This window comes from Undibacterium parvum (assembly GCF_003955735.1).
Classification (GTDB): Bacteria; Pseudomonadota; Gammaproteobacteria; order Burkholderiales; family Burkholderiaceae_D; genus Undibacterium; species Undibacterium parvum.
This window is the reverse complement of sequence record NZ_CP034464.1, coordinates 807,264-922,606: the sequence shown is the minus strand read 5'-3', so window position 1 is coordinate 922,606 and position 115,343 is coordinate 807,264. Positions and strand designations below refer to the sequence as shown.

Here is a 115,343-nt window from a genome sequence, read left to right as displayed (position 1 = left end):
GAGGCTCGTATGAACTGCTGACTAAGGCGAAAACAGTCGCGGTGTTTCAGCTGGAAAGCCGCGGCATGCAGGGCATGCTGAAAGATGCCCGCCCCGATCGATTCGAAGACATTATTGCGCTGGTAGCTTTGTACCGACCGGGTCCTATGGATCTGATCCCGGATTTTTGTAAGCGTAAGCACGGCGAGAAGTTTGATTACCCCGACCCGCGTACCGAAGGCATTTTGTCTGAAACCTACGGCATCATGGTGTATCAGGAACAGGTTATGCAGATGGCGCAGGTGGTGGGTGGTTACTCACTCGGCGGCGCCGATATGCTACGCCGTGCCATGGGTAAGAAAAAAGCTGAAGAGATGGCAGAGCACCGCCAGATTTTCCGTGACGGTGCTGCCAAGGATGGTCTGGGCGAGCAAAAGGCTGACGAGATTTTCGATTTGATGGAAAAGTTCGCTGGCTACGGTTTTAATAAATCGCATGCCGCCGCCTATGCCTTATTGTCGTATCACACCGCGTATCTTAAAGCGCATCACCCGGCCGCGTTTATGGCCGCGAATATGTCGCTGGCGATGGACGATACCGAAAAGGTCAAAATTTTAGTCGAAGATGCGATCGACATCTGCAAGCTCAAAATGCTGGCGCCTGACATCAATGAATCCGAATACAGGTTTATCCCGGTCGGCGAAATGGGCAAGAAAGCCACGCAGATCCGTTACGGGATGGGCGCGGTGAAGGGCTCAGGACAAAACGCGATAGAAAGCATAGTCGCAGCGCGTAAGGCCGATGGCCCATTTAAGGATTTGTTTGATTTCTGTAAGCGCGTCGATAAGCGCCAGGTGAATCGCCGCACCATAGAATCCCTGATACGGGCCGGTGCCATGGATTGTCTTAAACAAGACCGCGCGGTGTTATTGGCAACCGTCAATTACGCGCTGGAAGCGGCCGTTCAGGCTGAGGCGGCAGCCAATCAGGTCAGCCTGTTTGGCGACGACGATGACATGATACCGCCGCCCGAATACATCAAGGCCGAGGTCTGGTCGGATCGCCAGCGCTTGCTGGAAGAGAAATTAGCGCTGGGCTTTTATTTTTCTGGTCATCTGTTTGATGCGTATGCGCCGGAGGTCAGGCAATTCGTCAAGACAACGCTGGCCAAGCTCGATCCCTCGCGCGATTTACGATTGCTGGGCGGGGTAATTTCCGGGGTGCGTACCCAGATGACACAGCGCGGCAAGATCCTGATCGTGACGCTGGACGACGGCACCGCCACAGTTGACGTGACGGTGTACAGCGAGTTGGCCGACGAGTACAAGAAAATTTTTAAGGAAGACGAATTTCTGGCTGTGCTGGGCAAGGTCTCGGAAGACCGCTTCTCGGGTGGCTTGCGGATTACTGCCGAAAAAGTCATGGATATAGGTCGTGCCAGGGTACAGTTCTCGCAAGGCTTGCGGGTGACCCTGACTGATAATGCCGAGCCGGTAAAACTGGCCGAGGTGCTCAAGCCGCATTTGAATCAGGATGGCTGCCCAGTCTTGATACGTTACCAAAATCTGGATGCCAGTGCCGAGCTGTATTTGTCGGATCAGTGGCGGGTCAATCCGGATGATGAGCTCAGACTCAAACTGGGGCAGTGGCTGGGGCGTCAGAATGTACAGATAGAGTATGCCTGATGACGACGATCGCAAATAATCAAAATCAACTGCTTACTCAGTCGTCCTGGCGAGCCGCTTTGCCGCAACAGGTGCTTAGCTGGTTGCCCTTGACGCTGTTTTTTCCGGTTGGTGTTATGTATGCTGGGGTCTTGCTATTTGCATTGAGCTTGCTGATCTCAGGAGATTACGCGCAGAAATGGCAGCGCATCAAAACGAGCCCGATGTTGTTGCCGGTGTTGGCTTTGAGTGCGGTGACTATCGTGGTGGCGCTGTTTCAAACTCGACCAGCCGGTGAGTTCTGGTCGGCGTTTTGGCATTATCAGACCTATCTGTTTTTGCTACCGTTTTTGGCGGTGGGCACCGGTGTGGTGGACGGGAAAGCCGCATGGCAGGCACGTGCGCAACTGGTGTTATTTGGCGGTGCGATCTATGCGTCTACCCTGTTTTATTTAGGCGCTGCTGGCTTATTGCCACCGACTACGCTGTTCCGTAGTTATGTGGTGTACGAAGGGAATAAATCGATCTTGCTGGGGATCTTGCTGGCGATCAGTGCCGGCTGGATGTTGCATGCATGGCGCTGGCGTAAGGATCAGCATGTAGTGCGCGCCGTGGCCTGGCTGTATGTGGTGGCAGCCTTGCTGTTATTTGCCAAAAGCCGTACCGCTAGCTTGCTCTTGCTGGTCTTATGCACGCATATGCTGTTGCGCAATGTGCGGCTGAATACGCGCACTGTGATCCTGGCTGCGCTACTTGGCGCTACACTGTTTGGCGGTGTTAAATACCTTGCTGCTTTGCCGCCCCCGGCTACTTGCCTGACCAAACAGATGGTCAGCGAACAGCAGCTCAATCCGGCTTCTATCCTGGCGCAACGCGCCATCTGTACCGTGCATCAATTGCGTGATTTCAATCAGGGAAAAAAAATTGGGGAAGATGGTATGCGGCTGGAGATTTATCAGGTCACGGCTCAGATCATCGCAGAAAAAACCTGGACCGGGCACGGCATAGGTAATTGGTTAGCCCTGTATCAGGCGCGTGCTCAAGGCATGATGAGCGCAGCCATGACCACCCCGCATAATGATTTTCTGCTGTATTGCAGCGAGTTGGGTGTGTTGGGCATGTTGGCACTGATGGGGATTTTCTGCCAGCAATTGTTGGTGGCTAAAAAAATGCAAGACAGCGAGCATCAGGAGCGCGCCATGTTATTGGCAATGTTGGGCGTAACGATGATCGTTGGCGCGATGTTTAATGCGATCTTGCGTGACGGCGTGTTCGGCATGGCTTTTATGATCTTGCTGGCGATACCGCTGGCGGGTGTGAGTAAGAAGCTCAAGTAGCAGGCGCTCTCAAAACAGAATTTCTAAAAGTAATTGCGCAGTATTCATGCGGCCTGCAGGCCTAAAATGGCTGGAAAGCCGCATGGATACTGCGCAATGAAATTTAAAACGTGTAGGTGCGCTGTTAATCCTGCGACAGGATGAACAGCTGGCAATCTCAGATAATCTCCTTTAATCTCAAGTATTAACAACGGAAGCAATGAATAAACTCACTCTAGCCACTTTTCAGCGCCTGTGGATCTTGATGCGTCAGCATCAACAAAAATTGTGGATCAGTTTGATCACCATGCTTGGTACCGCCCTCACCGAAGTCATGTTTCCTCGGGTGCTGGGCTATTTGCTTGACCATGGATTTAAAGGTGAACATACCACGCTGGCCCTATGGAAAATCCCGGCCGCTATCATCGGCATATTTTTATTTCGCGGTATCTGTACCTTTACTACCAGCTATCTGATGAGCTGGACTTCGACCCGCCTCCTGAATGATTTGCGGGCGCAGATTTTTGCAAAAATACTCAGCGTGCCAGTGCAGTTTTACCAGTCCGAATCAAGTGGGCGCATCATCAATACCATCATGACCGAAGCCCAGCAAATCGTCGACATGGTAAAGGTATCGATCACGACTTTGATTCGTGACTCTCTGACCGTGATTGCCTTGCTGAGCTTTTTACTCTGGCGTAACTGGCGCCTGACGCTGGTCACGCTAGTCTTGATACCAGCCATGGCTTACCTGGTGCGTAGCGTCAGCAAGCGTTTGCGCAGACTGAATAAGGATCAGCTCGATGTCAATGGTGAACTAACGCAGGTGATAGAAGAGGCCACGCGCGCGCATCAGGTGATACGCATCTTTGGCGGCCAGGACTACGAGCAACAACGTTTTGACGCCAAGAATGAGAAGCTGCGCGGTTACACCATGAAGACCACGGTCGCGGTTTCCTCCACCACGCCGGCGACCCAACTGTTAGCCGCCATTGCGGTGGCGATCGTGATTATGCTGGCGGTGCTACAGGCCAAAGCAGGCACCACCACGGTTGGGAATTTCGTCGAATTTATTACCGCCATGATGATGCTACTGACGCCGCTGAAACATTTGGCCGATTTGAATGGGCCTATGCAGCGCGGCCTGGCGGCAGCCGATTCGGTGTTCGGCATGATCGATGCGGTAGGCGAGCCAGATAGCGGTCAGGCTTTGAAAGCGCGCGCTATGGGTAAGCTGGAGTTCGTGCAGACGTGTTTTACTTATCCGCAGCAAGAGCAAGCGGCTCTGACGGACATTAATCTGAGCATACAAGCTGGCGAAACCATCGCCCTGGTCGGCATGTCGGGCGGTGGCAAGACCTCGCTGGTGAATCTGGTACCGCGTTTTTACACCCCGGATTCTGGCGCTATTTTGCTCGATGGCGTGTCGCTACAAGAAATTTCATTGGCTAGCCTGCGTGAGCAGATCGCCATGGTGGGGCAGAACGTGATTCTGTTTGACGATAGTATTACCGCCAATATTGCTTACGGCGATGCCCAGCCTGATTTGGCGCGGGTTGCGGCAGCAGTGCAGGCTGCCCATCTGACGGATGTGGTGCGCGATTTGCCGGAAGGTCTGGCGACCACGATAGGCGATAACGGCATGCGCTTATCTGGCGGCCAGCGTCAGCGCCTCGCGATTGCCAGAGCGATCTATAAAAATGCGCCTATTCTGATCCTCGATGAAGCTACTTCGGCGCTCGATAGCGAATCTGAACGCGCCGTGCAAGAGGCGCTCGATGAATTGATGTTGGGCCGCACCACCTTAGTCATCGCGCATAGACTTTCGACTATCGAGCGCGCTAGCCGCATCGTGGTGCTGGTCGATGGTGCCATCGTCGAGATCGGTAAGCATGCTGAATTGTTAGCCAAAGAGGGCGTGTACGCCAATCTGTATCGCTTGCAGTTTGCTGCTTGATGGGTACGACACTGAGCGCTCTTGGTCCTATGCAAAGTACTAAACTCTTACTTGAGACCGCTGCCGGCGGTGCTTTGCCCGAATGGGAGATGTTGCAAACGTCCTTTCATTTGCAGTCTTTTAGCAAGGGCGAAGATGTGTTCGCGGCCGGTGAGTGGCAGCCCTATTTGTATGTGGTGCGCAGCGGCATCGTCAAGCTCAATTATCTGAGTGAAGATGGGCAAGAGTGGATTAAATCTTTCATCGGTGAGGGCGATTTTTTTGCCTGTCCGAATGTACTGATTGCCGGTCTGAAAACTGATTACTTTGCGACGGCGCTGGAAGACTGTGAGATAGAGCAGATTGATTTTGCCAAGCTTAAACAATTGATGCTCAGTCATCCAGCGTGGCAGAAAGCCACCCATCAGTTGCTGGAATGGCATATCGTGCGCAAAGAGCAGCGTGAACGCGAATTGCTGACGATGGCACCAGAACAGCGCTATCAAGCATTTCTCAAGACCTATCCGCGTTTGTCGGCGCGCATACAACTGCGCGACGTGGCGCATTATTTAGGCGTGACGCCGGAAGCGCTAAGCCGGATCCGTAAACGCTTACGCGCCTAAGTGCTTTGCCCAAGCAAAAATTTTTTCGGTTCGTGCCGGCGCAATCCCATCAGTATCGAAGTCGGCACTAAGTATCTGCTTCACATCCTGAAGAGTAAGCTGTTCTCGAAAAATAAACCCTTGAGGCGTTTGCGAAATAAGGCGATGGCAGCAGCGAGCATGACGACAATCAGATTAAAGCCAAAAATTTTTCTGCCGCCAAGATCGACAAAGGGTGGCGCATCGGAAGGCATGGTGGCTGCATTCATGCCGTGATCGTAGCTTGCGCCTATCACTTGTCCGGCGTTGTTAATAGCATTGGTCAGGTACAGGCTTTTTCCTGCAGGGTGCAGAGCCATTTTGTTATCCCGCCAGACGAAGCTTAAACGCATATCTGCACTATCAACCACCCCAACCACGTGGCCTTCGTTATTGATGCCCGTGGCGTAGCTGTTACCAAAACCGATTTTGTCGCCCAGATCTATCATCTGGGTTCCGTCATGAACAAAGGCATGCAAGTGTCGGTCTTTCGTTTCCGAAGAGCCAACTACCACACCCTGGTCATTAATTGCAGTCGCCGAACTGTAGCGTCCACCCAGAGTGCCAAGGTCTGCCATGCCTGTGGTCTGGTCGTATAAAAAGGCGTGACGCGAACCATCGGTGGTCGTCGCCGTTCCAACCACTTTTCCTTGATTATTAATGCCGCTAGCGTAGCTGACTTTGCCACCCAAGGTACCCAGATCTTTTAGTGATTCGCCAGGCGTGTATAGGAAAGCATGCCAGTCACGATTGGAGGTATCGGCAAATCCTACCGCCAAGCCAGCGTTGTTGAGTGCCATACCATAACTATTGGGCCCTCCTAATGTGCCGAGGTCTTGCATGCCACGGCCACGAATGAAAGCTCGCCAAGTCTGGCCTTTTTTGGAAGAGCCGACAACCTCACCTTTGCTATTGATATGATTGGCTTCGCTTTCGGTTTCACCCGGCATCTCAAGCTTAATCAGTTTGCCGTTTTCAAAAAACACGGCATGTGGCGTCCCGTCCTTTTCCTTGATTACCGCTGCGACCTGACCTGCCACATTCATATCGTAGGCGATAGATTCGCCATATTGTTTCGACTCTATACCTAGTAAGTGACTCGTCGCAGCAGCATCGCTGCCAATCAGAACAAGCAGAGAGAAACAATTACGCACTGTATTATGCATACAAGTATTCTTTCGGTAGGAGTTTTTTTGTTGAAAATTTCTAACGAATATACAGGATGCTTAATTATCAATAAAGGTAAATTATTGTTATTGTTGTTATGTAATATTAATCGCCCGTTTTGGACGCGAGAGCATGATTCTCTAGTTGACTCATAACTGCAATTGATTTTATTACGGCGACGTATGGAGTAATCGGATTAAGTTCTAATATTCCAATTTGGTTAAATTACATTTTAGCAGCGCGTACCGCATGATTTTATTACCTGGAATGGACGGTCATCTAGCTACGCCTAGCTGAGCACGCATATACCATGGGGCTCGCAGCAGTGATAGGCTGGAACCCGCATGGAATATGCGTGCTGGGCTAGTCGATTTTTTATTTCGAGGCGATGCAAAAACCGCTGCTACTCAAGGCTCCAGCACATAATTGCCTGGTGCTATGCCTAATTCTGGATGCTCTTGCGGATAACGCGCTTTGATTTGCTTGGTTGCAGAATGTTGTGCCAACCAGTGTTGCCAGTGCGTCCACCATGAGCCAGCTTCTGTCGTGGCCGCCTGTAGCCATGCCTCTGGTGCGCTGTAATTTTTGCTGCGCGCCCCTGCCGGTAGATATTGATAACTGCGGCGCGCATGCCCCGGTTCTGAAACGATGCCGGCATTATGGCCACCGGAGGCGAGCACAAACTCTATAGGCGCATCGCTGAGCAGATTAATTTTATAGACAGAGCGCCATGGCGACACATGGTCACGCGCCGTACCCACTACAAACATAGGCTGATGCAGATCGTTGAGCGCAATCGCCTGGCCATCGACTTCGTAGCGGCCCTCGGCCAGGTCGTTATGCAAGAACAGATGTTTGAGATATTCGCTGTGCATGCGATATGGCATACGGGTGGTGTCAGCGTTCCACGACATCAGATCATTCGCTGCAGTGCGGCTGCCCAATTGATATTCGCGCATGATCTTAGACCAGATCAAATCGCGGGAATTAAGAATTTGAAACGAGCCAGTCATCTGGTCGCCGTCCAGATAGCCTTTTTCCCACATCTGGGCGTCTAACATGGCTAGCTGGCTTTCGTCGATAAACAGACCGAGTTCACCTGGCTCACTAAAATCGGTTTGGGCGGCCAGTAAGCTGAGGCTTTTGATGTTGGTATGGCTAAGTTTTTGTGCTGGGCTGGTTTCTTTCGCGAGTGCCGCTGCGCCCATCGCTAGCAACGTACCACCCAGGCAATAACCAACCGTGTGTACAGCTTTATGGGTGATCGCGGCAACTTCAGCTAGCGCGGCGAACAGGCCGCTATTGAGGTAATCCTGCATGCCAAGGTCACGTGCTTCTTTGCCCGGATTTTTCCAGGAAATCATGAACACGGTATGGCCTTGCGCAACCAGAAAACGCACCATGGAATTATGTGGCGACAGATCGAGGATGTAATACTTCATAATCCAGGATGGCACGATCAGTATCGGTTCTGCGTACACCTGATTGGTTTGCGGTGAATACTGTATGAGTTCGATCAGATGATTGCGAAATACCACTTTGCCAGGAGTGATGGCAACATCGCGGCCAACTTGATAAGCCAATTTCTTGCTGCCGGCATGGCCGCTGGCGTCTTCTGTTGCGCTCAGTTCTAGACCCTGATCTTGCAGCCAATGGGAAGCGCCGGATAAGAGATTCTTACCACCCGTTTCTACGGTGGTTTGCAGCACTTCCGGATTCAGGTAAGGCAGATTGGAGGGCGACAGCATATCGAGCATTTGTCGCGAAATGAAGTTCACCACGTATTCATGATGGGCCGACATGCCGCGCACGCCAGTAGTCGCTGCCTGCCAAAATTGCTGGGCTTTTAAAAAGCCGCCGCTCATGGCGTTGTAGGGCCAATTGCTCCAGCCAGGATGGGCGAAGCGTGAGTCTGCCTCGCTGCCGGAAGCTGGATTGACAGGCGCGCTGACAGGCAGACTGAGCGTGCTGGGTTTTTGCAGTAAGGCGAGTAATTCTAATTGTTTACCCGGTGAGGCTGCCAAGTGCATGGCCCAATCGACAAACGCCAGCGTCACACTAGTCGGTGATACCCCCGCGGTGAGTTTGGCGATTTGATTGTGTAGCAACATATCCAAAGGGTTAGGCTCGGCCTCATCGCCGCTCAGGTAGCAGATGTGATGCGCTGGCACTGTATGCAGTGTAGGTACTGCGGCGACTTTGCTGCTTGGCGTCATGTTTATGCTCTTCATCTGCGTTTCCTCTTTGCGGTTTCTTCATTGTGGCAAACAAGTCAGACCAGGCAATTGATCCGGATCAATTCAATTGTGCGATAGCAGCAATACACTCAGGCTAATCAATTCTTGTCAGACCATGATGAAACCACCCTTTGCTTACTCTGATGCTTATTTTTACTCCTGTTTTTACTCTTATGCTTACTCTCACACGCGCCATTTTTTCACTCATCTGTTGTTGTGTAATCGGCGTTGGTATATGGCTTTACTTGGTATGAAAAGTACTCGCGTAGTGGACAAAATCAGGAAAAATGCAGTGAGTTTGATCTGCGTCAATCTCTTCTGCTGGCCGCAATTTTCCGTGGCCGCCGAGACCCTGGAACAAGCATGGGGGATTGCCTTACAACGCGATCATACGCTCGCTGCAGCACAGCAAAAAGAAAACGTGGCGGCCCATCAAGTAGCCGCGGCGCAAGCTAATTATCTGCCGAAACTGGCACTGGAAGCCGGTTATTTAAGAACTGAATCTGAACCAGCCGCCAAGGTGAATATACCGGCTTTACCTTTCCTGAAAGGGGTGGCGCTACCCTTTGCCCAAGATAGCGCTTACTTCGGCGGCGTTTCTGTTTCTGCACCGTTATATACCGGAGGGAAAATATCTTCGGGGGTCGGGGCGGCGCAGGCGCAAGCCGAGGCGGTGCAGGCGCGTAGTCAGCTCAGTAAGAGCGAACTAAAGCTGGCGCTGGCGCATGCCTATATCTCTGTGTTAAGGGCCGAGCATGCTGTCACCGTGGCCAATAGTCACATCGCCGCGGTTGGTAAACATGTCAGTGACGTCCTAGCCTTGTTCGAGCAGGGCTATGTCGCTCGCCACGATTTGCTGGCGTCACAGGTGGCGCTGGCCAATGCTGAACAACTCGGTCTGCAGGCTGGTAATGCGCTGGCAATGGCGCGTGCCGCCTATAACCGCTGGCTAGGCCGGCCGCAAGATGGCGTGGTCGATATTTTCGATATCGGTACGCGGAGTCAGGCAGCGGCCGGTAGTGAGCTGAATCGCGATGTGAATAACGATCTGACTTATTTACTCAGCTCCGCCAATGCCCGGCGCAAAGAGTTGCAGGAACTTGATCTGCAAAGCCTGGCGTATAAAAAACAGGCCGCTAGTGTGGCAGCCGGACACTTGCCGCAAATTGGCGTCAGTGCCGGTTGGAGCAAGCTGGAAAACCGTTATCTGGCGCAAGACAAGGGCTGGTGGGTAGCTCTTGTGATGAAGTGGGAATTGTTTGACGGTGGCCTGCTTCGCAATCAGGCGGCGCAATTAAGCGCCACCGCGCAGGCGATACAAGAAGTTCAGGAAGACACCCGCGAACGCATTGCCTTACAAGTGCGGCAGTCATGGTTGTCGCAACAGGAGTCCAATGCGCGTATGGCGCTGGTCGGCAAGGCCAGCGAGCAAGCTGATGAAACCTTGCTACTGGCACGTGAGCGTTATCGCTCCGGCCTGGCACCCAACAGCGATGTGCTTGATGCCGAAACACGCCGCCTGCAAGCTTATTCGAATCGTGACAATGCCATTTACGATAGAGAGTTGGCACGCTTGCAGCTGCAGTACGCCAGCGGCCAACTATAATATTTTTCGAGAAATATAATGCAAACAAACAAACAAGACAAACGTAAATTGATAGGTCCTGGCCTGTTGGCTGTGGCCTTGGTCGTCATCGTGGGCGGGTTTTTTTATTATCTGGCGCAGAGCAAGAAATTGCCTGAAGGTTTGATTGCTGCCAGCGGACGCATAGAGGGCGAGCGTATCGTGGCTGCCGCCAAATATCCAGGGCGGGTAGTCAAGATCATGGCCAAGGAAGGTGAGACTGTTAGCGCCGGTGCCGTGGTGGCGCAGCTGGAAGATACGACTTTCCAGTCTAGAGTGGAGCAGGCCAGGCAGGCCCTGAACGGCAGTGAAGCGCAATTGCGCGGCGCGCAGGCGGCACTTGATGTCACACAAAAAGAAGTGCCGATGGCAATCAATGGCGCGCAGGCGGCGGTGAGTCAGGCCCTGGCCATGTCAGGCAAGGCCAATGCAGTAGAGTTGCAGGCACGCCGCGATGCGCAAAGACATAAGGATTTATTTGAGCGTGGGGTGATAGAGCGTCATCGTTACGAACAGGCTGATCTGGCCTGGCAAGTGGCGCAAGCCGATCTGAAAGCGGCGCAAGAAAGCGTTAGCCGGGCGCAGCAAGGCGCTTTGCAGGCCGGTCTTGGCGGAGATAAAGTCAAAGCCAAACAACAGGAAATCGGTGCCTTGCAGGCGCAGCGAGAACGTGCGCTTGCCGCCGTAGCGGAGGCCAATGCGATCCTGGGCGACCTGGTAATCAAGGCGCCCGCTACCGGTGTGGTGCTGGCGCGTTTGCGCGAGCCAGGTGAGGTCGTCATGCCTGGTAGCGCGATTCTTGATATGGTCGATCTCGATGCCCTGCACCTGAAAGTGTATGTGCCTGAATCGAAAATTGGCCAGTTGCGCCTGGGCTTGCCGGTACGCATTTATATCGATGCGCAACCGGATCAGTTTTATAGCGCCAAGGTCAGTTTCATTGCCTCGCGCGCCGAATTTACGCCTAAGGAAGTGCAGACTACGGACGAAAGGGTCAAGCTCGTCTATGCCGTGAAACTGGCGATAGATAAAAATCCGGAACACAAGTTGACACCGGGTTTACCGGCCGATGCGGTGATACGCTGGAAGGACGATGCAGCCTGGCAAAAGCCTAGCTGGAAATGAGCGTGTTTTCTGATATGCCGGTAGTCAGCCAAGGGGGCGCGCCCGGCTTGGTGGTTGAGGCAAAGTCCTTATTTAAACGCTATGGCGCTAGCCTGGCGATGGATGGTATCGACCTGCAAGTGCATCCTGGTGAAATTTACGGCCTGATCGGCCCCGATGGTGCCGGTAAAAGCAGTTTGCTTAAATCGGTGGCCGGGGTGTTGGCGCACGACGCCGGCGATTTAAGGGTGTTTGGCTGCCTGCTCGATTCCGAGCGCGCCTGCGAACAGGTCAAGGACAGGATAGGTCTGATGCCGCAAGGCTTGGGGCAAAATCTGTATGGTGATTTGTCGGTAGAAGAAAATATCGATTACTTCGGCGGCTTGCGCTTGCTAACGGACGAACAGCTGAGTAGCCGTAAAGAAGCCTTGTTGCGCAGTACCAGGCTGGAGCGTTTTCGTGATCGCCCGATGAAAAATCTGTCGGGCGGCATGAAACAAAAACTCGGGCTGGTTTGCACCCTGATCCACGAGCCAAAATTGGTGATACTCGATGAACCCACTACCGGTGTCGATCCGGTCTCGCGGCGGGAATTCTGGAGCATATTGGCGCGCCTGCTCAAGGAAAAAGGCATCACCGCGCTGGTCTCTACTGCCTATATGGACGAGGCCAGTCGCTTTCATAGAGTATCTCTGATGCATGCCGGTAAGATACTTGCCTCGGGTGATCCTGAGCAGATCAAGACTATGGCCAGTGGCTGCATAGTGAGCACTGTATGTCAGGACACGGCACAGCAGGTGGAGGCGGTAAGGCGTTTGTCAGCGCAGTTTCCGCAGATGGAGGTGCTGGGGCAAGAGCTGAGAATTTTCGTCGATGCTGCCGATAGTGTCGAGGCGACGGCGCATGTACAGCAATGCCTGCAGGGTCTGGCACTAAGCGCGACCGAAGTGCTGGAGCCGGAGCTGGAAGATGTGTTCATCGCCTTGTTACGGCAACGTAAGTTGAGTAACGGTGCGAGTGACGGCGCTCACCCTGAAAATACGTCAGCGGCGAGTAATGACAGCGCCTTGCACCGTCATGCCGATAACGGCCCGGCGATTGAGGCGGAAAATCTGAGTCGCACTTTTGGCGAGTTTAAGGCAGTCGATCAGGTCAGCTTTAGCGTGCCGCAGGGTGAAATTTTTGGCCTGCTCGGTGCCAATGGCGCTGGCAAGAGTACCGTGATTAAAATGCTGACCGGCATCCTCAGTCAGACCGATGGCAAGGGCCGGGTCGCCGGTGCCGATATGCGTACCGCCGGGCGTCAGATACGCGAACGTATCGGTTATATGTCGCAGGCATTTTCGCTTTATCTCGATTTGACGGTGCTGGAAAACATCCGTTTGTATGCCGGTATTTATGGCCTGACGCGCAAGCAAACCGCAGAGCGTATCGACTGGATACTCGACATGGCAGGCTTGCGTCCTTTCGGGAAGGCGCTGGCGGCGAGTTTACCTATGGGCTTGCGACAGCGGCTGGCGCTGGGTTGCGCCCTGATACACAGACCCCAGGTATTGTTTCTTGATGAGCCGACGTCCGGGGTTGATCCTCTGGGGCGGCGCGCTTTCTGGGAAGTCTTGTTTCGTTTGTCGCGCGAGGAAAATGTGACTATCTTAGTGACGACCCATTACATGTCGGAGGCCGAGCATTGCGATCATATTGCCTTGATGTATGCCGGTCGCGTGGTGGCCGACGCTTCGCCCGATCAGCTCAAACTCAATGTAGCGCAGGAGGCGGGCAATTTGTACGAGTTGCATGTGGTGCAGGCCGCGCAGGCGCCGCAGGTGGTCGAGAGACTGCAGGGCGCGGGCTTTGGCTCAGCCGCCTTGTTCGGCGCACGGGTCCATGTATTGCTGCCCGACCCTGAGCAAGAGTTGCCGCGGGTTCATGCCGCTTTACAGGATTTGGAAATACAGAAAATTTTGCCCAAACGGCTGTCGATGGAAGACGTGTTCGTTCATATCGTCACCAAGCTGGAAGCGGCGGATGCCAAGGCCAGAGGAGAGCAAGCATGAACCTACGACGGATTCGGGTAGTAGCCTACAAGGAGTGGCGCGAGATCGTCCGTGACCGCTTATTTTTCGCCCTGGCGTTTGTCGTGCCTTCTTTGCTGATGCTGCTGTTCGGCTATGGCTTGTCGCTGGACGTGGAAAATATTCCTTTGGCCATTGTCGACTACGATCAGTCCGTAATGTCGCGTGACTACGCCCACAAATTTACCGACTCGCGTTATTTCTCATTTCAGGGTTACGCGCAACGTGAACAGGAAGTAGAAAAGCTGGTGATCGACAATAGCCTGCGTGCGGTGATCATCATCCCGCCGCGTTTCGGCGAAGAGTTGCGGGCCGGGCGTGCTACCTCGGTGCAAACCTGGATCGATGGTACTTTTCCTTTCCGCGCATTGACCGCCAAAGGCTATGTCACGGCGATCAATGCGGCGATCAACCTGGATGCCTTATCCGCGCATTTTTCTGCATTGACGGGAGCTAGCCGCGATAGCATACGCTCCGCCTTACAACCAGTACGGATCGAAACCCGCTACCTGTATAACCAGGAAGTGAAGAGTATCTGGTCGATTGCGCCTAAGCTGATCATGGTGATCCTGATGCTGTCACCGCCGTTTCTGACCGCGCTGGGAGTGGTGCGCGAAAAAGAATCCGGTGCGATCTATAACGTGTATTCGTCGACCTTGTCACGCGGTGAATACCTGATCGGCAAGCTGCTACCATATGTCGCAATTTCGGTAGTGAACGCCTGCGCCCTGACCGCATTTGCGCTGCTGCTGTTTGGTGCGCCTTTCAAGGGCGACCCGCTATTCTTTCTGTTGTCGACCATCCTGTATGTGGTGTGCACCACAGGCATAGGTTTGCTGGTGTCGGTGATGGTCAACACCCAGGTGGCGGCGATGGTGGGAACCGCGATTGTCACGGTGGTGCCGGCGGTGCTTTATTCGGGCATGATCATTCCGATTCCGTCCTTGTCTGCCGTCGCTAGCGTGATAGCCCATCTGTTACCCGGTATGTATTACGCGGAGATCGCCATGGGTAGTTTCCTCAAAGGTGTGGGCTTTGCTTCGCTATGGCTGGACCTGCTGATACTGGCGCTGTATGCCACAGGCTTGTTTACTGCGGGCTTTCTGGCGTTTCATAAACGTCCCAAAAATTGAATCTGCTTGAATCTGCTTGAATTTGCTTGAGGCTAGGAAAGGACCATATGGGATTTATCGTTGACCGGATTTGGTGGAGCCGCCTGCAGGCTATGATCTGGAAAGAGTTGTTGCAGTTGCTGCGCGATCCGATATTGCTGGTGTTCGTCATGTATGCGTTTTCCGCTGATATTTACAATGCTGCATCGGGGGTTTCGTTTCAGCTCAATAATGCGGCGCTGGTGTTGCTGGACATGGATAGAAGTGCCGCCTCGCGTGAGTTGGCGGGCCGTTTCATGCCGCCCGAATTTCATTGGGCCGGCGCGATACAACACGCTACGCAAGGGCAGATATTACTCGATGATGGCAAAGCCATGGCGGTACTCGATATTCCGCCTGGCTTCGGTGCAGCCTTGGCACGTGGTGAGGGCACGGCCGTGCAGTTGCAGATTGACGCTTCCAATTCCGTCCAGGGTTTTTTAACTTCGGTGGATGCGACCCAGATCGTTGCCAGATTCGGGCTGGAACAGGCCGCCACACGACTCGGCCTCAATCTGGGTGGTGCCGGGTCTATCGATGCTCCCATTATCAATAATCAGTCACGCGTGTGGTTTAACCCGAATCAGAACGATGCCTGGTTCATGGGTATCTCGGAGTTGCTCAATGTGATCACGCTGTTTGCGATGTTGCTGCCGGCCGCTGCCATGGTCAGGGAAAAAGAGCGCGGCACCATAGAGCAATTGCTGGTGTCACCGCTGTCGCCCTTACAGATCATGATGCCTAAGATCATTGCGATGGTGGCGGTGATTTTAGGTGGGACGGCACTGGGTCTGTTTGGTATTCTAGTGCCGCTGTTTGCGATTCCGATACAGGGCAGCCTGTTACTGTTCTTTGCGCTTACCACCCTGTACACCTGCACGCTCGCTGGCATAGGTATACTGATTGCGACCATGACCCGCAATATGGCGCAGGCTGGCATGATGGTAATCCTGATCCTGGCACCGATGATGTTTTTGTCCGGCGCCTGGACCCCACCCGAAGCCATGCCAACCGTGATGCGCTGGGGCATGTATGTCTCACCTCTGTACTATTACATCAACGCCAGTTATGGCATTCTGATGAAGGGGGCGGGCGTGGCGGTACTATGGCCGATGATGTTGGGTATTTTGGTGATCGCACTCGTGGTGAGTAGTCTTACGATAATGCGATTTAAAAAACAGTTTGGATAAATGAAATATCAGTGAGCGCAGCAAGGTCGGAGATACATGCAAATTAAGCAGGGAACTACGGACTATCGTATTTCAATTGCTTGCTATGAATTTGATTTAGCCAGCGACGCAAACAATGGTGAAGGAGTTGCCCCATGAACGAAGTGAAAAAATCTGATGAAACAGTCACTACCGAGTCACAGGACTTGATCGTGAATGTCGTCTATGACGATATTTTTATAGGTCAGACGGCGACCCAAAGTCGTACTCTGACACAAACCGATATTCAGGCTTTTGCCACAGTGAGTGGCGATGTTAATCCTGCGCATTTGGATAGCGAATACGCTAGCCATACCCTGTTTCATGGTGTGATTGCCCATGGTATGTGGGGTGGGGCCTTGATCTCCACAATACTGGGAACCCAATTGCCTGGACCGGGGACTATATATCTGGAGCAAAATCTACATTTTGTTAAACCGGTGCGTATCGGCGATGCCCTGACAATTTCAGCGACCGTTACAGCCAAGGATGATGCAAAAAAGCGAGTCACGCTAGATTGCCAGATCGTCAATCAGCGTGGCGATCAGGTTATTTTCGGTACTGCACTTGTGATTGCTCCGACCGAACACGTTAGCCGCTTGCGCAGCCATTTGCCCACCATGACTATGTTTGATCTAGGGGCGCGTCAGGCCGCCTTACTCGCCAGTGTGCGCGGATTGGATGCGGTACGCTGCGCTGTTGTCCACCCCTGTGATGCTGACTCACTGCGAGGTGCATTAGATGCCGCCAAACAAGGCTTGATTATTCCTGTGCTGGTGGCACCACTGGCCAAGTTGAATGCCCTAGCGCAGGAGGCGCAGCTCGATATCAGCGGTTTTGAGCAGGTCGATGTCGCACATAGCCACGCGGCAGCCGATATGGCAGTTGCCATGGCGGCGGATGGTCGGGTCGAGGCGCTCATGAAGGGCAGTCTACACACTGACGAGCTGATGCGCGCTGTCGTAAATTGCGCCGCTTTGCGCACCAAACGCAGGCTATCCCATGTGTTTCATCTGGACGTGCCGATGTATCACAAGGTTTTGCTATTGACCGATGCGGCGTTAAACATCACACCGAATTTATTGGAAAAGGCCGATATTTTGCAAAATGTGATCGATCTGGCGCATGTCCTTAATATCAATGAACCTAAGGTGGCAATTTTATCGGCGGTAGAAACCATTACCCCGCAAATTGCCTCGACGATCGACGCTGCGGCCTTGTGCAAGATGGTACAACGCAAGCAGATTACCGGGGCTATTGTCGACGGTCCGCTGGCTTTTGATAACGCAATTTCTGTTGAGGCGGCGCGTATCAAGGGTATCGATTCTCCAGTTGCCGGTCATGCAGATATCTTGATGGTCCCCGATCTGGAATCGGGCAATATGCTCGCCAAGCAACTCGATTATCTGGCCGGTGCATCGAGTTGCGGCGTAGTACTGGGGGCAAGGGTGCCAATAGCGCTGACTAGTCGAGCCGATGGCGCCGCGTCTCGGGTGGCGTCAGCTGCCTTGGTAAAGCTGCTGGCGCATCATTACCGTAAGCTGGCACCGTAAGCCTATTTGCCTCCGGCTACTGTACAGGTAAGGTGGAATATAGTGCTTGGTTTTGATTTCTGAATTACAAATAAAAAAACCGGCTTCCTTGCTAGTGAAGCCGGTTCTTAGCGATAGATACTTTTCAGGCTTACATCAGAATAATGTCGTATTATTTTTCTCATACTCTACTGCCGTCCACTGCTGTCTTTAATTTATTTTAAGTCATTGATTTAAAATGATAATTTGTTCATTGTTGTCTATTGATGTATCATGCTATCGCCATAGTACTTTGTAGCTTAGTGTGTAGCTAGCTACAAATTTTGATACGAAAAATAGGACATCAATGAGTGCTCGAACAAAAGAAATACTGGAGTCCCTTCAATTAAAGCACTGGATGCGGGCAGTTGAAAACGACGAAGTGCCAACTGCCAAAGATCCAAAAACTAACACAGTTATACAGCTTCCATTGCCACTCGCCAGAACAGATGGTGATGGGCTAACCTTTACGCTTTCTAAATCAGGAACTGCAACTTGGATTCTTCGTTATCGACATGGAGGACGTGCCAGAGAGTTGACGATTGGCAATTACCCTGACATTGGTCTTTCCGAGGCGCGAAAACGGGCGCGAGAGCAGCGAGCTGAGATAGATCGTGGCGGCGATCCTGCTTCTGATAAGCGAAAAGTTAAAGCATTAATTCTGCAAGATTGGTCTGTCCGTGAATTAATTGATGATTATCGGAAAAAAATACTAGTTGGACTGGGAAGTAGTACGCAACGGAGCTATGGTCGAAGCCTGATACGAGTTGAATCAAAAATTGGTTCTTACCTTGTATCAAAAATCACTCCGGTGGATATTGTTGCGATGATTGAGGATGTAGGTGCGACTTGGACGGAGTCGAGTATGCTTTTATCCTCAACTAAGATGTTATTTCGTCATGCTGCTGGGAAGAAAATAATTCCAACTAATCCATGTATCGGAATTGAATTAAATGCTGTTTTGGGAAAGCGTCCAGTAATCAGAAAAAGGTTAATGCTTTCCGAGCTAGAATTGAGGATACTTTTCGCTGCTGACATGCGACGTGAGAATGCATTGGCAGTAAGATTGCTGCTTGCAACGGCAGTTCGCTCAGATGAACTTAGAAATGCAAAATGGGATCAGTTCGATTTTGAAAATCAGGTGTGGAGTGTGCCGACGAGCAAGACTGGTCCTGGGATTCAAATCCCACTTACTTTACCTGTTATTGGGTGGCTGCAAGAGTTGAAATTATTAGGTTTTGATTCTGTATTTATTTTGCCGTCGAGAGCGCAGAGTAGGAAAGTTAAATTTGGAGGTGATGCCCCAATCAATCCAAATACGATAGGCGCTGCTATTGAGTTTTGGTACACGGAGCATAATCCTGCTGTGCGGCGCTTTACTCCACATGACCTCAGGTCAACTGCAAAGAGCCATATGCGTAGATTAGGTGTGCCGCGCGATATTACGGAAATGTGCCTGAATCATAAATTAGCAGGGGTGGAGGGCATATATGACGTCCATACCTATTTCGAAGAAAGACGCGACGCTTTAACGTTGTGGGTTGAGTATTTGACGCAAATTGAAAATAGTTTGGTATTGAGTTGATCATTGATAATCATTGACCGCTCAATAGTATTCGTATTCGGCGTTTTACGGCGTTAAGTCACAATGATTGCATATTGGCCGGTTAAGTGAGTTCGGCGGCTTGTGTGGCGGTTTAAAACGCTTCCCTGGCATTTTAAAATCGTTCGTTTGTCGCAATAACTGATTGGTGTTTGAAATATGCCAAATTCATCGATTTCCATAGAGCATAAGTGAGTTTTGCACGAAGTTATTTTCATGATTTTCGGTGTCAAAACCCCAGTAAAATGTAAGCGTCCAACAGATCCGTCTAGCATTTATTCCTAAAGCGCATTAACAAGGCAGCGGTAGCAGTTCATCAATCCGGCTGTTTGGATGCGTCGGTAATTTTTCGAGTGTGCCTTTAAGCCATGCCAAAGGTTCTATGCCATTGGCTTTCGCGGTGGCGAGCAGGCTTTGAATGGCGGCAGCTTGTCGGCCTGCTCGTTCAGAACCGGCGAAGAGCCAGTTCTTTTTGCCAATGGCAATAGGGCGAATGGCGTTTTCAATCGGATTATTGTCGATTGGCAGATGACCGCTATTGGCGTAGCGTTCAATCGCGCTCCAGCGTTTGAGGCTGTAGTCGATGGCTTTGGCGAGACTGCTGCCATCGGCGCTCTGTTGGCGTGTGTGAATCAGCCAGGCATGCATCGCTTTGAGTTCTGGCAGCGCCTGTGTAGCACGTCGTTGTTGTCGTTGTTCGATACTGTCGCCTTTACCCTCGGCCTCAATGTGATACAGCTTTGCAATGCGTGTAAGTGCCTCATTGGCAATCGGATGCCCATTGGCGGCGTGCAGGTCGAAGAATTTGCGACGGGCGTGCGCCAGGCAGGCCAGTTCGGTGATGCCCAGCGCGAACAGGGCTTTGTAGCCGGCATAATCATCCACCATAAGATGGCCTTGCCAATGCCGCAGAAACGCGCGCGCATGACTGCCACTGCGTCCGGTTTGGAAATCGAACACGATGATGGCAGGCTGGTCTTCTAAGGCATTGCTGCGATATGCCCATAGATAGGCACGCTTGGTCTTACCATTGCCGGGGTCGAGCAGCGGCACCGGGGTTTCGTCGGCATGCAGCACTCGTCCTTGCTTGAGTATTTCTGCCAACCGGTCACTGAGCGGTTGCAGGGCGACGCCAATACGTCCTACCCACTCGGCCAGTGTGGAGCGGGCAATGCCAACACCGTGTCGACTGCTGATTTGCTCAATCCGATACAGTGGTAAGTGATCGAGATATTTTTGAATTACCACCCATGCCAATAATCCTGGTGCCGCCAGACTACGATCGATCACTGCCGGGGGAATGGCTGCTGCGGTGACTGTCTCACAAGCGCGACAGGCGTATTGAGGGCGAATATGCCGATGCACAAAGAAGCGTGCTGGTTCGACGTCGAGTTGTTCACTGATGTCTTCACCGATCTTGATCAGGTCTTTGCCGCATTGAGCGCAGGTGCAGCTTTCTGGCTCATGACGATGTTCAATGCGCGGCAGTTCCGCTGGCAGTGGCCTACGTCCGGTAGGGCTTGGCTTACGTGGTGTTGTCGCTGAAGATAATTGGGCAAGCTCGGCCTGCATCGCAGCCAGGTCGCTTTGTTCGCACTCTAAAAACAGGTCGCGTTGTTGTACCGTAAACGCTTCGGCTTTTGCGCTGAATTTGAGACGTTTGTGATACGCCAGTTCTAAAGTCAAGGCTTGAATTTTGCATTCTTTGACGTGAAGATCGTGCTCCTTGCGACGTAATTGATCCTGCAAAGCAGCCTTCTCCGCCTGTGCCAGTCCGGCCCCATTCAACTGCGCCATCACCCATTGAGTCAGTGCGGGGTCAGCGTTGAATTGGGCGAGTTTGGTGGCGATATCCATGCACGAAAGTATACCTCGCCCGACCGAAAGTTAACAGGGGGAGGCATCCCTTTTTATACGCGCCAATTCGATTGTGGCGGCGCGTTAAGTCGGGGCCAGTCAACGCCCGTGGTGAGCCATTGCCATTCTTCGTTCGACAAGACACACGCCGCATCATGGCTCTGCGGCCAGACGAAGCGACCTTTGTGCAAGCGTCGCATACATAACCAAACACCGGTGCCATCCCAGATCAATAGCTTGATGCGGGTGCTATTCTTGTTACGAAATGCATAGGCACTGCCATCGCAAGGTGGCTTACCCAAACTTTCTTGTACATGCAGGGAAAGTCCGTCAACACCGCTGCGCATATCGATCGGTTCGACAGCGAGATACACCTGTGCCGGAGTCAGTGGCAGGCTCATGGTAGTTGCCGCAGCAATTGCGCCAACACGGGTAAGTCAACATGGTTAGAAATAGTCACCTGCCAACCGGCCGGGCTGCACAAGACAATCTCGGGAAGTGATGCCCTGATCGACACCGGCACCAACTTGCAAGGCTTCATGGCTGGCCGCGGCGATGTCGATGCGATTGTCGTGAGGGAGGTGTGCTTAGCTTGAGAAACTACTGGCGATTTTACAGCGGGTGTGGCAAGTGTGACACTCTGATCAATAACGATGGAAGCGAGGCGTTTGCGCCAGGTATAAAACGTTGAATAGCCGATGGCTTCACGTCGACAATACGCGCTCAGTGATAAGCCGCTCTCAGCCCAGTGCTGCTGATGCTTAGTCCAAAACGCCACTTTGAGAGGATTGAAATTCATGCTAACTCCAGATCATTGAAAGAGTCGAGTGTCACTTATATCGTTATCGATTTCCAGATGGTTGCGTTGGACGCTTACAGTAAAATATGCTTGTTAAAACTAATATTGAATCGGCTATTCGCTTGTTTAATCGCTAGAGTTTGACATCCCCGCGCAGCAGCGTCCGCTTGAATCAGATTCTTCAGATTTCGTCCTGATGTAATCAAGGGGTTCAATAAGATTTCGACCATTCCCTACTTTTTCTAAACTCATCACTTTTCAAGTGGGTTTTGCTGCGCGCATTTTAAATGCCATCCTATTCTTAAGGAGCAAAGCTATGGCTACTATTCCATCAGCAGTTAATCAAACGCAGGCAATTCAACCCGCCTTCAAGCGGGTACAGCAGGCTGTTGATCACGACTGTGCCTTCGCCTGTATCGCAATGATCGTCAGCAAATCTTTAGATGATGTCATGCAGGTGGCCATCGATAAATTCGGCCATCCCGCCAACGGCCCATATTATGTGACGGAGGAAATGATCAACAAGATTCTCGCTCACTACGGTTTTGTTTCAACCATCTACAAAGAGGTCGAAACTGGTCTCGTCGATATTCACAATGTCGCGATAGTGATGGTGGACTATGATCCAGAAACGGAAATCGGTAGACACGCCATATTCGTTAGGGACAAAACCAATGCTAAGCAGCCTATTGAGTACATGATTGATCCTGCATATTGGATCACTCCAGCTCAATATGTCCGTACGGATTTTCAGACGCTTATCCCTGCATGGTTTATCGGCGTCACGCCAATGAATAGGATATCAGCGAAGAGTTAAAGCTAAGTGTCGCGGTGATGTGCTATTTCTTGCATTTTTGGAAAATACAAATCACGGCGACATTAAGCCTGTCGTATAGACGGTGCAGTAAATTACGATATTATCTATTGGTAACTTAAATAAATAGCGACATGGCCATCTAAATCTCTCTTATTCATGCTTAATCGGGTCTAAACGGCTATACTACGCTTGAATCATGTATAGTTTTTTGCGCCTTTGGAAGGTTTATTTTGATATGGAAGATCCCGTTATGTTAGACCGCTGGTTATCGGTGGAAGAGATTGCTGACTACCTTGGCGTCAGTAAGGACTCCATCTATGCGTGGATCGCCAAGAAAAATATGCCGGCTCATCGGGTTGGGCGTTTCTGGAAATTTCAGCGAGCTGATGTCGATGCCTGGGTTAAATCCGGTGGCTCAGATGAGAATCAAATTGCGATAGCGGATTGATTTTATTACTTTCCTAAATGTGGCGTTTTCTTATGACGATGTATTGATAAGAAGTCGTAGCTCAAATATTGAATTATTGCGGATGTGGTTTTAGCCGCGAGATAGACATAACAATGAAGATCGAATTAAATGGCAATTAAAAAATCAGAACTCTATTCATCGCTCTGGGCATCATGCGACGAACTTCGCGGCGGCATGGATGCCAGTCAATACAAAGACTATGTTTTGGTCATGCTTTTTATTAAGTACGTCAGTGATAAATTTGCCGATATTCCTTATGCATCCATCATTATTCCAAAAGGTTCCAGTTTTAAAGATATGGTTGCGCTCAAGGGTACGAGTGACATTGGCGATCAGATTAACAAGAAAATTATTGATCCGTTGGCCAAAGCAAACAGGCTTCGTATCAAAGCAGATTTCAATGAAACTGCACTTCTTGGTACAGGTAAAGAAATGGTCGATCGCCTCACCAATTTGATTGCGATCTTTGAAAAGCCTGAATTAGATTTTAGTAAGAATCGCGCAGACGGTGATGATATTCTCGGCGATGCTTATGAATACCTCATGCGCCATTTTGCTAGTGAAAGCGGCAAAAGTAAGGGGCAGTTTTACACACCCGCTGAAGTTAGCCGCATCATGGCAAAGATTATCGGTATTGGTGGTGCACGTACCACGAGTGAAACGACGGTTTATGATCCGACCTGTGGTTCAGGCTCGTTGTTGTTGAAAGTAGGCGACGAAGCAGCCACACCCGTTACTCTCTACGGCCAAGAAAAAGATGAGGCGACAAGCGGTCTAGCGCACATGAACATGATTTTGCATAACAACCCTACTGCATTGATCGCGCAAGGTAATACATTGGCTGACCCCAAATTCAAGGAGGGCGAATCGCTTAAAACCTTTGATTACGTCGTCGCCAATCCACCTTTTTCAGATAAGCGCTGGAGTACGGGTTTATCGCCATTAAATGATCCATTTGATCGTTTCGATACTTTCGGTGTGCCTCCTGCAAAGCAAGGCGATTTCGCCTACTTACTACACATCATCCGTTCGCTTAAGAATACCGGGAAAGGTGCGTGTATTTTGCCGCACGGGATATTATTTAGAGGGAACGCAGAGGCAAACATTCGGCGTAATTTGATACGACGCGGTTACATTAAGGGGGTTATCGGTCTGCCTGCCAATCTGTTTTTTGGAACGGGTATACCAGCTTGTATCATCGTGATTGACAAGGAGGACGCGCAATCACGCAAAGGCATTTTTATGGTTGATGCAAGCCGTGGTTTTATGAAGGATGGTCCTAAAAATCGTTTGCGTGAGCAAGATGTGCACAAAATAGTCGATGTTTTTATGCGTCAAGATAGTCGTGACCCTAAGTTTGGCCGCATGGTGTCGTATGAGGAAATCGAAAAAAATGAGTTTAATCTCCATCTACCTCGGTACGTTGATTCGTCCATGGCAGAAGATTTGCAAGACATTGACGGCCATCTTAACGGTGGTATTCCAGTCGCCGATATAGATGCATTGCAAAACTATTGGGCGGTATGTCCTGAATTGAAAGACGCATTGTTTAAATCCAATCGCCCCGGATATTTTGATCTCGCGATTGCGAAGCCTGATATCAAAACAAGTATTTATGCGCACCCACAGTTCTCCACTTTTATAGTCGACATGAATACGTATTTTGATCAATGGCGTAAGCCCGTCATCACTACTCTTAAAGCACTACAAGTAGGCTTTCACCCTAAAGAATTGATTGCTGAAGTCGCCGAAGGGCTATTAACGCATTATCAAGGACGTGCGTTGATTGATGCTTATGATGTTTATCAGCATTTGATGAATTATTGGGAAGCGACGATGCAAGACGATTGCTACTTAATTGCAGCAGACGGATGGAAGGCCGAAACCTATCGCGTCATTGAAATTAAGAAAGGTAAAGACGGCAAGCCAGATAAACAATTGGACAAAGGATGGACATGTGATCTCGTTCCGAAGCAATTGATCGTGGCACGTTATTTTTCGAAAGAGCAAGACTGTATCAATCAACTTGTCGCCGATCTGGAAAATGCGAACACGCTATTGACTGAGCTGCAGGAAGAGAATAGTGGTGAAGAGGGCATACTTGGTCAGGTCGAAAATAGAAATGATGCTCTCGATGCATTGCGTGAAGCGATTCTTCTAGTTTGGCAGTTGGCCAGCCCAACAAGTCATGCCAAATATTCCGCAGCGGTCAAAAAGCGAAAAGCTGCGTGGCAACGTGTCTCAGATATGATTGATGATACTCGCATGCATAATATTGCCAATGCCAAGGGAAAAGTCACCGTAGCAGTGATAAATGCGCGCTTAAAAACAAACATAGCCGACGAAGAACGTGTATTTCTTGAGTTATATAAAACGGCTGTTGCAACAGTAAAGTCTTTCGACGAAATTGTGTCGAATTTGTTTGATGAAGCGGAAAAAGATGCATTAGCTAGGCTTCCGTTAGAACCAGAAAATGACGACCTAAATGAATTGCGTGTGCTGAGTCGCTATCTTGATCTTGTGGACGAAGTGAGTACCCTGAAAAGTGCAGTGAGAGTTGCGGAGGATGCGCTCGACATACTTGCGTTTGAAAAATACCCAGAGCTAACGGTTGATGACATTAAGACTTTAACCGTGGAAGATAAATGGATAGCTGTTCTGGATGCAGCAATTCATGGTGAAATGAATAGTATCAGTCACGCATTGACCCATCGAGTGAAAGAATTGGTTGAGCGTTATGAAACTACACAATCAACAATCACAAAGAACGTAATTTCTTCAGAATTTAAGGTGGCGATACATCTTAGAAAAATGGGGTTTGTATTGTGAGTGAACCTTGGAAGAAAGATTTTTTGGGGAACGTCGCTACTCTTCAGCGTGGTTTCGATCTCCCACAGCGTCTTCGAAAAATGGGCAACGTGCCAATTGTTACATCTTCGGGGATTGAAGTAACACACAATGAGTTTAAGGTAAGAGCGCCAGGTGTAGTGACTGGTCGATATGGAACTATTGGACAGGTCTTTTATGTTAGTGAAGACTTCTGGCCGTTAAACACGACACTATATGTACGTGATTTTCATGGAAACGATCCTTTGTTCGTTTCCTATATGCTTAGAACTATTAATTTTCATACTTATAGTGGTAAGAGTGGAGTCCCTGGCGTTAATCGCAATGATTTACATGAAATTGTTATTTCGATGCCTCCATCGAAGGTTGAGCAACTTACTATTGCAGATGCATTAAGCGATGCCGATACTCTAATTGAGTCGATTGAGCAATATCTGGCAAAGAAAAGTCAGATCAAGCAAGGTGTGGTTCAGGAGCTATTCACGGGGCGACGACGATTGCCTGGTTTTAATGCAGATTGGAAAACTAGACGATTGAGTGCCATTTGCACGATGAAAAGCGGAGAAGGAATAACCAGTATTGATATTGATGAGCATTCTCGCTTCCCATGTTATGGTGGAAACGGACTGCGTGGTTTTACAAAGCGTTTCACTCACGATGGAAGTTACGCGCTCATCGGACGGCAAGGTGCTTTATGCGGCAATATCTCAATTGTAGATGGACAATTTTTTGCGTCAGAGCATGCGATCGTCGTAACGCCCAAAAAAGGTACTGACATTCGTTGGCTATCGCAAGTCTTGAAACGGATGAATTTGAATCAATATTCAGAGTCATCAGCACAGCCAGGACTTTCTATTTCGAAGTTGTTGATACTTGAGTGTAATTTTCCACCGTACGATGAGCAAACAGCAATTGCCAACATCCTTCATGATATCGATGTTGAAATCGTCTCGTTAGAAACCAAACTCAAGAAAGCACGTTTGATCAAGCAAGGAATGATGCAAGTTTTGCTAACTGGCAGAATTCGATTAATAGATCAAATCTGATGTGACGCAAGAAAAAATGCTATTGTAATAATGATGTATTGAAGATACACGATGAGGGAGCAATCATGAAGCGAAGCATAAAAATGAACGAGCAATCCATGCAGGCAATGGAGGCACGAATTCCTGAACTCGCCGGTAATGCGGTTAGACGCGCCTATTATCAAGCATTAACAACCAGCGGTAAGGTGAAGGAAGCCGTGAATGGGCGCTTGGTCGAAACTTCAGCGGACGGAAGCCAACGATTGATTCGCACTTTGCGTGTGCCCGTGGCTGTCGTTCCTGGCAGTAAGCGTGTACGGGTGCGTGCTCGATGAGTGCGCAACTTCCGCGTTTGCGCGTATTTGCGGGGCCGAATGGTTCTGGTAAGAGCACGATTAAAGACATGTTGCCAGCTGAATGGTTGGGCGTGTATATCAACGCAGATGAAATCGAAAAGGAAATCCGCACGCACCACTGCTTGGAATTATCGCCCTTTGAAATCGATGCTAGTAATGAAGAGTTACAACAGTTTTTACGCGCCTCTACCTTGTTGGCCAGTGCAGGCCTGCTGAATCAAATTGATAGCGTGAAAGTGCTGGATGGCGTAATACTGTTTGAAGCGCTTGATGTTAACTCCTATTGGGCATCGGTACTGGCAGACTATATTCGGCATAAATTACTGAAGGCCAAGATGGCGTTCACGTTTGAGACAGTGATGTCCTCTCCTGATAAAGTGGACTTCTTAGAAAAAGCACAGCAGGCGGGCTTTCGTACTTACCTTTATTACGTCGCTACCGAAGACCCTGAAATTAATATTTCACGCGTTCTTCACAGAGTGGAAACGGGTGGGCACCCAGTGCCAGAAGATAAAATTATCAGCCGCTATACGCGCTCACTTGATTTGTTATATGACGCGGTTGCATTTGCTGATCGCGCCTATATTTTTGATAACTCAGGTCATGAAAAAGTCTGGATTGCGGAAGTAACTAACGGCAATGAAATAGAAATTAAAACCGATCAAATGCCGATTTGGTTTAAGACTGCTTTGTGGGATAAATTTGAAGATGGGGAATTGAACGCATGACAGATATAGGTAAACCCGAACGTGCGACACAAAACCGTGTTGTCGCCCTGTTTCGCAACGAACTAGCTTATACCTACCTCGGTGATTGGACAGACCGAGTTGGCAATAGCAATATAGATGCGGGTTTACTAGAAAAATATTTGAGTAAGAATGGATACACATCTGCACAGATTAGCGCCGCAATATTCAAGCTTCGATTGGAGGCCGATAATCACAATCGTTCTCTATACAATAATAATCAGGCTGTTTATAGCTTGCTGCGCTACGGTGTGCCGGTAAAGATCGAGGCCGGAAAGACAAATGAAACGGTACATCTAATTAATTGGCATGAGGCGGATAAGAACGATTTTGCGATTGCGGAGGAGGTAACGCTACGAGGTGGTAATGAGCGGCGCCCTGACATTGTTCTATACGTGAATGGTATTGCGATTGGTGTTTTAGAGCTAAAGAATAGCCGCGTAAGCATTGGCGATGGCATACGTCAAAACCTGTCCAATCAGCTGCCGGAATTCAATGAGTGGTTTTTTAGCACGGTGCAATTCGTTTTCGCCGGCAATGATTCAGAAGGGCTACGCTACGGAACCATCAAAACCGAAGAAAAATACTTTTTAAACTGGAAAGAAGACGAAGCTGACAATAGCCGATTTAAGTTAGATAAGTATTTACTTAAGCTCTGTGACAAGCACAGAATTATTGAACTGATGCATGACTTCGTTCTCTTTGATGGTGGTATAAAGAAGCTGCCCAGAGTACACCAATATTTTGGTATAAAGGCGGCGCAGGAGCATGCAAAGCAGCGTAACGGCGGCATCATTTGGCATACGCAGGGCGCTGGAAAGAGTATTTTGATGGTACTGCTTGCCAAATGGATTTTAGAAAACAATCCAAATGCGCGTGTCGTCATCGTCACTGATCGCGATGAATTAGATAAGCAGATTGAACGTGTTTTTGCCGATGCAGGTGAAACCATTTATCGCACGAATAACGGTCGCGATTTAATGAGCCAACTTGGGCAGCCCACGCCACGTTTGCTTTGTTCCCTTATTTTCAAATTTGGTCTCGAGTCCAAGGGGAAAAATGAAGTCGAATTTGAGAGCTTCATTAAAGAATTGCAGAGTTCTTCTAGTAAAACTGTGGGCGATGTCTTTGTGTTTGTAGATGAATGCCATCGCACTCAAAATGGTAGGTTAAATCGCGTGATGAAGGCCTTGATGCCGAACGCTGTCTTCATGGGTTTTACTGGAACACCATTGTTAAAAGCAGATAAGGCCACCAGTAATGAAGTATTTGGCGGTTATATCCACACCTATAAATTTAGTGAGGCTGTCGAAGATGGTGTGGTGCTCGATCTGGTGTACGAGGCGCGTGATATAGATCAGCGTCTTGGTTCCGAAGACAAGATAGATCAGTGGTTTGAGGCGAAAACCAAGAATCTGAATAATTGGCAAAAAAATGAACTGAAGAATCAGTGGGGCACGATGCAGCGTGTGCTTAGTTCAAAATCGCGTATGGATAGAGTCGTCGCCGATATTATCTTCGATTTTAGTGTAAAACCACGTCTTTCGAGTGAGCGCGGGAACGCGATTCTTGTTGCTTCAAGTATTTATGAAGCTAGCAAATATTTCACATTATTCCAAAAAACGGTATTTAAGGGGCGCTGTGCTGTCATCACTTCTTATAACCCAATGGCGGGTAATGTCACCTTGGAGGAGACTGGCGCAAACACCGAAACGGATAAGCAATTCCTCTACAGTGTATATACCGAATTGCTGAAGGATATTGACGCTAAGCCCGGTTTAAGTAAAACGGAAACTTATGAGGATAGCGCTAAAAAGCGCTTCATCAAGGAACCCGCAAACATGAAATTGCTTATTGTCGTGGACAAGCTGTTGACGGGTTTTGATGCGCCGCCATGCTCTTATCTCTACATAGACAAGTCGATGCAAGATCATGGCTTATTTCAGGCGATATGCCGCACCAATAGGTTAGATGGTGATGATAAAGATTTTGGTTATGTTGTTGATTACAAGGATTTGTTCAAGAAAGTAGAGAAAGCCTTAGCTGTTTATACATCAGAACTAGACCTTAGCGCTGGCGGTACAGATTCTGAAGTCATGCTTCAAGACCGATTGACTAAAGGGAAGGAGCGCTTGGATGCTGCGCTTGAGGCACTCGCGTTACTTTGTGAGCCAGTAGAGCCACCGACGGTACAGCCAGATCGTGAATTGGCGCACATTCACTATTTTTGCGGCAATACCGAAATTCCAGCGGACGTAATAGAACGTGAACCTCGCAGAGTAGCGCTCTACAAAGCGGTGGTGGCATTAGTGCGTTCCTATGCCAATATTGCTGATGAATTTGATTCGGCTGGTTACAGCGCGCTTGAATTCGATAGCATCAAAAAGCTACAGAAGCATTACTTGGACTTGCGCGAAGTGATTCGAAATGCCAGTGGTGAGAGCCTCGATTTGAAAACCTATGAGGCCGATATGAGACATCTTATCGATACTTATATTGAAGCAGATGAGCCTCGAAAAATTTCCCCTTTCGACAATATTGGCTTGTTAGATCTGATTGTTAAAACAGGTATAGCCGATGCAATTGCCAAGAAATTAGGCAGTTTAAAGGGTAGCCGTGCGTCGATTGCAGAGACGATTGAGAATAACGTGCGTAGCAAGATCTTGAAAGAGCGTTTAACTGATCCCGCTTTTTTTGAAACGATGTCTGCCTTGCTCGATGAAATTATTATTTTGCGGAAGAATAAGGCCATTGAATACGAAGTGTATTTGCAGCGTGTCGCCGACCTTGTAGCGAAAGTACAAGCAGGTGTAGCTAATGACACGCCTGCGCTTTTGGATACGCCTGCTAAACGAGCTCTTTTTAATAATCTTAAGAAACCATTAAACATGGCAACTGCCCATATGGTGGCAGACGATGCCGTACCGTACGGGGATGAAGTGCAGAGATTGACTTTGTTGGCGTTAAAAATCGACGAAGTCGTTAAAACGGTAAAGCCTGACGGATGGCGCGGTGTAGTACCAAAGGAATTGGTAATCAAGCAGGCACTTTACGAAATTCTTAAAGATATCACTGAAGTTGAGCGCATTTTCTTGATCATTTTTGCACAGCGAGAGTATTAATGACTGTGCAGCTTGATCTTGGCGGCCTTTGTATTGATGTAGTAAAGAAGAACATTAAGAACGTTCATCTTAGTGTCTATCCGCCTTCCGGCAAGGTGCGTATATCAGCGCCGCTATATATGGAATTAGATACGATTCGTGTATTCGCCATCTCTAAGCTCGCATGGATCAAAAGCCAACAGCGCAAAATATTGGCACAGGAACGAGAGACTCCGCGTGAATATTTGGATCGCGAAAGTCATTACTTGTGGGGCAAGCGCTACCTTTTACAAATCGTTGAAAAAGACGCTACTCCAAACGTTGAGCTGACGCATGGCAAGCTTATCTTGCAACTGAGGCCTGGCACTGATGACGGACGTAGACAGGAAATTTTAGACTCTTGGTATCGAGAGCAAATTAAGATCGCGATGCCTGATTTGATTGCAAAATGGGAGCCGCTTTTGGGTGTGAGCGCAAGCCGCATTTTCGTGCAGCGTATGAAGACTAAATGGGGCAGTTGTAACCCAAGTCTGAAAAACATACGATTAAATACTGACCTTGCAAAAAAACCTCCTGAATGCCTTGAATATATCGTCGTGCATGAATTGGCACACTTAATCGAGCCTACTCATAACGCACGATTTACCGCACTTATGGAGCTTTTTATGCCTAAGTGGCGACACCTACGGGAGGAGTTAAATCGTTTGCCTGTGCGTCATGAGGACTGGGATTATTAAGATATGGTCGTAGGAATCGGCATTTTCATCCTCCTGAGACTATTTTTTAGTGATTGAATAATTGACGCGAGTTGTGAATTGCGAGAAAGATATCAAGTTTGGAGAGCCAAAGTACACGTGATATTTCAATATTTAGATTATATTTTGGCTCAATGCTGAGCGTATCTTTACAAGTTCGTGCAAGTCGTTATCGGAAAAATTTATGAAACTCGTTGCAGAAAAGTATCGCAAACTTAAACCTGAGATTGATCTTTTAACTGATGAAGTAGTTATTAGCCAAGCTTGGAAAAAGACCCATGGTTATATGCGTGCACACAACTGGTATGCCGATACGCTTGCCCTTGACATATCTGCGCTGGGTTTAGAAAGCAATGCCGAAAAATGGGCGAATGCGCTGACGAAGAACGACATAGAGTTAAGAGATCTAGAACTTGTCCCCGCAGCCAAAAGCGAACCGTGGGGATTGGATTCGAAAAAGGGATGGGTTCCGCTTGAAGAACCAAAAATCAGAGAAAGTAAGCCTCCTGTCCGACCACTAGCACATATGACAGTTCGCGATCAGACGTGGGCAACAGCGCTGATGATGTGCCTTGCTGACGCGGTAGAAAGTGCACAAGGGGATTGTAGTATTCTCAACGCTAGCTTAGCCCAAAATCAAGGGGTATATAGCTATGGTAATAGACTGCTATGTGATTGGACCGAGCAAGGGGCTTGGTTCCGCTGGGGAAATGGCGAGACGTATAGGAAATTTTTTACTGACTATCAAAACTTTCTCAAGAGGCCAATTGAAATTGGTAGACTCGTCGCGAACAGTCTGAGCGATACCGATCATGTTTTCATTGTTAATCTGGATTTGTCAAAATTTTATGATTACATTGATCGCCCAACCTTATTAAAGCGACTTCAGAATATAGCTGTTGAATATGGCGATGCTGATGTTTGTAAAGAGTTTTGGAAGAGAGCGAAGAAGATTACTGATTGGCGCTGGGATGTTGAAGCGGTAGACGCTGCAAAAAAGATAGGCCTAGAGCTTGGATCTGGATTGCCTCAAGGATTAGTTGCATCTGGATTTTTCGCCAATGCATATATGATTCCGTTTGATAGAAGTGTCGCAAAATACATCGGTGAAAGTGTGCCAAATATGGCGGATGTAATTTTGCATGACTACTGTCGATATGTTGATGATATCCGCTTGGTGATTAGTGCAGGAAACATTGATATTGATAAGATAGCTAAAGCGATCAATACGTGGGTCGGCAACCAGTTGAAATTGCATGCTGGGACTACACTAAAGCTTAATATTAAGAAGACAAAGCTCACGTCCCTTTCTGACTTGGACAATAGTGGTAGCTTATCTGGCCGCATTATGCTCCTTCAAAATGAATTGAGTGGCCCCGCAGATCGAGATATTCTTGAAAGTGCAACTGCTGTACTCGAAGGATTGTTAACGTCTCAACCAGATGATGTACCTGAAACGACTTCTGTGAAGGGTGATAAAGGCCTCTTTCGATTGGTCAAATTTGATCATGATATTAGGCTTGATACGCTTAAACGATTTGCCGCAAATAGATTGGAATCAGTCATGCGGAACAAACGCAAACTGACGGTAATTGATAAGCTTGATGGACAAGCGGGAAATCTAGCTGACAACGAGAGCGAATTACTGGCCAAGAAACTCGTGAAAGCATGGATGCAAGACCCTTCTCTCGGCCTTGTATTGCGAAAGGCAATTGAGATTTTTCCATCGCCAATCATTATCGAACCTGTGTTAGATGCTATTTTTAAAAGAAGTAGTATAGGCGGAGGAGGGGCTGATCGGTCGACTGCCGCGATGATGGATTATTTATTGGCAGATATTTTTAGATGCTGTGTCGATTTTAATGGTTTTTTTCAACGTGTTGATTATCCGAAATCGGCCGCGCCAGAAGACCTCCTTGATATTGCAGCTATGTATGCACAGCGTTCAGTTGGCAGTCCGAACGTACCAAGATTTATTGAGAGGCAAGCTTTACTGTTGTTGGCTACATTGAAAAAACCAGTACTGGTCGACAATGCGACTAAGACTATTCAACACAGTCTTCATGCTATTTTGGCTGGACGGCCACCGGAATTTCAGATTCAGCGATTAGCACTATTTGAAGTGGCGTCGCAGATTACTGGGCGACCAGATGCATTTGCATTATTGTTGATTGAAAATATCTCCCCTTTGACTCCGGACTTGAAGCTTAGCTCGCTAGAGGAAATTGCTAAACGTGGAGGTGAATTTTGGTTGAGTGTGTGGAAACGGCTCGGGCAAGATAGTGCGAATAAGGAACTGATAAAGCAATTAGATTGGGCTGCGCCAGTTGCATCAAGTGACTTGAAATCGAAAAAACAAAAACTTTCCAAAGTTATCGCTTCAAATAAAAATGGATTCGAACACGAAGTTGCCCTGGTCAAGCTTGCCTTGGGTTTAATTTCATTTGCTGAAAAAAATTCAGCACTGCTCCCTTTGTCCCCACGTGATATACAAGTTGCTCAGGTTGGGCACCATGCAGATTGGGAAGAGCTTTGGCTTCCAGATGTGACCTCAATTGATTGCACTACAACCTCAAAATCGACGACGAATGATCCTCGGTTTTCAGCTCCACCTTGGATTGATGCCAGTAATAATGAACACACAATAATTTATTGGATTGGTTCAATTCTTCGTGCGGCGGTTGTTGGGGGTAGTGATTTCACTGGCAGTCGCTGGAAGCTGGGAACGGTGATCAGCTATAAGGGCTTGAGAACTGGCTGGTATAAGCGACGAATGGGTATGATGCATTCTTCTGAAGTGCTGGTGGGGAACTATGCAACGGTGTCAACTTGGTTCTCTGAATTGTTGATGAAGTGTCTTCAGTGGCCTGGGCGAGAGTCAACATATCTCAAGAGCGAAGAAATTTTAGGGATTGATGGCCTCGAATCGCTGAGGAAGGTATTAAGTAAAAGGCTGCGATTGCTCGATGAGCTTTACTGCAAGGCTTCCAGAATGCCGACGTTAGTTACATCAATAAGCACGCTGACAAAACGACCTTCATTTCGGCTGGTCACTGTTCAGCAATTGCTTCCACGAAGTAAAGATTTTTCTCTTAGTGATCGAGAGCTTAACTTGCCAAAAGCAAGAGCAGAAAACAGAGCGCACATTGCAAGAATCTGCCAGCTAACATATAAAACGCTCACTGCTAAACTGGAAGCTGATAACGATTTGTCAAAAGTTAGTGCTGACTTAATCGTTTTTCCCGAAGTCGCGGTACATCCCGATGATCAAGATATCATTAAACGGTTGGCTGATAAGACTAAGTCTATAGTGTTAGCAGGTATGGTATTTTTTGACCATAACGGAAAGCTGGTAAACGTCGCAAGGTGGTTTATTCCTGATTATCGCGATTCTGGACGACAATGGATTATCAGGGATCAAGGTAAAGCAAACATGACAAAGGATGAGGTTTTACTTGGGATTTCAGGCTATAGACCATGTCAACACATAATCGAAGTAATTGGTGCTGAAGAAGGACCAATACGCATCAGCGGTGCGATCTGTTATGACGCGACCGATTTAAATTTAGCGGTTGATTTAAAGAAGAAGACAGATCTGTTTGTGGTTTGCGCACACAATAAAGATGTAAGCACGTTCGATACCATGGCTGCTGCTCTTAATTATCATATGTTTCAACATGTGGTTGTAGTCAACAAGGGGGAGTTTGGTGGATCTACAATTCAAGCACCTTACAAAGAACATTTTGACCGATTAGTGTCACATGCGCATGGAGTAGATCAGATTTCTATCAATGTCGCTGACCTTGATCTGGTTGCATTTAGGCGAGAACACAAGAGCTTCAAGCCGGTCAAAACAAAACCCGCTGGATTTTGAAATTAGGTCGAATTTTTCAGAGTTTTTAAACGCGAGTTTTGTTTGGAAATGTGCAATGATGCTGGGCAATCAGCGGGTGAAAAGCCAGCTATACACGAAGTTATTTAGTACTCGATCTAATTTAATTACAAGCGTAAACTGTTGTTGTGGCGTGCAATGCGCTGCAATGTTCAGCGCCAAAAGGCACTTCGCAACAATATAAAGTTAAGGTTTTTAGCTTAATTTTTTTGCTGCGGAGACTCCTTCCAAACGCTGACTCTCCTCTACTCCCACTGCTTACTTGGTCATGGCAAACGTACTGACGGCACAATCTATGTGGGTCGTTTTCTGCTCGTTCGTCTTTTACTTTGTTGCAGGTCTAAAAAAGGTAAAGTTCATGAAAAGTAATATTAAATCAGAGTGTAAGCGTCCAACGCAACCATCTGGAAATCGATAACGATATAAGTGACACTCGACTCTTTCAATGATCTGGAGTTAGCATGAATTTCAATCCTCTCAAAGTGGCGTTTTGGACTAAGCATCAGCAGCACTGGGCTGAGAGCGGCTTATCACTGAGCGCGTATTGTCGACGTGAAGCCATCGGCTATTCAACGTTTTATACCTGGCGCAAACGCCTCGCTTCCATCGTTATTGATCAGAGTGTCACACTTGCCACACCCGCTGTAAAATCGCCAGTAGTTTCTCAAGCTAAGCACACCTCCCTCACGACAATCGCATCGACATCGCCGCGGCCAGCCATGAAGCCTTGCAAGTTGGTGCCGGTGTCGATCAGGGCATCACTTCCCGAGATTGTCTTGTGCAGCCCGGCCGGTTGGCAGGTGACTATTTCTAACCATGTTGACTTACCCGTGTTGGCGCAATTGCTGCGGCAACTACCATGAGCCTGCCACTGACTCCGGCACAGGTGTATCTCGCTGTCGAACCGATCGATATGCGCAGCGGTGTTGACGGACTTTCCCTGCATGTACAAGAAAGTTTGGGTAAGCCACCTTGCGATGGCAGTGCCTATGCATTTCGTAACAAGAATAGCACCCGCATCAAGCTATTGATCTGGGATGGCACCGGTGTTTGGTTATGTATGCGACGCTTGCACAAAGGTCGCTTCGTCTGGCCGCAGAGCCATGATGCGGCGTGTGTCTTGTCGAACGAAGAATGGCAATGGCTCACCACGGGCGTTGACTGGCCCCGACTTAACGCGCCGCCACAATCGAATTGGCGCGTATAAAAAGGGATGCCTCCCCCTGTTAACTTTCGGTCGGGCGAGGTATACTTTCGTGCATGGATATCGCCACCAAACTCGCCCAATTCAACGCTGACCCCGCACTGACTCAATGGGTGATGGCGCAGTTGAATGGGGCCGGACTGGCACAGGCGGAGAAGGCTGCTTTGCAGGATCAATTACGTCGCAAGGAGCACGATCTTCACGTCAAAGAATGCAAAATTCAAGCCTTGACTTTAGAACTGGCGTATCACAAACGTCTCAAATTCAGCGCAAAAGCCGAAGCGTTTACGGTACAACAACGCGACCTGTTTTTAGAGTGCGAACAAAGCGACCTGGCTGCGATGCAGGCCGAGCTTGCCCAATTATCTTCAGCGACAACACCACGTAAGCCAAGCCCTACCGGACGTAGGCCACTGCCAGCGGAACTGCCGCGCATTGAACATCGTCATGAGCCAGAAAGCTGCACCTGCGCTCAATGCGGCAAAGACCTGATCAAGATCGGTGAAGACATCAGTGAACAACTCGACGTCGAACCAGCACGCTTCTTTGTGCATCGGCATATTCGCCCTCAATACGCCTGTCGCGCTTGTGAGACAGTCACCGCAGCAGCCATTCCCCCGGCAGTGATCGATCGTAGTCTGGCGGCACCAGGATTATTGGCATGGGTGGTAATTCAAAAATATCTCGATCACTTACCACTGTATCGGATTGAGCAAATCAGCAGTCGACACGGTGTTGGCATTGCCCGCTCCACACTGGCCGAGTGGGTAGGACGTATTGGCGTCGCCCTGCAACCGCTCAGTGACCGGTTGGCAGAAATACTCAAGCAAGGACGAGTGCTGCATGCCGACGAAACCCCGGTGCCGCTGCTCGACCCCGGCAATGGTAAGACCAAGCGTGCCTATCTATGGGCATATCGCAGCAATGCCTTAGAAGACCAGCCTGCCATCATCGTGTTCGATTTCCAAACCGGACGCAGTGGCAGTCATGCGCGCGCGTTTCTGCGGCATTGGCAAGGCCATCTTATGGTGGATGATTATGCCGGCTACAAAGCCCTGTTCGCGCTGGGCATCACCGAACTGGCCTGCCTGGCGCACGCCCGTCGCAAATTCTTCGACCTGCACGCCGCCAATGGGCATCCGATTGCCAATGAGGCACTTACACGCATTGCAAAGCTGTATCACATTGAGGCCGAGGGTAAAGGCGACAGTATCGAACAACGACAACAACGACGTGCTACACAGGCGCTGCCAGAACTCAAAGCGATGCATGCCTGGCTGATTCACACACGCCAACAGAGCGCCGATGGCAGCAGTCTCGCCAAAGCCATCGACTACAGCCTCAAACGCTGGAGCGCGATTGAACGCTACGCCAATAGCGGTCATCTGCCAATCGACAATAATCCGATTGAAAACGCCATTCGCCCTATTGCCATTGGCAAAAAGAACTGGCTCTTCGCCGGTTCTGAACGAGCAGGCCGACAAGCTGCCGCCATTCAAAGCCTGCTCGCCACCGCGAAAGCCAATGGCATAGAACCTTTGGCATGGCTTAAAGGCACACTCGAAAAATTACCGACGCATCCAAACAGCCGGATTGATGAACTGCTACCGCTGCCTTGTTAATGCGCTTTAGGAATAAATGCTAGACGGATCTGTTGGACGCTTACATCAGAGTCGCTTTCTTCAGCGCTTGAGGAACCATACTTCCAGAAAACAGTGCCACTATTTTCTTGTGGCACCGTTGTGGCAACCCCAGCAGTTATGACGCATTTTAGCGAGAATAAAATTGAATTCGAGCAGTATTTAATTCGACGTCATTTGCAAAGCGATTGGGGCGATGTTCCGCCAGGAGATGCAATTGCAAATGACTTTGCAGTAGAGAACGGGCTTCGCATATTGTCTGCGTATGTCGCAGCTAATAGACGATTCTGGGTGATCACGGAAGCGGATCGTAGTGTTACCACTTTTCTGTTTCCCGAGGAATACTGATATGTGCGCCAAACGATCATCGCAAAAGAGCGGTAATGCCATCGCGACAATGCAGACTATGCGACCGATACGCGATTTGCTTTTGCAACTGCCACATTTGACGGTGACTGCTGAATTTGAGATTGATTACCTTGCTGCAAATCCAGCGTTACTTTTGCAAATCGCAAATAACGGAGATGTCGCAATGCGTACAGTTAATCTCGGCATATCCGCTATCGGCATTTTATTAGCCAATTCCGCGCCCGAGATTGAAACCCGTGAAATATCTGGTGACGCAACAGAAGCCATCGGATGGCTGATAGGAGAGCTGGGGGAATTAGCTGCTGTTATCCACTGCATCGCAGCAGCTTGCCGAAGGTCTATTGTGGATTACGTCCCTAGCACTGTTGATTACTTCCCAAATGCTAAACCATGAAATGACCAAGAGCAAAAAAAGCGGCGAGAATTTTCGTCGCTTTTTTACGCCGTGTCAGCTATCGAAAATACAATATTGTGAATACTTAAAATGGCTACTAAAACCGCAAAAATAATACCATTGATCGAAACCAAAAAAGTGCAGCGCATCAAGCTAGTTCAATCGATTCCCGCGCCAATGTCGCCGCTCGTTGAAAGCTATACAGCAGCGGCGCAATCAAAAGCCACGCAGCGCACATACAGCGCTGATATACGGCATTTTAAACAGCACGGCGGTACGATACCAGCAACACCAGGTATGGTTGCTGAATACATCGCTAAATTTGCGGATTCATTGGCGGTGGCAACTTTACAGCATCGACTAATCGCCATTCACCGCGCCCACACTGACATTGGCATCGTATCGCCGGTAATGGATAAGACTGTGAAAAGAACGATGCAGGGAATTAGACGCACCTTCGGCACAGCACAACGCCGCGTTACTGCATTGGTAAAAGATGATCTACTAGAAATTATGGTACTGGTGGACTTACAAAGTCCAATAAAAGCTGCACGCGATAAGGCACTGCTATTGATCGGCTTTGCTGGTGCATTCCGTCGTTCTGAACTGGTGGCATTGCGGATTGAAGATGTTACCACTTATGACACTGGATTAGAAATATTGATACGGCGCTCAAAAACTGATCAAGAGGGAGAGGGAAGAACGGTATTTATTCCAAACGCAAAAGGCAATCGTTGTCCGGTGAAAGCACTTAAGCGCTGGCTTGAATTAACGTAAGCGTCCAACGCAACCATCTGGAAATCGATAACGATATAAGTGACACTCGACTCTTTCAATGATCTGGAGTTAGCATGAATTTCAATCCTCTCAAAGTGGCGTTTTGGACTAAGCATCAGCAGCACTGGGCTGAGAGCGGCTTATCACTGAGCGCGTATTGTCGACGTGAAGCCATCGGCTATTCAACGTTTTATACCTGGCGCAAACGCCTCGCTTCCATCGTTATTGATCAGAGTGTCACACTTGCCACACCCGCTGTAAAATCGCCAGTAGTTTCTCAAGCTAAGCACACCTCCCTCACGACAATCGCATCGACATCGCCGCGGCCAGCCATGAAGCCTTGCAAGTTGGTGCCGGTGTCGATCAGGGCATCACTTCCCGAGATTGTCTTGTGCAGCCCGGCCGGTTGGCAGGTGACTATTTCTAACCATGTTGACTTACCCGTGTTGGCGCAATTGCTGCGGCAACTACCATGAGCCTGCCACTGACTCCGGCACAGGTGTATCTCGCTGTCGAACCGATCGATATGCGCAGCGGTGTTGACGGACTTTCCCTGCATGTACAAGAAAGTTTGGGTAAGCCACCTTGCGATGGCAGTGCCTATGCATTTCGTAACAAGAATAGCACCCGCATCAAGCTATTGATCTGGGATGGCACCGGTGTTTGGTTATGTATGCGACGCTTGCACAAAGGTCGCTTCGTCTGGCCGCAGAGCCATGATGCGGCGTGTGTCTTGTCGAACGAAGAATGGCAATGGCTCACCACGGGCGTTGACTGGCCCCGACTTAACGCGCCGCCACAATCGAATTGGCGCGTATAAAAAGGGATGCCTCCCCCTGTTAACTTTCGGTCGGGCGAGGTATACTTTCGTGCATGGATATCGCCACCAAACTCGCCCAATTCAACGCTGACCCCGCACTGACTCAATGGGTGATGGCGCAGTTGAATGGGGCCGGACTGGCACAGGCGGAGAAGGCTGCTTTGCAGGATCAATTACGTCGCAAGGAGCACGATCTTCACGTCAAAGAATGCAAAATTCAAGCCTTGACTTTAGAACTGGCGTATCACAAACGTCTCAAATTCAGCGCAAAAGCCGAAGCGTTTACGGTACAACAACGCGACCTGTTTTTAGAGTGCGAACAAAGCGACCTGGCTGCGATGCAGGCCGAGCTTGCCCAATTATCTTCAGCGACAACACCACGTAAGCCAAGCCCTACCGGACGTAGGCCACTGCCAGCGGAACTGCCGCGCATTGAACATCGTCATGAGCCAGAAAGCTGCACCTGCGCTCAATGCGGCAAAGACCTGATCAAGATCGGTGAAGACATCAGTGAACAACTCGACGTCGAACCAGCACGCTTCTTTGTGCATCGGCATATTCGCCCTCAATACGCCTGTCGCGCTTGTGAGACAGTCACCGCAGCAGCCATTCCCCCGGCAGTGATCGATCGTAGTCTGGCGGCACCAGGATTATTGGCATGGGTGGTAATTCAAAAATATCTCGATCACTTACCACTGTATCGGATTGAGCAAATCAGCAGTCGACACGGTGTTGGCATTGCCCGCTCCACACTGGCCGAGTGGGTAGGACGTATTGGCGTCGCCCTGCAACCGCTCAGTGACCGGTTGGCAGAAATACTCAAGCAAGGACGAGTGCTGCATGCCGACGAAACCCCGGTGCCGCTGCTCGACCCCGGCAATGGTAAGACCAAGCGTGCCTATCTATGGGCATATCGCAGCAATGCCTTAGAAGACCAGCCTGCCATCATCGTGTTCGATTTCCAAACCGGACGCAGTGGCAGTCATGCGCGCGCGTTTCTGCGGCATTGGCAAGGCCATCTTATGGTGGATGATTATGCCGGCTACAAAGCCCTGTTCGCGCTGGGCATCACCGAACTGGCCTGCCTGGCGCACGCCCGTCGCAAATTCTTCGACCTGCACGCCGCCAATGGGCATCCGATTGCCAATGAGGCACTTACACGCATTGCAAAGCTGTATCACATTGAGGCCGAGGGTAAAGGCGACAGTATCGAACAACGACAACAACGACGTGCTACACAGGCGCTGCCAGAACTCAAAGCGATGCATGCCTGGCTGATTCACACACGCCAACAGAGCGCCGATGGCAGCAGTCTCGCCAAAGCCATCGACTACAGCCTCAAACGCTGGAGCGCGATTGAACGCTACGCCAATAGCGGTCATCTGCCAATCGACAATAATCCGATTGAAAACGCCATTCGCCCTATTGCCATTGGCAAAAAGAACTGGCTCTTCGCCGGTTCTGAACGAGCAGGCCGACAAGCTGCCGCCATTCAAAGCCTGCTCGCCACCGCGAAAGCCAATGGCATAGAACCTTTGGCATGGCTTAAAGGCACACTCGAAAAATTACCGACGCATCCAAACAGCCGGATTGATGAACTGCTACCGCTGCCTTGTTAATGCGCTTTAGGAATAAATGCTAGACGGATCTGTTGGACGCTTACGAATTAACGAGTATCAACGAGGGCGCATTGTTTAGAGCCGTCAGTCGGCATGACACAATAGTGAGCACAAAAGCGTTGACTCCTCAATCCGTTGCGTTGATTGTAAAAGCGGCTGTTCGTAGAGTAGATGGCGACGAAGCAGCCAGCAAAGTGGCTGGGCATAGTTTACGCGCTGGTTACTGCACTGAAGCGGCGACCGTCGGATTACAGCCATATCAAATTAGAGAGCAGACTGGCCATAAGTCGGACGCTACCCTTGCTCGTTACATTCGGCCAGTTGCGAAGAGAAAAATTCCTAGTTTATTGTGATTTTAATCCGCGCGCTAATTTAAGCGCCATTCTAAAAGTTTCGAATCGATTTAAATGGATTCAGTTTGATTGATTTTTCCATACACTCGAAACTTCTGTGACGTGGCCGCGATATCCAAAGAAATTTCTATCGAGGAAGTAACCGCATCTAGCTGACTTAATGGGTTGCAAAGCACCTTTAATTCGTATTCCGACGTCGTCGCCTTGATGGGCATAAATCGATATATATAATATTTGTTTTTCCATTGTGCTGCTGTATTAACTTCATTTACAGTTAAGTTTACACTCCCACCTGCCCATTTTTCTTTGGCTTCGATCACCCGTTCTACCAGCACGGCATTTTGATCCTCTCCAGACTCAAATAATGCTAAGTCATCAGCACTTCGAAAACTGAGTACGTCAGCAGCGATTGTGTCGTAACCTGTAATGTGGCCGATATATAAAGGGAATCGCCCTTGTTGTTGCTCAAAGAGCATTGTGAGATTCTCGCCCGCTTTTCCATCAGAGGTGGGCGCAATACGTCCAGCTGAACTGCCCGAACCAGAGCCACCACCCGACACTCGTATTCGCACACGAGTGCCTGGGCTCTCTGGTACGTGTTCGACTGATTCAACACCAATCGTTGAAGGTACATTCCAATTTTGTACTGGAGGCTCAGATTCAGTCACAATGGTTTGCGCTAAAGGTGTTGCAGAAGGTGGTGTTGTGGTAACAGTAAGAGATATCTTTGGAACAGGCCCCATAGTTACCAGAGGCTCAGGTAACAACTGACCAACAGCCTGTTCTCGCAACGCCAGCAACATTGCATCTAAATCGTCGTCAAGCTGATCCCCGAGCATCTTACGCAGCAGCTCAGTTCGGTTTTTCTCATCACACCGGTAAATATTAGAAAAAGAATTTCCGTCATTAAGTTCAAAAATAGAAGCAATCGCATCGCCGATTGTATTTGCCAATAAAGGATTGTTTGGCTCATCAGAATAGAGCGGATTACAGCATACATAGAGTTGATCAGCTTGAATTGAATAGGTCCAAGGCGGTAACTCGTTATCTAATGTCTGCTGCCTAAATGTGATCTCGCTTTTCACATGATTGCATACTACAAGTTGGAGGGACTCAAAAACAGCTCGCCCCGGCGCCTTTGCGACTTGACTGTGGCGGTAAATTTCTATATACCTTTTTGCTGTTTGAAAATGCTTATTAGCTTGCTCCGAACAAGCAGCGACATTGTAGTGAGTGACTTTTTCATTAACAGCCTCCTTGTCCAAAACGTTTACTCTGAATATACGTCGGACTTTTCCTGCACCACGTTTTTTTAAGAAACTAGCAACTGGCAGCGATTTTAGTAGTTCTTGAGGAAATCCTTCCACATCAACATGGTAAGTCTCAGCAACAGGAAAATATTCTTGAACGTCACCTTGTTTAGCGAAAATACTTCCTTTTTCTGTGAAGGTTTTGTAGTTTTTTCCGCCTTCGTCAGGTTTGAAATCGACGGTTTTAATTAGCCAGTTGTAGAGTTTTTTAGCTAAATTTCCTGAAGGGTCTTTGGCTGGAAGTTCTAACATTAAGGAATAAATTTCTTCTGAATCGAGATCGTCAATACTCTCTCGCACGCCCGCAGCTAATAACGCATGTTTCATTAGGCTATGGGACAAACCTAAATTCAGAATGGTTTCTTTTGATGGCAGTATCGGGGTGGGGAATAAACCTGCGACTGCAGCATCATTTACCATGCAGTCAACGGGCGCTAGAGGTTTTCCCGCAATACTACTAAGCCATGAACTGTGTTTGATTTTCCAGAAAATGTACGACGGCAATTCACCTTTGTAATTGCGCTGATTCCAGCAACCAGATGGCAGAAAACCTAAAGTGCCGTGCTCCGGCATCGGTTTTAACCATGACAGGGTCCGAGGATCGCTGGCCAACCACGCTAAAATGGCATCGCTCTCGCTACTAAGAATGACGTCGAGACCGTCGAGCGATTTAACGGACTGGAATGTACAATTTCTTGGCAATTCATCCGCCGAATTGAAAATGTGCGAAGTGTTCTCAATGAATGCAGCAGGATATTTCAGACGTGGCTTTGCAAATGTTAGAAAGGCTGGCTCAATAGTTTTTATCTCCATGATGTTCGGCCATTCGGACACGCCAAGCCAAGCTAAAAACGGAGTTCGTGAATTTCCCTTAATGCCCAGTTTTTCATACTCTAGGGGCTCAGCCGTTAATTTTTCAGGTGCGGATTGATAAAGTTGACTAACTATATTCCCTGTAGCCGAATAGCCAAATCCATAGTAAAGCTCTTTTGTGCTCCTCCATTTACTATTGTGGTTCAATAAAAATACATTTAGACGCTTTGGGAACTCTGGACGATCTTCGTTATTTTGGTAAAGATTGTACAAAGCAAAGAGTGATTGCAATAACTCAGAACGTGTTTGGTTCTCATCATGCACCAGTAAAGCAGCATTGGCTGACGAGACCAATCCCGCAATCAAATTGCCCAATGCATACTCATGCACGTCAAACACGGATAACGCTTTGGCGCTATCCCTTACTTTATTACCCCTCAACACTTCCCATAGTTGTTCATTGAGTATTTTGATTTTCGCCCATGTGGGAAATTCCAAGGCATTTCCTAAACTACCTCCGGGCAAATACACGCTATCGTCTTCACATAGTTCATTTCCCTGCGAATCTATTAACAAACCTTTGTAGCAGTATTCTTGACCCAAGCCTTGGTTAATAACCCCCAGGGCAACAGCTGCTCGCTCCTCTAGGCTTATTTCGCCTGCTGCCCGCAATAATGAAACAAACTGCTTTCCGTCCAAACTCTTAACACCTAGAAGATCGAAAAGCTGTTTATCTGAATTATTTCTTGCTATAACGATGGCAGGGAATATTTTCTCTGGCAACCACCGCATAGAGTTGCCGCCCACTTGGAAAGACGTTGTTTCCGTTGCCTTAAGCCTCTCACCCGACAATACAGGAAATACATTCTTTGTTTTTATCGCGTTGATTAAGGCATTTTGCAATGTTTTAATGTCCGTCTGATAGTTTTGTAGAAGTGATGCGGGGGCGAGCAAATCCAGAGCACGATAGGAATCACAAGACATCTCAGTCTGCTGCTCAAAGATCATCGCTAAAAACAATGCTAAGCGTTCCAATACGAATTCATTTGCTTCGCCTTCCTGCAAATGTTTACGGTTTTGTGTTAGTTCTAAAGTGGCGTGGCACAACGCGTGTAGCGGAAGAGGTATTTCAGTAGGAAAAAAAGAATAAAGATTAGCGGGCTCTGCTAAGCCTTGTTCTGGCAAAGCGACGACCAAGTGATAGCTGTCCGGATCATCATGGTCACGCAGGTATTCCTCAGGAATTTCGTCTATTTGAGTAAAAAGCTGCCAGCGGCTGCACGATTCAGCTTCGGTTTCGCAGTCAACTTCAATAAGCGTTATTAAAGACTGCGAAATAACGTCGGAGCGCCACAGTTTCTCCCAACTATCAGCTTTATTATTTGCCACCACAGAAATAGATAACGACGCAATGGAGTCAGAAAACAATAGAAACTCAGGGCGCAGTAGCTTCAATTGATTAATAGCGTTTTCATAGCTATGAGCACGATCAAAGGGCATACCTATAATGGTTTCATAGCCTTCTGCCCGCAATGCTTGGCAACGCCCGAATATGCCTGAATTTTCATCAAATCCGTGATGTTCATCGCTGTTTAAATCGATAGGAAAAGGTAACAAAGGCACTGAATCTTCTGCCGGGTGTTTAGCCAATTCCTCCTGTACGGAGGAAAACTGTCGCCTCAGCCGTTCCACTAACTCTTGGGCATACCTGCTACTAAAAGCGATTTGTAATGAACCACTGAGGATTATCGGCTGGCGTGACCAATTGAGTACTGAGCGAAAACCCAAGCCTTTGCTTCCAATAAACTGGTTTTTTTTCCCGCGTTTTGGACTTAAGTCAGCCGTTTGCAGTGACTTCACCCCTCCAGTGGTAAAGCCTAAACCTGTATTTGCTACGATCAACCCCTCAGGGTTTAATTCAACCCGAATGTCGCCACGCTGGTCACACTTTTTTGCAGCATCAGCTGCGTTTTGTAATAACTCAAGTATTTCACGGCCTTTGTAGTCCCGCGAAATACCCTGTTCCCGTCGTTGATCCGCAATTAACTGGGCAGGTTTAATTTTGTAGACTTGAAGTGCAACACTCTGTTGTTGCTTCAGCCATTCTGACCATTCCCGAGCGTTTACTAGCATCAGATCTAATGATGGAGAAATAGTTTCTTCGTCAAAAATAGTGGTTACAGAACTTAGCTTTTGTTGAGACATAGTGATAAACAATCCTATATGCGTTTTCGATGAGCAGGACTTAGTAGTTTTTTCTGATGGTAGATTAATCCGATTGATCGAAAGTACCTACGGTTCAATGTTTGTGATTTTGGTAGTTAAGTGTTGCTCTGATGTTTATGTTAGGTCGTTGAAGTCTATCAGAAGAGTAATTTGGTGACTATGCAACGTGAATGCTGGGCCAGTAAAGGCAATCGTCACAAGTATTTCAGCATGTTGACTGCATATTGAATTTTGTAATGATTTTTTTTGGTAGCCACCAACTATCGAAAAGCCACCATTATCGATAGTCAGCGACGGCTAACAATAATGGTGTTATTGCTTTTCTAGCTCAAAAATATGTGACCTGAGCTATGTTAATGTGTCGATAGAAATGAAGAGACTTTCTGAAAATCATCGAGCGTTGCAATTGTCCTGCGCTCACGACGCATGAATTCATGATGTTGCTGCCAAATACTGGGATCAGCTAGATGCTTAGCGATATCAAGTGCAGACTTGCCATTTGCATCCGTATGGCTGTGCAAATGAGGTGCGTCTGATATTAGCGTCTCGACGATATTTGGTTGTCCAAATTTAACAGCAGTATGCAGCGCCGATTGCTCTTCAGCTGCGTATATATTCGTGACTTCTGCATCGTGACTTAGTATAGCCTCTACACATTCAAGCGAATTTGAAGCGATGGCTGCATGTAAAGCTGTCCGTCCCCTGAAATCTTGCAGTTTCAAGTCAGCATTTTCCTTGAGTAGAGCATTCACAACAACGATATCGCCATGGTTAGCTGCCAGCATGGCGGGGGTTTGTAACTTGAAGTCGGGCATGTTCACCAATTTAGGCCAGGCTCCAATCATAAGGCATATCGCTCTTCGCCAATTAACTGCAAGCTTAGTATTGTCTGGGGTTTTAGAGGCAGACAAAGCATGGTCTAAAGCAGGTAATTTTTTCTCAAGTTCATAAAATATTTTCAACCAGCTCATCAGTGCTGTATTGCCACGAACCTCTCTAAACTTCTTATCCTTCAGTTTTGAATTGTTTTTGAACCAGTTGAGTAAGCCGTCAAAATCCCCTTGAAAAACTAATGGCATCGCCCCCTTGATAAATGTTTCACCCAATTCCTTCGATAGTGGTGCTACGCTAGTTTCATTTGGATAAGGGCAATAAAGTGATTCCCAAAAATAAGTGGACATAGCGCATGCCGTATCCTCGAATGTTTTATTTTCTTCCTCACCTTCTAGTTCACCATATGCCAAAACATTTCTGAAATAGTATTCATAATTGTTGAGGTCGAATTTTGCGGGTGGTTGTTCAACCACTAGTGCAAAACCGTCACGCGCAATTTCTCCTCGTAATGATCCGAAGCCATTATCTTTACAAGCTTCGAGGGCTTCCTTAAAAAGACGACGCGCGTTGTCAAACTCATTTAAGGCTAGATGGTGTTTTGCTTCATATTGCAAAATGCCGGCGAGCCATGCGTTTATTGCTGGATTTTCTTTCGCCTCTATCAGTAGTGATTCAACTTTTTTCTTTGCGTCTTTGTCACGGTATTGGCGATCATCATTATTCAAGATATGACTAAGCTCGATGAAAATAGCGCCCATTTTTTCACCGGGCGTTTGCGCTAACTCTCGCATACGGTTTGCCGCCATTTGCCGTATTCTGAAGTTATGTTGATCATTTTGCGCTAGTTCATTGGCAACCCAAAAACTGTGAACATTTTGTAGCGTGCGCCAAGGTGAATGAGTCCGCAGTTTTCGTGAATATTCTTTCACGGTGTCATATTCTTTTTGTTCTGCGTCTAGTTTGGCTAAATTACGTGTGGCGATTAATTTCGCTGATTCAATATCATGTCCAATATGGTCATCGAGCGGCTTTCCTTGATATTCGTTGGGGAACAAATGATTTAACCTATCTGCCAAGATATTGATTACGTCGGGTCTTAATGACGGTACGACAGAAAGGAAAACCCCGAATTTATCCCAAGGGGGAATTTTACTTTCGAAATATGCATCTTGAATTTGCGGATCAGCGCTCTGTTTATATGCATCTATCGTAAGGTTATAACTAAGTTTAAATAACTCGAATAGCTGTAGAACTTTGTTTTTAGAAATATCTGTGCAGGTTTTATCGAAGTCATTTCCAAGTAAGAATTTTCCTAAACGGAGATATCCATCCTGAACTGCACGCGCCACTAGGAATCGTTGGCGTAGCGTTTGTAGTGTGGGAATTGCATAGCGGGTAGCGATCAATTCCACGAAGTTATGTTTCTCATCCTCATCCGCGACACCATTTAGAATGTTTTCAATGCGGTTGGGTTGTGACATTGGAATTTGCTCACGTAACAGAGAAGCTGAAAGGTTTTTACGTTTAATAAAATCAAGTACAGATTGAAACTGTTCTTCTTCAGTTGATACCGTATTAAGCTTAAAGGCACCTCTGAAATCAAGTGCTCCTATATTGGAAAAATATAGACTGATGTTTCCTACACGTGGAACCGCACCATTAGCCCAATTCAAGAGGATTTTTTCAATAGATTCAAGTTCGATACCAACACTGATTGATTTCTCTGCCGCATTTATTTTGCCAGCCAATCCTTGAGCAAGTTCACTGATGCTTTTCCCTGATAAATCCAATAGCCAATCAAGAACTTGAGGAACAGGCAGGCGTAATTCTTTCTTATTATTTCTCTCGATGACCTCTGGCAGATACCAAAATTTTCCACCAGGCATTCCCTCATCCATAGTTTGACATAGGCTCCAAAATGCAACGGTGCGGCCTAAGTAAGGCGCATATAAATATGCTGCCATATTCCAGACTATTTGCTGCATGCTTGCTTCATGGGTCCAAACTGAACGCTCAATAGAATTGTTAATGCTTAGTAAGTGGCGTAAGTTAACGGACGCATCATCCTTTGCCTGCTCATCCATATTTAAGGCTGTGAATATTTCACTTATAAGTTCAGAAATGATTCTTTGATGCGTTTCGAGTGGTCGTTCAAAGCCTATTAGTTCTTTTTTTTTCGTTGGTGCGCTCAGGCCTAGGCATTGATGAACTTCTAGAAGTAATTGCTCAGTCGAGGGGATTGTCGCCATTTTGTAATACCTATAAAGAATGATAGAGAGCGAATGATCCTATTCGCAACAATCAAAGTCACTGAAACTTGTTTGCTACCCCTTCAATGTTTTGGCTGTAATGCATTAACGAAGGGGTAGAAAGGAAGCTTCATTTTTTCCATTAACGGAAATTTGTACATTAGGGTTTTTAATTTCAAGGAAACCCAATATGTACGAGCCGCGACAAATCAATGAGCTAGTCATCAACTGGCATGTGACAGAAGCATGCAACTATTCATGCCATTATTGCTATGCGCACTGGAAGAAATCTGATCTTCGAGGTGAAATTATTCATGATGAGATTCGATCACAAAAACTGATTGAATTGCTATATGGTTTCTTCTGCGCTAAAAACAAGGCAAATTTACTTCAAAGTCGTCTTCAGTGGGCTAGTGTCAGATTGAATATCGCTGGCGGAGAACCATTGCTGTATGAACAAAAAGTCTTGCGAGTTATTCGAGTTGCTCGTGATCTTGGAATGAATGTTTCCATTATCACAAACGGAAGTAGGTTGACTAAGCCTTTGATCAAGGCAATAGCGCCTGACGTTTCATTATTGGGTATAAGCCTTGATTCTAGCAATAACCAAACCAACCGAGAAATAGGACGTATCGATAGGAAAGGACTGTTGCTCCGAGCCCATAGTGTTGAGGAGATTTTGGCAATGGGTAGGCAAATTAACCCCCAAATGCGATTAAAGGTGAACACCGTTGTAAATAGTTTGAATGCCAGTGAGGATATGTCCTGTTTTATTCAGACTTTACAACCAGAGCGATGGAAAGTCTTACGGATGCTTCCAGTGCTAAACAATGACCTGGCGGTTTCCGACGTTGAATTCAATAGCTTCATTGATCGCCATCTGGCCTTAAAGAACGTGATGTGCATCGAAGATAATAGTGACATGACTGAGTCATACATCATGGTCGATCCTTACGGGAGATTTTTTCAAAACAAACAAAGCCGAAACGGATCGGGTTATTTTTACAGCAAACCGATCTTATCTACGGGTATTGAGGCAGCATTTTCCCAGCTCACTTTTTCGACCGAAAAATTTATTGGTCGCTATGAGCGGATAAGCGAAGAGGTACTCGCATGAAATACAGCGCCAACAAGGAAATAAACGTTATCGTGCACAAACTGGTTCGCCAAGGGTGGTTCTTTTACTGGGGCGCTAAACATGGACGAATAAGGCACCCCATTGGCCGACCCGTACTGACAGTGCCAAAGACACCAAGTGATCATAGGGCTTTATTAAATTTTTCACGAGACGTAAATCGGATTTTGATAGGTGCCAGACGTGTTTAGTTTTGACTCAGACCTACGTGTACTTCAAAACACTTGAGAAAAAGTTGTTAAAGTGGATCGTGTACAGAAGGCTGAGGCCGCAACGATTGTGAATGTTAGTTGCATGATTAAGTGCCTTTTCAAACCGAAGGGTGTCTGAGACAGTTTGAAACAGATGAATTTGCCGACAGGGTCACCATTTTCCGATTGGACGCGGTATTACTTTGAGCGATTGTTCATCGTCAACTTTGATAGTCTTGTATAGCGGCGTGATCAAGATACAACCGTTATCAAGAAGGCGCACTCCAACGTAGGTGCCGGACTTTAATCCAGCTTCTTCTGCGACAGACTTCGATAACCGAAGGCCCAGTGAATTTCCCCATTTGCAGATAGTAGTCATAATTTCCCTTGTTTAAAATGTATAGCCAATGTGTATCAGTGAAATTGGCAAGACCTACGGAGATTTTGAATTTTTGTTAGGTCTAGAATTGAGGTGAGAAGGAGTCACGATTGTTGCCGCCGCCCCTTAGCTAGGCTCATTAGAAGTATTGAGTGATTATTCTTTTTTCTGTGCTCCTGGCATCTATTGTCGTACTTCAATTTTTGTAAGTAATTGAATTTGTTTATGTTTTGTCTTTGGCTGTCCATTGCGATAACAAAAATCCTGCTTAGAGCAAACGCTAAAGAAACTTTGCATATTCCAGCAAAACAAACTGATAACGGCTATAATTTGCATGAAACGTCAATAAGGATTCATTCAGTGGAACTAGTAAATACGAGTTTAGAACGCCCATTACGGCCAAAACAAGGCGCCTTGAAGCAAGTGGTGAGGACTTTGCACGCTGGTAAGGTGTATCGTCGTGAGGATTTGGCGCAGGTCTCTAATGCAGTTGATCGGCACCTGAGTGAATTAGTTGCAGGTGGCGCTTTGAAACGCTTGGCGCAAGGGCTTTACTACGCACCTAAGAAATCGGTCTTTGGCGCACTTCCACCTGACGATCATGAGCTGGTGACTGCTTTTTTGCGTGATAAGGATTTTTTGGTGTTCTCCCCATCAAGTTATAACGCTTTGGGCGTAGGAACTACGCAGCTTTATAACAAAACCATTGTCTACAATCACAAACGGCACGGCGTGTTTTCATTTGGAAATCGTCAGTTTGATTTTCGAGTTAAGCCACGGTTTCCGAAAAAGCTTACCTCTGAATTTTTGTTGGTTGACGTGATTAATAATCTAGATGAATTGGCAGAGGATAAGAACCAAGTGCTTCAAATGGTTGAGCGAAAACTACCTTTATTCGATCAGGGTAAGTTGAAGCGTGCTGTTTCCGCCTTCGCTTCGGTCGCGACAAAGAAACGTTTTATGGGTTGGTTTCATGCTTGAGCTTTTGCATACTCGCAGCGATTTTAACGAGGTTCTTTCCATTGTCGCGCAGCAGCGCGGGATAGCACCCGTACTCGTTGAAAAGGATTATTGGATCATGCATTGCCTGTGGGGTTTGCAGCAGTCGCAATTCCAGTTCGAGTTGAAAGGTGGTACGTCATTATCGAAAGGCTTTGGGATTATCCATCGCTTTTCGGAAGATATTGATATTCGCATAGAACCGCCAATTGAGTTGCAAGTTAAGGCGGGACGTAATCATGACAAACCTGCGCATGTTGAATCTCGACGTGCTTATTATGATTGGCTCTCGCAACACATTCGTATTTCTGGAATCGAAGCCGTTCAGCGTGATACTGCCTTTGACGATGAGAAAATGCGCAGTGCTGGAATACGCTTGCATTACCCCAATCGAGTCAGTCAGCAGAGCGGTATTAAAGACGGCATTTTGCTGGAGTTGGGATTTGACGATACGACCCCTAACCGCCCCGTAACTATCTCGTCTTGGGCGTACGATGCAGCGGTGAACGCAGGGGTAAAGATTCAAGATAATCGTGCAATTGATGTACCCTGTTACCTACCAACTTACACCTTTGTCGAAAAATTGCAGGCAGTGTCGACCAAATACCGATTGCAGAAATTGGGGAAGGCATTTCCTGCGAATTTCATGCGCCACTACTATGATATCTATTGCTTGCTAGCGCTGCCAGAAATTCAAGGGTTCATCGGTACACCAGCCTACGAAGCCCGAAAGATTCAGCGTTTTCCGAAAGGGGATGAGTTGGTCGCAGCCAAAAATTCCGCCTTTCTTTTAGACGATTATGAAGAGCGAGCAAGGTTTAAAAAAGAGTATCAAAAGACCGCTGCGCTGTATTACAACGGGCAGCCTGAATTAGAGGAAATTCTTTCGCGCATCGGGCAATTCATCGGCAAGATGTAGGTCGTGCTTCGTGTAAAAATCACCACTGTTCAATCTGCTGTTTCTCTCTAGTGTGTATTGTTCTGTCACGATCAGTGCGTTAGATGTCGTCAGCAAGAATGCCATTATTCTTAACACTGCCAATCGCTAGCCATCGCTCCTCCATTCAGCCTTCATTGATTTCTTCATGGAATAATATTTCGAGTAAATGTTTGGGAGGCTAATGTTAAAGCTCTCTAGTGCTCTTTTATATATAGAATTTGTTGTGTTCGAGTGCTATGAGTTTTTTATTTTCTGTTTCGCTATCATCGCGAGGCTAATTTGATAATATTCGTGGAGCAGTCACTTTTTTCAATCAACCTATACTTCTTATGATAAATCTAGCCGTCGAAGACCCAGCAATTCCTGAAGTCTTAGATCGACTGACAGGTATTCATGAGCCAGTCAGGAATATCATCGGTATTGATTATGCACGAGCTATTCAGCTTCGCATGGCGGTGAAGGATAGGCAAATGCAAGGTACGCCTTTATATGCGTGTTCCTTGTGTGGTGTTCCAGTAAGTTTGCTAATGCATCGTAAGCGTCCAACGCAACCATCTGGAAATCGATAACGATATAAGTGACACTCGACTCTTTCAATGATCTGGAGTTAGCATGAATTTCAATCCTCTCAAAGTGGCGTTTTGGACTAAGCATCAGCAGCACTGGGCTGAGAGCGGCTTATCACTGAGCGCGTATTGTCGACGTGAAGCCATCGGCTATTCAACGTTTTATACCTGGCGCAAACGCCTCGCTTCCATCGTTATTGATCAGAGTGTCACACTTGCCACACCCGCTGTAAAATCGCCAGTAGTTTCTCAAGCTAAGCACACCTCCCTCACGACAATCGCATCGACATCGCCGCGGCCAGCCATGAAGCCTTGCAAGTTGGTGCCGGTGTCGATCAGGGCATCACTTCCCGAGATTGTCTTGTGCAGCCCGGCCGGTTGGCAGGTGACTATTTCTAACCATGTTGACTTACCCGTGTTGGCGCAATTGCTGCGGCAACTACCATGAGCCTGCCACTGACTCCGGCACAGGTGTATCTCGCTGTCGAACCGATCGATATGCGCAGCGGTGTTGACGGACTTTCCCTGCATGTACAAGAAAGTTTGGGTAAGCCACCTTGCGATGGCAGTGCCTATGCATTTCGTAACAAGAATAGCACCCGCATCAAGCTATTGATCTGGGATGGCACCGGTGTTTGGTTATGTATGCGACGCTTGCACAAAGGTCGCTTCGTCTGGCCGCAGAGCCATGATGCGGCGTGTGTCTTGTCGAACGAAGAATGGCAATGGCTCACCACGGGCGTTGACTGGCCCCGACTTAACGCGCCGCCACAATCGAATTGGCGCGTATAAAAAGGGATGCCTCCCCCTGTTAACTTTCGGTCGGGCGAGGTATACTTTCGTGCATGGATATCGCCACCAAACTCGCCCAATTCAACGCTGACCCCGCACTGACTCAATGGGTGATGGCGCAGTTGAATGGGGCCGGACTGGCACAGGCGGAGAAGGCTGCTTTGCAGGATCAATTACGTCGCAAGGAGCACGATCTTCACGTCAAAGAATGCAAAATTCAAGCCTTGACTTTAGAACTGGCGTATCACAAACGTCTCAAATTCAGCGCAAAAGCCGAAGCGTTTACGGTACAACAACGCGACCTGTTTTTAGAGTGCGAACAAAGCGACCTGGCTGCGATGCAGGCCGAGCTTGCCCAATTATCTTCAGCGACAACACCACGTAAGCCAAGCCCTACCGGACGTAGGCCACTGCCAGCGGAACTGCCGCGCATTGAACATCGTCATGAGCCAGAAAGCTGCACCTGCGCTCAATGCGGCAAAGACCTGATCAAGATCGGTGAAGACATCAGTGAACAACTCGACGTCGAACCAGCACGCTTCTTTGTGCATCGGCATATTCGCCCTCAATACGCCTGTCGCGCTTGTGAGACAGTCACCGCAGCAGCCATTCCCCCGGCAGTGATCGATCGTAGTCTGGCGGCACCAGGATTATTGGCATGGGTGGTAATTCAAAAATATCTCGATCACTTACCACTGTATCGGATTGAGCAAATCAGCAGTCGACACGGTGTTGGCATTGCCCGCTCCACACTGGCCGAGTGGGTAGGACGTATTGGCGTCGCCCTGCAACCGCTCAGTGACCGGTTGGCAGAAATACTCAAGCAAGGACGAGTGCTGCATGCCGACGAAACCCCGGTGCCGCTGCTCGACCCCGGCAATGGTAAGACCAAGCGTGCCTATCTATGGGCATATCGCAGCAATGCCTTAGAAGACCAGCCTGCCATCATCGTGTTCGATTTCCAAACCGGACGCAGTGGCAGTCATGCGCGCGCGTTTCTGCGGCATTGGCAAGGCCATCTTATGGTGGATGATTATGCCGGCTACAAAGCCCTGTTCGCGCTGGGCATCACCGAACTGGCCTGCCTGGCGCACGCCCGTCGCAAATTCTTCGACCTGCACGCCGCCAATGGGCATCCGATTGCCAATGAGGCACTTACACGCATTGCAAAGCTGTATCACATTGAGGCCGAGGGTAAAGGCGACAGTATCGAACAACGACAACAACGACGTGCTACACAGGCGCTGCCAGAACTCAAAGCGATGCATGCCTGGCTGATTCACACACGCCAACAGAGCGCCGATGGCAGCAGTCTCGCCAAAGCCATCGACTACAGCCTCAAACGCTGGAGCGCGATTGAACGCTACGCCAATAGCGGTCATCTGCCAATCGACAATAATCCGATTGAAAACGCCATTCGCCCTATTGCCATTGGCAAAAAGAACTGGCTCTTCGCCGGTTCTGAACGAGCAGGCCGACAAGCTGCCGCCATTCAAAGCCTGCTCGCCACCGCGAAAGCCAATGGCATAGAACCTTTGGCATGGCTTAAAGGCACACTCGAAAAATTACCGACGCATCCAAACAGCCGGATTGATGAACTGCTACCGCTGCCTTGTTAATGCGCTTTAGGAATAAATGCTAGACGGATCTGTTGGACGCTTACAATGCATCGGGTTAGTCGCCTTTTCTACTTCAAACATGTATTAGAGGATGGACGTTGTCCGCAGATTTCAAGTGGTGAGTTGTCGAGGGATGAAATTGATGCACGCAAATACAATGGCGCTAAAGAGAGTGACCGTCATATTCAGATGAAAGAGTTTGTCGTCGCCTCGCTGGCAGCGGATAGTCTATTTTCCAACATCCGTGTCGAGAAGCGATGGACTGATACTCTTTCTGGTGATTGGCGTCAGCCCGATGTTCGTGCTACTTACAACGGAATTGAGATCGTTTTTGAGATCCAATTATCGACGACGTATTTAGACGTAATTGTTGAACGTCGCCGCTTCTACCAACGAGAAGGTGGGTTGCTATTTTGGATTTTTGCCGACTTTAACGATGATTGCCGACGCTTACTTCAAGACGATGTGTTTTACAATAATAATCAAAATGCGTTCATCGTCTCCGGTGAAAGTGCCGCAGCTTCAGTACATGCAAATGAATTTCTCTTAAGCTGCGCGTGGACAGAGCCAGCATCCTCAAATGGTATTTCACCTCTACGACGAGCAATGGTCTCATTCCATGAGCTGACACTGAACATCGTCAAACAACAGGCTTTCTTCTTCGACTACGATGCGGCGAAAAATACCCTCATCCATGCAAATTTAACGGCGATGAGCAAGCTTCGAGATCGCTTTGAAGCAGCCTGGATAAGTACCGTTGATGAGCCAGATCGTATAGGGACTAAATGGCGAGACTTTCGTCGAGAATTTCGGGCAGTTGGGTTTTTTCTTCCTATTTATCAAAGCCAGTTACACGCGATACTTATTAATGCCCTATATTCAGCAAAACATGGCAAGGTAATTGGTTGGAAATATACCAGATTTATTGAGGTTGCCCACCGAATAGCGACTGGCCATAAACCTTATCTGCACATTTTCCGCATTGCATTGGGCGTTTATAAGCGTGGCGAGCAGCTTATCAGTGAGGATAAATCCGGTCGTTGGAACATTCGCGTGAAGGCTTATAAGGCGGCTATCAAGCAAGAAGATCCAGAATACGCTGGAGATGAAACACATTACGATTTGTTGCGATTTCTTCTTCCTGAGTTATTTGAAAATCTGCCTTAAAGAGTAATGGCGTATCCTTTACCGTTTTCATAAAGGCTCAGTGGCTATTTCTATTGACTGTTCACGAATAATTTATATCGTCTTAAGAGAATCAGTATGATCAAAATCGATCCGCTATCTAAAAAGCGCACTACAACGTACCTACCAGACTCAAACCCAACTTCTTTCGTAACAGACTTTGATAAATGAAGCCCGAGTGAATTCCTTCATTTACAGATGGTAGGAATATTCTTTTCACTTTGAATGTGTATAGCCAATGTGTATCAGCTAAATTGGCGTTGCCTGCGCCTGTTTTTGTTTATATTTCACGTCATAGAGATGCGAAAATGATGGGTTAGGCGCCATGTAGCCACTGAATTAAGGTTTGTCTCAACTCCTTCAATCAGCTGCCTAATATTACCCATCATGTAAGGGCAGTTGTTTCATTTGCGCGCTCATTTCTTCTTGGTATCAACTGGTGCTGACCTGATTAATAGTGAAGAAAGAAGCAGTTGATACCAAATGATTTGTGTCCAGCAATTAAACTCCTGTCATTCAGTGTCTTTAGCTTGCACGACAAGGTTGCTAAATCTTCGCAGCGGTCTTCGAAAGCTTAATTGATTCGGGGGAAAGTAGTACACGGTGTCAATTGCCCATTCGGGGATGGGCAGGATATTCTCTCGCGAAAATATTTTTGTTAGATCAATATTGGCATTTGCGGCAGGGCGACAATGACCACGAATGTCAATTCCTATCTTGTTTATAATTGACTTTGCTTGCTTCCATATTGTTGTGCGGCTTAGTTGTTCTCGTATATCGCGCCCGCTTAGCCAAAATTGATATGTTATTGCTTCTGCTCGACTAAGTAACGCTAGTTTATCGTTAGTTTCCAATATCTGTATCGCGGATAGAATGTTGAATTTGTTGAATTTCTTAAAGTATATATTTGTAATATCAACGTTCACCCAATTCATTACATATTCCAATTTGAGTGATTTAAGCCCTTGGGAATATAGTTTCACTTCCGCTCTTATTCCTTTTCTGGCTTCGTCTATCAACTTCGTTTGGAATTCGCCAGGTGTCTTAAAGCGGTCTTGAAGCTCTAAAGATTTGTCATAAATTGTTAGAGCGTCTGTTGTTGAGCGACGTTGGACTCCATTATTAAGCGTAATGCAAGACTCAATGGTTCTTTGCTTTCCCTTGGTCAGATTGTTATCAATAGCTTGAATTATGGGGAGCACATTGTCAGTGAGGCAGGCGAAATTTGCTGTGAGGTGTATTTCCGTTAGTGTTACTGCACCTCTTTCCCACTCTTGGCGATCGAATGGATCTACGTCAATGCCTAGTCTCTGAGTCAATTGTTCTAAGATTACATTGACGTAGCTTTGAAGATTCGCGTGGCCGAAAAGATTATGCCTTTGAAGTACTAATGGGGGGCAGCAGTGAATTTCGAGTACCTCTGCCATTCCTGTCGCGTTACATACCTGCATTGATCTTACATACATGGTATCCCATTCATCTATTAATGAAATTTGCATTGGTGTTGAGCTGCAAGGTAATAGCCCTAAGTCGTCTTGGTCAATAAACATAGATTTGCCCAATGGTGTATGGACGCAATGGACTCTCATTCGAATTTTATCTATATGAATATTTGGTTTCTGCAACGGTAAGTTCGGTTTCATATTTAATCCTGGTTAATTAGCATAGTTGAGTAGTGTTTACATTGTGAACAAAACTGAGCTTATATATATATAAGTCGAAATTTTTCCCCCACAACTTGGTGCGTTGCTTTTTTAGAAAAAGAAACGCTGAGAATTTGGCGTCATATTCGTTCGAAAAACGAACGTATAAAAAACAATTAATGCCCATTTATTTCGGCTTCAAAGATCATTTTGTGCGACCAATAATGCTATGAATGCCTTGATATCAACGGATTTTTCGGAGCGTGAAGCAAAAGCGTTAGCCTCAATCCATGCACTAATTTCTGATTCTTTCCAGCATGCAGAACGAGAGCCAATGCGTATGGGTGGGGGGAGTGTTCCGTGCTTTACATATTTCCAAATCGTAGAAGACGCTAGCCCAGTCTTCACTTTGACTTGTGTAAGTCTAAGAAGGCGGTCATTGACGACTGCTCGCACACGCTCTATGAGCGCAAGTAGTTCTGGACTCATGACCTGATTTTTATTAGTTATTCTCTGCTCATCGTCACACACTTTGATTGAATGTTTCATTTTTAAGCTCCAATTGATTTATGAAAGATTCAGGCCCGAATCAGCCCATATTTTGAATTGTTAAAAGCAGGACGTCAGAAGCTAGAGAAGTGGTTTGAAAAAGTGCAGCAAACAAAAATGGCCCCTTGTCGTTTGACAGGAGGCCATTTTTGTGATTTTAGTTGAGGTTTAGCGTTAGCTTTGGTTTTTATCGGGCTTTTGTGCTTGAATTAATAGACGATATCCACCGTTAATCATATCTTTGGCTTCGTCAATGTATTCGTCAATTTTTCTGTGCAATTGTTGCTGCCATGCATTCTTGTATTTTCCGGTCGCGCTGCAAAGACCGAAAATTTGCGCAATCTGATTGTCGCCAAATCCTCGATTGTGTAGTTGAGCAATTAAGACTAAGCATTTTAAATAGTTGCCCCCATTCCGAGATAACCCATCGAGATCTTTTGAACTGTCCAGATTGTACTTAAATCGTAGGAGGCTGGATGGCTTTGCAAAGCCATCATCTTGCAACTCTTGATATACATCCTTTACTTCACCTAATATTTTTTCGATCTGTAATGTTATTGGACCAAGTACATTAAGGTAAACGGCGCGCCACACCATTTCATAATCTCGAACAATATCTTCCGCGCCACCTGCTATTTTGAAGTTCATGTAATTAAAATCCTCACTGCTTTTAATTTCCAAGATCATCGTCTCATTCAACTCGGTGTCCGTTAATTCATTACTATCCATTAAGATGCTTCGGATTTTGTGCGCAATCTTTTTCAGGGTCGTGATTTGTCCACTTGGAGGGACGCTGCAATCAACGGCGAAAGCGATACAACCACGCTCAGCTCTAATTCCATGGCCAGATGTCGATGGTAGTCCTCTAATTCGATAGCCAAAAGGTGTTTCTTCGATTAGATGATAAGGATGCCTGTCCAGCTTTCGTGATTGTGGACCCAGTGGCCTAATATATATTTCTTTGCTTACCGTTCGGCGCGAGTGATCTTCGGGAATTGCTGCCTTTAGAGGTGCAAACCAGGAATCATCTTCATTTTTTAGTTCCGGCAAAATCGGCTGCGCGTAGTCCAACCAAGCTGCCAGCCCGAAACTTCTTCGGCAGCGTTCATCGAGGTCAGCGTGAATATTGCATAGGTCTTTTTCGTGAACGAATTCCAAAATCTTGAATTCATTAATGGCTTTGGGGTGATTAGTATAAGCAAACTGGTAATTCTTATTCATCCTAAGAAATAGCCACGCCCAATCATCTGGGCCGAATTTCTCTTCATCTTTGTTTAAAGCAAATGGTGCTTCATCCGAATTGAGCTTAAGGAAAAGTTGATCGCGAATATTTTGGCACTCTTCGTCGCTCAAACGTTTTGAATTGTTCATGAATTGTCAATAGCCTTTCATGCGCGACTTTGTCTTAAGCAGGGAGTGACTGTCGTAAAACGATTTGTAGCTAACTTTGTAGCTAAGTCGATATTTATCGTAAAAGAATTTTTAAGTAATTGATTTTAAATGATAAAGAAATTACATCAAAATAATGTCGTATTGTTCTTGATGGAATACATTTTCAACTTGTAGAGAAATCGGTTTGCCGATGAAGTCGCCTAGCATCGCAAGGTGTTGTGACTCTTCTTCAAGGAACATATCCACCACCACTTGTGAAGCCATGATGCGAAATTCGCGTGGGTTAAATTGCTTCGCTTCGCGCAATAGCTCTCTTAATATTTCATAACAAATGGTGCGGGCAGTCTTGACTTGACCTTTGCCAGCGCAGGCAGGGCAGGTTTCGCAGAGCACATGAGCGAGAGATTCACGGGTGCGCTTGCGCGTGACTTCTACCAGTCCTAAGGCTGAAAATCCTGAAATCGATAACTTGGTGCGATCCCGTGATAGCGCCTTATTCAGTTCAGCCAACACGGCAGTTTTGTGCTCTTCATTCTCCATGTCTATGATGTCAAGAATGATGATGCCACCCAAATTGCGCAGGCGTAGTTGGCGTGCAATTGCGTGTGCGGCTTCTAGATTTGTCTTAAAGATGGTGTCGTCAAAATTACGCCCTGCCACAAAACTACCTGTGTTGACGTCTATCGTGGTCATGGCTTCAGTCTGATCGATGATCAAGTATCCGCCTGATTTCAGATTGACCCTGCGACCAAGCGCTTTTTCTATCTCGTCTTCTACGCCATACAAATCGAATAAAGGCCGTTCGCCGGTGTAGTGCTGTAATTTTGGCAGGACTGAAGGCGTATAGGTTTTGCCAAATTCGACCAGCATCAAATGGTTTTCTCTGGAGTCGACCTGGATACTGTCGGTCTCTTCATTGACGAAGTCACGCAATACGCGTTGCGCCAGATTCAGATCCTGGTGGAGCAAACTTGAAGGTGGCCGGGTCTTGGCTAACTGCGTAATGGTGGACCAGGTGCGGCGCAAGTATTCGACGTCCGATTTGAGATCCTGATCTGAAGCGTCTTCTGCCATAGTACGAACGATGAAACCACCTTTTTCATCCGGTTGTTGTAAGGCTTTTACCTTACTGCGCAAGGCTTCACGTTCTGCTTCGTTCTCGATTCTTTGCGAAATCCCTATGTGCGAATCTTGCGGCAAATACACCAGCATACGGCCAGCAATCGAGACTTGGGTAGACAGGCGCGCACCTTTGGTGCCGATAGGATCTTTCACCACTTGGACTGTGACCGATTGTCCATCGTAGAGTAATTTTTCTATCGGAGTCAGTGGGTTGTTACTGCCATTGCCGTCTTGTGAGCGGGCATCCCAGATATCTGCGACATGCAAAAATGCTGCACGCTCCAAACCTATGTCAATAAATGCCGATTGCATACCAGGAAGTACCCGCACAACTTTGCCTAGGTAGACATTGCCGACCAAGCCACGCGACAGGGTACGTTCTATATGGAGTTCTTGAACCGCACCTTGAAAAATGAGGGCGACACGGGTTTCTTGCGGAGTGATGTTGATGAGGAGATTTTCGCTCATAAATTAAAGAATTAGGGGAGTCGGATACCTGCCTGTCGTAACAAAGCAGTCGTCTCAAATAGAGGTAAGCCCATGATGCCAGAATAACTACCGCTAATGTGAGAAATATAACGCGCTGCCATGCCCTGTATGCCATAACCGCCGGCTTTATCGTAGGGTTCTTGGCTTGCGCAATACGCTTGAATTTGCGCCTCGCTTAGGGTGGTAAAAGTAACTTCCGACGCTTGCGTGCAGTGTAAATTTTGGTCCTCATAATGCACGGCCAAGCTAGTGAGGACTTGATGGGTTTGACCGGAAAGTTGCCTGAGCATGGCAATTGCTTCAGTTTGGGATGCCGGTTTTCCGAGTATCTGTTGACCTAGAACTACCGTGGTATCTGCTGCTAGTACCGGGCGCAATGGCAAGCGGCGCATCTGCATGAGTTTCCATGCGGCGCTAGCTTTTTCTTGGGTGACTCTGGCCACATAGATGTCCGGTAGCTCACCAGGTAAGACAATTTCTGAGACATCCGGACCGCGCGGTAAAGTATCGCGCAATAGAAGTAATTCAAAATCGATGCCTATCTGACGCAGCAATTCGCGCCGACGCGGGCTCTTCGAGGCCAGATAAATTTTATTTTGGGCGGGAACCATATGCCCTCCTGAAAAATATTCTGATAACTAAGATCATACTCTATGATAAGGGTGGTTTTGCGTGATAGACCAGGCACGATACAGCTGTTCCGCCAGCAAGACTCTGACCATACCATGTGGCAAGGTTAGGCTGGAGATGCGTATTAGCATATCGGCCTTAGCTTTGAATTGGGGATCTAAACCGTCCGCCCCACCGATCACAAAGACGACGTCACGTCCGTCTTGCTGCCAAGATGTTAAATGTTGGGATAAAGCCATAGAAGTGAGGTCTTTACCATGCTCATCCAAGGCGATGATGCGGGCATTCTTGGGAATTACCGCTTCAATTTTCACACTTTCCAAAGCCATCACGGTCTCCGCTGTTTTGCTGCCGGAGCGCTCTATCGGTTTGATTTCTTTGATATGAACACGGCATTCTGCAGGCATACGTTTGACGTATTCCTGATAACCGGTTTCTATCCAAGATGGCATTTTATGACCAACGGCGGCGATGATGAGCTGCATGCTGTGAAAAAAGAGTAATGGGAGTGTTCTGCTAAGGCTGGCTAAGCAAATGGGAGAATACAGCAGCAGCGATGTGCTACTCAAATTATTAAAACCAGAGGTATTACCCTGGTTTTAATGGACGCCAGCCAAAGGCCAGCGTCCGGCATGATTAGCCTGCTGTTTTGCTGCGTGTGGTAGCGCGCTTGGTGGCGGCTTGTTTGGCCGATGCGGTTGCTGTTTTTGTCGATGCGACTTTAACGCGAGCGCCTGCCGGTGTTTTGACACGTGGTTTTTTGACCGCAGGGGCAACGCTGGAGCTAGTGGTGCCAGCTAATTTTCCGGTGGCGGTTTTACGTGCTGGTTTAACCGGAGTCACATCGCTGGTGGCTTTCACTGCACGCGGTTTGCGTACCGGTTTTTTAACATCGTCATCCAAAGTAGTTTGGATAGCCATCATGTCTGGTGTGACTTCTACAGGGGCGGCCTTGCTGCGGCTAGCGCGTTTAGGTTTTGCATCCGCATCTTCAGTGTCGTCAGAGGCTTTGGCTAGACCTTTAGTAACGCGCTTAGCTGCACCCAATTTAACTTCTTTATCTCCCCAAAGTTCTTCCAGACGATAGTAAGCACGGATCGCAGGTTGCATGATATGGACCACCATGTCGCCCAAATCTACCAATACCCATTCACCGGTAACTTCGCCTTCGATGCCGACAATTTCGCCGCCATTTTCTTTGACTTTATCGCGCACCGAAGCGGCTAAGGCCTTAGTTTGACGGTTCGAGGTACCAGATGCGATCGCGACACGATCAAACAGGCTGGTCAGGTGCATCGTGTCGAATACTTGTATATCTTGGGCTTTGACGTCTTCGAGAGCGTCAACAACTAAGGCTTGTAATTTTTTGATGTCCATATTTTTCATGCTTATCTGTATAAATGATGTTGTTGAATGTAGTCTAACACCTCGGGCGGTATTAGCGATGTTGTTTGTTGAGTCTGCGGAGTTTGCGAGGTCCGTTTTAACTCGTTTCGGATACTGGTTGCCGATACGTCCCATGAAAGATCTTGCGAAAAATACGATTTGCCCGACGGTAAATTCCGTATTTCTTGCAAAGACCCTGCTCTTTGATTCCATTCCTGGGCTACTTCTAGGTTTAATCCAGTTTGGTCCAGTGAAAAACCTGGTCTGGAAGCAGCGCAAATATGCGCTACATCGAACAATTGTCGCCACTGTCGCCAACTAGACAGGTTTTGCAATTGATCGGCACCAATCAAAAAAACGATGGAAGTATCGGCCCCCAATTCCTTGCGCAGATTTCCCAAGGTATCGATAGTAAAACTTGCTTCATGTTGTACAGCGCGTTTGATTTCCTGCTGGTCTATCACGACCGGCAGCTTAAAGCCGGTTTCGAAGGCTAGCTTTAACATTTGCACACGTTGCTCCGCATCTGCGATGAGGCGGTTTTTTTGCCAGGGTTGGCCGGCAGGCACAAGACGCAACTCTTGTGGCTGTAATAAATTCACATAGTGCTGAGCCAGGGCGACATGACCACGGTGTACCGGATCAAAACTGCCACCGAGTACCAGCACACAGCGTGCTGGCTTTATACCCATTCCTTATGCACCAAAAAATCGGTCGCCAGTTTTGCTTCGGCACTGCCTGCTTCTGGTTTCCAGTCGTAACGCCACTTCACTATCGGCGGCATGGACATCAAAATTGACTCCGTTCTGCCACCCGATTGCAGTCCAAATAAAGTGCCGCGATCAAAGACTAAATTAAATTCTACATAGCGGCCCCGACGATATGCCTGAAAATCACGCTCGCGTTCACCATAGGCGATATCTTTGCGTTTTTCAAGGATAGCGGTATAGGCTGGGATAAATGCATTTCCTACGCTTTGCATCATCCCAAAGCTAGAGGCAAAATCGAGCTCGTTAAAATCGTCAAAAAAGATGCCACCTACACCGCGTGCTTCCTTGCGATGCTTGAGGTAAAAATACTCATCACACCATTTTTTAAAGCGCGGGTGTAAATCCTCGCCGTAAGGCTTTAAGGCATCTTTGCAGCTTTGATGAAAATGTTGCGCATCCTCTTCAAAGCCATAATAGGGCGTCAAATCCATGCCGCCACCAAACCACCATACTGAAGGCTTTCCTTCGGCATAAGTGGTGAAGAAACGGACATTCATATGCACCGTGGGCGCGTAGGGATTGCGTGGATGCAGTACCAAGGATACGCCCATCGCCTCCCATTTTCGACCTGCCAGTTCTGGCCGACTTGCCGCGGCAGACGGTGGCAGATTATTCCCCATCACATGTGAGAAATTGACACCACCGCGTTCGAATACTGTGCCTTCTTCGATGACGCGCGAAATTCCTCCGCCACCCTCGGGGCGCTCCCAACTATCGGTCAAGAAAGCCTGGCCGTCTAGCGCTTCCATCGCAGCCACGATGTTTGCTTGTAAAGCGAGCAGGTATTTTTTTACGGAGGCGGAATCGGTCATCGTCTATACGAATAATTATTTAGTGCTTTTTATTTAGTGCGCGCCAGCCTATATCCCGGCGGTATTGCGCACCCTGAAAGCGGATTTTTTCTACCGTATCGTAGGCATGTTTTTGCGCTAGTTTAACGGTGTCGCCCAAGCCAACCACGCATAAGACACGACCACCGTTACTGAGCAATTGCTTATCCATGATCGTGGTACCGGCATGAAAGGTGATGCAGTCTGGCGTTTCGTCCGGAATGCCAGAGATGACATCGCCTTTGCGCGGATCATCCGGATAGCCAGCGGCCGCCATAACAACGCCCATCGCAGTACGTCTATCCCATTCCAGTTCGACCGCGTCTAAGGTGCCATTGACGGCATGTTCCATCACGTTGACCAGATCGGTTTTTAAACGCGCCATGATAGGCTGGGTCTCAGGATCGCCCATACGGCAGTTAAATTCTAAAGTCTTAGGATTGCCGTGTTCATCGATCATTAACCCGGCGTACAAAAAGCCGGTGAAGACGATGCCATCCTTGGCCATCCCCTGTACCGTAGGCTGGATAATTTCGCGCATCACGCGTGCGTGCAACTGCGGGGTCACGATAGGTGCTGGTGAGTAAGCCCCCATGCCACCGGTATTCGGACCCTGGTCATCATCTAGCAGACGCTTGTGATCCTGGCTGGTGGCCAGTGGCAAAATATTTTTGCCATCGACCATGACGATGAAACTGGCTTCTTCGCCCACCAAAAACTCTTCGATGACGACGCGTGCACCAGCGTCGCCTAGCTTATTGTCCGACAACATCATATCAACTGCCGCATGTGCTTCGTCTAATGACATTGCCACCACCACGCCTTTACCTGCGGCCAGGCCGTCGGCTTTGATGACAATAGGTGCGCCTTTTGCGCTGATGTAGGCGTGTGCCGCCTGCAAGTCGGAGAAGGTTTGATATTCCGCAGTCGGTATTGCATGTCTTTGCATGAAAGATTTAGCGAAATCTTTTGAGCTTTCCAGTTGCGCTGCTTCCTTGCTCGGGCCAAAAATCTTTAAGCCTTTATCTCGGAAAATGTTGACTATGCCAGCGGCCAACGGTACTTCCGGTCCAACTACGGTGATCCCTATCTGTTCTTGGATCACAAACTCAGCCAACGCGACCGGGTCAGTGAGAGGGATGTTGATCAGGTAAGGATTGAGTTCTGTGCCACCATTGCCAGGCGCGACAAAGACGCTCTGAACGCGTTCAGATTGCGTCAATTTCCAAGCCAGTGCATGTTCACGACCACCGGAGCCGACTACGAGAATTTTCATATTGCGCTCTTGTTTTAACTTAAAATTTCTAGAATTGCCTACTCAATTGAAGACCAATTTTTTGATTAATCTTCGATGATGACGTTGGTATACACTTCCTGAACATCGTCCAGGTTTTCCAGTGCGTCGATCAGTTTTTGCATTTTTATTGCATCGTCACCAGTCACTACAGTTTCTGTTTGCGGCTTCATAGTCACTTCAGCCACTTCGGATTTAAAACCGGCTTTGGTCAATGCATCCTTGACTGCCGACAAATCGTGCGGTGGCGTGAGTACTTCGATACCGCCTTCTTCGTCGCTCGTAATATCGTCTGCGCCGGCTTCCAAGGCGGCTTCCATCAGCGCATCTTCATTGGTGCCTGGCGCAAAATACATTTGCCCGCAATGGGTGAACATGAAAGCTACTGAGCCTTCATTGCCCATATTGCCGCCATTTTTATTGAAGGCATTGCGTACTTCTGCCACAGTACGAACCCGATTGTCAGTCATGCAGTCAACAATGATGGCGGCGCCACCAATACCGTAACCTTCATAGCGAACCTCTTCATAGTTCGCGCCCTCTAATAGCCCAGCACCGCGCTGTATCGCACGTGTGACGTTTTCTTTCGGCATGTTCGCATCTGCGGCCTTGTCCACCGACAGGCGTAAGCGTGGATTGGTGTTGACATCGTCGCCACCCATGCGCGCGGCGACGGTAATTTCTTTAATCAAGCGGGTCCAGACTTTGCCACGTTTGGCGTCTGTTGCTGCTTTTTTATGTTTAATATTTGCCCATTTACTATGTCCGGCCATGGTCGCTCTCTCTGGATTTGCAATAGTTCACCGCTACTAAGAATGCAGGTCGCGCCTTGCGCCTATTGGTTTTCTTCGCTTTGGTTTTATAATGAAGGGCGCTATTCTAACATATTGATTTTATTCGAATTCCATAATAGAACTTTTAAAGTCATGTCTAGACCACTGCACATAGAAAAATCTGTTGCGAAAAATTAAACTAATGAGCTAAATCTGCTGTCCGATTGAGCAAATCGACATGCGTGCATCAACTGCGCAGTCAAAGCTTGAGCTTACAAGTGATGGCGCAGGCTGTGTTCCGATAGCGGTGACGTATTTAATTCTATGTTTGACAATCTGTTCGGTGGCAATGATGGTGTGCTGCGCAAAGATAATGTTGCAGAAACCATGCTCAAATTGGCTGTGCGCAGCATGGGCTCGCAGCTAGGGCGAGAAATTTTACGCGGTGTGTAAGGTTCGATTTAAAAAAAACGCTAGGAGGGCGCTATCACGTTAACTCAGGCGGAAGTGCAGCGTGAGTGATTAGGCCGATTTAAAACGACCATGCCCAGCGCGCATATTCCATGCGGCTTTGCGGGCATGCTGGCCTGAAAGCCGCATGGAATATGCGCGTTAGCCCAGCGTTGATTTGAATCCATCATACTAGACCACGCTCAAGCGTTACGCTTTACAATGTAGGCTATGAGTTCACCCCTTTCCCCCTCGCATGACCGGCGGCAATATCTGATCGGTCTGGCAATCGCGATTTCTGGCGCAGTCCTGTTTTCCACCAAGGCCATCGTCGCCAAGCTGATTTATCGTTATCCGGTGGATGCGGTGACCCTAATCGCGTTTCGTATGCTATTTTCTTTACCGATTTTTGCGTTGATTGCCTTATGGCAGGCACGGCAAGGGCCGCGTTTATCGAATCCTGATCGCTGGCGTCTGGTGGCTTTGGGCTTGGTCGGCTACTATTTATCCAGTTTTCTCGATTTTATGGGCTTGCAATATATTACTGCCGGACTGGAAAGACTGATATTGTTCTTGACCCCAAGCTTTGTGCTGTTGATTTCTGCGGTGTTTTTGAAGCGTAAAGTGCGCGGCATAGAATGGGCTGCGTTGAGCCTTTCGTACATGGGTATCGTGCTGGTATTTGTCCATGATTTGAAGTTCGGCGGGGAGCAAGTTTTGTTCGGCTCGGCCTTGGTGTTGGGCGCTGCGCTTTCGTATTCCCTGTATTTGATACAGTCGGGGCAATTGGTGATGCGGCTAGGCTCTTTACGACTGGTGTCGTATGCCATGTGCGTCTCTAGCGTGGCCTGTATCACGCAATTTTTTGCTTTGCGGCCGGCCAGTATGTTGATACAGCCAGCACCGGTATATTGGTTGTCGCTGATTAATGCGATTTTTTGTACCGTGTTGCCAGTATTTCTCACCATGTTTGCAGTGCAAAGAATTGGTGCTGCAACCGCCTCACAAGCGGGTATGGTAGGGCCAGTATCGACCCTATTTTTAGGTGCGATTTTCTTAGGCGAGGCGGTCACAACTTGGCAATTGGCGGGCACGGTCTTAGTTATGGCTGGCATGTATTTATTGAGTAAAAAATAGCCGCCAACGCGCTCAGTGACTGTACTGCTTAGATCTTAATGTACGAAAAACAACAGCCTGCCGCAGTTTCGTTCTGTAAATCAACAGTTTTTTCCAGTAGCGTGCTCGGCTCTGTTAACATCCACCGATTGAAATGCCTAGACAGCAGATATAAAATGAATCAGACATCAGGATCAAAAGAGAGTAATTCAGCCTCAACCTCAGTTTCAGCATCGGCGGATGCACAACAAGGAGTGCCAGAGCCAGACGCTAGCCCTAAATTTGGTCGTTTGTTGGCAGTGCTGTTTTTTGCGGTGATGCTGATTGTTGTGATTACCTTCGCTACAGAAGCGTATTATTCAAATTGATCTAGGCCTTTTACTTCCATCCCTTGGGTGAATCATGGATAACATACCGCTATCGAGCTCGGTAAAAAAAGGCGAAGCTTCCAACTCCAGTCGCTTATTGATCTTGCAGGCCCTGGTGCCTATCGCAACGCATTTGGTCTCGTCTCAATTAGAGGCGTTTTCGGCGCGTCTGACCGATGCACTGTTTAAATTATCTGATCAAACCATACGACCAGAAGAGGCGAGCGCCAGTTTTCAGGCTTTTCAACTGTTAAAGCGAAACAATACGGCGTTTTATCGTCTGGTGGTCGGGCAAATCAATGCGGCGCTGACTAAAGAAGTCAGTACCATCAATGCCAAGAAAAAACCGGTGAAAAAGGACGCAGAAGATTTCTCGCTGGTGTCATTTGATGAGATGGAGAGTAAGCTCTTAATCCGAAATTTAAGCCAAGCCCTGGAAGTCAATAACGCCGATATTTTGGTCGCACTCAATATCCGTATCGGCAATGTGCTCAGGCGCACGCCTATCAATATTTCGCAGAATCCATTTCGCCCTGATGTTTTCGTACATGCCGTGTACCAGGCCTGGAAAGAATTTGATGCAACGCCAGAATCGCATCATTTGGTATTGCGGCTACTGCAACCTAATATTTTTTTACAATTAAAACCTATACTTAATGAGATCAATGAGGGCCTGATTGCGCGTGGCATCATGCCCGACATTAGCGATGTGTATCGCAGTAAAGGCAAAAACTCTGATGCGAATAGTCAGGACGAGATAGACGATAGAGATCCCTATTTGCATAATAAATTGCGAAGCATCTTTTCTGGGCAGCCCATTTCTGGCTCAGGAAAAAGAACAGCGGGATCTCTGGCGTGGAGCGGAACTGGCGGTGGTTTTTCGGGGGCTGGCAATGGCGTGGGCCATGGTGGGGGCAATGCGGCCCAGGCAAACGCCGACACAGTGACCATAGACCGGCAGTTTTTTAATTACCTGACCAGCATACAAAAGACCGGCCCGCTCAGTGAGCAAGGCATGGATCATGATGCCAGTGTCCAGCCCGGCGTTCGAGGTGAGTCACCTTTGCGTCAATTGTCTAGGCAGGCGCCGGCCGATAGCCTGACCGATGTTGATCAAAGTACGATAGAGCTACTGGCTAGGATTTTTGATTTTGTCTTCAATGATCCGACTATCCCTGAGGATATTAAGGGGCTGATCGGGCAATTACAGATCCCAACCTTGAAAGTGGCCTTGTTGGATAAGGATTTCTTTTTTAAAGAAACCCATCCGGCACGGGTCTTGATCGATACCCTGGCCAAATCGGGTGCTTTACTCGATGCGGATGCGACCAGTGAAGATCCTTTGTACCACATGATTGAAGGGGTGGTCGAGCGCGTGCAAACCGAGTTCGATGAGCAAATTGATTTGTTCTCGGACGTGGTGGCTGACCTCGAAGCCTTCTTGCAGGAAGAAGAAGACAAAACCGAAGAAGCCATCACGCTCCCGGTAGAGACCGCTCTGAAGCAAGAAAAAATGCGGCTGGCCAGAGAGTTCGCAGAACATGATGTCGCAATTCGGGTTGAGACCGGTGAAGTTGCAGGATTTTTGGAAACTTTTTTGCTAGAGCAATGGATACGCATCTTGACCATTGCGCATAGCGTTAAGGATAAAAAGCCGCATGCGCTTGAGAATGCTCTCAAGACCATGGATGATTTGATCTGGAGCCTGAAATCCAAAAACAGTGCGGAAGAGCGTAAAGAGTTGGTCAGTAAGCTGCCTTCTATGCTGTCTTTGCTCAACGCCTGGCTCAATGCGATTAAATGGGATGAGCCAGATCGAGTGTTCTTTTTCTCTAAATTAGCCGAACGGCATGCCGCAATTGCCCGTGCGCCTTTGGAGTTGTCACCTAGACGGCAAGTCGAGATCGCGGTGAATATCGCGCAGCGCGCCAGCGAACGCAGACTTAACCGGCATGTGCAAAATCAGATCGATAAGCATCCCGACGAATGGTCGCAACAGGTAGAGGTACTTAATCGCGGTGTCTGGCTCAACTTCGTCCAAGCGAATGATGCACAGGCGCGCTATAAACTGGCATGGGTCAGCCCTAAACGCACCCGCTATATTTTCACCAATCGCCAGGGACATGATGCATTTTCTATTTCGGGGGAAGAATTGATCGCGAAGTTCCGTTCTGGAAGCGTGACTCAGATAGTCTCTGACTCGGTGGTCGATAGGGCCTTGATCGACGCCTTAAAAGACCCTAGCGAATAGCTCCTTAGCAGAAAAAAAACGCCATGCCGCCAGCGCGCAATAAACATGCGCCTGCGGGCGGCATGTTGCCTGCAGCCCGCATGGGTACTGCGTCTTGGCCTTGTTGCTTTGGATACGTAGCTGTTTTACGCGTTGCGCTAAGACCACTTAGGTTTTGGTTTATCAGCCTTCATCGCTAAAATCAGTAAGTCCTCGCTTATTTTTCCTAAGAGTTCAGGAATTGGTATAAATACCAAATATTCTTTGCTTATGCGATATTCCTGTCATGTAGCCACGCTGGGCTTGGTAAAATAGTCGGCTAAGCAAAGCTTTGTTGAAACTTGAGTAAAACTTTGACTCTCATCTGACATTTACGAGACTAATTCTATGCGCACAGACATCGCCAGCCAACCCCTTACTATTTTCCGCAAAGACTATATTGCCCCAGGTTTTTGGGTTGATACCGTAGAAATGGGATTTGATCTTGATCCGATTGCTACCCACGTTGCCACTCGTATGACCATGCGTCGTAATCATGATAGCAGCGAGAAAAATCTGGTTTTATTTGGTGAAACGATCAAGCTCTTACAGTTGCGCATGAATGGCGTGAATCTGAAAAAAAGCGCCTACAGCATTGCCGATGGCAAGCTGACTATCCTCAACGCGCCCGATGTGGTGACGCTGGAAATTGAGACGGTGATTGCGGCAGGTAAAAATACTTCGATGTCCGGCCTGTACGTCTCGAATGGGAATTTCTTTACCCAATGTGAGGCCGAAGGCTTCCGCAAGATTACGTATTACCCTGATCGCCCAGATGTGATGGGAACTTTCACCATCATGTTGCGTGGTGATAAGAAGAAATACCCGGTCTTATTATCCAACGGCAATTTGATCGCCGAAGGTGATCTGGGTGATGGCCGCCACTATGCTACCTGGGAAGATCCATTTAAAAAGCCTTCGTATTTGTTCGCCTTGGTGGCCGGTAAATTGGTCTGTCAGGAAGAAAAATATAAGCTGAAATCTGGCCGTAAGGTCTTGCTGCAGGTGTGGGTAGAGGCCGGCAATCTGGATAAGACCCAGCATGCCATGGATTCTCTGAAAAACAGCATACGTTGGGACGAAGAGCGCTTTGGCCTTGAACTTGACTTAGATCGTTTCATGATCGTGGCTACCAGCGACTTTAATATGGGTGCCATGGAAAATAAGGGTTTGAATATTTTCAATACCAAGTATGTCCTGGCCAATCCTAGTATTGCTACCGACGTCGATTACGCTGGCATAGAATCGGTAGTCGGTCATGAATACTTCCATAACTGGACCGGTAACCGTGTCACTTGCCGCGACTGGTTTCAGTTGTCGCTGAAAGAAGGTTTGACGGTATTTCGCGATCAGGAATTTTCCGCTGATCTGGTCGGTACAGAAACGGGCAGGGCGGTCAAGCGTATCGAAGATGTGCGTGTGCTGCGTCAGGTTCAGTTTTCGGAAGATGCCGGCCCTATGGCACACCCAGTACGCCCCGATTCCTTCGTAGAAATCAATAATTTTTATACGGTCACAATTTACGAAAAAGGCGCGGAAGTGGTGCGCATGTATTACACCTTGCTCGGTCATGATGGCTTCCGCAAAGGCATGGATCTGTACTTTAAGCGCCACGATGGTCAGGCCGTCGCCTGCGATGATTTCCGTGCTGCCATGGCAGACTCCAGCGGCCACGATCTGGCACAGTTTGAGCGTTGGTATAGCCAGGCCGGTACCCCACGCGTCAAGGCAGAAACCAGTTATGACGCTGATGCCAAGATCTACCAAATAACTTTGAGTCAGACTTGCCCCGACACGCCAGGACAAAGCAAGAAACTGCCTTTCCATATCCCGGTTGCGATCGGCTTGTTAGGTGCGGATGGTAAAGACCTCAAGCTGCAATTAGAGGGGCAAACCACGACTAGTAACAACACGCTGGTACTAGAGCTGACCGCAGAGAGCCAGACTTTCCGCTTTACTGGCATCACGCAAAAACCTACACCTTCGATCTTGCGCAATTTCTCGGCGCCGGTGGTGCTTGAGTACGCTTATACCGACGAAGAATTAGGGCATTTGTTAGCGAATGACAGCGACCCCTTCAATCGCTGGGAGGCTGGTCAGCGCTTGGCAACGCGCCGTTTGGTGAAGCTAACTAATGCCGTGCAAAAAGGCGAGGAGCTGGAACTCGATGCGATGTTCATTGAGGCCTTACGCGCCACCTTAAACGATACCACTTTAGATCCTTCTTTCCGCGAAGTGGTGCTGACCTTGCCTTCTGAAGCAATGATCGCGGAAGAATTCGCCGTGGTTGATCCGCAGAGCATACACACGGCACGCCAGTTTGTGCGCGCAAGCTTAGCGCAACATCTGAAATCGGATTTATTGAGTGCTTATGAGAATAATCTGACACCGGGTAAATATAGCCCGGATGCGGTTTCTGCGGCAAAACGTGGTTTGAAGAATGTCGCCCTTGCGTATTTACTGGCGTGGCCCGATGATGCGACCTTTATGCTGGCCAAGACTCAGTTTGATGAAGCACAGAATATGACAGATAGACTGGCAGCATTGAGCGGCTTGAGTAATTTTTCAGGCTCCGCCAAAAATACCAAAGCCGCCGCGCAGTCTCTGCAAAAATTCTATAAAGACTTCAAGAACGAAGCTCTGGTAATCGACAAGTGGTTTATGCTGCAGGCCAGCGCTTACACTTGCGATGTCGCTAAGGTCAGAGAATTAATGAAGCATTCAGCCTTCACGTTAAGCAATCCGAATCGTGCGCGTAGCCTGATCTTTAATTTCTGCAATGCCAATCCAGCCCGCTTCCACGCGGCCGATGGCAGTGGTTACGCCTTATGGGCAGAATTGGTGATCGCTTTGAATAAACTCAATCCGCAAGTTGCGGCCCGCTTGGCGCGTAGTCTGGATAGATGGAAAAAATATCCACAAAATCTGCAAGCGCATATGAAAGCGGCATTGCAAAAAGTGGCAGAGACTAAAAAACTCTCGAAAGACGTACTGGAAGTCGTTAGCAAAGCATTGGCATCCTGATTCAATAATAGAAATTCAAAGGAAAAACATGAAACGAGTAAGTCTGACGCAACATCTGGTCGAAGAACAACGTCTAAACAATACGATACCGGCCGAGTTGCGACTCTTGATTGAGGTCGTTGCACGAGCCTGCAAAACCATTAGCCATGCGGTCGGCAAGGGTGCTTTGGGCGAAGTCTTGGGTACTGCCGATACTGAAAATGTACAGGGCGAAGTACAAAAGAAATTGGATATACTTTCCAATGAAATTTTGCTCGAAGCCAATGAGTGGGGTGGCCATTTAGCTGCGATGGCATCGGAAGAGATGGAAAGCATACATCCGATCCCAAATCGTTATCCTATGGGCGAGTACATGCTCTTGTTTGATCCACTCGATGGCTCTAGCAATATCGATGTAAATGTCTCTATCGGGACTATTTTTTCTGTCCTCAAAGCGCCGGAAGGCATGGGCACGCCGACTGAGCAAGACTTTATGCAAGCCGGTAGCAAGCAGGTGGCCGCAGGTTATGCCGTGTATGGCCCCCAAACCATGCTGGTCTTGACAACTGGACATGGTGTGAACTGCTTTACGCTTGATAGAGAGATGGGATCATGGGTGCTGACTCAGCGCAATATGCAGATCCCGGAAGACACGCAGGAATTTGCCATTAACGCCTCGAATACGCGTCATTGGTTTCCTCCAGTCACCCGTTATGTTAATGAAATGATGGCGGGTAAGACCGGCCCTCTGGGCAAGGATTATAATATGCGTTGGATCGCCTCTATGGTGGCGGATGTGCATCGCATCCTGAACCGCGGCGGGGTTTTCATGTACCCGGCCGATGCGCGTGATCTCGATAAACCAGGTAAATTGCGTTTGATGTATGAAGCCAACCCCATGTCCATGATCGTCGAGCAGGCCGGCGGTGCTTCCACAGATGGTAAGCAGCGTATGCTCGATATCGTACCGACTAAGTTGCATCAGCGCGTACCGGTGTTCCTAGGTTCAAAAAACGAAGTTGAGCGCGTCACTAAGTATCATCAAGAGTAAATATTAGATCGCCTTAAGCCGGCTCTGCACAGAGTCGGCATGATGGGACGAAAGCGGAGCCAACATGCTCCGCTTTTTTTTTGATCTATTTATATGTAAAACATCTTAATTTGTTTGATATTTGCTATTTGACATATGGGCCTAGGCAAGGCAAGCTGTACTCATCACGACTAAGTCTATCTTTTGGAGAATCAGCATGCCCGTATATCGTTCACGTACCACCACTCACGGCCGCAATATGGCGGGCGCGCGCGCGCTATGGCGTGCCACCGGTATGAAGGACGGCGATTTCGATAAGCCTATCGTCGCCGTGGTCAATTCATTTACCCAATTTGTGCCAGGACACGTGCATCTAAAAGATTTGGGGCAATTGGTGGCGCGTGAAATCGAAGCGGCCGGTGGTGTCGCTAAAGAATTTAATACCATAGCCGTGGATGACGGTATCGCTATGGGTCACGGCGGCATGTTGTACTCCTTGCCTTCGCGCGAATTGATTGCCGATTCGGTGGAGTACATGGTCAATGCCCATTGCGCTGATGCCATGGTGTGCATCTCGAATTGCGACAAAATTACCCCAGGTATGTTGATGGCCGCGATGCGTCTAAACATCCCAGTGGTGTTCGTGTCCGGCGGCCCGATGGAAGCTGGCAAGGTCTTAGAAACCCTGCATCCTAAGCAAACTGGCGTACAAAAAATCATGAAGATTGATCTGGTCGATGCCATGATCAAGGCTGGCGACAGCAGCGTCTCGGATGAGGAAATCGGCCGTATCGAGCGCTCTGCGTGCCCGACTTGCGGTTCTTGCTCAGGGATGTTTACGGCCAATTCGATGAATTGCCTGACCGAAGCTCTGGGTCTGTCTTTGCCCGGTAACGGTACCATTCTGGCCACGCATGCTGACCGTAAACAATTATTTTTACGCGCCGGTCGCGTGATCGTTGATTTGGCGAAGCGCCATTATGAGCAGGATGATTACACGGTTTTGCCACGCTCTATCGCCACTAAGGCCGCTTTTGAGAATGCCATGGCATTGGATGTGGCGATGGGCGGCTCTACCAATACCGTATTGCACATGCTGGCGGCGGCGCATGAAGCCGGTGTCGATTTCAAGATGGCCGATATAGACCGCATCTCGCGCAAGGTGCCATGCCTGTGCAAGGTCGCTCCTATGACGGATAAATACCATATCGAAGACGTACATAGAGCTGGCGGCATTATCGCTATCCTTGGCGAGTTAGCGCGCGGCGGTTTGCTCGACACCTCGCTGCCTACCGTGCATAGCGCGACGATGGCAGAGGCAATCGCTCAGAACGATATTATGGTCAGCGACAGCGCGGCCGTGCGTAAGTTATTTAGCGCGGCACCTGGTGGTGTGCCTACTCAAACCGCATTCTCACAAGAGCAGCGTTTTGATAGTCTCGATATGGATAGGTCTGAAGGCTGTATCCGCGATAAGGCGCACGCCTATTCGCAAGACGGCGGTCTGGCGGTGCTCTACGGTAATCTGGCGGAGAACGGCTGTATCGTGAAAACGGCGGGTGTGGATGAAAGTATCCTGAAATTTACCGGCAAGGCACGCGTGTTTGAGAGTCAGGATGACGCGGTCGAGGCTATCCTGGGTGACACCGTACATGAAGGCGATGTCGTCATCATCCGTTATGAGGGCCCTAAAGGTGGTCCTGGTATGCAAGAGATGTTGTATCCGACTTCCTACATCAAATCCAAAGGCTTGGGCAAGGCTTGCGCCTTATTCACCGACGGCCGCTTCTCTGGTGGCTCCTCCGGGCTGGTAATCGGTCACGCCTCACCAGAAGCGGCTGAGGGCGGGGCAATCGGCTTGGTGGAAGAGGGCGATATCATAGAAATCGATATTCCCGGACGTAGCATGCACCTTAAAATCAGCGATGTTGATCTGGCCGCCCGTCGCCTCGCGATGGATGCCAAAGGTGATCTGGCGTGGAAGCCAGTCAGCCGTGAACGCTATGTCTCGCAAGCTCTGCAAGCCTATGCCGCGCTGGCTACCTCGGCCGATCGTGGTGCGGTAAGGGATATTTCACAATTAAAGCGTTAGTATAATTTTCTACAATCGTTTTTTTAGTTCAGTTCTACAGCAAGGCACGAGCGGGCGCAAGAGCGCTGCCCCTCGTGCCTTTTTTACTAGACTTGCGTTTTTAAGATTTGCCCATAAATAAGAGAGATAGAAAGAACAAGCGAAAGAAAAAATAGGACGATCGTTCGCAGCGTTCTATTAGGCTAGCGCTTTCGTTTATACTGTCGCTGTGATTGAAATAAGCGAGTGCGCTGCTGCGCCCACTGTTTCAAATTACCAGCCTTAACCTCGAAAAAGAATCCGTGAGAATTGTTATGCCTAGTAAGGACCTGCCAGTAACTACCGAAGATCAAGCACTGGAATATGTCACGTCCTGTCAATTGCCAACGACCTGGGCGACTTTTCAGATGCATGCTTTTGTAGAAACGGCTACCGGTAAAGAGCATATTGCGCTCACTCTGGGTGATGTTGCAGATGGCACGCCGGTGTTGGCGCGTCTGCACTCAGAATGTCTGACTGGCGATGCTTTATTTAGTCAACGCTGTGATTGTGGACCTCAGCTAGAGATGGCTATGCAAAAAATTGCCAAAGAAGGTCGTGGTGTCTTGCTCTACCTCAGGCAAGAAGGACGTGGCATAGGTCTGTTAAACAAGGTGCATGCCTACCGTTTGCAAGATCAGGGAGCTGATACGGTAGAAGCGAATCAACAACTGGGTTTTGCCGCGGATTTACGTAGTTATAGCCTGGTAGAGCCGATGTTAAAGCATCTGGGAATCAGCTCTTTGCGATTGATGACCAACAATCCGCGCAAGATTTCGGCGATGCTAGGGATGCAGATACGGGTAGAAGAACATATCCCTTTAATCATAGAGCGCAATCAATACAATGAGCGCTACCTAAGCACTAAGGTCAGCAAGCTTGGACATTTGATGCAGCCGGATCTTTAATTGATAGGACTTACGCAAAACCGCCCCAGCGTCGTTGTACTCGCCTAGCTGGAACAATTTTGCGTAAGTCCTAATTTATTTAAATTCTAGCTTGAGTAGCGCATGGTATTCCAGGTCAAGGTAATGATCGTTTTTCCATTCACATTGCCTGCGTCTACCCTCAAACTGGAATCCTAGTTTGCCTAACAAAGCGATGCTGGCAAAATTTTCCGGTTCGACTTCGGCCTCCACACGGTGTACATGCATTCGTGAAAACGCATAAGCTAACATGACAGGCAGGCATGCAGACATGATCCCTTGCCCCCAAAATTCTTCGTGTAGCCAATACCCCATGTCGGCATTTCGATTGTCTTTATCGTAGTGATAAAAGCCGCAAGTTCCTAGAAGCTGTGTAGGATTTTCTATTGAGCAAATCGCCCACCAGATACCGGTTTGTTCTTTGAGTATGCGGCGATACCATTTCATTTGGCTTTGTGTGGCTTTTTTACTGGCATAAGTGACGCCATACCAGTTGCTCACGCGCGGATTCGATAGTCCCTTGAAAACACTATCAATATCGCTACGCTTAATTTTTCGGAGTTGGTAGCTATCCGTCTGTAGTACGGGAAACGACTTCAGTCTGGACTTGAACATGCTGATTTGGCGATTAGGCTCGTTTGCAAAAAACAAGCGCCTGCAGAGGCGCTTTTGCGGCCCTAACGGTTAATAAATGTAGTGTCCCAAGTCGTGCCGCGTGGCATCGATACTTGCAAAAATCTTTCGTTCTCACCCTGAATATCGGTGATTTCCTTGATCACTTCGGCAGGAAATCCGGCGCGCTCGACGCCTCTATCTTGCAAGAAGAGCGAGGCTAGATATTTTTTAAGATGCTTAGGCTCGGTACTAAACAGGCAAATACGCTGCCAGACATGGGGATAGCGTGTTTTAAGATGCCCGTTCGGTGCCAGCCTCTCTATTGCCGCGACCGTCAAACCCATGATGTTACTTGGCTCGGGATCCGACTGATACATTACCTGTACCGTATCTAAGGTCTTGGGTGCTTCTACATAAGAGGTTTTGATAACGGTGCTGGCGGCGATATCTGGCTTAGGTGAAGCCAGAGAGGAAAATGGTGCGAGTGTTCGCAAAATCTGATCCGAAGAAGGCAGAGGATTTTGATTCCAGCGTATGCTCTTAATACCTGCGCTTTTTAAATATTCGCTGTTCGAGACTTGGCTGTCCTCAGACTCGGCTTGCGCGCTCAGTTCAATCACGCACAGCAAACCTAGGCTGGCATCAAAAATCGCGTAGTCAACCTTGCGGCCTTTAAGTTGCTCCAACTCAGCTAATCTTTGTTTTTCGCTCATGCTAACCGGTTCCATTAACGCGGATAGCTCAACTTTTGGAAAAATATAGCAATTCGGCAAAGCTCTCCGTAAGCGGCCATAGAAAATTTCGTCTTCATGACGAAAGAATCGCTTCTCTTCGTAGTTGGGAATGCTGGGCTTATTTTTCTTCAGGAGGCGCGAAAACATGGTGGAGCTCAAATAGGGTTAAATAGCAAGACAATGGATCCTTACTTTTCCGATGGAAACTGAAAAGCGAGTAATGCAAGTGTGTATTTATTTAGTTTTAAAAGCAAGACTATCACTAAAACTGTTGTTATAAGTGGCAATAATGTTGTTTTTATGAAAACTTAAGCCCTTGCTTGATTTTTAAAGCTTCAATACAAAAAAACGAACTAAATAATTTAGCTATTCGGTAAGGTTTTTTGTATTGAGATATTAAGTTAATTGCTTAGCTAATTACTTAATGATTAATACTGCCCCATGTAATCACGTTTGCCCAGTTCTACCCCATGATGTCTAAGGATGCCGTAAGCGGTGCTGACATGAAAGAAAAATTGTGGCAAACCATAGCTTAAGAGGTAGGCCGAGCCGATCAAGGTTTTTTCCTTTGGAGTACCTGGGCGTAGCGTAATTTCGCGTGATTCAGCGCCTTCAAATTGGGCTGGGCTTAAGTTGTCGATAAAGGCCAAAGTCTTGGCGATACGTCCACGTAAGTCGGCGAAGCTAATTTCATCATCGGCAAATTCTGGCAGTTCTGCGCCTGCTAAACGTCCAGCGACGCCTTTGGCAAAGTCAGCTGCAATCTGCACTTGACGCGTCAGTGAAAACATATCAGGGCTAAGACGGGCTTGCAAAAAAACATTTGCATCGATATTTTTCGCTGCTGCATGGTCTTCGGCTTTGCTTAAAATGACTTGCAGGCTATTGAGCATTTGCTTAAATACTGGGATAGAGCTGGAGTACATGGCTTGATTCATGATTTTCTTTCTGTGTAAGGTGGAGCAATTATAAGAGTGTTTACGATATGCGGTTTTTTGTGCCGGTTTTTATAGTCTGCTCTTGCTGTTATTTTCGAAATTTGCAAGAAAATAGCTGATAAGATAGCTAGAAATAATGTAAATTTGTTTGGGGCTCGTGATTTATGCGGCTCTACATTTCAAGCTCTCAATTACTCACTACTAAGAAGGACGACTGAAAATGATTTTGCTTAGATTTGCTTTCTTTCTGTGTTTGCTGTGCATTGCCTTACCAAGTTTGGCTGCCGATAAAGAGCTGGCTAATGCGCAAAATACTCAGCAAAAAGTGAAGGAAGCCAGTCTTAGTATTTTCAATCGTGACATCATTGTCTTTCGGGCTTCCGTGTTGGGAATAGAGCCAGTCGATAGAGTTACACGTGCTCAAAAACGCATAGAGCAACAAATTAGCCCCAATGGGCGTCACAAGGTGACTGCCTTGTCTATGCCTCCAGGCATGCTGATACAAATTGATGGGGCTGGCAGTTTTTATATTGCACCCGATGACGTCGATCAATTTCAACAGGAGACGCTGGAAGGGGTGGCTAAAGACGTAGTCACTAAACTCAGTGCGGTCGTGCTGGAAACTCAGGAGAGTCGCAGTGTCGAGAATATGCTGCGTGCTGCTGGCTACGTTTTAGTCGCCAGTATTGTTTTCATAGTCCTGGTCTGGGGCGTACAGCGCCTGCGACGCCTGATAGAAGCACGCATCTTGTCGTTCGCCAGTGCCAAATTGGATGGTTTGGATCTGGTGCATGCAAAATTGATTAACCGCGAGCGCACCTTGTGGATCTTGCATCGCTTGTTTCAACTCTTGCTATGGGTCATCGTATTTTTACTGACTTACCAATGGCTTAGTTTAGTGATGTCGCAGTTTCCGTTTACTCGTCCTTGGGGCGAGCATTTAAACAGCTTCTTATTTAATTTGGTTGCGAATATAGGTTCCGCAATACTCAAAGCGATACCGGATGTATTTACTGCGCTAGTCATTTTCTTTTTGGCTAAACTGGTCAATCAAGGACTGAGCGGTATTTTTGATAGCATACAAAATGGCGCTCTGCGGGTGTCGTGGTTGGATGCCGATCTGGTAAGACCAACGCGCCGTATCACCAGCACTGCGGTTTGGCTGTTTGCACTGGCTATGGCTTACCCGTATTTACCCGGTGCCGGCACTGAGGCTTTCAAAGGGGTCTCCGTTCTGGTTGGCTTGATGATTTCTTTGGGGGCTTCTAGTTTGATAGGGCAGGCGGCCAGTGGCTTGATTTTGACTTATTCGCGGGTTTATCGTAAAGGCGAATTCATCCATGTACTGGAGCATGAAGGCACGATCACCGAAATGGGCATGTTCACGACTAGAATTCGCAACGGTATGGGGGTGGAGTTGACCATGCCGAATTCTCTGGTGTTGGGCAATGTGACTAAAAATTATTCTAGAGTGGTGCAGGGGCTTGGTTTTGTGGTCGATACCAAGGTAACGATAGGCTACGACACTCCCTGGCGACAGGTGCATGCGATGTTGATACAAGCGGCTTTGCGTACGCCTGGCGTATTAACTGAGCCTGCGCCCAAAGTGTTTCAGACTGCCTTGTCGGATTTTTACCCTGAGTACTTGCTGATCTGCCAGGCGGTCCCTAGTGAGCCACGTCCTAGGGCTGAGGTGATGAATTTGCTGCATGCAAATATTCAGGATGTTTTCAATGAATATGGGGTACAGATTATGTCACCGCATTATCTGGGGGATCCAGCACAAGAAAAGCTAGTGGCCAAAGAAGATTGGAATCGCGCTCCGGCTGCAAAATAAAAAAAGGGGCAGGAAGAATCATCTTCCTGCCCCTTTTTTAAGGGTATTTTTGCTACTTAAAAAGCCGGGAATTGATAGCCTTCTACTTTGGCTGCTGCCAATAATTTTGCCAGATAAGCGTGAGTGGCTTTGCGGCCGGCCATATCAGTCAAGAACTCTTGCAATCTTTCTTTTACGTCGTCGTAGCTGACCGCTTCGCCGCCTTCACGTTCTGTGACTTGAATGATGTGATAACCAAATTGCGTTTCTATCAAACCGGGAGCGATCGCGCCTGGGGCGGTGCTAAACACTGCAGTCTCGAATTCAGGAACCATCTGGCCACGGCCAAACTTACCTAAGGCGCCGCCTTCTTTACCCGATGGGCAAGTGGAATGCTCACGCGCCAGACTAGCGAAGTGACTAGGATTTGCCTGTACTTGCTCCAACACACCTTCGGCTTTTGCCTTGACTAAGCCAGCGCTGGCATCGTCATTGATGGAAAACAAGATGTGGCTAGCTGCTGCCATTTCGCCTTGCTGAAAATTGGCAGGGTTTTGATCGTAGAAGGCGCGGCAGGTGGCTTCGTCTGCATCTTCAAAATCAACCTCTTGATCGAGCAGGGTGCCAACGGTTTCTTCATCGCTGGCAGTACTGATGCCCAAGCGTGCTGCTTCATCGAGCATGAGCTTGCGCAAAATAAGTTCCTGGATGGCGCCATCGCGCAGCTCATCGCCTTCAGGCTGGCCGGCGGCGACTGCATGGGCGATTTCTGTGGCGATATTGGCTTCGCTGATTTCAGTGCCGTTGACGCTAATTACCATGGGAAGTTTCCTATCTATGTTTGAGGTTAGTGTGAGTGTGGAACATCTTTAATTTTTACTAATTTTGCCAACTACATGAAACAAACTGGGTAAATCATGAAAATCTCGCACCCAATTATGGGCGAAAACTAATTTTTCAAGAGTAGGACTTACGCAAAATCAGTCCAGCGTTGTTGCACTGGCCTTGCCGTACTAGGTTACTGTCTTCGGCAGCGCAGCTAGCTGGAGCGATTTTGCGTAAGTCCTAAAGAGTTCAGCGTAATTTGCCTCACTCACTTTAATTTAAGCCCTAATTTACGCCGCTTCGCGTGCGGCTTTGAGTGCCAGGGTTAATTCTGCTACCTGGGCTTTGAGTGAGTTATTTTCAGCGACCAGAGATGCCATTTTTTCATCCGCTGCACTGAGTGGCGCTGCTGGTTTCTCTTCACGTGGTTTGCTGCTTTGATTGGCGGCGCGCATTTCACGTACTTGCTTGGCCGCTTGTTGTAATTCTTTTCTACCGCCAGCCACGGCCGCCACTTGTTGCTCGCTAGGCAGTGAAGCCACTGTAGCTGCGGCATTGATGGAGATGGTGCCGGAGCGCACCGCTGCGACTAATTCTGGGGTTGCGGCGCGCTGAATTTTTTCTATCTGGTTGATGGCATTACTACTGATGCCGGCAATTTTTGCCACTTCTTCGCGCGTCTGTTTAGGCGCGACTTCGACAGCCGGACTCTCAGCCGAAGCAGGTTCTTCGTTTTGCTTGAGGCGGGCTGCGACGATTTCTTTTTTGCGCAAGGCCAGCACGCCGCGTTGAAAGTCCGAGACGCTGCGGCGCGCCAGGTGATTATCTATCATCCACAGCATCACATCTTCTATGCTGGTGAAGCGGGTATTTTGTACGGTCTTAAATTCTATCCCGTGTTTCTGGCAAATCGCATACCGATTATGTCCGTCGATTAAGACTTCGCCCCACAGCACCAGTGCATCACGGCAACCTTCGGTCTGTATGCTGCGCTCCAAGGCCTGATACTCGTTGAGCGTTAAGGGATCGATGTAAGCGCGTAGCTCTTCGTTGATGATGATAGTCATGGTTTTCTATGGTGGCGTGCGCTGGCAGTGCTGACAGTGCTGACAGTTGCCAGTATACCTTGGATGCAAATTTGAGAGACGCTATCCTAACGAGGCTGCAGTGCAGATGCAAGCGCTTTACCGGAAGATGGTGCGATTTTCCCAATTTTTTTGGCAGCAGGCCCAGCGCGCATATTCCATGCGGCTGTGCAGGCATGCCGGGCTGTAGGGCGCATGGAATATGCGGCTTGGGGCAGGTGCTGGTGAAATTATTCAAAATGCGACAAAAGTCGCGGGATAGTGCGCTCAGTCATGAATATTTATCACTTATGCCATTTGCGCATGAGGAAACCTGCAATTTGCTAGTAAACTAGAAAACTAGAAGTAATGCTCGGTGTCTGTTATTGCTTGTTAGTGCACTTCTGACAGCCAGGATTAAGCCGGGCAAGCATCTTGATTTAGTTCAAAACCTTACATGGCTAGGCCGGAAGATTACCCCCATGCGTATTTTGCTCGCGGAAGACGATAGCGTACTTGCAGATGGTTTGACCCGTTCGCTGAGGCAATCTGGTTATGCCACCGATTGCGTGAACAATGGACAGGAAGCCGACACCGCGCTGTCCACCCAAGATTTTGATTTACTGATACTCGATCTGGGTTTGCCTAAATTAAGTGGGCTAGAAGTGTTGCGCCGCTTGCGAGCGCGTAATTCGCATTTGCCGGTTTTAATCTTGACGGCCGCCGATTCGGTAGAGCAGCGCGTTAAGGGTCTGGATCTGGGGGCCGACGATTACATGGCCAAACCTTTCGCCTTGTCGGAACTAGAAGCGCGCGTGCGTGCCTTGACGCGGCGTGGCGCCGGTGGTGGCCCGGCGCTGATCACACATGGCCCGCTAACCTATGATCAGGTTGGTCGTATCGCCTACATCAACGAGCAAATGCTCGATTTGTCGGCACGCGAACTTGGTTTGCTGGAGGTCTTATTGCAAAGAACCGGGCGACTCGTTTCCAAGGAGCAGTTGGTCGATCATCTGTGTGAGTGGGGCGATGAGGTCAGCAATAATGCGATCGAAGTCTATGTGCACCGCTTAAGAAAAAAAATCGAAGTCGATGGTGTGCGTATCGCGACTGTTCGTGGCCTAGGTTATTGCTTGGAAAAGATCTTTACGCCTGCGGCTAGCAGCACTCCCACTGCTTTGCCGCCAGCTGGCACTAATGAATCTTCATGACCAGCAGCAGTCACTTGGATGCGCCAGCTGCTGAGTTAAGTTTGAGCTCAGAGCGCGCTGGCGAGCCTGGCGCAGATAGCAGTGATGCGTTCGATAGTGAACACGGGCAGCCGACCGAAAAAATCCAGCGCTCCTTGTTTGGCGAAATTTTAGATTGGATGCTGGTGCCGCTGCTGCTGCTGTGGCCTATGAGTATCGCCATTACTTATCTGGTCGCCAAGGCGATCGCCAATCAACCGTTTGACCGCGCACTCGAGGATAGGGTGCTGGTTTTGTCGCAACAAGTGCGCCAGGTCGATGCCAAAGTAGTGGCGCAATTGTCTCATCCTGCGCGCGATATTCTCAGAGCCGACGATCTAGATCATGTGTACTATCAAATCAAAGGTTATCAGGGCGAACTGATAGACGGCGACCGTGAACTGGCTCTGCCGGTCGATGAGGAAAGGCCTAGCCCTGGCAATATTGTGTTTCGCAACGATAAACTGCATGGCATCGAGATACGCGTCGCGTATAGCTATATCGACCTCAATCGCGCTAGCCCCAGCAATCCTGTGACCACCAATTTCGAGCCGCGTCTGGCCTTGATACAGGTGGGAGAAACTTTGGAAAAACGCGCGGTGCTGGCTAATGAGATCATCAAGGGTGTGATCTTGCCGCAGTTTATTATTTTGCCAGTGGCGCTGGCGCTGGTCTGGTTTGCCCTGAGCCGCGGTCTGTCGCCGCTGGCTGAATTGCAGCAACGCATACGCGACCGCAAGCCAGACGATCTCAGCCCTATCGATTCGCATCAGGTGCCGGAAGAAATTAGCCCTTTGGTGCGCTCATTAAATGAGATGCTGGCGCGGCTCTCATCGACGATCGCGATACAGAAGCGCTTTATCGCCGATGCCGCGCATCAGATGAAGACGCCGCTGGCCGGTATGCGCATGCAATCAGAATTGGCACTACGCCAAACCGATCAGGAAGAAATTCACCGCTCCTTGCTGCAATTGTCCAAGAGTTCAGAGGCCGCGACTCGCCTGATCAATCAATTATTAAGTCTGGCGCGCGCCGAAAACGCCGCTCCCGCCACCCAGGCGCTGGAGTTGATCGCGCTTTCCGATCTGGCGCGTACTACCGTGCAAGACTGGATCCCCGCCTCATTTTCTAGCCGGATTGATCTCGGCTTTGAGCAGGCGGATGAAGCGATCCATATATTTGGCAATGCGCTGATGCTGCGTGAACTCTTGAGTAATTTGATCGATAACGCGATCCGCTATACGCCGCAAGGGCATAGTGTGACCGTCAGAACTGCACTCAATAATGATCAGGCACTGGCGATACTTGAAGTGGAAGACAACGGCCCGGGCATACCGGAGAGCGAACGCGAACATGTGTTTGAGCGCTTCTACCGCATCCTAGGCAGCAATGTTCAGGGTAGCGGCTTAGGCCTGTCGATAGTGCGTGAGATCGCGCAGCAACACGAGGCGCAGATAGAGATACTCAGCAATCCTCACAGTCAAGATCCGCAGTTTCCCGGATGTATTTTTAGAGTGTCGTTTCGATTAAACCCGCATGCCAGTCTGGGTGATGACGTGACTTAAAGCCTAATTGGGCACAGCAATTAAGTAGGATATAGACGTGAATAAAGAACCTAGTACTAGCACTAATACGTATTGGCGGCAAACCCGGCACTTGACCATGGGCTTATTGCTCACTTGGTTGCTCTTGAGTTTCGGCATCTTGTTCTTTGCCCGTGAATTAAATGGCCTTCGATTCTTTGGCTGGTCATTTTCTTTTTACATGGCGGCACAGGGACTGACATTGATGTACGTGCTGATACTGGCGATCTTCTCTTACCAATCGCACCGGATTAGCGCTAGACAAAAAACGCTGGCACAACTTGCTGCCACCCATACGCAGTCAGAGTCAGTATGAGCGAACGCGCATTTAGCAAACGGCTGACGACTTATTATGGGGTCTACACCTTACTGTTTATCGCCTTTCTGATCAGTCTGACAGTATTAGAAAAAGAGGGTGTGCCACGGGCTTGGATAGGTTATTTATTCATGTTCGTTACCATCATTTTGTATGCAGGTATCGGTGTCATGAGCCGCACTTCGGATATCTCAGAATATTATGTGGCGGGGCGACGCGTGCCTGCGATCTTTAATGGCATGGCGACCGCCGCTGATTGGATGTCGGCCGCCAGTTTCCTGAGCCTGGCGGGAGGCTTGTACTTACAGGGCTTCGATGGCCTCGCTTACATCATAGGCTGGACTGGTGGTTTCTGTTTGGTGGCGCTGCTGATCGCACCGTATATACGCAAATTCGGTCAATACAGTATTCCGGATTTTTTAGGGACGCGTTTTGCCGGTCCTTACGGCAGCAATATAGTGCGGGTGCTAGCCGTGATTGCGACTGTGATTATTTCTTTCACTTATGTCGTGGCGCAAATTTACGGGGTGGGTTTGATCACTTCACGGTTCACTGGGGTAGATTTTTCAGTCGGCATATTTTTGGGGCTTGCCAGTATTTTGGTCTGCTCTTTTTTGGGCGGCATGCGCGCCGTGACCTGGACCCAAGTGGCGCAATATATCGTCATCATCATCGCTTACATGATTCCGGTCACCTGGCTTTCTATTAAGCATACCCAAGTGCCTGTACCGCAAGTGGCGTATGGCGAGATCGTGCCGAAGTTAGAATTTTTTGAGAAAATTTTTGCCCAGGAACCAAAAGAGCAAGAAGTCAGGCGCATCTTTAAACAGCGCGCCGATGCTTATCAAGTCAGAATTAATCAATTGCCAGCATCGTGGGAAGCCGGTCGCTTTGAGTTGCGTCAGCATTTAGATGAGCTGAAATCTGGCAATGCCACGCTGATACAGATCAAGGCCGCCAGTAAGGCATTGGCCAATTACCCTAAGTCGCCGCAAGAAGCGCAAGCGGTGTGGTTGGAGGCTAAAAATGCTAATCTGGCGCGCGCTGAGCCCGTCGCATCGCAATACACGCCGTATGCGGCAAAAACGGTGGCAGAATCCGATATCAAACGAAATAATTTCATGGCCTTGGTATTTTGTCTGATGGTGGGCACCGCCGCCTTACCGCATATTTTAGTGCGCTACTACACCACACCATCGGTGAGCGAGAGCCGTGACTCGGTGTTTTGGTCACTGTTTTTCATCATGCTGCTGTATATCAGTATCCCGGCATTGGCGATCCTGGTGAAGTACGATATTTATACTTCGCTAGTGGGCATGGATTTTTCTAAGTTGCCTTCGTGGGTGACCTATTGGGCCAGCATAGATAGAAATAATCCACTGGTAAATATTGTCGACATTAATCATGACGGCATCGTGCAATTGGCCGAAATTGCACTCGACGCTGACATCGTGGTCTTGGCCACGCCCGAGATCGCCGGTTTGCCCTATGTGATTTCCGGCCTGGTGGCGGCCGGTGGCTTAGCAGCAGCCCTATCGACCGCAGACGGCTTGCTGTTGACGATTTCTAACTCGCTCTCGCACGACATCTATTACAAGATGGTCGACCCCAGCGCATCGACCCAGAAGCGGGTCACCATCTCAAAATTATTATTATTGGTGGTGGCCTTGGTGGCGGCGTACGTCGCCTCGCTTAAGCCAGCCGATATTTTGTCACTTGTTGGTGCAGCGTTTTCTTTAGCGGCTTCCACACTTTTTCCTGCACTGGTTTTGGGCATTTTTTGGAAGCGTGCCAATCAAGCTGGTGCGATAGTCGGTATCATCACTGGTTTTGCTGTCTGTGTGTTCTATATGCTCAGTACCCACCCCTTATTTGGTGGTAACGCGAATAATCAGTGGTGGCATATAGCGTCGATCTCGGCCGGCGTGTTCGGCGTGCCTTGCGGCTTTATATCTATGCTGGTGGTGAGTCTCTTGACCCCCGCACCGGATGCCAGAACGCTAGCCTTGGTCGATTACCTTCGAGAGCCCTAGTGCGCTGAACACCCCGCCACGGCGCATATCCCATGCGGCTTACAGCCCAGGCAGGCCCAAGACCCGCATGGAATATGCGGGCTGGGCTAGCGCCTAGTTTGAAAACCACGTCCGGGCTTAAATCTTACTATTTTCTACAGTTTTCACCCACTGTCGCTACGGGCTGGCGTATAGTGGGCAAGTGTTTTTAATGGTCCGCCATGGTTTTTCGCGACCATGGGTTTCTTGCTCAATAGAACTAATGGAGCTGCTTTTTATGCCCACTCCAGTGTCCTCACCAAGTATGCCGCTATGACCACCATCATCGATAGACTGAGTATTTTTTTTCGTTTGCGCCGCATCGGTGTGCGGCTGGCGCTGAGCTATGCCTTGCTGCTGGGGATATTTGTGGTGGTGGCCAGCATCAGCGTGGCGCAGATACGCAAAATGGCTGATCTGAGCGATAAATTCGCCCGTAACGACATGCAGCGCCTGCTCAATGTGCAGGCGCTAAGCCTCTCTACCGAAGGTGCTAGCAATGCTTTATTGCTGTTATTGACTGCGGCGCGTACCCAGCGCGAATCTGAGTACGCCGCGGTGGATGAAAAAAATCGCCAGATCGATACTTTGATTACGGCGCTCGCCAAGTCTTTTGAGGATGATCAGCAAAAGCAAACCCTGCAAGCTTTGGTGCAATGCCGCGCGCAATATCAACGCGGTTTTTTTACGACGGTAGATCAATTGGAAGATGAGGGCCCGGAAGCGGCTAAACGTACGTTTGTCAAAGACGTGCAGCCGGCCTTGTCGGCTTTACTGTCGGAGTCAAATTCTTTGCTGGCCCGTGAGCGCCTCAGCATACAAGCCCATCAGCTGCAAGCGCAGCAAGATCTCGAGCGTACCGGCCGCATCATCAGTCTGTTGGCGCTGTTGGCGGTCTTGGTCGCCGCGGTGCTGGCCTGGCTGACTACCCGCAGTGTGGTGCGGCCTTTGGCACGCATGGAAAGCAGTGCCTTACTCATTGCCGGTGGCGATTATGCCGCCCGCGTACCGCCCACTAAAACCGAAGAAGTGGCACGTGTCGGCCACGCCTTAAACACCATGGCAATCGCGATTGCCGCCAGAGAGCACGAGATCGCGCATCTGGCGTATTACGATGCTTTAACCGATCTGCCCAATCGCACCCAGTTAGTGAACCAGTGCGAGCAAGGGCCTATGCCATATAAAGCCTTGATACTGATGGATCTGGCGCGCATCAAGATCGTCAACGAAACCCTGGGTTTTGATACCGGCGACACCGTGATCAAGCAGACCGGCTTACGCATCGCCGAGGTTTTAAATCAAGATACGGGGCTGAGCAGCGCCCACGCCAGTTTGTATCGCTTATCCGGAAATTGTTTTGCGATTTTATGTAGCGCGCCGGAACGCCAACAGCTAGAGAGTTTTAAAGATGCAGTACAGGCAGCCCTGGTCGAGCCTATCCGTTGCGGCCCACATACGGTCGATGTCAGCCTGGTGTTTGGGATTGCCGCTTCCGGCGAAGTGGCCTTGCCAGTGGTGACCTTATTACGCAATGCCGAAATTGCCTTGTACGCGGCCAAACGTAGCGGCAATAGCGTGGCCTGGTATAGCGATGCGCAAGAAGCTTCGCGTTTGAGTCATTTAAGTCTTTTGTCGGATTTGCGTTCGGCCGTTAAGGCATCCGAATTGCAGATGTGGCTGCAACCAAAATTCGCTCTGGCCACTGGTGTGGCGTATGGCTTCGAGGCGTTGGTACGCTGGCAGCATCCGCAGCGCGGCTTTATTTCTCCAGCCGAGTTTGTGCCGTTTGCCGAGAGCACCGGCTACATAGGCATGATCACGCAATGGATGCTGGAGACTGCCTTAAGTACTTTAGCCGCATGGCAAACCCAATACCCCGATTTGAGCATTGCGGTGAACGTCAGCACCCATGATTTACGCGACCCCAATTTTGCCGAACGCGTCAGTGCACTGATGCAGCAGTATGGGGTCAAGCCCGCCTTATTAAAACTCGAAATCACCGAGAGCGGCATCATGGAAGACCCGAGTGCCGCCATCGCCTTGCTGCATCGCTTGCACGACACCGGGATTGCCCTATCGATAGACGATTTTGGTACCGGCTATTCATCGCTGTCTTACCTGCAAAGACTGCCAGTCAGCGAGCTTAAGATAGACCGCAGTTTTGTGATCGATATCGATCAACATCCAGCCACCCAGAGGTTGGTAAAAACCATCATAGAGTTGGGCCATGGTCTGGATTTAAGCGTGATCGCCGAGGGCATAGAAACCCAGGCCGAGCGCGACACTTTGCTCGCACTGGGCTGCGATGCCATGCAAGGCTATTTCGCCAGCCGCCCGCTGCACGGGCAGGGTTTGCAAAATTGGTTGGATCAGCTCGACACTTAAGTTTTTTGTCAGCCCCGGCATCGCGTAATGGTTTTTAATACTTTTCAATTAAACTCGCGAGATTAAACTCGTGAAATTAAACTGCCACTTTGCGCTTGACTTAGAGCGCACTCTAACAAATACACTGCTTGCCATGACCACTTCTCTGACGATACAACAAGCGGCAGCTGCTACCGGCCTGCCTGTCCACACGCTACGCTATTACGAGCGGATAGGTTTGATCGATGCGGTGCCACGTCAGGACAATAGCCACCGACGCTACCGCGAGGAAGATATTCTGTGGATAGAGTTTTTGCTGAAAATGCGCTCTACCGGTTTGCCGGTCAAGCAAATGCTGCGCTACGCCGCACTGCGCAGGCTAGGCAATCATCAGGAAAGTGTGTCTGAGCGCAAGGCGATGCTGGAGCAGCATACCTTGTCATTGGAAGTGAGGCTGGCAGAACTGCAGGGCAATTTGCAGGTGATGTATAAAAAAATTGCCATGTACGCAGCCATGGAGGCGAGTTTTAAATCTCCGCCGGGCTAGGGCCGCTAAGCCCACTTCATCTTTTGAGTGATGTTATCGACCAAGGATGATGAGCATGAATACGAACATGAGTACGAACATGAGCACGAACACGAACACGAACATGAGCCCGATCAATACCAGCAATATCAGCAGTTCTGACAAAAACGTTACGGCTAGTGCAGCCATGCCGCAACGCCAGTTAGGCCGCAACGGCCCGATGGTGTCAGCCATAGGTTTAGGCTGCATGGGCATGAGCGACTTTTATGAAAATCGTGACGACGCCGAATCGCTCGCCACCATAGCTAGGGCGCTAGAGTTGGGCATCAATCTGCTCGACACGGCCGATATGTATGGCCCCTACACCAATGAAGAGTTAATCGCCAAAGCCATCAAGGGCAAACGCAGCCAGGTCTTTATCTCGACTAAATTTGGCATCGTGCGTAACAGTGCCGATCCGCATGCGCGTGGTGTGGATGGCAGTCCTAAGTATGTGCGGCAAGCGGTCGAAGGCAGTCTGCAAAGGTTGGGAATAGAGACCATCGATCTGTATTATCAACACAGAATAGACCCGCAAACACCGATAGAAGACACCGTAGGCGCGCTGGCCGATCTGGTTGCCGCAGGCAAGATCCGCTACATCGGTCTGTCCGAAGCGTCGTCGCACACCCTGGAGCGTGCGCATCAGGCGCATCCCATCACGGCCTTGCAAAGTGAATACTCTCTGTGGAGCCGCGATCCCGAGCAAGATGTATTGGCCACTTGCCGCCGCTTAGGCGTAGGCTTTGTGCCTTACAGTCCGCTCGGTCGCGGTTTTTTAACCGGCGCGATACAGAGCCCCGAGCAATTCGCCGCCGATGATTTTCGCCGGCATCAGCCCAGGTTTCAGGGCGAGAACTTTGCGATGAACCTGGCGCTGGTAGAAAAAGTGGCAGAATTAGCCGCCCGCAAAGCCTGCACCCGCGGGCAACTGGCATTGGCCTGGGTGCTGGCGCAAGGCGACGATATCGTGCCTATCCCTGGCACCAAGCGGCGCAGCTATCTGGAAGAAAACCTAGCGGCGCTGCAAGTGCGCTTAAGCGTTGCTGAGCTAGCCGAACTGGAAAATATTTTCCCGCTAGGAGCCGCCAGCGGTACCCGCTACGCCGAAGCGAGCATGCAGATGCTAAATCGCTGAACTTGCTTGGACCTTGCTTAGACCTTGGTTTGAACTTGCAAGAGGGCGGGTGGCCTGGTTTGCCAAGGCCGCCCGCGTAGGCGCGATCGCCCTTGGGGAATGGGGGGGCAGCTGACGATGGGATAAATCGTCAGCTGCATCAGCAAACGCAGGATGCGGCAGCCTACGAATTCTGCCAAGCACCCCCGCCAACGCGCATATTCCATGCGGGTTTCAAGGCAATGTGCTTGAAGAAGCGCATGGAATATGCGCGGTAGCCGTGCCTGGGTTTCAGAAAATTAATTCGCCGCGAGATTTAGATGTTGCTGCTTTTTTTGGGGCTGCATACGGCGCGATGGATGGAGGTCATTACGTCTTGCCGTATTGAGGTTTAACGAAGAATTGAGCGGCGCGCGTCAGCGCGTCCGGCGGAACGAAGTGAAGCGAACTCGAATGACCTGTTATGCTTTTTTAAAGCACCCTATGAAATATATGATCATGCACATCATATAGATAAACTTCACCAAACCTAGGATCTTTAGCTTTAATAGCCTCTTCAATTTTCTTCTTTTCAGAGGTAGCCAAATCTTTAGCGCTAGAAAATGGATTCATAATACCAACCAATAAAATACCGCTTCCAGACTGTTTGTATACATTCCCTATCGAATCTTTGTCGTATTTTTTAACAATAACGCTTTCTAATATTGAGCTAAATCGCTCATCAGGGTCGATACAGAATCGCTTTTCTTTGGGAACAGACTTATGTGGTTTATCATCAGAAACATGCGTTGTAATGCTCTCTGCAAGCTCAGGGCTAAAGAAAGCATCTGTTATTTCAATCCAGCTTGGATTACCATTTATGGTGATAATTGCATCAGGTGGTTCTGGCTTACTGATGACATCAATAACATTACCAAAAGAAGCGCTGTACCTCTTAAAGCTATCAATTACTGAGTCTTCATGCGCATTCTTAATTTCATTTCTATTCATAGCACAGACTCAGAACGGAATCTCATCAAAATCGTTTGTAGCATTACCTTCACTCCAAAATACAGTTTTTATTTCATCAACATCATCTCGCATAATACTTAAATTATCGATCAGGTATGCTTGAGTTTGCGCATTATTAACCATGAAATACTTTCCATTTTTTCGATATGCTTTAAACGTGTAAATGTATTGAGTGGAATACCTCTCTGTGGTAGAGAAAACATTTTTCAAGCCAGCTTCGGCAAAGTGTTTAGATATGGCTTGTGCAACATAGTTCAGTCTTTCCATCATGCCCGCTTGGAGGGTAAACATTGTGTATGAATCTGAATCATCAAATGCAACAAATAGCTCTATATGCTCACCTTCAGATTGACCTGAAAAAACAAAATTAACTACTTTCCCATCAAGTTTTTCATCACCATCTTTATCTCTAACAAATAAATGATCTGCTTCAGAATTGAGATAAACCACCTTGTTGTTACGAACGATGGCTAAAATATCGACTTCTGCTTCTTCTAGTCTCATTCCTCCGCTGACTTCCAGGTTTTCTTCTACTGTATTGCTTTGTATTAACTTCTCACCACTCTCTTCAATAACGTCATCAGTTCCTTCGAACTGCGCATAGTTTAATAGCTCAAAGAAACTCATTACATTGTCCCAATCAACAACATGACAGTTATTTATTCGAGGAAGCACAAAATCAGTAAATGTTGAATCAAACCTTTCTCTACTTTTGATTATTTGATAATCACATCTTGCATCTTCAATACATCTGGCCACCTCAAGCAGATCTCTATCTGGAGAGAGCAGACCATTATTCCCCATATTGATTACCCTCTGTGCCTTCGCTAACAAAGCTTGTTCTTCACCAGTAAAAAGAAGCCTACTTTTTTGAGCCCGCCTAGCTTTTAATATTCCTATTGGAATGGCGAGCACAACAACGATTGGAATCATGATTATATTAACAATCATGCCAATTAATTTTCCTATCAATCTAGCCACCGCTTTTTCCGTTTACAGGTTAATTTTCGAATGTTCTATTTTTTATTCCATACAACCAGCTAGGGAAACAAAGCGATCAAAAAAAATCAGAAATTTATTTTTCGTTTTAATCAGTGTTGCCGCATTTTGGTTATCTAGGCACTGAACCATGAACTTAGCGCTACCCCCTGTTGACGCGAAATGTTGTCCAGAGAATTGGCTAAAGTGATGTTTTGCACCGCAAACGCAATCATATGGGGCGCCATCATAAAGAGAGAAGTCTCGATTGTGGAAAAGTGGCGTTCCGGCAGCCTTCTCGAATTCTTCCTTATTGAGTAATTTCATAATTTTCTCCAATGTCTCAAAAATGCATAACGAATAGCGTTTATCCGCCGCACCGGAACGCAAAAATAAGATCCGCGACCTGCTTGCGGCGGATAAACCTTGTTGGACTGAACCGCCTGTGTGTCGGTCACACTGGGGATTGTAAGCACTTGTGCGCGGGGTCACGTTGTGCGCGGGGTCAGGTCTTTCGTTGACGTATTTTATTCTAATTCAACTCGGTAAGGCGTAATCGGCTTCAACTATTACGCCGTAGGCGATCTCAAAACAGGCAAGGCCACTGCGCATATTCCATGCGCTTCTTCAAGCACATAGGCCCGCGAGCCGCATGGGATATGCGTGCTGGCGGCATGCTGTTTTTGGTTTGCTGCGGCTTGGTCGTGTCGGTATTCTTGTCGTTGTTGGGCGATTGCCGACCGGGGGTAGCCCGGTAGCTACTTACTTTTCTTGCTTCCGGTGTGTGTCAAGCTAGTTGTCGCTTTAATGTTTAAAATTAAGCTGCTTTCATATAATCTTTCTCTTGCATCTGAGCTCGTTCAGGATTCAAGTAGACAGTACTGCCTAATGTCCAATCTCTCGTTTCTCCAGACCAGCGTCGAGGATTTTTTTTACGGGCTAGTTGATAGACCTGTGCACGCTGCTGAAGTAACACACTTGCTTGCCCACGATGGCGCTGATCTGGAGTGACGTATTTCAAGCCGCTATGGCAATGTTCTTCGTTATACCATTTGACGAATTCATGTACCCAGAGACGCGCTTCTTCCAAGGTGTCGAATGGCCGTTCTGGCCACTGCGGGCAATACTTCGCAGTACGAAATAATGCTTCGGCGTAGGCGTTATCGTTGCTGACACGTGGTCGGCTAAAAGACGGAACCACACCAAGATCGTACATGGCGGAGAGCATGTTCGCCCCTTTCATAGCCGTGCCATTGTCGGAATGCAGCACCAGTGGTTTGCCGGCTATTTGTTCACGCAAACAACCGCGCCACAACAAGTGACTGGCATGTTCTGACGATTCGTTTTCATGCACTTCATTGACCACCAGCTTACGGCTATAGATGTCTTTCATCATGTACCAATAAAAGAATCTACCCTTGACCGTGCTTGGTAGCCAGGTGATATCCCAGCACCACACTTGGTTAGGTCCATCTGCTTGATGCGTTGTCAATGGCCGTTTCTGCGGGCTCTTACTTCGCCCCCTTCGCTGTCCTTGATTAGCTGCTTTCATGACGCGGTAAAATGTCGATTCCGATGCCAGATAAATTCCTTTGTCGGCCAACTTGGGAACAATCTGATGCGGCGTCATGCTGGCGTATTCGGCGCAGTTAGCTGCTGCCAACAATGCCTCACGTTCTGCTTGATTGAGCTTATTTGCAGGACACTGATGCATGGTATCAGGCCGCCGATCTTGTGGTGAATGCCGCCACCGCTGTAGGGTGCGCACACTCAACCCCAGCATGTCGCAAGCAAGGTCTTGGCGCGCGCCAGCGGCAACCGCTTCATTAATCAATGTCAGGGCTTCAAGGCGATCTGGGGCTTTGATCATTCGTCCTTTTCCTTCCCCCAGATCGCCTCGGCTTTTTTTCTTAAAACAAGCAGCGCCGCCGACTCTGCCAACTCAGCATCTTTCTTTTTTAAGGCGCGTTCCAGTTCGCCAATGCGTTTTGTCTGTGAGGCATCTGGTTTAGTCTGCACCAATTGTCCATTGGTCTGCTCGCAGGCTAAACGCCATTGCGTCACTTGTTCTGGATAGACGCCTTTGGTTCTGCAATACACCGATAGCTCTACTTCACTTAGTGCTGCAGCCTCTAGCACGATGCGAAATTTGTCCGTGCTGGACCAGCGATCACTTTGTTTACCATCTCCAGGCACAATTCTTCCTTCCTCACGCGCCACGTTCTGCCAAACACGTAGCGTCACTGTAGTAATTCCCGTGGCCTTTGCTAATTCCACCACTGCTCGGTTTAACGGGGGCATCATTTGTTGAACCGCCCATTCCCTTTGTTCTGCTGTATATCGAATACGTTTCATCTTACCCTGACTTCCGCCCTCCATCTTTTTATCATATTAAGTGAGGCGACATCTATCCTGACATGGAGGGCTTCGCCAAGAAGAGTAAGCAAAAGAAGGCGACGTAAAGTCGCTGCCCTTCGGGTGCCCAATTATGCAGGTCGTAAAATGGGAAAAGTTCGAAACTCGCCTGCGGCTCAAACACGAACCTTTCTGATCCATTTTCCGCCCCGCACAATTGGCAGCGCCACATGCGAATTCTAGTCAAAAGCCAAATCAAAAGCAGAGTCAAAAGCCGATTCAAAACCCAAGTCAAAACCCAGGTCAAAAGCAGCACCGGATTGCCGTAGCTCGGAGCAAACGTAGGGTGCGCCATGCGCACCGCTTATGTCTCGGCTTACAAATATTTTCTTGTTGTTTCTGTCTATCCATTGGTGCGCACGGCGCACCCTACTTTAGTTCGGTAGGTGCGATTAGCAAGGCGTAATCGCACGCACATCGCTATACCGTAGCGGTTTTTAAAACCGACCCGACCTTCACGCATATTCTATGCGGCTCGCAGCCCGGATACTTGAAGAAGCGCATGGAATATGCGCTGTGGCAGGGCGGGGTGGCGGCAAATAGAATTCCATTTAGCGCAGCATGCGTACGATTACGCTGCGCTAATCGTACCTACATGAGCTTACGGAGAAGCGGCCGCCGCACTACGGATGTGTTGACGTTCGCTTTCCGCATGTGGCGCTGCCGCTTGTGCTGGGCAGAAAATGGATTAGAAAGGTTCGTGTTTGAGCGTAGCGAGTTTCGAACTTTTCCCATTTTTTGACCTGCACAGGCGGGTACCCGAAGGGCAGCGACTGAACTGACCCCATAAAGTTGGACAGGGAAATTGCTTATGCCATAGAGGCTTGAGTTCGGTATTGCACCGGACTCAAGCCGTTTAGTTTCAACTTAATACGATCGTGATTATAGTACTGAATATAGGCTACCAAACCATTCTGAAGTTCCTCTACAGTCGTAAATTTATTTAAATAAAAATACTCGGTTTTTAGCACCGCGAAAAAACTCTCCATCGCTGCGTTATCTAAACAATTTCCCTTTCGCGACATGCTTTGCTCCACCTGATTTTGTTCAAGCAGGCGTTGGTAGGCGGGCATGCGATATTGCCAGCCCTGATCCGAATGGAGTATCAATTTATCTTTAACTTTCAGCCTAGCCAATGCCTTCTTGAGCATCTTGCTGACCATCTCAAAGACAGGTCGCTTTGACGTCTCAAAGGCAATAATTTCTCCGTTATATAAATCCATCACCGGTGAGAGATATAGTTTTTCTCCGGCGACCTTGAACTCAGTGACGTCCGTTACCCATTTTTGATTTGCCTCCTGTGCATCAAATTGACGCTGCAAAATATTCGGTGCAGCACGTCCCACATCGCCCTTGTACGAGCGGTATTTTTTGATTCTGACCAGTGACTTCAATCCCAATTCCTGCATAAGCCGCTGTATGGTTTTGTGATTCACAAACGTGCCCAATTGCTGAAGTGCCGCAGTGATGCGGCGATAGCCATAACGTCCCTGATGGCGCTCGTACAGCGTGTGGATACTCTTCTTTAAATCCGTATACTTATCCCTCACCAGCTGCGCTTTCTGCTGATAATAAAATGTACTGCGTGCCAGACCAGCCAGCGCGAGCAGGTCTGTGATGGGGTATTGCTGCCTTAGTTCTTGCACTATCTGCGCTTTTTGATCGATGCTGTTTGCGCTTGTTGCTGAACTAAGGCTTTCAACTTTTTTAGGTAGGCGTTCTCCATGCGCAGGTACTTTACCTCGGCCAGTAAATCCTCATGGGTTCGCTGGTCTTCTACGTCAATGGATGCGGGTGGTTTTTTAGTTGTGTCCGTTGTCATGATCTTGGGTGGTGCAGATTTGCGTGGAGTAAGGGCCTCAATGCCGCCGCTATCATAATGCTGTTCCCAGATGCGAAGACGACCTGGACCACGAATATCGAACAAGAGCTCCGTTTGAGTGTAAGAGAGCTGATGCTTCCACATGTGTTGCAAGACAGAGAGCTTAAACTGCGCGTCGTAATGACTGTACTTTTTATCTAGACCGTCTGCGCCACGCAAACGATACATGGCAACCCATCTGGCCAACACTGAATGTGCCAGATCGTAGCATTTTGCGACATCTTTTAAACCAGCCGCCCCCGTTAAATAGTGTTCAACAACGGATACTTTGAATTGCTTTGTGTACTTACTCATGAAATACCCCAATAGTTTGGATTGATGTCCAACTTTATGGGGTCAGTTCAGACTTTGCGTCGCCTTCTTTTGCTTCCTTTTCTTGGCGAAGCAAGAAAAGGGAGTAGCCGCCGGTCTACCACCGGCCAGCAATCGCACAACAACGACAGAATTAAAAACAAGACCAGAACAACAGCACACAAAAACACCACCAAGCCAACGCGCATATTCCATGCGGCTCACAGCCCTATATGCTTGAAGAAACGCATGGAATATGCGCGCTGGGCTTGCCTGCTTTTGAAAATGCTAGACCAGCAGACCGGCAAGATCAGCGCAATTTGCCAGTCTGCCCCTCAATGCTGCAAACCGCGTGGTATCGCTTTGAGTAGGGTCTTGGTGTAGGCGTGTTGCGGATTGCGATATAGTTCATCCGAGTTGGCCAGTTCTACCACTTTTCCCTGATTCATCACCATGACCTGGTCGGCGATGTATTTGACCACGGCCAGATCATGCGAGATGAAGATATACGAGAGGCCAAATTCTTCCTGTAAATCCTGCAGCAGATTGAGTACCTGGGCCTGCACCGAAACGTCCAGCGCCGACACCGATTCATCGCAGATCAGTACTTCTGGTTGCATGGTCAGGCAGCGGGCAATCGCGATACGCTGGCGCTGGCCGCCAGAGAACTCATGCGGATAACGCTTGAAGGCAGCGGCTGGTAAATTCACCTTGTCTAACAGCGCGTAGGCCAGTTTGGCGCGTTCGCCGTCGTTACTCCCTATGCCGTGGATTTGCATCGGTTCCATCAGGATCTGGCCCACCGTAAAGCGCGGATTGAGCGAGGCGTAGGGGTTTTGAAAAATAATCTGTATGCGGCGCTTGTAGGGGAGAAAATCTTTATTCGACATAGATAAAATATCTTTGCCCTCAAAAATCGCCTGGCCGCTGGTGGCCTGATGCAAGCGCATCAGTGTCAAGCCCACCGTGGTCTTGCCTGAGCCAGATTCTCCGACCACCCCCAGCGTTTTGCCGCGCGCCAGTTTGAACGACACATTCTCTACCGCACGAAATTCCTTCTTGCCAAACAGACCGACCCGGGTATAAAAACTTTTGCCCAGATTATTCACTTCCAGCACGGTTTTTTCATCGCCTTGCAGACCGCGTGCTCTTTGTTTTTGCTCCAGGCCTGTCGCCTGCTGCTGCATAAAATCATCGATTACAGGCAAGCGCCACGGGCGGCTATCTAAACTGGGGCGGCAATGTAGCAGGGCTTGCGTGTAACTGTCTTTGGGCTGCTCAAAGATTTGCCTGACAGCGCCGGCTTCGCGGATCTCTCCATGGCGCATGACGATGACCTGATCGGCGATTTCTCCCACCAGTGCCAGATCGTGGGTGATGAACAGCACCGACATTTTGTGCTTGATACGCAGCGCTTCGATTAAGTCGATAATCTGTTTTTGTATGGTGACGTCGAGTGCGGTAGTGGGTTCATCGGCGATCAGTAATTTTGGTTCGCAGGCGATCGCCATGGCGATCATCACACGCTGCTGCTGGCCGCCCGACATCTGGCTGGGATAGGCGTCGATTTTACTGGCAGGGTCGGGGATGCCGACTTCTTCCAGTAAGGCCAGGCTGCGCGCGCGCGCCTGTTTGGCGTTCATGCCCATGTGCAGGCGTAACACTTCTGCGATCTGGAAACCGACGGTAAATACCGGATTGAGCGAACTCATGGGTTCCTGGAAAATCATGGAAATGTCTTTGCCGCATAGCTGACGTCGTTGCTCCATACTCATTTTCAGCAGGCTTTTGCCTTCAAACAGGATCTGGCTGTCGGGCGCGATGCTGGAGGTATCGGCCGGTAATAATCCCATGATCGCCAGCGAACTGACCGACTTACCACTACCCGACTCACCCACCAGTGCCACGGTGCTGTTATACGGAATCTCAAACGAGATCCCTTTGACTGTCTCTACGCTGTCTTTTTTATTGATGCGGAAAGACACGCGCAGATTCTCTACCTTTAATAATGCATCTGTTGTCATGATCTGTCCTTATTTCAGCTTAGGGTCGAGCGCATCGCGCAGTGCATCGGTAAACAGCGAGAAGGCGGTCACCAAGACTGCCATGGCAGCAGTGGCCGCCGTCAATTGCCACCATTTACCGAGTATCAATTCGTTCTGCGCCTCATTGAGCATACTGCCCCATGAGACCACGCCCACCGGCACGCCAAAACCTAAGAAACTTAAGATCACTTCAGACTTGATAAAGCCCACCACCAGGATAGAAACCTGCACCAATGCCACGTGGCTGATGTTGGGGAAAATATGGATGAACATCTTGCGGAAATGCGAAGCGCCGATGGCGTCTGCCGCCCACACATATTCACGCGACTTGTGTTTCATGTATTCGGCACGTATCAGGCGGAAAGGGCCGGTCCAGCCGGTGAAGGCCAGGATCAGGATAATCGTTGTGATGCCTTTTTGTTGCAACACTGCAGCGACCGACAAGATCAATAACAAGTAAGGGATGGAGGTGAAGATGCTGTAAAACCAGTTGAACAAATCATCAACGCGGCCACCAAAATAGCCTGAGAAAGCACCGAATAAAGTACCCAGCAAGGTCGCCAAAAACGCCGCCACTAAACCCACGACGATAGAGGTTTCTGCACCCTTGATGGTTTTCTTGATGATGTCGTGCCCCCATTTGTCGGCGCCGAAGGGCAGGGTGCTGAGACGCTCGGCCACGCTGGCTTTGCCGGTTTTCGCCGGCTCGGTATAAATCTCGCTCATTTCTTTGGCCAGAGGATCGGTGATCCCATAGCTATCGACGATCACCGGGATGTCGGTATTGGCGGTCTTACGCAATTGGCGCAGGATATCGGCCAAAGGGTCGAGCGGATTCTCTGGTAGCGGTTCGGTCGCTTGTGCTTCTACTGCAGCGCTGGCATCGGCACCGATAAAGCTTGGTGGCGCGTAACTGAGGGCTGTTTCTTGCTCCCAATCCGCGGCGATTAAGCCAGCACCGGACAGTAGTAGTATCAGCATGAAGGAGCTGACGATGGCTAAGGCAATCATGGCGACACTATCGGCGCGCAGACGGCGCCAGGCCAGTGCCCACAGACCGGGAGAAACATTATTGTCTGATGCAGAATTCATGGGCTATCCTTATTTCAAAGTGACGCGCGGATCGACGGCCTGATACATCAGGTCAGTCAATAAATTAAACAGCATGGTGGCTGCGGCGACGTACACGGTAATGGCTTTAATCACGGGGAAATCACTACGCTCCACCGCTAAAATGACTTCTCTGCCTATGCCTGGTATAGAGAAAAAGCGTTCGATCAGGAAGGCCCCGATCAGTAGTGAGGGCAGATTGGACATGACGTGGGTGATGATGGGGATAGCGGCGTTACGCAAGACATGGACCCATTTCACGCGGTGTTCAGAGACGCCTTTGGCGCGCGCAGTACGGACATAATCCTGATTGACTTCGTCCAATACGAAGGTACGGAATAGACGCAGGTTAGGGGCCACGCCAACTGCCATCGCGATCAGTATCGGCAGCACTGAATATTTGAATAAATTCTCGGCGAAATTATTGCCCCAGCCCTGCACCGGAAACAGGCCCAGTTTATAGGCGAAAAAATATTGGCCGACGATAATGTAGACCAGTATGCTGACGGACATGCCGACGGTGCAGGCGATCATCACACTGCGATCGGTGAAGCTGCCGCGCTTGAAGGCAATCGCCAGTGCCAACGCAATCGCAATCGCGGTTTCTATGATCGTCAACGGTATCAAGACCGTCAACGATGGGCCGAGGCGGTTGCCTATGATGGAAGAAACCGCTTCGCCGGTGCTCCAGCTATTGCCGAAATCAAAGCTCACGATTTGTTTAATGAAGATCCACAGTTGCACATAATAAGGCTGGTCTATTCCCAACTGGCTACGGATATTGGCGATCTGTTCGGCGTTGGACATCTTGCCGGCCAGAATATAGGCAGGATCGCCGCCTACCCAGTTAAACAGGAAAAATACCAGTAAGATCACTCCCAGCATTGTGGGGGCCATCTGCCATAAGCGGCGCAGGATATAGGCGGTCATGAAGGGCTCTTTAAGGTTTTAATTAATCTAAATTTTTGACTTAAGCTGTTAATAAATGCGGCGCTCATTGTTTATCCTTAGCGACATCAAAATACATCCATTCACCGTAAATGATGGGGTGCTTCTTGTAGCCTATGACTTTGGCTTGCGAGAGCATATTTTTGTAGCGAGAAAAACCGACTCTTTGAGCCGCGTTGAACTCCATGATGCGTGCCATCTTGCGATATAAAACATCGCGTTCGGCACCCGCCGGCATGGTTTGGGTTTTGACATAAAGCGCATCAAATTCCGGGATACGTACGCAGCCATTATTGTTCGCGCCTATATTGCCGCCGTAAAACAATTGCATAAAATTGTCGCCATCCGGGTAGTCTGCGATCCAGGGAGCGTTGCGGGTCTGCAGCTGGCAACTTTTTTCTGCTTTCAATAGTTCCGAAAACTGCAGCAGATCCTCTTTCATTTTGATGCCGATAGAGTCATAGGTTTTTTTCCAGACCTCGGTTTGCATTTTCCCTACCGGGCCAGAGCGCGCCGAATAACGTATTTCTAAGGGCTTGCCGTCGGGCAGATGACGCCAGCCGTTCTTGCCGCGGGCGTAGCCAAATTTATCCAGCAGGGCATTGGCCGCTGCCGGGTTATAGTGAATGCTGCTCTTGTAATTGGGATCGTGTCCGACCACACCAGGGGGAATCGGGAAGTCTAAGGCTAGCGCATTGCCGTTATAGACCAGTGCAATCTCTTCTTCGACGTTATGCGCCATTGCCACGGCGCGCCGTAAGGCGATTTTTTCTTTGCTCAGACCGCCCCAGACCGGATCTTGCATATTCCAGTAATAGGTAGTGACTTCTGGTTCGGTGATGCGCGAGAGTTGTATGCCTTTCTTTTCCAGCGCTGGTTTTAACTTGTCTTTATCCAGGGCTTGCGGAGCGAGTGGGCCTTCGAGTTCGAACATGTCGACCTCACCGTTCTGAAAGGCCAACCAGCGCGACTGATCTTCTATCATTACGCTGATTTCTATCCTGCCGATTTGCGGCATGCGCTTGCCCTTCATCGCGGCCATGATTTTTTGATCCTCCGGGCTGTTGCTGCCCTGATGATTCCAGATGTCTCCACGGTAATCAGGGTTGGCCAGCAAGACAATTTTTGAACCGCGCACCCATTCGTTCAAGGCCAGCATGTAAGCACCGGTACCGACAGGATTCGACATCACTTGACCTTGCGTGTCCTGATATTTTTCTATCACTTCGCGCGCGACCGCTCCGGTAGGGTTGTGCGCCAGGATCAGCCCCAGATTAAAATCAGGTTCATTCAAATGTATGCGCAGCGTGTATTTATCGACCAGTTCCAGCCCTGCAATTTTTGTGTCGTAATCGAATTTATTGGTTTTTTTTGCCTGCTCCGCGAGCTTGTCGAGGCCGATAATTTTTCCTGCGAACAGCCACGAATGTGAGGATGCCAGACGCGGGTCTAATAGCCGCTTGAAGGTGTAGATATAGTCCGCCATCGTCAGCTCACGCGGTTTGCCTTTGAAGGCTGCGTCGGGGGTGAAGTAAATCCCTTTTTTGAGCTTGATGGTGTAAGTCTTATGATCAGCCGAGACCTCGGGCAGGGCGACTGCCGTTCTGGTTACCAGTTTGGCCGGATTGGCTAGGTAGTCGTAGCTGTAAAGCGGCTCAAAAATCGCGTAATTGACGCCGTTAGAATACTGATCGCGCGCCGCGCCTGGGTCGAAGCCAGTTTCGGCTACGTTAAATACCCATTTGAGTACCTTATCGGGATCAGCCGGGCTACTTGCATAGGCCGGGGCTAGTGGCACGCTGAGGGCGAGGGCCAGCCAGATAAAGAGCTTGCCTGTCTTCATTTTTGACTTCATGTTGTAGATGCTTTCGGACAAATTCAGGAAACCGCAAGAGCGGTGTTTTACAGATGCGCTGCAAGGGTAAATTGCTAGGTCTAATGTTTCTCGACGTCGATATAGGCCCAGTCGGAATGAAGTATGGGGTGTTTCTTGTAACCCTTGATCCATGGACGTATCAGCCAACTGCGTATCCGCGAACTGTGTAAGGCCCAGGGCGTATCGGCTTCCATCTGGCGGTTCATTTGCTCGTAGACTTTATTACGCTCTTCGCCCAAAGGCAGCGAGATGGCATTTCTATATAAAGCATCGTAAGCGGCAGATTCATAGCAGGCATGATTGCCTTGACCCGCCTTGGGGCCGTACAGTAGTTGCATGAAGTTCTCACCGTCTGGAAAATCCGCCATCCAGGAACCGCCCCACATCGATAATTTACAGGCTGAAGCCGCTTTGAGATTGTCGGCGAAATTACCGGTCGCAAACTCTATGCGCACGCCTAGTTGATCCATGCCGCGTTTAAGGATCTCGGCCTGCACTTTTCTATCGGAAACCGGTTCTATGGTTTTTTTGATTAACAGCGGCGAACCGTCAGGCAAGTTGCGATAACCATCCGCGCCACGCTTATAAGAAAAATGATCAAGAAGCTTATTGGCCAGTTGTATGTCGTAGCCTACGCTACTGCGATAGTTCTTATCGTGCCCGACCACGCCCGCCGGTATCATAGATTCGGCCTTGACTGCTTGACCCAAACGCATTTGCGCGATTTCATCGGCATTGTTATATACCATCGCGATGGCGCGCCGCAGGGCGATTTTCTCTTTACTATAACCACCGATCACCGGATCGTGCATATTGAACATGGTGTAGGTAATGCCGGCGTCGGTTACTCTATCCATTTTGATGCCTTGGGCGGCAAAGCTAGGTTTGAGCTTGTCGCCATCGAGTACCGTGGGCGCTGCGATCTGCGGCATTTTATCGATGTCGAGTTGTTGATCCTGAAATGCCAGCCAACGCGATTGTTCCTCCTCAATAATACTAATTTCTACTCTGCCCACCTGCGGCATGTTTTTACCCTTCATATCTTTCACCAGCTGATCATCCCAGGCCGTGCCTGAGGATTTAAAATCCCAGACGTAGCCACGGTAGGCGGGATTCGCAATCAAGACAATTTTATGGCGCGGGGCATATTTCTCTATCATGTAGGGGCCGGTTCCGACTGGATGCAGGCCGCTCTGCTCGCCATACATTTCTATAACTTCCTGTACCACTGCGCCAAAAGCACCGTAAGCGACGACATATAAAAAGTTATAGTCTGTGGCTTTTAGTTCAATTCTTAAGGTGTATTTGTCGATCGCAGTCAAACCTGCAATGGGGTGTTTGTAATCGAATTTTCCGGTCTTTTTAGCCTTGTTTTGTAGCTCTTCCATGCCTAAGATTTTGCCGTCAATAAAACTGGCATTGGGCGAGCGATTGACCGGATCTAATAAACGTTTAAAGGAGTAGACATAATCCTCTGCCACCAGTTCTCGCTTATTCCCCTTAAAGGCGGCATCGCTGGAGAAATAAATACCGGGGATAATTTTGAAGATAAAAACTTTTCCACCTTCGCTTATTTCCGGCATGCTTACTACCGTTTTCGGCACCAGTTTGGCTGGTCTGGCCAGGTAGTCATAGCTGAGTAAGGTTTCATTAATTACTTCGCTGACCCACCCTGAGTAAAAATTTTGGGTCTTGGCCATATCGAAGCCATCATCGGCGGCCTCAAAAGCCTGACGAACTAGCTTACTTGGGTCGGCCGGATTTGTTGCCAGCGATGGGAGACTGCAAGTTAGTGCAACTGCAAGCAAGGCGAGGGCGAGTTTTAGTTGTCTTAGTATTTTTGAAAATTTCATTTTTGAATATGCTATTGTCGGATTTTCGAAACCCTAAAAGAGCAGTAACCATAGCGTAAGCTGATTATTCTGTGAATATATTTAATATATAGTTTCTATTTTTCGCACCATTTTTGTGCAAAATGTAGTTTTTAGTGAAAATTAAACCATCACCTTGATTAAAATTTGGTTTTTTTATGTGGATACGCAACAAATATACATATCGAATTGACGCAACTATTGGCAGCTTGTGGAAGCTTTTTTACATAAAAATTAAATTTATTCCGGTGTTTTGGCTTGCAGGCAAAATAAAAATAGCTTTCCCCAGAAATGATGTGTTTTATTTAATTATTTTGCTGCTGCGCACCATTAGATTAGCTCTTCCATTAAGTGGATGATTTGTGTCAAAATGAATGTTGTTTTTATGCAGGATCAAAAAAGCCTGCGTTGACTTTTGCAAGTAAGAATAAATTTATTTAGCTCAATAAAAAATTTGACACACTCATTTTCATTTGTAGTTAAAATACAGTCCTAATTTCAAAAATAGATGGCGTTTGCACTGCGCTGTTATCAAAACAGACTTTTAAGAGCTCAGAGTTGTTGAAGTGTTTAGACTCTGGGCAAATATCAATTTGTATTGAACTATGCAACGCGGTTTAAGTAAGTAATGTAAGAAGTTGCAAGGCTTCTTCAATTCACTTATTGATTGATGTATTGTTGATTTATTTTTTGATGTGTCTTTGACGCATTTTGCTGTTTGGATGGATGTGCTCTAAAAAGTAACGTCTATGGATAAATTTTTGCGTGTTTGACAAAAATAAGTAAAACATTGTGGTATTGGAGGGAGCAAGTATGGATTTTTCAGGACGCGAGGCCGAACCGGGTAAGAAATTTACCGGTATAGGACTTGTTATATTATTTCACGTGGTCTTGGTCTGGGGTTTGATCAATGGTGGCGCAGCAAAAATCAAAGCTGTGATGCAAAAGCCGCTAGAGACCAAAATAGTAGAAGAGGTCAAGCCACCGCCGCCGCCACCTGATACGCCACCACCGCCGCCGCCAAAATTGGCCGCGCCGCCGCCACCGTTTGTGCCGCCACCAGAAGTACAAGTGCAGCAGCAAGTGGTACCAACTAATGCGATTGCCGCGGTATCGAATGTCAAACCAGATTCGAACGCCAAGCCAACGAGCGTACAGCAACCTGTGGCAGAAGCGAAGTCGGTTGCGCCTGCGACAGTAGCGCCAGTGATCGATTTTAAGCAAGCCGGTTGCAAACCTGAGTATCCACGTGCTTCTTTGCGTAACGAAGAAACGGGTACGGTTTTACTGGCAGTCTTGGTTGGTGTCGATGGCTCTGTTTCTGACGTCAAGATAGAAAAGTCTAGTGGTTTCCGTGGACTAGATAATGCAGTACGTACCCATTTGTTAGCGGGTGCCTGCAAACACAAACCAGGTACTGTCGATGGCAAACCACAACAGATTTGGACAAAAGTGAACTACGTATGGAGTCTTGAATAAAACACAGCCAATAAGTAATTAAAGCCAGAGACACCCATTTTATTCAAAATATCCGTATCAACACCGAGTATTAATTAATTCTTTAAGGAAGTATCTACATGAAAACCAGCGCTAAGACTTTCAGCACATTCCTGGCAGCAGTCCTGTTCTCTTTGACTGCCGCAATCACAGCTCCTGTGTTCGCCGCAGACGCAGTACCAGCGGCTGCCGCTACTGAAGCGGCCGCACCAGCAGCTGCACCAGCAGACGCAGCCGCGCCAGTAGCAGCAGATCCAGCAGCACCTGCAGTAGCGACTAAAGAAGTAGAAAGCGCCTTCGGTATGGCTGCCCTGTTAAAAGGCGGCGATATCGTAGCTCAAGGTACTTTGCTGATCATGGCCATCATGTCCATGGGGAGCTGGTACATCCTGATCACCAAGATCATCGATCAAGTCAAACTCTCTGGCCAAGCCAAAGACGCACGTAAATTTTGGAAAGCTGCCAGCGTCAATGCCGGTATCTCCAGCTTGAAAGAAGGCAGCCCATTCCGTTTCATCGCAGAAGCCGCAGTGAGCTCAACGCAGCATCACGAAGGCGCATTGTTAGAGCAAATCGATTTGAACTCATGGGTGACGATGTCTATCCAGCGTTCTGTCGATAAAGTACAGAGCCGTTTGCAAGATGGCTTGGCCTTCCTGGCAACCGTTGGTTCTACAGCACCGTTCGTCGGTCTGTTCGGTACTGTTTTGGGTATTTACCATGCGCTGATCCAAATCGGCTCATCCGGTCAAGCCTCTATCGATAAAGTTGCAGGTCCAGTCGGCGAAGCGCTGATCATGACTGCGATCGGTCTGGGTGTGGCGGTTCCTGCGGTTCTGGGTTACAACTTCGTGGTACGTCGCAACAAGAGCTGCATGGAAGAAGTACGTGCCTTCGGCGCCGACTTGCACTCCGTGGTCTTGTCTGGCGTGATGAGCAAAGCAGCTGCCAATACAGCGAAAAAAGTCGCTTAATTAGTTGCTGTTAGTGGCTATTTCCAGCGCTAATAGCTCTAAACACAGCCACTAGCTCACACAGATCCTTAGATTTCCCTTGCTTGCAAGCGCCGCAGTGCGCTAGCAAGCACTTGGAAATAAGTCAGAAATCATCAAAGAGAAACCATTATGTCAATGTCAATGGGAAATGATGGCGACGGCGAAGACGAAGTCAACAGCACCATTAATACCACCCCGCTGGTGGATATTATGTTGGTACTGCTGATCATCTTCCTGATCACCTCACCAGTCGTACTCGACTCCGTCAAGGTTAAATTGCCGGTCGATACCAACACGATTTACGTGACCAAACCAGAAAACATCACGCTCACCATCAACAAAGATGGCGATATGTTCTGGAACGGCGGACGTAAAGCCTTGGCGGGAACCGACGAGTTGTTCGAGAAAATGAAAAAAGTATCAGTGCAAGTACCGCAACCAGAAGTACATGTGCGCGGTGACCAGGATACTCGTTACGAATTTGTCGGCAAAACCATCCTCACAGTACAGCGTGCCGGGATTGCTAAGGTCGGATTCATCATTGAACCTCCGGCCAAAGACTAATCGGACTTATGCAAAATAGCCCCCGCGTTGTTGCGCCTCCTGGCCGTACATTGGTACTGTCTGCGTCGGTGCGCCTAGCGGGAACAATTTTGCCCAAATCCACACTAAAGGAAATCCCATGAGTATGGCTCCTAGCGCTAGTAATTCTAGCGAACCAGAAGTGATGATGGAAATGAACATGACGCCTTTGATTGACGTCATGCTGGTGTTGATCATTATGTTGATCATCACCATTCCACCCCAGAATCACGCGATTAATCTCAACATGCCGGTCAATACACCGTCCAAGCCGACAGAACCACCACCGGTGATCAATATTGATATTGATTTCGATGGCACGGTCTTATGGAATGGCACGGCAGTACCGCACGCTGAATTGGAAACCAAGTTGCAAGTCATCGCAGCGATGCCAGATCAGGCTGAAGTGCATATCCGTCCTGATAAATTGGCGGCCTACAAAGCAGTCGCTGCCGTCATGGCATCGGCACAGCGTTTGGGCGTGACTAAAATCGGTATGGTCGGCAATGAGCAGTTCTTGAAATAAAATTCTTGGCTGTATGCATAGCAAAAATTAAAGTATGATGAAAATTGGCAGGGGCATCCCTGCCTTTTTTCATGTTTGCTGGACTTGCAAAGATAGAGACAAACGAAATGGGCAGCAGTGTGCTACTCATTTCGCCTAACTGCGCAATCCAAAGGCTAGTTACATTTATTCAATTTATTGATTAAGAGATAAAAATATGAAGCAATTTCGCTTGTCACGTCTCGCTGTACTCGTTGCAGCTATCGGCTTTGCCGCCGCACCTGAATTGTCAAATATTGCTGCTAATACAGCCTATGCAGAAGAGGCAATGCGCCCTGAAATAGGTAAATTGGTTCAGTCTGCCGGTGAATTGCTGAAATCAAAAAAATATAAAGATGCAATGGCTAAGTTACGTGATGCCGACGGCATCAGCGGCAAAACTGCCAATGAGAGCTTCACGATAGAGCGTATGCGTTTGTCTATCGCATCGCAGTCAGGTGAAAACGATGCTGTAATACGTTCGGCTGAAGCGATCGTAGCGAGTAATAAATTATCCGGGAAAGAGCAGCTCCTGATGATACAGACACTGGCGAATGCGTATTACAAAGCTGGAAATTATCCAAAAGCATCTGCCGCCTATGGTCGTTACTTTTCAGAAGGTGGCACTGATGGCAGTTTGAGACAATACATGATCTACGCTATGTCACAAGGTGGGGATAGTGCACGAGCAATGAAAGAAGTGCAGGCAGATTTGGCTGCGGATGAAAAAGCAGGGCGTGCACCTAGTCTTGCAAACCTGGAGTTTTACTCAAATGCAGCGCTGAAACAGAAGGATATGGTCGGGTATTCCAGTGCGCTGGAAAAAATGATCGCCTATCACGGTAAAAAAGAATATTGGGTGAACTTACTGAATAACCTTGAGCGTAAGCCTGGTTACTCAGAGCGTTTGACCTTGGATTTATACCGTTTGAAACTGGCTGTTGGTCAAGTTACGAAAACTTCAGATTTTATGGAGATTTCAAAACTGGCTGTGCTGGCTGGTTATCCTGCTGAAGCCTTGAAAATTATCGAGACCGGATACAAATCCGGCGCCTTAGGTACCGGTGCTGAAGCTGAACGACATAATCGTTTGCGTGAAATGGCTAAGCGCACTTTGGACGAAAATACTAAGGCCCAGGCAGCGAATGAGGCTGAGGCGAATAAGAGCAAAGACGGAACGGCCTTGGCTAATTTAGGTTATGCCTATGTAACGGCGGGTCAGTTCGATAAAGGGATTGCCATGTTAGAGCAAGGTATTAGCAAAGATGGTATGAAATTTGAAGACGATGCAAAACTTCATCTCGGAATGGCGTATTTGCAGGCGGGTAAAAAAGCAGCGGGTATCAAGGCTTTGAAGGCAGTAAAAGGCACAGATGGTACCGCCGATCTAGCTCGTTATTGGATTGTCTATGCAAATCAGTCTATGAAGTAAATCATAGGCGAGTTTGAGTCGCAAAGAAAAAAGGCGTAGATTTAAATCTACGCCTTTTTTAATTTTGGAAACTTAAAGAAAATTATTTCTAATTAACCATGACGTTTTCTATGTGTCTTCGCATGCGCCACTATGTTTTTGCTTGTAT

At 48.4% G+C, this 115,343-nt stretch carries 92 protein-coding genes and 1 pseudogene (2 of these 93 cut by a window edge); 59 read left to right on the top strand and 34 right to left on the bottom strand.

Features of this window, described 5'->3' with window-relative positions; all coding sequences use genetic code 11:
• From dnaE to EJN92_RS03950, 4 genes are all read left to right on the top strand, one after another.
• Positions 1-1,664: the end of a DNA polymerase III subunit alpha gene (gene dnaE / locus EJN92_RS03965; protein ID WP_126126621.1), read on the top strand. It extends 1,858 nt beyond the left edge of the window; the window shows 1,664 of its 3,522 coding nt (coding positions 1,859-3,522); the start codon falls outside the window, past its left edge; it ends in the stop codon at positions 1,662-1,664.
• Complete coding sequence (locus EJN92_RS03960) at positions 1,664-2,980, top strand: O-antigen ligase family protein (RefSeq protein WP_126126620.1); 1,317 nt, start codon at positions 1,664-1,666, stop codon at positions 2,978-2,980. Before dnaE ends, EJN92_RS03960 begins: the two co-directional genes overlap by 1 nt.
• Positions 2,981-3,179: 199 nt before the next feature.
• Positions 3,180-4,916 (top strand): lipid A export permease/ATP-binding protein MsbA, encoded by a 1,737-nt coding sequence (gene msbA / locus EJN92_RS03955; protein ID WP_126126619.1) that lies wholly within the window; start codon positions 3,180-3,182, stop codon positions 4,914-4,916.
• A gap of 29 nt (positions 4,917-4,945) precedes the next feature.
• Entirely contained in the window at positions 4,946-5,518 is a 573-nt protein-coding gene (locus tag EJN92_RS03950; RefSeq protein ID WP_157984308.1) for a Crp/Fnr family transcriptional regulator, read from the top strand.
• Between the two features lie 80 nt (positions 5,519-5,598).
• Here the strand turns inward: EJN92_RS03950 and EJN92_RS03945 are convergent, their stop codons facing one another.
• Together EJN92_RS03945 and EJN92_RS03940 are read right to left on the bottom strand one after the other, a co-directional pair.
• On the bottom strand, positions 5,599-6,702 hold the full coding sequence (locus EJN92_RS03945; RefSeq protein WP_126126617.1) for an HAF repeat-containing protein: 1,104 nt from the start codon (positions 6,700-6,702) through the stop codon (positions 5,599-5,601).
• 408 nt (positions 6,703-7,110) lie between these two features.
• Entirely contained in the window at positions 7,111-8,934 is a 1,824-nt protein-coding gene (locus EJN92_RS03940) for a PHA/PHB synthase family protein (protein WP_227869702.1), read from the bottom strand.
• Between the two features lie 256 nt (positions 8,935-9,190).
• Between EJN92_RS03940 and EJN92_RS03935 the strand changes: the two genes are divergently transcribed.
• The 7 genes from EJN92_RS03935 to EJN92_RS03905 all read left to right on the top strand — a co-directional run bounded on the left by EJN92_RS03935 (position 9,191) and on the right by EJN92_RS03905 (position 19,255).
• A complete protein-coding gene (locus tag EJN92_RS03935) occupies positions 9,191-10,546 on the top strand; it encodes a TolC family protein (protein ID WP_170174864.1) in 1,356 nt (451 codons plus the stop codon).
• 18 nt (positions 10,547-10,564) lie between these two features.
• Positions 10,565-11,689, top strand: a complete 1,125-nt coding sequence (locus EJN92_RS03930) for an HlyD family secretion protein (protein ID WP_126126615.1) — start codon at positions 10,565-10,567, stop codon at positions 11,687-11,689.
• The gene (locus tag EJN92_RS03925; protein WP_227869701.1) at positions 11,686-13,722 is read left to right on the top strand and encodes an ATP-binding cassette domain-containing protein; all 2,037 of its coding nucleotides are present in this window, start codon (positions 11,686-11,688) and stop codon (positions 13,720-13,722) included. Before EJN92_RS03930 ends, EJN92_RS03925 begins: the two co-directional genes overlap by 4 nt.
• Positions 13,719-14,873 carry an ABC transporter permease gene (locus EJN92_RS03920; protein ID WP_126126614.1) on the top strand — a complete coding sequence of 385 codons (1,155 nt, stop codon included), beginning with the start codon at positions 13,719-13,721 and terminating at the stop codon, positions 14,871-14,873. The genes EJN92_RS03925 and EJN92_RS03920 overlap by 4 nt, the downstream gene beginning before the upstream one ends.
• A gap of 47 nt (positions 14,874-14,920) precedes the next feature.
• Positions 14,921-16,081, top strand: coding sequence for an ABC transporter permease (locus tag EJN92_RS03915; RefSeq protein ID WP_126126613.1), 1,161 nt, complete (start codon positions 14,921-14,923; stop codon positions 16,079-16,081).
• Positions 16,082-16,215: 134 nt separating this feature from the next.
• The gene (locus EJN92_RS03910) at positions 16,216-17,652 is read left to right on the top strand and encodes a bifunctional enoyl-CoA hydratase/phosphate acetyltransferase (RefSeq protein WP_126126612.1); all 1,437 of its coding nucleotides are present in this window, start codon (positions 16,216-16,218) and stop codon (positions 17,650-17,652) included.
• A gap of 325 nt (positions 17,653-17,977) precedes the next feature.
• Positions 17,978-19,255: a tyrosine-type recombinase/integrase gene (locus EJN92_RS03905; RefSeq protein WP_126126611.1), complete on the top strand. Its 1,278-nt coding sequence runs from the start codon at positions 17,978-17,980 to the stop codon at positions 19,253-19,255.
• A gap of 309 nt (positions 19,256-19,564) precedes the next feature.
• Here EJN92_RS03905 and tnpC (EJN92_RS03900) read toward each other — a convergent pair whose 3' ends face one another.
• From tnpC (EJN92_RS03900) to tnpA (EJN92_RS03890), 3 genes are read right to left on the bottom strand one after another with little or no spacing between them, the layout of a single operon-like run.
• A complete protein-coding gene (tnpC, locus tag EJN92_RS03900) occupies positions 19,565-21,130 on the bottom strand; it encodes an IS66 family transposase (protein WP_126126216.1) in 1,566 nt (521 codons plus the stop codon).
• 53 nt (positions 21,131-21,183) lie between these two features.
• On the bottom strand, positions 21,184-21,531 hold the full coding sequence (gene tnpB, locus EJN92_RS03895) for an IS66 family insertion sequence element accessory protein TnpB (RefSeq protein WP_126126595.1): 348 nt from the start codon (positions 21,529-21,531) through the stop codon (positions 21,184-21,186).
• Entirely contained in the window at positions 21,528-21,929 is a 402-nt protein-coding gene (gene tnpA / locus EJN92_RS03890; RefSeq protein WP_126126596.1) for an IS66 family insertion sequence element accessory protein TnpA, read from the bottom strand. The genes tnpB (EJN92_RS03895) and tnpA (EJN92_RS03890) overlap by 4 nt, the downstream gene beginning before the upstream one ends.
• Before the next feature lie 316 nt (positions 21,930-22,245).
• On the opposite strand from tnpA (EJN92_RS03890), the gene EJN92_RS03885 reads away from it, so the two are divergent.
• From EJN92_RS03885 to EJN92_RS03795, 19 genes are all read left to right on the top strand, one after another.
• Positions 22,246-22,746 (top strand): hypothetical protein, encoded by a 501-nt coding sequence (locus tag EJN92_RS03885; RefSeq protein ID WP_126126610.1) that lies wholly within the window; start codon positions 22,246-22,248, stop codon positions 22,744-22,746.
• A gap of 235 nt (positions 22,747-22,981) precedes the next feature.
• The gene (mads1, locus tag EJN92_RS03880) at positions 22,982-23,194 is read left to right on the top strand and encodes a methylation-associated defense system helix-turn-helix domain-containing protein MAD1 (protein ID WP_227869700.1); all 213 of its coding nucleotides are present in this window, start codon (positions 22,982-22,984) and stop codon (positions 23,192-23,194) included.
• A 129-nt stretch (positions 23,195-23,323) separates the two neighbouring features.
• On the top strand, positions 23,324-26,044 hold the full coding sequence (locus EJN92_RS03875; RefSeq protein ID WP_126126609.1) for a type I restriction-modification system subunit M: 2,721 nt from the start codon (positions 23,324-23,326) through the stop codon (positions 26,042-26,044).
• Positions 26,041-27,108 (top strand): restriction endonuclease subunit S, encoded by a 1,068-nt coding sequence (locus EJN92_RS03870; RefSeq protein WP_126126608.1) that lies wholly within the window; start codon positions 26,041-26,043, stop codon positions 27,106-27,108. The genes EJN92_RS03875 and EJN92_RS03870 overlap by 4 nt, the downstream gene beginning before the upstream one ends.
• 65 nt (positions 27,109-27,173) lie before the next feature.
• Positions 27,174-27,422, top strand: coding sequence for a hypothetical protein (locus tag EJN92_RS03865; protein ID WP_170174863.1), 249 nt, complete (start codon positions 27,174-27,176; stop codon positions 27,420-27,422).
• Positions 27,419-28,171: a zeta toxin family protein gene (locus tag EJN92_RS03860; RefSeq protein ID WP_126126607.1), complete on the top strand. Its 753-nt coding sequence runs from the start codon at positions 27,419-27,421 to the stop codon at positions 28,169-28,171. The genes EJN92_RS03865 and EJN92_RS03860 overlap by 4 nt, the downstream gene beginning before the upstream one ends.
• Positions 28,168-31,311, top strand: coding sequence for a type I restriction endonuclease subunit R (locus EJN92_RS03855; RefSeq protein WP_126126606.1), 3,144 nt, complete (start codon positions 28,168-28,170; stop codon positions 31,309-31,311). Before EJN92_RS03860 ends, EJN92_RS03855 begins: the two co-directional genes overlap by 4 nt.
• Complete coding sequence (locus tag EJN92_RS03850; protein ID WP_126126605.1) at positions 31,311-32,027, top strand: M48 family metallopeptidase; 717 nt, start codon at positions 31,311-31,313, stop codon at positions 32,025-32,027. Before EJN92_RS03855 ends, EJN92_RS03850 begins: the two co-directional genes overlap by 1 nt.
• 202 nt (positions 32,028-32,229) lie before the next feature.
• Positions 32,230-35,919, top strand: coding sequence for a reverse transcriptase domain-containing protein (locus EJN92_RS03845; protein WP_126126604.1), 3,690 nt, complete (start codon positions 32,230-32,232; stop codon positions 35,917-35,919).
• 479 nt (positions 35,920-36,398) lie between these two features.
• Positions 36,399-36,800, top strand: coding sequence for an IS66 family insertion sequence element accessory protein TnpA (gene tnpA, locus EJN92_RS03840; RefSeq protein WP_126126596.1), 402 nt, complete (start codon positions 36,399-36,401; stop codon positions 36,798-36,800).
• Positions 36,797-37,144 (top strand): IS66 family insertion sequence element accessory protein TnpB, encoded by a 348-nt coding sequence (gene tnpB, locus EJN92_RS03835; protein ID WP_126126595.1) that lies wholly within the window; start codon positions 36,797-36,799, stop codon positions 37,142-37,144. The genes tnpA (EJN92_RS03840) and tnpB (EJN92_RS03835) overlap by 4 nt, the downstream gene beginning before the upstream one ends.
• Before the next feature lie 53 nt (positions 37,145-37,197).
• On the top strand, positions 37,198-38,763 hold the full coding sequence (gene tnpC / locus EJN92_RS03830; protein ID WP_126126216.1) for an IS66 family transposase: 1,566 nt from the start codon (positions 37,198-37,200) through the stop codon (positions 38,761-38,763).
• Positions 38,764-38,883: 120 nt separating this feature from the next.
• Positions 38,884-39,129, top strand: coding sequence for a plasmid related protein (locus EJN92_RS21540; RefSeq protein ID WP_227869699.1), 246 nt, complete (start codon positions 38,884-38,886; stop codon positions 39,127-39,129).
• 1 nt (position 39,130) lies between these two features.
• Positions 39,131-39,544 (top strand): hypothetical protein, encoded by a 414-nt coding sequence (locus EJN92_RS03820; RefSeq protein WP_126126602.1) that lies wholly within the window; start codon positions 39,131-39,133, stop codon positions 39,542-39,544.
• A 90-nt stretch (positions 39,545-39,634) separates the two neighbouring features.
• Complete coding sequence (locus tag EJN92_RS03815; protein ID WP_227869698.1) at positions 39,635-40,321, top strand: site-specific integrase; 687 nt, start codon at positions 39,635-39,637, stop codon at positions 40,319-40,321.
• Between the two features lie 74 nt (positions 40,322-40,395).
• Complete coding sequence (tnpA, locus tag EJN92_RS03810; RefSeq protein ID WP_126126596.1) at positions 40,396-40,797, top strand: IS66 family insertion sequence element accessory protein TnpA; 402 nt, start codon at positions 40,396-40,398, stop codon at positions 40,795-40,797.
• Positions 40,794-41,141: an IS66 family insertion sequence element accessory protein TnpB gene (gene tnpB, locus EJN92_RS03805; RefSeq protein WP_126126595.1), complete on the top strand. Its 348-nt coding sequence runs from the start codon at positions 40,794-40,796 to the stop codon at positions 41,139-41,141. The genes tnpA (EJN92_RS03810) and tnpB (EJN92_RS03805) overlap by 4 nt, the downstream gene beginning before the upstream one ends.
• A 53-nt stretch (positions 41,142-41,194) precedes the next feature.
• Complete coding sequence (gene tnpC, locus EJN92_RS03800) at positions 41,195-42,760, top strand: IS66 family transposase (protein ID WP_126126216.1); 1,566 nt, start codon at positions 41,195-41,197, stop codon at positions 42,758-42,760.
• Positions 42,761-42,864: 104 nt separating this feature from the next.
• A complete protein-coding gene (locus EJN92_RS03795) occupies positions 42,865-43,113 on the top strand; it encodes a site-specific integrase (protein ID WP_227869810.1) in 249 nt (82 codons plus the stop codon).
• Positions 43,114-43,163: 50 nt separating this feature from the next.
• Here the strand turns inward: EJN92_RS03795 and EJN92_RS03790 are convergent, their stop codons facing one another.
• Together EJN92_RS03790 and EJN92_RS03785 are read right to left on the bottom strand one after the other, a co-directional pair.
• Positions 43,164-47,441 (bottom strand): sacsin N-terminal ATP-binding-like domain-containing protein, encoded by a 4,278-nt coding sequence (locus tag EJN92_RS03790; protein ID WP_126126601.1) that lies wholly within the window; start codon positions 47,439-47,441, stop codon positions 43,164-43,166.
• Positions 47,442-47,815: 374 nt separating this feature from the next.
• Positions 47,816-50,545, bottom strand: a complete 2,730-nt coding sequence (locus EJN92_RS03785; RefSeq protein ID WP_126126600.1) for an ankyrin repeat domain-containing protein — start codon at positions 50,543-50,545, stop codon at positions 47,816-47,818.
• 190 nt (positions 50,546-50,735) lie between these two features.
• On the opposite strand from EJN92_RS03785, the gene EJN92_RS03780 reads away from it, so the two are divergent.
• The 8 genes from EJN92_RS03780 to EJN92_RS03745 all read left to right on the top strand — a co-directional run bounded on the left by EJN92_RS03780 (position 50,736) and on the right by EJN92_RS03745 (position 58,333).
• Positions 50,736-51,662 carry a viperin family antiviral radical SAM protein gene (locus EJN92_RS03780; protein WP_126126599.1) on the top strand — a complete coding sequence of 309 codons (927 nt, stop codon included), beginning with the start codon at positions 50,736-50,738 and terminating at the stop codon, positions 51,660-51,662.
• Positions 51,663-52,463: 801 nt separating this feature from the next.
• Entirely contained in the window at positions 52,464-53,231 is a 768-nt protein-coding gene (locus EJN92_RS21770) for a DUF6088 family protein (RefSeq protein WP_227869697.1), read from the top strand.
• The gene (locus EJN92_RS03765; RefSeq protein WP_126126597.1) at positions 53,224-54,168 is read left to right on the top strand and encodes a nucleotidyl transferase AbiEii/AbiGii toxin family protein; all 945 of its coding nucleotides are present in this window, start codon (positions 53,224-53,226) and stop codon (positions 54,166-54,168) included. The genes EJN92_RS21770 and EJN92_RS03765 overlap by 8 nt, the downstream gene beginning before the upstream one ends.
• A 350-nt stretch (positions 54,169-54,518) precedes the next feature.
• On the top strand, positions 54,519-54,758 hold the full coding sequence (locus EJN92_RS22145) for a DUF7830 domain-containing protein (protein ID WP_456119779.1): 240 nt from the start codon (positions 54,519-54,521) through the stop codon (positions 54,756-54,758).
• A 43-nt stretch (positions 54,759-54,801) separates the two neighbouring features.
• Positions 54,802-55,203 (top strand): IS66 family insertion sequence element accessory protein TnpA, encoded by a 402-nt coding sequence (gene tnpA / locus EJN92_RS03760; RefSeq protein ID WP_126126596.1) that lies wholly within the window; start codon positions 54,802-54,804, stop codon positions 55,201-55,203.
• A complete protein-coding gene (gene tnpB / locus EJN92_RS03755) occupies positions 55,200-55,547 on the top strand; it encodes an IS66 family insertion sequence element accessory protein TnpB (protein WP_126126595.1) in 348 nt (115 codons plus the stop codon). Before tnpA (EJN92_RS03760) ends, tnpB (EJN92_RS03755) begins: the two co-directional genes overlap by 4 nt.
• Before the next feature lie 53 nt (positions 55,548-55,600).
• Entirely contained in the window at positions 55,601-57,166 is a 1,566-nt protein-coding gene (tnpC, locus tag EJN92_RS03750; protein ID WP_126126216.1) for an IS66 family transposase, read from the top strand.
• 45 nt (positions 57,167-57,211) lie between these two features.
• Complete coding sequence (locus tag EJN92_RS03745) at positions 57,212-58,333, top strand: DUF6035 family protein (RefSeq protein ID WP_126126594.1); 1,122 nt, start codon at positions 57,212-57,214, stop codon at positions 58,331-58,333.
• A 530-nt stretch (positions 58,334-58,863) separates the two neighbouring features.
• Here EJN92_RS03745 and EJN92_RS03740 read toward each other — a convergent pair.
• The 11 genes from EJN92_RS03740 to EJN92_RS03690 form a co-directional block, all read right to left on the bottom strand.
• Positions 58,864-59,994, bottom strand: coding sequence for a phage/plasmid replication protein, II/X family (locus EJN92_RS03740; protein WP_126126593.1), 1,131 nt, complete (start codon positions 59,992-59,994; stop codon positions 58,864-58,866).
• A 198-nt stretch (positions 59,995-60,192) separates the two neighbouring features.
• Complete coding sequence (locus EJN92_RS03735; protein ID WP_227869696.1) at positions 60,193-60,543, bottom strand: helix-turn-helix transcriptional regulator; 351 nt, start codon at positions 60,541-60,543, stop codon at positions 60,193-60,195.
• Between the two features lie 174 nt (positions 60,544-60,717).
• Entirely contained in the window at positions 60,718-61,914 is a 1,197-nt protein-coding gene (locus tag EJN92_RS03730; protein ID WP_126126592.1) for a hypothetical protein, read from the bottom strand.
• Between the two features lie 141 nt (positions 61,915-62,055).
• Positions 62,056-63,525 (bottom strand): ribonuclease G, encoded by a 1,470-nt coding sequence (gene rng / locus EJN92_RS03725; protein ID WP_126126591.1) that lies wholly within the window; start codon positions 63,523-63,525, stop codon positions 62,056-62,058.
• Positions 63,526-63,536: 11 nt separating this feature from the next.
• Entirely contained in the window at positions 63,537-64,157 is a 621-nt protein-coding gene (locus EJN92_RS03720) for a Maf family protein (protein WP_126126590.1), read from the bottom strand.
• A 33-nt stretch (positions 64,158-64,190) separates the two neighbouring features.
• Entirely contained in the window at positions 64,191-64,661 is a 471-nt protein-coding gene (gene rlmH, locus EJN92_RS03715; protein ID WP_126126589.1) for a 23S rRNA (pseudouridine(1915)-N(3))-methyltransferase RlmH, read from the bottom strand.
• A gap of 151 nt (positions 64,662-64,812) precedes the next feature.
• Positions 64,813-65,553: a ribosome silencing factor gene (gene rsfS / locus EJN92_RS03710; protein ID WP_126129757.1), complete on the bottom strand. Its 741-nt coding sequence runs from the start codon at positions 65,551-65,553 to the stop codon at positions 64,813-64,815.
• An 11-nt stretch (positions 65,554-65,564) separates the two neighbouring features.
• Positions 65,565-66,254: a nicotinate-nucleotide adenylyltransferase gene (locus EJN92_RS03705; RefSeq protein WP_126126588.1), complete on the bottom strand. Its 690-nt coding sequence runs from the start codon at positions 66,252-66,254 to the stop codon at positions 65,565-65,567.
• Entirely contained in the window at positions 66,245-67,144 is a 900-nt protein-coding gene (hemF, locus tag EJN92_RS03700; RefSeq protein WP_126126587.1) for an oxygen-dependent coproporphyrinogen oxidase, read from the bottom strand. The genes EJN92_RS03705 and hemF overlap by 10 nt, the downstream gene beginning before the upstream one ends.
• Before the next feature lie 19 nt (positions 67,145-67,163).
• Positions 67,164-68,438, bottom strand: coding sequence for a phosphoribosylamine--glycine ligase (gene purD, locus EJN92_RS03695; protein ID WP_126126586.1), 1,275 nt, complete (start codon positions 68,436-68,438; stop codon positions 67,164-67,166).
• A 65-nt stretch (positions 68,439-68,503) separates the two neighbouring features.
• On the bottom strand, positions 68,504-69,229 hold the full coding sequence (locus EJN92_RS03690; RefSeq protein WP_126126585.1) for a YebC/PmpR family DNA-binding transcriptional regulator: 726 nt from the start codon (positions 69,227-69,229) through the stop codon (positions 68,504-68,506).
• 324 nt (positions 69,230-69,553) lie between these two features.
• Here EJN92_RS03690 and EJN92_RS21765 point away from each other — a divergent pair, with 324 nt between their 5' ends.
• The 8 genes from EJN92_RS21765 to ribA all read left to right on the top strand — a co-directional run bounded on the left by EJN92_RS21765 (position 69,554) and on the right by ribA (position 80,483).
• The gene (locus EJN92_RS21765) at positions 69,554-69,682 is read left to right on the top strand and encodes a DUF853 domain-containing protein (RefSeq protein WP_227869695.1); all 129 of its coding nucleotides are present in this window, start codon (positions 69,554-69,556) and stop codon (positions 69,680-69,682) included.
• 228 nt (positions 69,683-69,910) lie between these two features.
• Positions 69,911-70,816: a DMT family transporter gene (locus EJN92_RS03685; RefSeq protein WP_126126584.1), complete on the top strand. Its 906-nt coding sequence runs from the start codon at positions 69,911-69,913 to the stop codon at positions 70,814-70,816.
• Between the two features lie 155 nt (positions 70,817-70,971).
• Positions 70,972-71,163: a hypothetical protein gene (locus EJN92_RS03680; protein ID WP_126126583.1), complete on the top strand. Its 192-nt coding sequence runs from the start codon at positions 70,972-70,974 to the stop codon at positions 71,161-71,163.
• Positions 71,164-71,197: 34 nt separating this feature from the next.
• A complete protein-coding gene (locus tag EJN92_RS03675; RefSeq protein ID WP_126126582.1) occupies positions 71,198-73,414 on the top strand; it encodes a DUF1631 family protein in 2,217 nt (738 codons plus the stop codon).
• Positions 73,415-73,780: 366 nt separating this feature from the next.
• Positions 73,781-76,456 carry an aminopeptidase N gene (pepN, locus tag EJN92_RS03670; RefSeq protein ID WP_126126581.1) on the top strand — a complete coding sequence of 892 codons (2,676 nt, stop codon included), beginning with the start codon at positions 73,781-73,783 and terminating at the stop codon, positions 76,454-76,456.
• A 28-nt stretch (positions 76,457-76,484) separates the two neighbouring features.
• Positions 76,485-77,486: a class 1 fructose-bisphosphatase gene (locus EJN92_RS03665; RefSeq protein ID WP_126126580.1), complete on the top strand. Its 1,002-nt coding sequence runs from the start codon at positions 76,485-76,487 to the stop codon at positions 77,484-77,486.
• Positions 77,487-77,682: 196 nt separating this feature from the next.
• Positions 77,683-79,557, top strand: a complete 1,875-nt coding sequence (gene ilvD, locus EJN92_RS03660) for a dihydroxy-acid dehydratase (protein WP_126126579.1) — start codon at positions 77,683-77,685, stop codon at positions 79,555-79,557.
• A 293-nt stretch (positions 79,558-79,850) separates the two neighbouring features.
• Positions 79,851-80,483, top strand: coding sequence for a GTP cyclohydrolase II (ribA, locus tag EJN92_RS03655; protein ID WP_126126578.1), 633 nt, complete (start codon positions 79,851-79,853; stop codon positions 80,481-80,483).
• Positions 80,484-80,558: 75 nt separating this feature from the next.
• Here ribA and EJN92_RS03650 read toward each other — a convergent pair whose 3' ends face one another.
• From EJN92_RS03650 to EJN92_RS03640, 3 genes are all read right to left on the bottom strand, one after another.
• On the bottom strand, positions 80,559-81,116 hold the full coding sequence (locus EJN92_RS03650; RefSeq protein WP_126126577.1) for a GNAT family N-acetyltransferase: 558 nt from the start codon (positions 81,114-81,116) through the stop codon (positions 80,559-80,561).
• Between the two features lie 62 nt (positions 81,117-81,178).
• Positions 81,179-81,997 carry a DUF2726 domain-containing protein gene (locus EJN92_RS03645; protein ID WP_126126576.1) on the bottom strand — a complete coding sequence of 273 codons (819 nt, stop codon included), beginning with the start codon at positions 81,995-81,997 and terminating at the stop codon, positions 81,179-81,181.
• Positions 81,998-82,278: 281 nt separating this feature from the next.
• Entirely contained in the window at positions 82,279-82,788 is a 510-nt protein-coding gene (locus EJN92_RS03640) for a DUF1993 domain-containing protein (protein ID WP_126126575.1), read from the bottom strand.
• A 220-nt stretch (positions 82,789-83,008) separates the two neighbouring features.
• Here EJN92_RS03640 and EJN92_RS03635 point away from each other — a divergent pair, with 220 nt between their 5' ends.
• Entirely contained in the window at positions 83,009-84,625 is a 1,617-nt protein-coding gene (locus tag EJN92_RS03635) for a mechanosensitive ion channel family protein (RefSeq protein WP_126126574.1), read from the top strand.
• Positions 84,626-84,681: 56 nt separating this feature from the next.
• Here the strand turns inward: EJN92_RS03635 and EJN92_RS03630 are convergent, their stop codons facing one another.
• Both EJN92_RS03630 and EJN92_RS03625 read right to left on the bottom strand, forming a co-directional pair.
• Positions 84,682-85,425: a peptidylprolyl isomerase gene (locus tag EJN92_RS03630; RefSeq protein ID WP_126126573.1), complete on the bottom strand. Its 744-nt coding sequence runs from the start codon at positions 85,423-85,425 to the stop codon at positions 84,682-84,684.
• 294 nt (positions 85,426-85,719) lie between these two features.
• Positions 85,720-86,496 (bottom strand): ParB N-terminal domain-containing protein, encoded by a 777-nt coding sequence (locus EJN92_RS03625; RefSeq protein WP_126126572.1) that lies wholly within the window; start codon positions 86,494-86,496, stop codon positions 85,720-85,722.
• Positions 86,497-86,975: 479 nt separating this feature from the next.
• Between EJN92_RS03625 and EJN92_RS03620 the strand changes: the two genes are divergently transcribed.
• The 7 genes from EJN92_RS03620 to EJN92_RS03590 all read left to right on the top strand — a co-directional run bounded on the left by EJN92_RS03620 (position 86,976) and on the right by EJN92_RS03590 (position 95,739).
• Entirely contained in the window at positions 86,976-87,704 is a 729-nt protein-coding gene (locus EJN92_RS03620; protein WP_126126571.1) for a response regulator transcription factor, read from the top strand.
• Entirely contained in the window at positions 87,701-89,287 is a 1,587-nt protein-coding gene (locus tag EJN92_RS03615; RefSeq protein ID WP_126126570.1) for a sensor histidine kinase, read from the top strand. Before EJN92_RS03620 ends, EJN92_RS03615 begins: the two co-directional genes overlap by 4 nt.
• Positions 89,288-89,324: 37 nt before the next feature.
• Entirely contained in the window at positions 89,325-89,621 is a 297-nt protein-coding gene (locus EJN92_RS03610) for a DUF4212 domain-containing protein (RefSeq protein ID WP_227869694.1), read from the top strand.
• On the top strand, positions 89,618-91,654 hold the full coding sequence (locus tag EJN92_RS03605; protein ID WP_126126569.1) for a sodium:solute symporter family protein: 2,037 nt from the start codon (positions 89,618-89,620) through the stop codon (positions 91,652-91,654). The genes EJN92_RS03610 and EJN92_RS03605 overlap by 4 nt, the downstream gene beginning before the upstream one ends.
• 291 nt (positions 91,655-91,945) lie before the next feature.
• Positions 91,946-94,057 (top strand): putative bifunctional diguanylate cyclase/phosphodiesterase, encoded by a 2,112-nt coding sequence (locus EJN92_RS03600; RefSeq protein WP_170174862.1) that lies wholly within the window; start codon positions 91,946-91,948, stop codon positions 94,055-94,057.
• Between the two features lie 133 nt (positions 94,058-94,190).
• Positions 94,191-94,583 carry a MerR family transcriptional regulator gene (locus EJN92_RS03595; protein ID WP_126126567.1) on the top strand — a complete coding sequence of 131 codons (393 nt, stop codon included), beginning with the start codon at positions 94,191-94,193 and terminating at the stop codon, positions 94,581-94,583.
• A gap of 166 nt (positions 94,584-94,749) precedes the next feature.
• Positions 94,750-95,739, top strand: coding sequence for an aldo/keto reductase (locus EJN92_RS03590; RefSeq protein WP_126129755.1), 990 nt, complete (start codon positions 94,750-94,752; stop codon positions 95,737-95,739).
• 450 nt (positions 95,740-96,189) lie between these two features.
• Here the strand turns inward: EJN92_RS03590 and EJN92_RS03585 are convergent, their stop codons facing one another.
• The 10 genes and pseudogenes from EJN92_RS03585 to EJN92_RS03540 form a co-directional block, all read right to left on the bottom strand.
• The gene (locus EJN92_RS03585) at positions 96,190-96,708 is read right to left on the bottom strand and encodes a hypothetical protein (protein WP_126126566.1); all 519 of its coding nucleotides are present in this window, start codon (positions 96,706-96,708) and stop codon (positions 96,190-96,192) included.
• Between the two features lie 9 nt (positions 96,709-96,717).
• The gene (locus EJN92_RS03580; RefSeq protein WP_126126565.1) at positions 96,718-97,662 is read right to left on the bottom strand and encodes a hypothetical protein; all 945 of its coding nucleotides are present in this window, start codon (positions 97,660-97,662) and stop codon (positions 96,718-96,720) included.
• A gap of 90 nt (positions 97,663-97,752) precedes the next feature.
• The gene (locus tag EJN92_RS03575; RefSeq protein ID WP_126126564.1) at positions 97,753-98,034 is read right to left on the bottom strand and encodes a hypothetical protein; all 282 of its coding nucleotides are present in this window, start codon (positions 98,032-98,034) and stop codon (positions 97,753-97,755) included.
• A 490-nt stretch (positions 98,035-98,524) separates the two neighbouring features.
• Positions 98,525-100,062, bottom strand: a pseudogene (locus EJN92_RS03570) (IS3 family transposase).
• A gap of 869 nt (positions 100,063-100,931) precedes the next feature.
• A protein-coding gene (locus tag EJN92_RS03565; RefSeq protein ID WP_227869693.1) for an IS3 family transposase occupies positions 100,932-102,298 on the bottom strand; the annotation gives its coding sequence in 2 pieces (ribosomal slippage) (positions 100,932-101,815 and positions 101,815-102,298; 1,368 coding nt in all).
• Between the two features lie 332 nt (positions 102,299-102,630).
• Complete coding sequence (locus EJN92_RS03560; RefSeq protein WP_126126563.1) at positions 102,631-104,319, bottom strand: ABC transporter ATP-binding protein; 1,689 nt, start codon at positions 104,317-104,319, stop codon at positions 102,631-102,633.
• Positions 104,320-104,328: 9 nt separating this feature from the next.
• Positions 104,329-105,432, bottom strand: coding sequence for an ABC transporter permease (locus EJN92_RS03555; RefSeq protein ID WP_126126562.1), 1,104 nt, complete (start codon positions 105,430-105,432; stop codon positions 104,329-104,331).
• 9 nt (positions 105,433-105,441) lie between these two features.
• A complete protein-coding gene (locus tag EJN92_RS03550; protein ID WP_126126561.1) occupies positions 105,442-106,380 on the bottom strand; it encodes an ABC transporter permease in 939 nt (312 codons plus the stop codon).
• Between the two features lie 64 nt (positions 106,381-106,444).
• Positions 106,445-108,253, bottom strand: a complete 1,809-nt coding sequence (locus tag EJN92_RS03545) for an ABC transporter substrate-binding protein (protein WP_126126560.1) — start codon at positions 108,251-108,253, stop codon at positions 106,445-106,447.
• A gap of 80 nt (positions 108,254-108,333) precedes the next feature.
• Positions 108,334-110,127, bottom strand: a complete 1,794-nt coding sequence (locus EJN92_RS03540; protein WP_126126559.1) for an ABC transporter substrate-binding protein — start codon at positions 110,125-110,127, stop codon at positions 108,334-108,336.
• 831 nt (positions 110,128-110,958) lie between these two features.
• On the opposite strand from EJN92_RS03540, the gene EJN92_RS03535 reads away from it, so the two are divergent.
• The 5 genes from EJN92_RS03535 to EJN92_RS03515 all read left to right on the top strand — a co-directional run bounded on the left by EJN92_RS03535 (position 110,959) and on the right by EJN92_RS03515 (position 115,195).
• Positions 110,959-111,624, top strand: a complete 666-nt coding sequence (locus EJN92_RS03535; RefSeq protein WP_126126558.1) for an energy transducer TonB — start codon at positions 110,959-110,961, stop codon at positions 111,622-111,624.
• Between the two features lie 98 nt (positions 111,625-111,722).
• Positions 111,723-112,616: a MotA/TolQ/ExbB proton channel family protein gene (locus tag EJN92_RS03530; RefSeq protein WP_126126557.1), complete on the top strand. Its 894-nt coding sequence runs from the start codon at positions 111,723-111,725 to the stop codon at positions 112,614-112,616.
• A gap of 150 nt (positions 112,617-112,766) precedes the next feature.
• Positions 112,767-113,201, top strand: coding sequence for an ExbD/TolR family protein (locus tag EJN92_RS03525; protein WP_126126556.1), 435 nt, complete (start codon positions 112,767-112,769; stop codon positions 113,199-113,201).
• Between the two features lie 118 nt (positions 113,202-113,319).
• Positions 113,320-113,745, top strand: coding sequence for an ExbD/TolR family protein (locus EJN92_RS03520; protein WP_126126555.1), 426 nt, complete (start codon positions 113,320-113,322; stop codon positions 113,743-113,745).
• 265 nt (positions 113,746-114,010) lie between these two features.
• Positions 114,011-115,195 (top strand): tetratricopeptide repeat protein, encoded by a 1,185-nt coding sequence (locus tag EJN92_RS03515; protein WP_126126554.1) that lies wholly within the window; start codon positions 114,011-114,013, stop codon positions 115,193-115,195.
• 92 nt (positions 115,196-115,287) lie between these two features.
• Here EJN92_RS03515 and EJN92_RS03510 read toward each other — a convergent pair whose 3' ends face one another.
• Positions 115,288-115,343, bottom strand: partial view of a transglycosylase SLT domain-containing protein gene (locus tag EJN92_RS03510; RefSeq protein WP_126126553.1) — the final stretch only. 1,474 nt of this gene lie beyond the right edge of the window; 56 of the gene's 1,530 nt are visible here — the last part of the coding sequence; its start codon lies off the right edge, out of view; it ends in the stop codon at positions 115,288-115,290.

What these genes read in the sequence shown, in the direction of transcription:
- EJN92_RS03560 (WP_126126563.1), bottom strand. Translation starts at nt 104,319, where the DNA reads ATGACAACAGATGCATTATTAAAGGTAGAGAATCTGCGCGTGTCTTTC.
- EJN92_RS03945 (WP_126126617.1), bottom strand. Translation starts at nt 6,702, where the DNA reads ATGCATAATACAGTGCGTAATTGTTTCTCTCTGCTTGTTCTGATTGGC.
- tnpA (WP_126126596.1), top strand. Translation starts at nt 36,399, where the DNA reads ATGAATTTCAATCCTCTCAAAGTGGCGTTTTGGACTAAGCATCAGCAG.
- EJN92_RS03550 (WP_126126561.1), bottom strand. Translation starts at nt 106,380, where the DNA reads ATGACCGCCTATATCCTGCGCCGCTTATGGCAGATGGCCCCCACAATG.
- EJN92_RS03935 (WP_170174864.1), top strand. Translation starts at nt 9,191, where the DNA reads ATGAAAAGTACTCGCGTAGTGGACAAAATCAGGAAAAATGCAGTGAGT.
- EJN92_RS03765 (WP_126126597.1), top strand. Translation starts at nt 53,224, where the DNA reads ATGCTTGAGCTTTTGCATACTCGCAGCGATTTTAACGAGGTTCTTTCC.
- EJN92_RS03865 (WP_170174863.1), top strand. Translation starts at nt 27,174, where the DNA reads ATGAAGCGAAGCATAAAAATGAACGAGCAATCCATGCAGGCAATGGAG.
- EJN92_RS03910 (WP_126126612.1), top strand. Translation starts at nt 16,216, where the DNA reads ATGAACGAAGTGAAAAAATCTGATGAAACAGTCACTACCGAGTCACAG.
- tnpC (WP_126126216.1), top strand. Translation starts at nt 37,198, where the DNA reads ATGGATATCGCCACCAAACTCGCCCAATTCAACGCTGACCCCGCACTG.
- EJN92_RS03540 (WP_126126559.1), bottom strand. Translation starts at nt 110,127, where the DNA reads ATGAAATTTTCAAAAATACTAAGACAACTAAAACTCGCCCTCGCCTTG.
- rsfS (WP_126129757.1), bottom strand. Translation starts at nt 65,553, where the DNA reads ATGGACATCAAAAAATTACAAGCCTTAGTTGTTGACGCTCTCGAAGAC.
- tnpA (WP_126126596.1), top strand. Translation starts at nt 54,802, where the DNA reads ATGAATTTCAATCCTCTCAAAGTGGCGTTTTGGACTAAGCATCAGCAG.
- EJN92_RS03520 (WP_126126555.1), top strand. Translation starts at nt 113,320, where the DNA reads ATGAGTATGGCTCCTAGCGCTAGTAATTCTAGCGAACCAGAAGTGATG.
- EJN92_RS03585 (WP_126126566.1), bottom strand. Translation starts at nt 96,708, where the DNA reads ATGAATAGAAATGAAATTAAGAATGCGCATGAAGACTCAGTAATTGAT.
- EJN92_RS03630 (WP_126126573.1), bottom strand. Translation starts at nt 85,425, where the DNA reads ATGGTAATTAGCGTCAACGGCACTGAAATCAGCGAAGCCAATATCGCC.
- EJN92_RS03855 (WP_126126606.1), top strand. Translation starts at nt 28,168, where the DNA reads ATGACAGATATAGGTAAACCCGAACGTGCGACACAAAACCGTGTTGTC.
- EJN92_RS03685 (WP_126126584.1), top strand. Translation starts at nt 69,911, where the DNA reads ATGAGTTCACCCCTTTCCCCCTCGCATGACCGGCGGCAATATCTGATC.
- EJN92_RS03625 (WP_126126572.1), bottom strand. Translation starts at nt 86,496, where the DNA reads ATGACTATCATCATCAACGAAGAGCTACGCGCTTACATCGATCCCTTA.
- hemF (WP_126126587.1), bottom strand. Translation starts at nt 67,144, where the DNA reads ATGACCGATTCCGCCTCCGTAAAAAAATACCTGCTCGCTTTACAAGCA.
- EJN92_RS03640 (WP_126126575.1), bottom strand. Translation starts at nt 82,788, where the DNA reads ATGAATCAAGCCATGTACTCCAGCTCTATCCCAGTATTTAAGCAAATG.
- EJN92_RS03815 (WP_227869698.1), top strand. Translation starts at nt 39,635, where the DNA reads ATGGCTACTAAAACCGCAAAAATAATACCATTGATCGAAACCAAAAAA.
- pepN (WP_126126581.1), top strand. Translation starts at nt 73,781, where the DNA reads ATGCGCACAGACATCGCCAGCCAACCCCTTACTATTTTCCGCAAAGAC.
- EJN92_RS03720 (WP_126126590.1), bottom strand. Translation starts at nt 64,157, where the DNA reads ATGGTTCCCGCCCAAAATAAAATTTATCTGGCCTCGAAGAGCCCGCGT.
- EJN92_RS03960 (WP_126126620.1), top strand. Translation starts at nt 1,664, where the DNA reads ATGACGACGATCGCAAATAATCAAAATCAACTGCTTACTCAGTCGTCC.
- EJN92_RS22145 (WP_456119779.1), top strand. Translation starts at nt 54,519, where the DNA reads ATGATAAATCTAGCCGTCGAAGACCCAGCAATTCCTGAAGTCTTAGAT.
- tnpB (WP_126126595.1), top strand. Translation starts at nt 36,797, where the DNA reads ATGAGCCTGCCACTGACTCCGGCACAGGTGTATCTCGCTGTCGAACCG.
- EJN92_RS03680 (WP_126126583.1), top strand. Translation starts at nt 70,972, where the DNA reads ATGAATCAGACATCAGGATCAAAAGAGAGTAATTCAGCCTCAACCTCA.
- EJN92_RS03915 (WP_126126613.1), top strand. Translation starts at nt 14,921, where the DNA reads ATGGGATTTATCGTTGACCGGATTTGGTGGAGCCGCCTGCAGGCTATG.
- EJN92_RS03940 (WP_227869702.1), bottom strand. Translation starts at nt 8,934, where the DNA reads ATGAAGAGCATAAACATGACGCCAAGCAGCAAAGTCGCCGCAGTACCT.
- EJN92_RS03590 (WP_126129755.1), top strand. Translation starts at nt 94,750, where the DNA reads ATGCCGCAACGCCAGTTAGGCCGCAACGGCCCGATGGTGTCAGCCATA.
- EJN92_RS03580 (WP_126126565.1), bottom strand. Translation starts at nt 97,662, where the DNA reads ATGATTCCAATCGTTGTTGTGCTCGCCATTCCAATAGGAATATTAAAA.
- ribA (WP_126126578.1), top strand. Translation starts at nt 79,851, where the DNA reads ATGCCTAGTAAGGACCTGCCAGTAACTACCGAAGATCAAGCACTGGAA.
- EJN92_RS03575 (WP_126126564.1), bottom strand. Translation starts at nt 98,034, where the DNA reads ATGAAATTACTCAATAAGGAAGAATTCGAGAAGGCTGCCGGAACGCCA.
- EJN92_RS03920 (WP_126126614.1), top strand. Translation starts at nt 13,719, where the DNA reads ATGAACCTACGACGGATTCGGGTAGTAGCCTACAAGGAGTGGCGCGAG.
- EJN92_RS03875 (WP_126126609.1), top strand. Translation starts at nt 23,324, where the DNA reads ATGGCAATTAAAAAATCAGAACTCTATTCATCGCTCTGGGCATCATGC.
- EJN92_RS03665 (WP_126126580.1), top strand. Translation starts at nt 76,485, where the DNA reads ATGAAACGAGTAAGTCTGACGCAACATCTGGTCGAAGAACAACGTCTA.
- EJN92_RS03545 (WP_126126560.1), bottom strand. Translation starts at nt 108,253, where the DNA reads ATGAAGTCAAAAATGAAGACAGGCAAGCTCTTTATCTGGCTGGCCCTC.
- tnpB (WP_126126595.1), bottom strand. Translation starts at nt 21,531, where the DNA reads ATGAGCCTGCCACTGACTCCGGCACAGGTGTATCTCGCTGTCGAACCG.
- tnpB (WP_126126595.1), top strand. Translation starts at nt 40,794, where the DNA reads ATGAGCCTGCCACTGACTCCGGCACAGGTGTATCTCGCTGTCGAACCG.
- ilvD (WP_126126579.1), top strand. Translation starts at nt 77,683, where the DNA reads ATGCCCGTATATCGTTCACGTACCACCACTCACGGCCGCAATATGGCG.
- rng (WP_126126591.1), bottom strand. Translation starts at nt 63,525, where the DNA reads ATGAGCGAAAATCTCCTCATCAACATCACTCCGCAAGAAACCCGTGTC.
- purD (WP_126126586.1), bottom strand. Translation starts at nt 68,438, where the DNA reads ATGAAAATTCTCGTAGTCGGCTCCGGTGGTCGTGAACATGCACTGGCT.
- EJN92_RS03885 (WP_126126610.1), top strand. Translation starts at nt 22,246, where the DNA reads ATGGCTACTATTCCATCAGCAGTTAATCAAACGCAGGCAATTCAACCC.
- EJN92_RS03705 (WP_126126588.1), bottom strand. Translation starts at nt 66,254, where the DNA reads ATGGGTATAAAGCCAGCACGCTGTGTGCTGGTACTCGGTGGCAGTTTT.
- EJN92_RS03675 (WP_126126582.1), top strand. Translation starts at nt 71,198, where the DNA reads ATGGATAACATACCGCTATCGAGCTCGGTAAAAAAAGGCGAAGCTTCC.
- EJN92_RS03820 (WP_126126602.1), top strand. Translation starts at nt 39,131, where the DNA reads ATGTGCGCCAAACGATCATCGCAAAAGAGCGGTAATGCCATCGCGACA.
- msbA (WP_126126619.1), top strand. Translation starts at nt 3,180, where the DNA reads ATGAATAAACTCACTCTAGCCACTTTTCAGCGCCTGTGGATCTTGATG.
- tnpC (WP_126126216.1), top strand. Translation starts at nt 41,195, where the DNA reads ATGGATATCGCCACCAAACTCGCCCAATTCAACGCTGACCCCGCACTG.
- EJN92_RS03745 (WP_126126594.1), top strand. Translation starts at nt 57,212, where the DNA reads ATGCATCGGGTTAGTCGCCTTTTCTACTTCAAACATGTATTAGAGGAT.
- tnpC (WP_126126216.1), bottom strand. Translation starts at nt 21,130, where the DNA reads ATGGATATCGCCACCAAACTCGCCCAATTCAACGCTGACCCCGCACTG.
- tnpC (WP_126126216.1), top strand. Translation starts at nt 55,601, where the DNA reads ATGGATATCGCCACCAAACTCGCCCAATTCAACGCTGACCCCGCACTG.
- EJN92_RS03790 (WP_126126601.1), bottom strand. Translation starts at nt 47,441, where the DNA reads ATGTCTCAACAAAAGCTAAGTTCTGTAACCACTATTTTTGACGAAGAA.
- EJN92_RS03845 (WP_126126604.1), top strand. Translation starts at nt 32,230, where the DNA reads ATGAAACTCGTTGCAGAAAAGTATCGCAAACTTAAACCTGAGATTGAT.
- tnpB (WP_126126595.1), top strand. Translation starts at nt 55,200, where the DNA reads ATGAGCCTGCCACTGACTCCGGCACAGGTGTATCTCGCTGTCGAACCG.
- EJN92_RS03605 (WP_126126569.1), top strand. Translation starts at nt 89,618, where the DNA reads ATGAGCGAACGCGCATTTAGCAAACGGCTGACGACTTATTATGGGGTC.
- EJN92_RS03930 (WP_126126615.1), top strand. Translation starts at nt 10,565, where the DNA reads ATGCAAACAAACAAACAAGACAAACGTAAATTGATAGGTCCTGGCCTG.
- EJN92_RS03785 (WP_126126600.1), bottom strand. Translation starts at nt 50,545, where the DNA reads ATGGCGACAATCCCCTCGACTGAGCAATTACTTCTAGAAGTTCATCAA.
- tnpA (WP_126126596.1), bottom strand. Translation starts at nt 21,929, where the DNA reads ATGAATTTCAATCCTCTCAAAGTGGCGTTTTGGACTAAGCATCAGCAG.
- EJN92_RS03635 (WP_126126574.1), top strand. Translation starts at nt 83,009, where the DNA reads ATGATTTTGCTTAGATTTGCTTTCTTTCTGTGTTTGCTGTGCATTGCC.
- mads1 (WP_227869700.1), top strand. Translation starts at nt 22,982, where the DNA reads ATGGAAGATCCCGTTATGTTAGACCGCTGGTTATCGGTGGAAGAGATT.
- EJN92_RS03600 (WP_170174862.1), top strand. Translation starts at nt 91,946, where the DNA reads ATGACCACCATCATCGATAGACTGAGTATTTTTTTTCGTTTGCGCCGC.
- EJN92_RS03620 (WP_126126571.1), top strand. Translation starts at nt 86,976, where the DNA reads ATGCGTATTTTGCTCGCGGAAGACGATAGCGTACTTGCAGATGGTTTG.
- EJN92_RS03645 (WP_126126576.1), bottom strand. Translation starts at nt 81,997, where the DNA reads ATGTTTTCGCGCCTCCTGAAGAAAAATAAGCCCAGCATTCCCAACTAC.
- EJN92_RS03595 (WP_126126567.1), top strand. Translation starts at nt 94,191, where the DNA reads ATGACCACTTCTCTGACGATACAACAAGCGGCAGCTGCTACCGGCCTG.
- EJN92_RS03535 (WP_126126558.1), top strand. Translation starts at nt 110,959, where the DNA reads ATGGATTTTTCAGGACGCGAGGCCGAACCGGGTAAGAAATTTACCGGT.
- EJN92_RS03860 (WP_126126607.1), top strand. Translation starts at nt 27,419, where the DNA reads ATGAGTGCGCAACTTCCGCGTTTGCGCGTATTTGCGGGGCCGAATGGT.
- EJN92_RS03650 (WP_126126577.1), bottom strand. Translation starts at nt 81,116, where the DNA reads ATGTTCAAGTCCAGACTGAAGTCGTTTCCCGTACTACAGACGGATAGC.
- EJN92_RS03850 (WP_126126605.1), top strand. Translation starts at nt 31,311, where the DNA reads ATGACTGTGCAGCTTGATCTTGGCGGCCTTTGTATTGATGTAGTAAAG.
- EJN92_RS03735 (WP_227869696.1), bottom strand. Translation starts at nt 60,543, where the DNA reads ATGAAACATTCAATCAAAGTGTGTGACGATGAGCAGAGAATAACTAAT.
- rlmH (WP_126126589.1), bottom strand. Translation starts at nt 64,661, where the DNA reads ATGCAGCTCATCATCGCCGCCGTTGGTCATAAAATGCCATCTTGGATA.
- EJN92_RS03730 (WP_126126592.1), bottom strand. Translation starts at nt 61,914, where the DNA reads ATGAACAATTCAAAACGTTTGAGCGACGAAGAGTGCCAAAATATTCGC.
- EJN92_RS03905 (WP_126126611.1), top strand. Translation starts at nt 17,978, where the DNA reads ATGAGTGCTCGAACAAAAGAAATACTGGAGTCCCTTCAATTAAAGCAC.
- EJN92_RS03525 (WP_126126556.1), top strand. Translation starts at nt 112,767, where the DNA reads ATGTCAATGTCAATGGGAAATGATGGCGACGGCGAAGACGAAGTCAAC.
- EJN92_RS03530 (WP_126126557.1), top strand. Translation starts at nt 111,723, where the DNA reads ATGAAAACCAGCGCTAAGACTTTCAGCACATTCCTGGCAGCAGTCCTG.
- EJN92_RS03780 (WP_126126599.1), top strand. Translation starts at nt 50,736, where the DNA reads ATGTACGAGCCGCGACAAATCAATGAGCTAGTCATCAACTGGCATGTG.
- EJN92_RS03615 (WP_126126570.1), top strand. Translation starts at nt 87,701, where the DNA reads ATGACCAGCAGCAGTCACTTGGATGCGCCAGCTGCTGAGTTAAGTTTG.
- EJN92_RS21765 (WP_227869695.1), top strand. Translation starts at nt 69,554, where the DNA reads ATGTTTGACAATCTGTTCGGTGGCAATGATGGTGTGCTGCGCAAAGAT.
- EJN92_RS03950 (WP_157984308.1), top strand. Translation starts at nt 4,946, where the DNA reads ATGCAAAGTACTAAACTCTTACTTGAGACCGCTGCCGGCGGTGCTTTG.
- tnpA (WP_126126596.1), top strand. Translation starts at nt 40,396, where the DNA reads ATGAATTTCAATCCTCTCAAAGTGGCGTTTTGGACTAAGCATCAGCAG.
- EJN92_RS03925 (WP_227869701.1), top strand. Translation starts at nt 11,686, where the DNA reads ATGAGCGTGTTTTCTGATATGCCGGTAGTCAGCCAAGGGGGCGCGCCC.
- EJN92_RS03690 (WP_126126585.1), bottom strand. Translation starts at nt 69,229, where the DNA reads ATGGCCGGACATAGTAAATGGGCAAATATTAAACATAAAAAAGCAGCA.
- EJN92_RS03555 (WP_126126562.1), bottom strand. Translation starts at nt 105,432, where the DNA reads ATGAATTCTGCATCAGACAATAATGTTTCTCCCGGTCTGTGGGCACTG.
- EJN92_RS03740 (WP_126126593.1), bottom strand. Translation starts at nt 59,994, where the DNA reads ATGAAACCGAACTTACCGTTGCAGAAACCAAATATTCATATAGATAAA.